A 115343-nucleotide genomic window follows, 5' to 3' on the forward strand; every position below is an offset into this window, starting at 1 on the left:
CCTATCGTGAAACTCCCGTAAACGCCTTGGGAGACTCGAAATGGCTCAGCCTTACGAAGAACGCAACAGCGCCGCGAAAACCCGTCGTCAGCAGGAAGACCAGCGCCGCATGGAGTTTCGCCGCGCGATCGAAGATCGCTTCGAACTCCGTCAGCTTCAGGCCGAAATCGGCGATTTTCCCGAGATCAATCACTGGCAGGCAGCACCGGCAGCTTCCCGTCGAAGCGCTCAACCAGCGCGCTGATCTGCGCCCGTTCGCTACGGATAAACGCCAGGAAGGCGTGCGCCACCGGTGACAGTCGTTTGGCTTTGGCTTGCACCAGGCACCAGCTACGCAGCAGCGGCAATTCCTCGACCGGTAACTCGACCAGTCCCCCGGTCGCCAGCTCAAGGTTCAGGGCGTGGCGCGTCAACAGCGCCAGGCCCAGACCCGCCACCACGCATTCACGCTGGGCTTCGGCCGAGGCCACTTCCTGGGTCTGAGTGAAGTGCACGCGCTTCTCTTTGAAGTATTCCTCGCAGGCCAGCCGTGTGCCCGAGCCGGGTTCGCGGATCAGCAACGTGTACGGCTCAAGATCCTGCAAACGCAGCGCTCCCATGTGTGCCAACGGATGATCCGGGCGTGCAGCGGCGACAATCGGGTTGTTGAGAAACGGCAGGAACTCCAGGCCCATGTCCTGCGGCACCATCGACATGATCACCAGATCATCGCGGTTGTCCGAGAGGCGCCGAATCACTTGGCCACGGTTGACCACGGTCAGTTGCAGATTGACTTCCGGGTGCTGGCGCTTGAACGCGGCAAACAGGTGCGGCACGAAATACTTGGCGCTGGATTCCACCGCCAGTTTTAGCTGACCCTGCAACGAACCCTGCATGTCCGATAACTGCATATCGAGGTTTTCCAGGCGCCCGAAAATGTCCCGGCTGGCCCGTTGAAGTGCCTCGGCGGCTTCGGTCATGTAGAGTTTTTTGCCAACGTAATCGAACAATGGCTGGCCGATCAGCTCTTCCAGCTGACGAATCTGTAGGCTGACGGCCGGTTGTGTGAGGGACATTTCATCGGCGGCACGGCTGTAAGAACGCAAATCGCACACTTCATTGAAAATCTGCAACTGACGTAATGTCATACGCATCAAGGACTTACGCATTTTCTACAGGCTCTCGCCGCTGGATGATGGCTGACTATAAGTCTTTACTTATGGCTAACCCAATTTTTATTCATTTTTGTTAATCCCTTGTGAGCGCTAGTGTGGGGTCGCGACCAGATTGAAACATTTGGTCACGCGTCGACCTGGGTCTAGCAGGTCGTGGTGCCACCGGCTCAAGGGAACCTCCAAGTGATAACAAAGATCCTGATCGCCAACCGTGGTGAGATTGCCGTACGAATCGTGCGAGCCTGCGCCGAGATGGGCATTCGCTCGGTTGCGATTTTTTCCGACGCCGACCGGCATGCCTTGCATGTGAAGCGTGCGGACGAGGCCCACAGCATCGGTGCCGAGCCACTGGCCGGCTACCTCAACCCGCGCAAGCTGGTGAACCTGGCCGTGGAAACCGGCTGTGATGCACTGCACCCCGGTTACGGTTTCCTTTCGGAAAACGCCGAGCTGGCCGACATCTGCGCCGAACGTGGAATCAAATTCATTGGCCCGTCGGCAGAAGTCATTCGCCGCATGGGCGACAAGACCGAAGCGCGCCGCAGCATGATCAAGGCCGGTGTGCCGGTCACGCCGGGCACTGAAGGCAACGTCGCGGATATCGAAGAGGCGTTGGCCGAAGGTGACCGCATCGGTTACCCAGTGATGCTCAAAGCCACTTCCGGTGGTGGCGGTCGCGGTATCCGTCGCTGCAACAGCCGCGAAGAACTCGAACAGAACTTCCCCCGCGTCATCTCCGAAGCGACCAAGGCCTTCGGTTCGGCGGAAGTGTTCCTGGAAAAATGCATCGTCAATCCCAAGCACATCGAAGCGCAGATCCTCGGCGACAGCTTCGGCAACGTCGTGCACCTGTTCGAGCGTGACTGCTCGATCCAGCGCCGCAACCAGAAACTGATCGAGATCGCCCCGAGCCCGCAACTGACCCCGGAACAGCGTGCCTACATCGGCGACCTGTCGGTGCGTGCGGCCAAGGCGGTGGGCTACGAGAACGCCGGCACCGTGGAGTTCCTGCTCGCCGAGGGCGAGGTGTACTTCATGGAGATGAACACCCGGGTGCAGGTGGAACACACCATCACCGAAGAAATCACCGGGATCGATATCGTCCGCGAACAGATTCGCATCGCCTCCGGCCTGCCGCTGTCGGTGAAGCAGGAAGACATCCAGCACCGGGGTTTCGCGTTGCAGTTCCGCATCAACGCCGAAGACCCGAAAAACAACTTCCTGCCAAGCTTCGGCAAGATCACCCGCTACTACGCCCCCGGCGGCCCCGGCGTGCGCACCGACACGGCGATCTACACCGGCTACACCATTCCGCCTTACTACGACTCGATGTGCCTGAAGCTGGTTGTGTGGGCGCTGACCTGGGAAGAGGCGATGGATCGTGGCCTGCGTGCGCTCGACGACATGCGTCTGCAGGGTGTGAAAACCACCGCCGCGTACTACCAGGAAATCCTGCGCAACCCGGAATTCCGTAGCGGCCAGTTCAATACCAGCTTCGTTGAAAGCCACCCTGAACTGACCAACTACTCGATCAAGCGCAAACCCGAAGAGCTGGCCCTGGCCATCGCCGCCGCCATCGCCGCCCACGCAGGCCTGTGAGGAATACAAGAATGAGCAAGAAGATCTTTGTCACCGACACCATCCTGCGCGACGCTCACCAATCGCTGCTCGCCACCCGCATGCGCACCGAAGACATGCTGCCGATCTGCGACAAGCTCGACAAAGTCGGCTACTGGTCGCTGGAATGCTGGGGCGGCGCGACGTTCGACGCCTGCGTACGTTTTCTGAAAGAAGACCCGTGGGAGCGCCTGCGCCAACTGCGCGCCGCACTGCCTAACACTCGCCTGCAAATGCTCCTGCGCGGGCAGAATCTGCTGGGCTACCGCCACTACAGCGACGACGTGGTCAAAGCCTTCGTCGCCAAGGCAGCGGTCAACGGCATCGACGTGTTCCGCATCTTCGACGCGATGAACGACGTGCGTAACCTGCGCGTGGCCATCGAAGCGGTGAAAGCGGCAGGCAAACACGCCCAGGGCACCATCGCGTACACCACCAGCCCGGTGCACACCATCGACGCCTTCGTGGCACAAGCCAAGCAAATGGAAGCCATGGGTTGCGACTCGGTGGCGATCAAGGACATGGCCGGTCTGCTGACCCCGTACGCCACTGGCGAACTGGTCCGGGCGTTGAAGGCCGAGCAGTCGCTGCCGGTGTTCATTCACTCCCACGACACCGCCGGTCTGGCGACCATGTGTCAGCTCAAGGCCATCGAAAACGGCGCCGATCACATCGACACCGCCATCTCCAGTTTCGCCTCGGGCACCAGCCACCCAGGCACCGAGTCGATGGTCGCTGCCCTTAAAGGCACCGAGTACGACACCGGTCTGAATCTGGAACTGCTGCAAGAGATCGGCCTGTACTTCTACGCCGTGCGCAAGAAGTACCACCAGTTCGAAAGCGAATTCACCGCCGTTGATACCCGCGTGCAAGTCAACCAAGTGCCGGGCGGGATGATCTCCAACCTCGCCAACCAGCTGAAAGAGCAGGGCGCGCTGAACCGCATGGCCGAAGTGCTGGCGGAAATCCCGCGCGTGCGTGAAGACCTCGGCTTCCCGCCGCTGGTAACCCCGACCTCGCAGATCGTTGGTACGCAGGCGTTCTTCAACGTGCTGGCCGGCGAGCGTTACAAGACCATCACTAATGAAGTGAAGCTTTACCTGCAGGGCGGTTACGGCAAGGCGCCGGGCGTGGTCAACGAGAAGCTGCGTCGGCAGGCCATCGGCAGCGAAGAAGTCATCGACGTGCGTCCAGCCGATCTGCTCAAGCCGGAAATGACCAAGCTGCGTGCCGATATCGGTGCATTGGCCAAGTCCGAAGAGGACGTGCTGACCTTCGCCATGTTCCCGGACATCGGCCGCAAGTTCCTCGAAGAGCGTGCCGCCGGCACCCTCACGCCGGAAGTGCTGCTGCCGATTCCAGAGCCAGGCAGTGTCGCGTCGGCGGGCGGCGCGGGTGTGCCGACCGAGTTCGTCATCGACGTCCACGGCGAAACCTACCGCGTCGACATCACCGGTGTTGGCGTCAAGGCGGAAGGCAAGCGTCACTTTTACTTGTCCATCGACGGCATGCCGGAAGAAGTGGTGTTCGAACCGCTCAACGAATTCGTCGGCGGTGGCAGCAGCAAGCGCAAGCAAGCGTCTGCACCGGGCCATGTCAGCACCACCATGCCAGGCAACATCGTTGATGTGCTGGTCAAGGAGGGCGACACCGTCAAGGCTGGCCAGGCTGTGCTGATCACCGAAGCCATGAAGATGGAAACCGAAGTCCAGGCCGCCATTGCCGGCAAGGTCACTGCCATTCATGTGGCCAAGGGCGACCGGGTCAATCCGGGCGAAATCCTGATTGAGATCGAAGGCTGAGATAACCGCCTCGATCCAACGTTTTAAACCTCGGGGGGGCATGTGCTCCCCTTTTTTTTCGCCTGTGTTTTCAGATCAACGCTGTTCCTCTGTGGGAGCGGGCTTGCTCGCGAATGCGGTCTATCAGTCAAGCAACAGCGACTGACACTCCCTCTTCGCGAGCAGGCTCGCTCCCACAGTGATGGTGTTCAGATCATCAGAACGCCATTCGCCACTGGCCCATCACGCCGTGATTGCGGCTCTCGGTACCGTACTCACCGGTAACACCCACGCCCAATGTGTGGTTGGCCGACAGTCCGAGATCTAGACCGGCGTCGATGCCCAGACTGTTGCGATCCAGCGTGGCACCGGCCACTTCGAAGCGTTTGCCACCCTTGACCAGTTGCTGGCGTGTGTCGCTGTCAAGTTCACCGAAGGTGTGTTTCCAGCCGACGCTGAACCGTGGTGTCAGGCTCATGCCGTTGTCCAGGCGATTGATTTTTGCCGTGCGCAGGCCAAAGGTGCTGCTGAGGTTGTCGCGGGTTTGCCCGAATACCTTCAGCGCCGCGTCCCCGCCTTTTTCACTGTGGCTGTCGCGTTGATAGCGTTGATAGCCGAGGCTGGCGAACGGTTCGAGCGTGACGTTGTTGCGGCCGAGATTGAAACCCAGTTCGGCAAAGGCTTGCTGGGTGTTGGCGTCGTAATTGCCTTTGAGGCGATCGCTGAATCCGTTGAACGCCACCCGACGTTTGCTGCTGCCGTCATGGCTGGCATAAGTGGCTCCGAGACGCAGGGCCAACGGGCCATCCTGACGCACCGCGTACGCGCCGAGGTGCCAGCTGTCGAGGTCGCCATCGTATTGACGGGCGTTGAGTCTGGTTTGGGATTTTCCGCCGACCAGACCGACATGCCAGTTCTCATCGAGCCGCCAGTCAGCGCCCATGACCAGACCTTGGGTGGCGTGCTTCAAGGTGCTGTCGAATTCGCGGTCGAGCTTGCCGCCATGGCCGAGGGCCTGGACCCAGACTCGGCCGGAGTCAGCACCGCCTGCGGCCTGCCGAGGATTGTTGCCGGAACCATGGACGGAGCCGCTGCGGTTATCGAGTTGGCGCATGGCCGACAGCATGCTCGCGCTCACGGGGGTGACGGCGCTCAATGTGGCTTTGGCGAGGTTGGCGTTGCTGCCTGCGGCGAGTTGTTCGATGGCGATCGGGGCGGTGGTTTTGTCGCTGGTCAGTAACGCGGCGACGGCTGCGTTTGCGGGTTCCACTGGCGCAGGAGTGGGCTGATCGGCGGCCTCGTTAGCTTGTGCAGTAAGAGGTTCGTCCTGCATTGGCGATGGGACCGACTCTGCAACGGGCGTCGACGCTGAAGTTGGAACCGGAACCGGAACCGGTACAGACGCCGTCAATGGCGCTGGAGTTCGAGTCGTGGAAGGCGCAGGCGCTTGTGGTTCGACAATGCTTTCTGCCACGGCACGAGCGTTGTCTGTCGTGGCAGCGCTCGCAAGCGGCTCACCGTTACGGGCGTAAGTCAGCCCGACGGATTTTTTGTTGTATTGAGGTGTGGCTGTCATAAAGGCCAAGTCATTGATAACCGTACCGAATTCGCCTTCTACCTTGGCGGCTTCGATGATTTTGTACTGTCTGCTTTGCGGATATTCTCCCGGAGTCGCAACGACTTTCAGGGTGGCGCCTTCAAGCCTGGCAGTACCATCGACCTTGATCGTTTGACTGCCACCGGGGGTGACCCCATAAGCCAGTTCGGCGGTTGGGGACAAGCGCAAGTCGCCTTTCACGCGCGGGCTGCCTAGCACCTCATTGACGGTGAGCAGGCCGGCGACCTCCAGGCTTCCCACCGCACCTTTACCTGCAAAGCTGCCACCTTTCTCGACATACACGTCGCCCTTGATGCTCCCCAGGTTGGTCAAAGCGCTACCGCTGTGCACCAGCACGCCTTCCTTGAAGTCTCCCTTGGAACTCAGCGCCCAGTCGCCCCGGCTGAGGACCAAGCCGTTGAAATTACGTGTGTCTTTCAGTTCGCCGCCTCCCGCTGCATCCAGGAACAGGACGTTATCCCCCTCGCCACCATCCACCAGGCCGGTAAAGCTTGCGCCGTCCGTGAGCATTATCAGATCGTTTACAGCGGTACCTTTAAACGTTTTTTCAGGGGTTTTAAAAGCGATGGGCACCGTACTTGGGGCGGTGAGAAATCCCTTGAGTCGTTCAAGCGCCATTTCTTTAGGGCTGGTTTCGGACAATTCAATAGCATTCGCTACGGCGGTTGAATCAGCGACTTCAGCGGGTTGCTGAGCGATGGCAAGCTCTACGCAAGCCACTGCCAGCGAAATGGCCAAAGCCAGGTGTTTTGGTTTGAACGTGTGTCGAATGGGCATTGAGTCGGGCCTCTGTTAGCAGGAGCCCCAACTCTATTGATGCACCGAAAATTCCGATGTCGGCTGCTTCCCGCAGTCTTGCAGGCGACGTCGCATCATTTTGTAGAAAACTTCCAGCAGAGCTGGAACCGGTGCTTTTGCTCGACCACACCGACCCCTTTTCCTACACCCAATCAAGACCCCGCCGGCTGTTCAACCTCAAAAACTCATTTGCCACTGCCCGATCAACCCGTGATTGCGACTGTTGCTGCCGATCTCGCCGCTGTATCCCACACCCAAGGTATGCCGCGCCGAGATCCCCACATCCAGCCCGGCTTCCAGCACCAGGCTGTCGCGATCCAGCGAACTGCCATCGACACTGAACGCCGTGCCACCGACTACAAACGCCTGACGCGTCGAGCTACTGACATCGCCATAGGTGTGTTTCCACCCGGCGGCCATGCGTGGCGTTACGCTCATGCCGTTGTCCAGGCTGCTCAGGTGCGCCAGGCGCAGGCCGAAGGTGCTGCTGAAGTTGTCTTGGGTCTGGCTGTCGACTTGCAGCGCCGCGGCGCCACCTTTTTCCTTGTAGCTGTCGCGGTGGTAGCGGTGATAGCCGAGGCTGGCAAACGGTTCAGCGCTGAGGCGGCCCCTGCCCATGGCGTAACCGAGTTCGGCGAAGGCTTGCTGGCTGTCAGCGTTGTAGTCGCCTTTGGGGCGATCACTGAAACCGTTGAAAGCGATGGTGCGTTTGCTTTCACCTTGATGGCCGCTGTAGGCCGCGCCGAGGCGCAGAGAGATCGGGCCGTTCTGATGCAGGGCATAAACGCCGGCGTGCCAGCTCTCGACATTGCCATCGACGCCGGTGGTGTCCAGATCGGTTTTCGAATAACCGCCGAGCACGCCCAGACGCCATTGCGGATTCAGCGACCAGTCGGCGCCGAGCACGCTGCCCTTGGTGCGTTGTTCCAGACCGCTGCTGCCGTGTTCGCCGTCAAGCTTGCCGTAGCCGCCGATGGCTTGCAGCCACAGGCGGCCGCGAGCGTTTGGATCATTCAGGTTGCGCGCCTCGGACGGTACGCCGTTGGCCGCCAACACCGGTGTGTCTCGTTGATCGAGGCCGACCATCAGCCCCGGGCTGCCGCTGATCTGCTGCATCGCCGAAAGCATGCTGCTACCGACCTGGCTGCTGGCACCGAGGGTGGCGCTGGTCAGGTTGGCGTTGCTGGCGCCGGCCAGTTGCTCGATCGCCGCGCCGGCCGTGCTTTGGGTGGTGTTGAGCAAGGCGTTGTACAGCGCGCTGTTCTTGCCCATTGAGGCCAGGCTGGTGGCGGCGTTGCTGCCGTTGCCGGTGGCGGCGAACTCATTGAAGGCGACGTCGTTGCGGGTGTAGGTCAGGTCGACTTGAGTCGGCGTGTAGGCCAGCGTCGGGGTGAGAAACGCGTAGTCGCTGGTGACCTTGCCGAAGGTGCCGTTGACCTGCGCGGCTTGCAGCACGGTGTAATGGCTCTGCCACGGATAAGTGCCGCTGCCGGGATTCACCGCCAGGGTCGCACCGTTGAGATTCGCGGTGCCGCCGACCTGCACCGGCGCGCTGCTGCCGTCGGCATTGACGCCGTAGGCGAGGGTGGAAACGCTGTTCATGTTCAAGTCATGCACGATCGTCGCTCGGCCCAGACTCGTGTCAGTACGTAATGTGCCGTTGACGTTGAGGCTGCCCACCGATCCGCCCCCGGCATACACACCACCGGCATCCACGGTGAGGTCGCCGGCGATACCACCCTGGTTGATCAGCGTCGCACCGTTGCGCACGGCGCCGCCGTCACTGAAGTCATCCGTTCCGGTCAACGTCCACGCGCCTTGCCTGACCTCCAGCCACTCGAAGTTGCGACTCTGGCCGAAGTTGCCGCCCGCGGCGTCGTCCATCACCACCCGGTCATAGCCGCTGCCACCGTCGACGGTGCCGACGAAGCGGCTGCCATTGCGCAAAGTCAGGCTGTCATTGCCGCCGCCCAGATCCAGCGCCAGGCCATTGCTGCCGCTGATCGTACCGCCGTTGATGACGTTGTCGGCGAACTCTCCGACAAGCTTCACGCCGAAACCGTCGAGGCCCTGGATGGTGCCGAAGTTCTCCAGCGTGGTCGCCGCCAGCCCCGAGCCACCACTGCCGTCGTCCACCAGAATGGCGCTGGTGGCGCCGCTGATCATCGCGCCGCTGGCGTTGAGAATGTAGCCGCCGCCGAGGGCGATGCCCTCACTGCCATTGGCAAAACCACCCTTGTCGACACCGCCCGCGCCGACGCCTTGGATGGTGCCGTAGTTTTCGATGTGGGCGATCTTGTCGATGTCCACGCCGTCGCCATCGCCGTTGGCTTGCAACCCCGAGTACGCGCCAGTGATGGTGCCGTGGTTGATCACGGTGCCGTCGCCATCGGAGCCGAAGCCGGAGCCATTGCGCCCGGTGATCTGCCCGTAGTTGATCAGTGTTGCGCCGAGGTCGGTGGTGATGCCATGGCGGCCGCCGGAAATGACGCCGTAGTTTGTGATCGAAACCCCCGTCGCCGTATCGATGTCGATACCGTCGTACTTCTGGTCGGCGTTATGCGAGTCACCCGTGGAAATCTCGCCGTAGTTGGTAATCGTCGCGTTGGCGCCGGTCTTCATGCCGTCGCTGGCGTCGCCGCGAATCAATCCGCCGGCGCGGTTGATGATCGTGGTCTTCACGCCGTCGCTGCGCAGCGCATCCAGATCCAGCCCTTGGCCGGTGGTCGAGCGGATGATGCCGCTGTTATCGATCAACAGGCTGCCGCTGACGAAGTTGCTGTCGATGCGCAGGGCATCGTTGGCGCCGAGGATCTGCCCGCCGCTGCGGTTGTAAATGGCGTAGTTGCGCGCCTGGGTCAGGTCGCCACTGCTGTCGATGGCTCGGCCACCGCTGGAAATGATCTTGCCGGCGTTATCGATCACCACACCGGCGCCGCTGGTGCCGTCCTTCAGGCTGACGGCCTTGCCACTGTTGGTGATGCTGCCCGGCGCCGAAATCGTCAGCGTGTCGCTACCGCCAAGGGTTTGCGAAGCGGTGGTGGCGGTGTCGATCTGCACGGTTTTGCCGTGGGCGGCCGTGGTGGCGATCAACAGGGCGATGGCGAGGGACAGGCGCTGAGGCGGGAAGGGCATGGTGGACGGCCTTTTGTTATAAGCGGGCCGTCCTGTATAGCGATGGGTTTTTACAGAATGATGTCTGCGCTGTTGCAGAACACCTTAAGTCCGGCGCTCGTAAGCCTTGCCGTAATGCCGCTCCATCCGCGCCTGAATCAGCTCCAGCCCGATCGACATCACCCAGTAAATGATCGCCGCGGTCGTGAGCATTTCGATGTAGCGATAGCTTGAGCGGCCATACGACTGCGCCAGAAACATCACTTCCCAAACGCCCATCACCGAGATCAGCGACGAGTCTTTGAGCATCGAGATGAATTGGTTGGTGGTCGGCGGGATGATCGTGCGCATGGCCTGGGGCAGGGTGATGCGCCAGAAAATCACGCTCTCGCGCATGCCCAGCGCCAGCGACGCTTCTCGCTGGCCATACGGGACGCCAAGAATACCGGCACGGAAGATCTCGCTGAGATAGGCGCCATAGTTCAGCGACAGCGCGATGATCCCGGCAACGATGGCGCCGGGCACGATGCCCAACTGCGGCAGGCCGAGGTAGATCAGCAGGATCTGGATCAGCAGCGGCGTGCCGCGAAAGAACGAGGCGTAGAAACTGGCGATGCCGAAGGCCACGGCGCTTTTCGACAGTCGCGCCAAAGCCGTCACGAAGCCCAGCAATGACGACGTGACGATCGAGCATACGCACAGAAACAACGTCAGCGCCGCACCTTGCAAGAAGCCGTTGGGTGCCAGCTTGAGGCCGACCAGGTTGGGCAGCTTGTCGAGGATGATCGAGAACTTCAGGTCGAAGCTCAGGAAGAACCCGGCGAACAGGCAGAACATCACTGCCCAGGTCAGGTACAGCCGCGTACGAAAACCGAAGAGCCGGCGCAGACGTGATTCAGCCACCGGTTGCGGTGGCTGGGGTGGAGTGGGGAAAGAAGTCATTGACTGATGTCGGCGCCGATCCATTTCTGCGAGAGCTTGCTCAGGGTGCCGTCCTGCTTGAGCTGCGCAAATACCTCGCGCACTTTCGCATCCCACTGGGCGTCACCCTTTTCGATGGCCACCGAGTTCGGCTCCGAGTACAGCGCTTCGCCAGCAAGCTTGAAGCGTTTGTCTTCATTCAGGCGCGGCTGGGCAGTGACGAGGTTGGTGAGGATCGCATCCAGACGCACGCCGGCACCCAGGCCCAAGTCCTGGAAGGCGACGTTGTCGGTGTCATACGGGGCGATCTGCACCTCCTCGAACGGGTACTGCAACTGCGTGTCTTCCGCGCCTTCGATGACCAGATTCTTGTTCAGATAACTTTCGTAGCTGGAGGCGCTGGTGAGGCCGACTTTCTTGCCGCTCAGATCCTTGGCGCTGTGGATGCGATCGTCTTTGGCGTTGACCACGATCACGGCTGGTGAGGCGTAGTACTCGACCGGGAAATCGAACACTTCGGCGCGGGCCTTGCTCGGCGTCATCGAGCAGATGCAGATGTCATAGCGCCCGCTCCAGCGGCCGGCGGCGATGACGTCCCAGGACGGTGTTTCGAGACGCAGCTTGACCCCGAGTTTGTCCGCCACGGCTTTGGCGACATCGACGTCGAAGCCGTCGAGCTGGTTCTGATCGTTGAGAAATGAGAAGGGTGGATAGCTTTCCATCAACACGCCGACCAGCTCTCTTTTTTGCTCGATGCGATCCAGCGTGACGCCACCAAAGGCTTGGGTGGAGGCGGCCAGAATCGTCAGGCCCAGGGCCAGTAGCGGTTGAAATTTCACAGTCGATCCCTGGTAAAAAAAGAGGTTGTTATTAACCGAATGGTGCGTATTAAATAGTTATAAGAACGACTCTGGTAGTGAGTTATTTTCATAAGCTTATGAGTGAAAGGCATATGGGCGCAGCAAGCACAGTAATTCTCGATGGCGGCATGGGCCGTGAGTTGCAACGCGCCGGTGCACCATTCCGGCAGCCAGAGTGGTCGGCGCTGGCGCTGAGCGAAGCGCCGCAAGCGGTGGAAGCGGTACACGCCGCCTACATCGCCAGCGGTGCTAATGTGATCACCAGCAACAGCTACGCGGTGGTGCCATTCCACATCGGCGAAGAGCGTTTCGCCGCTGAAGGTCAGGCGCTGGCGGCATTGGCCGGTGAACTGGCGCGGCGTGCGGTAGAGGCGTCGGGCAAAGCCGTGCGGGTCGCGGGTTCGTTGCCGCCGTTGTTCGGCTCCTATCGCCCGGATCTGTTCGAGGCGTCCCGGGTGACCGAATTGCTCAACCCGTTGGTCAAGGGTCTGGCCCCGCACGTTGACCTGTGGCTGGCGGAAACCCAGAGCTCGATCGTCGAGGCGCGCGTCATCCACGCCGGGCTGCCGCAGGACGGTAAACCGTTCTGGTTGTCGTTTACCTTGAAGGACGAAGACACCGACGAAGTGCCGCGCTTGCGCTCCGGCGAGCCGGTGGCCGAAGCCGCTGCGGTGGCCGCCGAGTTGGGCGTCGAGACGCTGCTGTTCAATTGCAGTCAGCCGGAAGTGATCGGTGCAGCCATTGATGCAGCGCGCGAAACCTTCGAACGTCTGGGGGTGAAGATTCACATCGGCGCGTATGCCAACGCGTTCCCGCCACAACCTAAAGAAGCCACGGCCAATGATGGACTCGACCCGTTGCGCGAAGATCTCGATCCGCCGGGTTATCTGCATTGGGCGCGTGATTGGCAGCAGCGCGGTGCCAGTCACCTGGGCGGTTGCTGCGGGATCGGCCCGGAGCACATTGCGGTGCTGGCGCAGAAACTCGGTTAAGACAAATCAAAAGATCGCAGCCTGCGGCAGCTCCTACAGGGTGTAGGAGCCATCCCGCATGACGAACGCATTGTGACTCCTTGAGCCTGTGCCTGATCGGCATGTAGGTGAAACAAGACAGATAAATCGCCAATTATTCTTGTGCGGTAAACCTCTGTCGTCGCTCTTGTTTAAAGCCTGTTGGCTTTACGTCTTGCGACCTACAAAACCTTGCGCCGCTGCCTACGCATGCACCAGAATCCGCCGGCTTGTGCGCCTTTGGCTGGCTGCGTAACTTGGTTTGCATCACTGATTTCCAGTGATCGGGCTTAGCGGCCCGGCTAGTCACTACGGTTGCACATATCTATCCAGTCAGGCATTCGCCTGCACTTGATGGTGGCTGTGCGCATGGCACCTTCGGGTGCACCGGGTTTTTGGTGACTACCGGTCCGCTAACTTGCGCACAGCCGCCACCCTTTCGCTTAGCGGTGAAAAGATGGCGGCCTCACAGAGGTTAGTCACCATGTTCAAACCAACGCCAAACCCACCGACGACAGACTCGGCATCCCCCTACGAATCGCCCGATTCAAAGAAATTTCACGAAGCCGCCGAGCGCGCCCTCGACCACTATCTCGGCCCATCGGCGGCCGACATCATGGCCGCGCCTTACAAACGCAACACGCTGTACATGGCAAGCCCCGAGGCCGACAACGAGTCCTTGCTGGCAGATGCCACTGAGACCCTTGGCTCGGCCACCGTTATGATCAACAACCATATCGCGCAGGTTGAAGGTACCCACCGCAAAACCCTGCAAGGCATCGCTCAGGTGGTGATGCTGGCAGAGCTGGCGGTCAATCGGGTGCTGGACAGGTTAGTGCCAACGGAATGATCAACGCGCTGGCGGCGCATTCGCATGTGCTGCCAGCACATGGGTTGGGAAAGCCGTTATGGGTGCTTTTCTGCATTTTGTTGCAGATGTATTCGTGGTGCTCGATTAAATATGCACTATATTGCAGTTATTAATGAAAACCCTTCGCTAAAGTGCATTTAAATGCGGGTGCAAAGCGTATGTACGACCTGACATTACAGATATTCGCGGCTGGGCAATGGCATGACGCGATGATTCTGAGTTTCGCTGACCCCGAAAAGGGTTTCGAAAGTCGCTGCGATTTCGGTTATCAAACCACCTATCTCTTCGATAACTTCGACGAGATAGGGTCGCCGTTCTCAAAAGCTGTGAGTGTACGGTTCCCATTGGAATGGGATAGCCGGCGATCCGCTGTGCCAGCCTTCATCCATGACATCGTTCCTGCCGGTGCGGCGAAACGTTTTCTTCTTGCTCGCGTGGGGCAAGAAAAACCCGCAGGCATCAGCGCCGATCTTTATCTGTTGGGTCGAAGTACAGCGGCACCCATCGGCAACATGCGGATAAAGGAGTCTGCCGAATCTGTGGATGAGCGAGAGCCCATTGGATTTCAGCGTCAGGACGTGATCCTGCGTGACAACCGGTTTCTCGAGTACGCCTATGAACTGGGTGCCGCCATTGGCGGTGCGACGGGGGCGGGGGGGGAAGCACCGAAGCTTCTGTTGGCAGAGGACAAGGCGGGCCTCCTGTTCCCCGATGCAGTCCTTGAGGATTCAGAGGTCAGTCAACACTGGTTTGTGAAGTTTGCCCGCAACAAAGGCAACCAGACCGATCAGGATATCTTGCGAAGTGAGTTCCACTACTACAGAGCCCTTCAGACGTTAGGCATCGAAACGGTCGCCTCACAGGGGCTGGCACTGGAAGAGGCGACCAAACCCAGCTTGTGGATGCAGCGTTTTGATCGTCGGGTAACCGCTCAAGGTGTTGAGCGTTACGCAGTCGAATCGATTTATTCGCTGGCTAACGTGACAGCGCCAGGCAGCGCGATGGACCATTTGGACGTGATTCGTATGCTTGCCGGTCTGTGGCGTGAGGCAGGGCAAGCGGATCAGATTCCTGATCTGGTGGCGGACTACTTGCGTCGGGATCTGATCAACAAAATTCTCGGTAACTCGGATAACCATGGCCGCAATACCGCGATTATTCGTGGGGTAAGTTCGTTTCGGCTTGCTCCAATTTATGATTTGGCGCCGATGGTCATGGACGATGAAGGCGTTACCCGTACGACTAAATGGCCGAAAGCGTTGGAAAGGGCGGGTGATGTCGATTGGCGAGGCGTTTGTCGTGCATTGGCTGATATTGCAGCCCCGGATGATCCCTTGGCTGCTTTGGCCAACGCGCCTGATTCATTCGAGCGCCTGCGTATGGATGCACAAGGCCTCGCGGCCCTTCCCGATATTTTGACCGAGAGTGGCCTGCCGGACCGAACCATGAATCACCCAGGCATCGCATTGAAGAATCTGGAGCAGCGATTGAAAGAGTGGGATCTGAAATGAGCCTGACCGTTGCCGAACGCACTGTGCTTATTGAAAACATACGGGAAGCGCTGGCACAGGGAACGCTTGAGATCGGCGAAGCCGTTCGCCGCTTACGTGTAGAAGTGACGGGGTTGCATCAAACCCAGTTCGCGAAAATGTGCAAGATCTCGGTGCGTACCCTGGTGCACATCGAACACGGTGAGGGTAATCAGACGCTGAAGTCGCTGAACGCCGTGTTTCGTCCGTTTGGGATGAAGATGGGCGTTGTGCGGATTCGACGAGATATCAGTTAAAGATCAAAAGATCGCAGCCTGCGGCAGCTCCTATGTATGGACTCGCCCCCACTGTCTACCCGTTTTTTGAAAACTGTCGCCCCGTTGCATCTATGTATTAGGCCTATTCGTGGAAGCCGTCTTCGGCCTCTGGCCAAAATTGGAAGAGCTCGTGGCATGCCGATTACAGTCAGGCCTCGAAGGCCAGTAGGAGCTTAGGCATCAATCCACGCCGGTCTTACCTGGGGTCAATTTTTTTCAGCAAAGGGTCGGACAGTCAGTACCTCGGTGGCAGAACTCGGTCGCTCAGTGGCTTATCGTCGCTTACTGACCATTACCAGCATGACGACGATAAGACTGGTCATTCTGTAGAAGCACCCAGACGATTCGTAGGTTGCGGTTGGCTAACCTGATCGCAGCCTCCTTACGGCCCAGTCGGCTCATCCACCGCAACAAGCGGCGGTCATCGGGTTGCAGGGAATCAGGTCGCAGTTGTTGCAGGACCGAATGGGCTCCCTGGATCATCAAGCTGCGTAAATAAACATCACCTCGCTTGGTCATGTCGCCCAGCCGGACCGTCTGCCCGCTGCTGTGCTGGTCAGGCACCATGCCAAAGTACGCGGCAAACTTGCGGGCATTGGGAAACCGCTCAGGGTTGGTTTCCTTGGCCACCAGTGCCGTGGCAATGACTGGGCCAATGCCGCGCACGGTCATCAGTCGCCTCGCTGTCATGTCGGCGTTAGCGGCCACTTCCAGGCGGCCCGTCAACACGCCGATGCGCTCGCCCAAATGGCGCCACTCAGCCAACAGTTCGTCGATCAATTCACGCAGCAGGCCAGGCAGTGGCTGGGTCGCATCTTCCAGTACCCGCGGAATCTTCTGACTGATCGCAACATCGCCCTGCGCCAAGGCCACGCCGTGCTCGAGCAGCAGGCCGCGCATCTGATTGCTGACCGCCGTGCGTCGACGCACATAGCCCTGACGGGCGCGATGCAGCGCTTGCATTGCCAGCGCAGCAACGCTTTTGACCGGTACCGCGCAGATTTTTTCATCGCGACCAGCGCGCAGAATCGCCAGCGCATCGTTGCGATCATTTTTAGGCCCACTGCGGTGTGTGGTCACCAAACCGGCTGGAAGAATCCGCGCCAGATTACCTTTGTCTTGCAACTGCCGGGCCCAGGCTTGAGCTCCCGGACCGGTCTCCATCAAAACCACGACATGAGGCGGCAGCTGTTGGAGAAACTCATAAAACGCCTCACGCGACTTGATCCGCTGTTCATAGCGCACCTGGCCGAGGACATCTTCACCAGCGACCTGAAAGACCTGTTTGGCCAGATCTACCGCCAAAGTTGTGCAGGCCGACAAATCGGAAGAAGACAGGGATTGATCATTCGAACTATGATTTTTCATGGACTCGCCCTCGCTGTCGATGGCTGTTTAGACTGCCACCGTGGCGCATTGACGCCTCGGCTTGGGCGAGTCCATCCAATTACACAAAGCGAATGTAGGAGCTGCCGAAGGCTGCGATCTTTTGCTTTTAAAAGGTTAAGTACGGCACTCGACCAACCCCTTCACCTGCCCATCAGGCGTCTGGTTTTCATCCGACAGCCACCGCTCAAACCCCGCCGCAATCGTCGGCCACTCACCATCCAGAATCGAGTACCACGCGGTATCGCGGTTCTGGCCCTTGACCACCATGTGCTGGCGGAACACGCCTTCAAAACTGAAGCCCAAGCGTTCGGCTGCGTACTTGGAGCGGGCGTTGCCGTTGTTGCACTTCCATTCGAGGCGACGGTAGCCGAGCTCAAATGAATACTTCGCCAGCAGATAAACCGCCTCGGTGCTTTTCGGCGAACGCTGCATGGGCGCGCCGAAGGTGACGTGGCCGATTTCGATGCGGCCCTGCGCCGGGACAATCGACATCAGGCTGAGGATGCCTTGCACCTGGCCGCTGGCGCGGTCAATGACGCTGAAGAAATACGGGTCGCTGCTGGCCGCGTGATTGTTCAGCCAGGCATTGAACACGCTGCGTTCCGGGAACGGGCCGTAGGGCAAGTAATCCCAGAGTTTCGGGTCGGCGCCGGGGCCTTCGAGGGCGTTGAACAGGTCGTCGCCATGGCGCGCCGGGTCGAGCCTTTCCAGGCGGATGAAGCGACCTTCAAGCAGTTGGGTGGTGGGGGCAGGGACGCCTTTCCAGTCGGCAAGTGAAGCAGTCATGAGCGTCTCTCCTTAAAGGGCTTTGCGAAACTGGATGAACCCCGGGCGCTCGGCGATGCGCTCGTAGAGCTGGATGGCGGTGGCGTTGGTTTCGTGGGTCAGCCAATGGACTTTGCAGCAACCATCGGCCTTGGCCGTGGCGTAGACGTGTTCGATCAGCAGGCGACCGACGCCAGTGCCGCGAGTGTGTTCCTCGACCACCAAATCTTGCAGGTAGCAGGAGTTTTCGATGCTCCAGTTCGAGCGATGGTAGATGTAATGCACCATGCCCACCGCTTTGCCATCCGCCCAGGCGAGCGCGGCGTGAGTCGGCTCGCCTGGGTCGAGGAAACGCTGCCAGGTACTGTTCGTCACCGCCTCCGGCAGTTCGGTGTTGTAGAAGCGCAGGTACGCTTGCCACAGCGGCAGCCAGGCGGCGTGGTCGTCGGCGTTGACCTGACGGATCTCGATCTGACTCATGGTGATTTCCTTAACGCATCAATTGGGCGAGGGTTTGATCATTGATCTCGGGACTGGCGGCCAGCCCCTCGCGCACGCCGGAGATATCTTCGGCGCTGCGGTTCTGGCTGAGCTTGCGCTTGCCTTCCAGGCGGTCGATGGGAATGGCGAAACCGACAATGGCCTTGAGCATGCTGTCGATGTAATCGGCGGGCGCGTCGGCGACCGACCAAGGCTGTGCGCGGCCAGCCTCATGGCGGTCGGTGAGGGTGCTGACGATATCGAGCAGCCGCCCGCCGTCGCTGAAGGTCTCGGCATGGCCATAGGCGTGCACTGCGACGTAGTTCCAGGTCGGTACGACTTTGCCGTGCTCGGCTTTACTCGGGTAGAAACCAGGGCTGACGTAGGCGTCCGGACCGGCAAAAATCAGCAGGGCTTCGGCGCCGTTGCGCAGGTCTTTCCACTGTGGATTGGCCTTGGCCAGATGCCCGTAGAGCGTGCCGTACTCACCTTGCTCGCAATGCAGCAGCACCGGCACATGGCTGGCTTGCAGACCGTTTTCGCCATGGGTTACCAGAATGGCAAGGCGGGTGGCGAGGATCAGTTCGTGCAGTTGCGACAACTCTTCGATGGCAAAGGCTTTGGGCGTGTACATGGAGAGATTTTCCTTGGCGAATGCCTGCATCCTAGGCAGGCTATTGGTCTGTTGTAAGAGCCATTGATGACCAATTTCACAGGTCCATTGCCATGTCTGAGTCACCTGCGATGTCCATGCCCTTCAATCCGGCCGGAATCGAGCTTGATCGCCGCCTGGGCCTGAGTCGCCAGCTCTATCAGGCCTTGCGTCTGCGCGTGCTTGATGGCCGATTGGCCAGCGGCACACGCTTGCCGGCCAGTCGTGATTTGGCGGCGGCGCTGGGGATTTCCCGCAACAGTGTGGTACGCGCCTACGATCAACTCTATGCCGAGGGATTTATCGAGGGGCGGGTAGGTGATGGCACGTATGTCGCGCAATTGCCACAAACGCTCACTTCTACGAAAAAATTATCCACAAAAGTATCCACAGGGTTTTCAACAGGCCTATCCACAGCCTTATCCACAAATTGGCTGGATTTACCTGTGGCTCCATCCAGTAAAGTTATCCACAACACAAACCTTTCGCGCATTGAAAGCAACCATTTAGCCTTGCCTCCGAGTGGTCCGCCGCGAGCGTTTCGGGTCGGCGTGCCGGCATTTGATCTGTTCCCGTTTGAGGTCTGGGCCAAGCTGAATGCGGCTTTCTGGCGCAAGCCGGATCTGCAGCAACTGTGTTACGGCGATCCGGCAGGCGATGCGCGCTTGCGTGGGATGATCGCCGCTTATTTGCGCAGCTCGCGCGGCATGCAATGCACGCCTGAGCAAATTGTGATCACCAGCGGTGCACAGCAAGGCATCAGTCTTTGTGCACAGCTGCTGGTGGCGCCGGGCGACGGCGTGGCGATCGAGAATCCGGGCTATCGCGCAGCCGGTCATGCGTTTGCCGTGGCGGGTGCGCGCCTGCATGGCGTGGCGGTGGACAGTGAGGGTATCGACTGCGCAGCAATGGCCAGTCTCAGCGATTGCCGGGTGGCCTATGTCACGCCCTCGCATCAATACCCGACGGGTGTGGTGATGAGTCTTGCGCGACGCCTGGAATTACTGGCCTGGGCCGAGCGTACGCAGGGCTGGATCGTCGAGGACGACTACGACGGCGAGTACCGTTACAGCGGTGCGCCGCTGGCACCCTTGGCGGCACTCGACCGACAGGGCCGGGTTTTGTACGTCGGGACGTTCGGCAAAATAGCCTTCCCGGCGTTGCGCCTCGGCTATCTGGTATTGCCGCCAGGGCTGGTGAATGCTTTTGCGCAACGGCGTGCGGTGGATGTTCGCCATTCGGAGGTGAGCACTCAGGCGGTGATGGCCGAGTTCATGGCCGCCGGGCATTTTCAGCGTCATATCCGCCGGATGCGCCGTGCTGCGCTCAGTCGCCGCAATGTGCTGTTGCAAGGTTGGCCGTCGAGTATTCCCGGAGTCGGCAGTCTGCCCTCCGTGTGTGCCGGGCTGCACCTGAGCGTCGCGGTCAACAGCGTCGAGCGTGAACAACAACTGATCCAGCAGGCGCAAAGTGTCGGTGTCGAGATCAATGGATTGAGCAGCTACTGGCTGCCGCAATCCACCACTGCGATTGATCAGCGTGCCGGCCTGGTCCTGGGTTTCGCCGCAGTACCGGAGCCGGCAATCGAGTCGGCTCTGGCACGCTTGCGACAAGTCTGGCGGGTGTAAGCACCCTGCGTGGGTGAATTAACCGCGGGGCTGCGGTTTCAGGAACAGGTCGCGATCCGCTGGCTTGTCCAGCCTTCTCAGCACATTGTCGACAGCATCAAAGGTGTCCAGTGCCTGGCGGGTTTTGGCGTCAAGCGTGAGCAAATAGGCATCAGCCAATTTAAGGTGAGCGACGGTGCACTGCTCATCCGCGACGGTTTGGTCGTCGTAGTGGAAATGCGCCACCCACAGCGGCTTGTTGTGGTTGGTCTTGTCGAGGATCTGGTATTCCTGGAAGTAGTCCTTGCGTTGTTTGGTACGAATACGCCCGCGAGTATCCTTGACGATCGCGACCTGATCGTTGGCAAGCAGCCACTGCAAGTAAGCTGTCCGGGGTTTGCGTTGCTTGAGCATTGTTGCGTAAGTGGTAACCCCTGTGGTGCGGGTAAGTTCAGCGCCTGCACGCAGTTCCTCGGCAAGGCTACCGACCGGTAAGTTTTCTGCCCCTGTGGCGCGTGCTCTGGCAAGCGCCTGCTCGGTTTCAGCAGCCGCATTGTTGAGCCTGCTGACTTGCTGATCGAACATGTCGCGGATGTCGGCAGGTATGCGGCCCGGGCGTTTGGCGTCTTCGCTCTTACTCTTGTTGAACTCTGAGATTTTCAGATTCAATTCAAGTGCCGCGGCAACGATGTCGGTGTCATTGGTCAGAGCCTCGGGGGCGACCGGTAGCGACGCGGACATCTTCACGAACGGAATTTGCGCCTCCGAATCGCTTTCGTCCGTGGACGGATTCCTTTCCGGTGGGTTCTGCCTGGGGCGGGTCTTGGTGACTTTGCCTTTGCGCTGCGGCCTGGAGGGCCCTGGTTCGTTTACCGGTGGAACAGCGATCTCGCTGGTGTCCGGCAGTTCCTCCACCAGGCGTTTCTGTGCCAGCTCGTGGAACTCGGCAATCTGCTGACGCACCTGGTCGAGTCTGGCCTGAACGAATGTTTCGGGATAGATCGTCGGCAATCCCAGAACGAGCTCATCGGCGCTGGCGTAAAGGTCATTGAAGTGGATCAGCTGTTCGATGCGAGCTGCCTGACCGTCGGCGCTGACCGGGGTTTTGATCAGGGCGATCAAGTCATGGCTGGCATCTGCCGCACTGGCGGTGACTGCCCGAAGCGCCTGGCGCGGCAAGGTCAGTTGCGGCTCTTCAAGGTCGCGCAGACACAACTCGGAGGTCAGGGCGATTTCATTGGCGAGGAAGTCAAACCGGGTGAAAGGCGGAAGCAGCGATATCAGTTTTCTGGCAACCCTGGTTGGTTTTCCTTCGTATTGCTGTAGCACCTCGACCGACGCCTTCAGGGTTTGCAGGGCGCCGACCATGCCTTCGCTCAGTGTCTTGGCCTTATTGGCAATATTCATTTGTTCCTGTCTGCTCACAGGTTCGACGTGGGTAGTGCCGGGGAGCAATCTTTGCAGGGTTTGTCGGTAGATCCTCATGTTCAAGCGCATCCAGCCACTGAGGCATTTATGTTGTTCAGTGGTCAGGCGCATCAGCTGTGATTGGTAGAAGACGCTGCTGCCCCCGGACTCGTTCCAGATCCTCAGTTGTTCCAGCGCATCGGTGTAACTTTTGGCCAATACCTGCGATTGTTCGAGGAATACAGCTGACCTTTCGTCGAACAGATTGTCCGGTGCCTCTTTCAGAACTTTTACTGCTTTGGAAAACTCGTCAACCAGGAGACTTTCGCTTTCCAGAAACGGCCTGAGTTTCGCCATGGCCGCGTCCTTTTTCTGCTCTCTGGCCCGCCGAAATGCTGCGATCCGCCCGGTTGGTGCTCCCCCGCTCAGACGAATGCGCAGGTCCCAATGCCATTGCTGCGAGCTGGCGTCGTACTGCAAAACAGGACCTTTGCGATCAGGGTTGGCGGGGTCAACGATGCGCAGCGGCTCACCTTCCGATTCGATGACCTGAAACCAGCGTTCGCCCACTTGCGCGCAGGTTTTGCCATCGACGGTATACAGGTGGCTGGACGCGGATATTTCGTGGGTGCCGGGCGCGGGCGTTGCCAACTTGAAGCTGTCGATCAGCGTGATAAAGCGTTTCGCCGTTGCTGAGCGATAGGGCGTACCGGTCTCCAGCGATGAAAGGTGTGCTGGCGCAATGTCACCGCTGACGACCTGACTGTCGTAGTTAAGCACGGGCCCGGTTTTCACTGGCGGATCGCTGGGTAGCCGCGTGGGTATATCGGGATTTTCCGACGGCAGCGGTGTTTCGCGCAGTTCCTTGAACGACGGTAACTTAAGATGGTTGCGTCGTGCAGCCACGTGCTGCGACAAGAGGACTCCCAGCACCAACAGCACATCGCTCATGGATTTCCACTGGATGAATTCCTCCCCGCGTTGATTGGCGTCGACGGCTTGCTGAATCTGGCTGATGCTCTGCCAGACCCACACTGCCGTGCCAGCAGCACCACTGAAGAAGTTGGAGGCAACGTTGAACAGTGTCCAGCCGCTGTCTGCCAACAGGTTCCAGCGCCGCTCGCTGTTGGAAACCGATTGTCGGTCGGCGAGTTCGATCAACGCCTGACTATGGGCGTCATACAGCTTCGCCAGAATATCGCCGCTCAGGGGGGCATTCGCCAGGTCGATCGGGCCGGCCAGATCAAGGTGGATCAGCGGTTCGAACGCCAGTTGCGAAACGATCCACGGCGACGGAATTTCGCTGGAAAACACGTACTGAGCGTATTCGAAGCCCAGCGCCTCGGTCGCCAACCATGCCAGCACCGAATCCCTTAACTCCCCGGGCTGATACAAGGCATACAGCAGGTTTTGCAGGGAGGCGAACTGCACCAGTGGTTTGTCCAGCGCCGGCCGATAAAGCAGGCAGGGCCCCTGGCTGGCATCACGCGGGGCGATGACGAACATGTTGCTGACGACATCGGCTTTTTTGCTCAGGCGGTTACGCGGAACGAACGCCAGGGGGCGAATGGTCACCGGGTGTTGAGCCGCAGGTTTGTCATGGGCGATGGCCTCCATCAATTGGCAGACGTATTCGTACCCGCGTTGATTGACGCCGTTCTGATGACGGAGTTTGTTTTCCAGTGCCAGCAATGGCAGCAAGATCGGAAGCTGGCGGGTGTAGCGGGTTTTCTGCTGGGCCGCGCGCACTGGGTCATCAATCAGCGTGCGCTTGATGAGCCTGGGATAGCGCTCGCCGATATTGACCTGCTGCGCCAGTTCAGTGAGCAAGTTAACGGTCAGCCACGCCGGTATGGCGGTGCCGTCGTTGAAGGCGAGTGTTGCCAGATAGGGTGGGGAGTTTTGCAGCGCGAACTCGCCGAGGGTTTCTACCGTGCGGTCCAGTGGGTTGGGGAGCACCAGACCACCGGATTCGAAGCTTCCGGTCACGCTGATGTGCAACGAGTCCAGTGGCAGGTCGGCGGCGTTTTTCGCTCTTTTATCGGCGATGATCGCCTCGCGCATCTGGGTTTGCGCATAGGTTTTGATCAGCGGGAGATCGTCTTCGCGAAAGGTGTCTTTTTGCGCGTCGTCACGCAGATCCGACAGTTTGACGATGTAGTGCTGATAGGCCTGCAAGTCGCTGATCGAACCGTCATGCAGCCAGGCGGGAATCGCCTGATCCAGTTGATCGAGGCGGTCTCGGTCCTCTACACCAAGGCTGTTTCGTGGTTGCGCAGCACTGTCCGGGGGGGCGTCAGCACGGTTTGCAGGGTCGAGCGCCGTGATTTCATCGAGTTGGTTGCCAATCAGCGCCCACGCGACGGCATCGAAAATATTCCCTTCAGGTTCGCTCAGGCGCCATGTCAGGGTTTGTTGCTCCTGGCTCATCTCCATACGGGCCGGAAGCGATTCACCCAGCGCTTGCATGGAAGCGAACGTCTCATGACCTGAGTTGATCGAATACATCAGGATGAGTTCTCGGCCCTTGCAGGTCGCGGTCATGATGATCGCACCGGCGATGAGCAGGTGGCGGTTGCTCGCCTCTTCCACAAGATCAACGTCGAGCAGGCAGGCCCGCACGTCCTTGAAATCACCCTGCGTGGAGGTGCGAAGCTGTTTGTCCGGGGCGGCGGCAATCAAGCGTGCAAGTGAACACTGATCGGCATCCCAGCCAGTGGCTTGCTGCACATTCACCGCCGCTTTGAACGCATCGGCCAACACTTGCCAGCGCGGTTGCGTTGGTCCTGGCTCATTCCAGTAATCGAGTTGCAACTGTTGGTAGGTGGCGAACAGAAAAGGCGCGTGATCGTTGATCAGCGAATTGACGTCGTCCATATCCATGGCCAGGTGGACGGGATTATGCGAGTGAGGCATCAGTGTCAGAAAGCACTCGCCTTCGAGGTAACTTGCCAAAGTGCTGGCGTAATACAGTCGAACCAGCGCATGGGTAAGCGATTCGTAGTGGTGAAACGCGCCTTCACTTGCGCGAATCGGCGTCGCGATCATCGCGTGGTCGGGATCGATGTTCAGGTGGGAGTAGTTTTTCGCCAGGGCCTGGCGCAACAACGTCGATGCTGATTGATGGAGTGAAGGACCCTGGCTGGTCAGGTCGATCAGGCGACTCTGCTGCTGCAAGGAGAGGGAGCTGCCGGGTGCAGTGGCATCGGTGTTTTCGGTCATGGGTGTCTTCCGCAGTCAGAAGAGGCGGCGACAATCACCGCCCCCGTTTCTGCCGAAATTAGCCAGTCGTCTGCAGGGCAGGGCGGTACATACATATCGCGGACAAAAAAAGACCCGCCGTGGCGGGTCTTGGTTGCAGCACAGGGTGTGGCCTGTCGTTGATGACGGTGCAAGCGTCTTCGGTGTTATTTGCGCCCTTGGGGACCGGCCGGAGCCATCAATTACTTGAGTCGGATCATTGTTCAAAACCTTCCAGCACGTTCACCGCGTTGATGCCGATTTCTTCCACCGCATAACCCCCTTCCATGACGAACAGGGTCGGCTTGCCGAGCGCGGCAATGCGCTTGCCCATCGCCAGATAATCCGGGCTGTCGAGTTTGAATTGCGAGATCGGGTCATCCTTGAACGTGTCGACACCCAGCGATACGACGATGATGTCGGCGCCATAGTGTTCGATCTCTTTGCAGGCCTGCTCGAGTGCGCTACTCCATGTGTCCCAGCCAGAACCGGCGGGCAGCGGATAGTTGAAATTGAAACCTTCACCGGCGCCTTCGCCCAATTCATCTTCATAGCCAAGGAAGAACGGGAATTCCGCTTCCGGGTGGCCGTGGATCGAGGTGAACAGCACATCGCTGCGCTCGTAGAAGATCGACTGCGTGCCGTTGCCGTGGTGATAGTCGACGTCAAGGATTGCGACCTTCTTGTGGCCCTGATCAAGGAACGCCTGCGCGGCGATGGCGGCATTATTGAGGTAGCAATAACCGCCCATCAAATCGCTGGCCGCGTGGTGTCCCGGTGGCCGACACAAAGCGAAGGCACTGTGCGCGCCGTTCTGGATCGCCGCTTGCGCGGTCAGGGCAACCTGCGCCGCGCTGTACGCCGCTTGCCAGGTGCCGGCGGTGATCGGCGCGCCACCGTCGAAGCTGTAGTAACCGAGCTGGCCGTGCAGGCTGGTCGGTTTGATCGCCCGCAAGGTCCGCGCCGGCCAGGTGTAGGGCAGCAAATCGCCGTCGGTGTTGAATTCAGTCCAGCGCGCCCACGCGCCTTTGAAAAACTCGAGATAGTCGCGGCTGTGGATACGGGCGATTGGCTCAAGGCCGAAATCTTTCGGCACCTCGACCGGGCCCAGGTGCCGGTTCTGCACGCGTTGCAACACATGGTCGGCGCGCGACGGCATCTCGAAGCACGGTTTGAGCTGGCCATCGATCAATTCGCAGCGGCCATGGTGCAGGTGGTGATCGTCCGAGTAGATCGTCAGCATTTGTTGTTCTCCGCAGGGCTGAATCAGTTGCCTCAAGTGTTGCGGCACGCAGCGATTCGGAGAACGGCAGGAAAGGCCAAAAGGGGATGGATCTGGCCAAAAATCCTGACCGCAATTGGCCCCTTAATGGCGCGGATGCGGGCATGAAATACCAATCTATTGTGGGAGCGGGCTTGCTCGCGAATGTGGTGTGCCAGATACAAGAATTTTGCCTGACACACCGCATTCGCGAGCAAGCCCGCTCCCACATTTGATCTTCAGTGTGGCCGGAACTGACTCGGCGCCACGCCGCTCCAACGCACGAACGCATGGCGAAAGCTCGCGGTTTCGCTGAAACCCAGGGTTTCGGCAATGCGATAGATCGGCAGTTGATCTTCACACAGCATCTGCTTGGCGCGTTCGAAGCGCAGTTCGTCGAGCAGTTCCTGATAGCTGCTGCCCATGTCTTTGAGGTGGCGACGCAAAGTGCGTGGCGAGCACTTCATTTGTTGGGCAAGACCTTCCAGCCCCGGTGCGGCATTCAACTGGGCACTGAGCAACTGGCGGATCCGCCCCAGCCAGGCTTGCCGTCCGGTGAATTCGAGGTTCTGCTTGCGACAGCGTTCAGCCATGGCCTGATGGGTAATGACATCGGCCAGTGGCAGCGGTTGATCGAGCCAGTGTCGATCGAAGGCGAAGGCGTTGTCCTTGGCGGCGAAGTGCAATGGGCTGGCGAAGTGTTCGGCGTAGCTGTCGCGGTAGTCCGGTGCGGCGTGTTCGAACCGCGTGGCCAGCAACGGCAGCGGATGGCCGAGCAGGTCGTCGCAGATGACCTTGAGCGACACGAGACAGAACTCGGCATTGAACACGGCCATCGCCGGGCTTTCGCGATAATCGGCGGCGACGAACCAGACGCGTTCGCCGTCGTCTTCCAGGCTCAGTTCGAAAAGTGTTCCCAACAGCGCCGGATAGCGGATCGCCAAGCGCAAAGCGTCACCGAAGGTGGCACAGGTCAGCAGGGCGTAACCGAGGATGCCATAGCAGGAAACGTGCATGCGCCGGCCCAGTTCCAGGCCGATGTCGTGCTTGAGCGCCACCGCGTTGGCGCAGACCTGCATCTCCTGATTGGTGGTAATGCGCGTGTCGGCACGGGCCAGATCCGCCGCACTGATGCCGCTGCCGGCCAGCAGTGCTTCGCTCGACAAGCCTTCGGCGTTGAAGGTGTTGAGTATCAGCGAGACGGCGTTGAGGGTGGTGAGGTGGGAGTGGAGCATAGGATCTTCCAGCCTGATGAAGGCTGGAGTGCAGCAAGTTGCATGCCGTACGAAGATCAAACTGTGGGAGCGGGCTTGCTCGCGAATGCGCCGTGTCAGTCGACATCAGCTTATCTGGCACACCGCCTTCGTGAGCAAGCCCGCTCCCACAGGGATTTGCGTGGTGTCAGATCAGCTCACCGCACAGATCGAGTTCGATCAGACGGCGGACTTCAGCAGTTTCCAGGCCTGCGCCCAGCAATCCGTTCAATTTGCCGAACGCCGCCTCACGAGTCATGCCGCCACCGGACAACACACCCACGCCACGCAAACGGCTGCCGGCCTCGTAGACATCCAGTTCCACGCCCCCTTCATGGCACTGCGTGACCGCAACCACTACCACGCCGTTATCCCGCGCGCGGCCGAGGCTGGCGAGGAATTGCGGGTTGTCGCTCGGCCCGGTGCCGCTGCCGTAGCACTCCAGCACCAGACCCTGAATACCGCTGTCGAGCAGGCCGTCGAGGATCTCGGCGCCGATGCCGGGAAACAGCGGCAGCACGGCAACTTTCGCCAGTTGTTTTGGCTGGTTGTAATGCAACGCCGCCGGGATCGAAGTGGCTTTCACACCGCTGCCCTGACGCTCCAGACGTTTGAACGGATGGCGGCCGAAGCTGCGCACTTTCGCGCAACGGGTTGGCGCCAGCAGTTCGCCGTGGAAATACAGATGCACACCTGGCGCCAAGCCTTGGCCGAGAGCAACCAGTGCGCCGCCGAGGTTTTCCCAGGCGTCGCTGTCAGTCACGCCAGCCGGCAGCATGGAACCGGTGAAGCACACGCGGGCGTGCAGGCCGAGGAGCTGGAAGCTCATGGCCGCGGCGCTGTAAGCCAGGGTGTCGGTGCCATGCAGGATCAGCACGCTGTCGCAGCCCTGTACATCAACGGCATCGACCACCGCTTCACGCAGTTGCTGCCAGTAGGCCGGGGTCATGTTGGCGCTGTCGATCAGCGGCGACATCTCGCGAAAACGCCACTGCGGTACGACGAGTTCAGGCTGGCTGTGCAGGTAGTCGCGCATCCGCGCTTCGAAACCGGACGCCGGGGCCAGACCATTGGCGCTGGCCTGCATGCCGATGGTGCCACCGGTGTAGAGCACCATGACGTGTTGGGCGGCGGGATAGGTCGACGAATTCATAGGATTCTCCGAAAGGATGGGGTCCTTGTGGGAGCGGGCTTGCTCGCGAATGCGGTGTGTCAGATACAAGAATTTTGCCTGACACACTGCATTCGCGAGCAAGCCCGCTCCCACAGGTATTGCATCACAATAACTGACGGGCGCAGGGGATGCGCCCGTCATTTACCTGTCAGCGTTGCGCTGCAGGCACGCCTTGCGGCTCGGCTTCAGTCTTGCCGGCAGCGGCAGACGGATTGGTCGGCCAGGCTTTCAGGTCGAGGTCCAGATCAGCAAATTTGCTGGAGTCGAACACCGGCTGTTTGACGCCGGCGCGGCGCTGCGCGTCGTAGTCGCGCATCACGCGCATGCCGACCTTGAACAGCATGGCCAGGGCCACCAGGTTGACGAAGGCCAGGCAGGTCATGGTGATGTCGGCGAAGGCGAACACGGTCGACAGATCCTGCATCGAACCCCATATCACCAGCGCCAGCACCAGGCCGCGGAAAATCATCAGCGCGGCGCGGTTGCGGGTGAGGAACTGCAGGCTGTTTTCGCCCAGGTAGTAGTTGTAGAGGATGCAGGTGAAGACGAACAGCGACAGCGCGACGCTGACGAACATGCGACCCCAGTCACCGACCACGGCGGCCAGCGAGTTTTGGGTGAGGACGATGCCGTCACCTTCGAAGCCCGGGGTGTAGAAGCCCGACAGCAGGATCAGCAACGCGGTGCAGGTGCAGATCACGAAAGTGTCGAGGAACACGCTGAAGGCCTGAACCACGCCTTGCGCGCCCGGGTGCTTCACGGCGGCCACGGCGGCGACGTTTGGCGCACTGCCCAGGCCCGCTTCGTTGGCGAACACGCCACGCTTCACGCCCATGACGATGGCGCTGCCGAGCAGGCCGCCAAAGGCCGGGTCGAGGCCGAAGGCGCTCTTGAAGATGGTTTCCAGCATGGCTGGCACCTGTTCGATCTGAGTACCGATCACGTACAGGGTCACGCCGATGTAGGCCAGGGTCTTGATCGGTACCAGCAGGTCGGACACCGAGGCGATGCGCTTGATGCCGCCGATGAAAGTGATGGCCAGCAGCACTGCCAGGACGATACCGGTGTGTTGTGGGTTGAATTCAAAGGCGTTCTGCAGCGAGTGGGTCACGGTGTAGGACTGCAGGCCAATGAAGGCAAAGCCGTAGGTGACCAGCAGCAGGATCGAGAACACCACCGCCATGCCTTTGAGCTTCAGGCCGTGCTGGATGTAGTAAGCCGGGCCGCCACGGTACAGACCGTCGCCATCGGCGCGTTTGTACACTTGGGCCAGGGTGCACTCGAAGAAGCTGCTGGACATGCCGACCAGTGCGGTCACCCACATCCAGAACACCGCACCCGGACCACCCAGGGTCACGGCGATGCCGACACCGGCGATGTTACCTGCACCGACACGGCCGGCAAGGCTGAGCATCAGGGCCTGGAACGAGCTGAGTTGCCCGGCGCTGCCCTTGAGGCTGTCGCGGAACACCGCGAACATGTGGAAGAAGTGGCGCAATTGAACGAAACGCGAGCGAATCGTGAAGTAGCTACCGAGCCCGACAATGAGCACGATCAGTACTTTCCCTGAGAGGAAGTCGTTAATGACTTCGAGCATGGATTTTTCCTCGCTGTTTATTGTGTAAGCAAATGCTGGATGGAAGAAACATCGTGTTACACCGGTGTGCGCGCGGCACGACGGGTGAGGCGAAGGTTTCGTCCCGGATCCATTTCGCGGGTTTGTTATTAGTTCGGGTTTCGCATGGGTTATGGCCTCGTTACCGACGACCGCTCATGCGAAGAGGGGCGGCACTATACCGATCAGAGGCGCGCCCGTCTGCACAGTCGTGGTGCAAGCGACGAAACGAGGCTTTGAAGCACCCGGCGTTACCGGCGCCGGGTTTGTGCGGGAACTGCTCTTTTTGTGGGAGCGAGCCTGCTCGCGAAAGCGGTTTATCAGGCGCACTGTTGTTGAATGTGCCGCCGCCTTCGCGAGCAGGCTCGCTCCCACATTGGTCAGTCCCCAGACATACGGGTCTCAGGGGCGGAAAGTTAAAAAAAAGGGCCTGGGGACTGATCCCCAAGCCCTCAAAAGGTGAGAGGTGTCTAGTCCCTCGACCTGGTGAGCGGTGCTACAAGTAACGCGTCGGCTCAGCCTTTGAGCGGAACCAGACGCGGAGCAATCATGTTTTCCGGGCGCAGGATGTCGGCGAGACTCTCTTCGTCGAGCAGACCTTCTTCGCGCACCAGTTCCAGCACGCCGCGGCCGCTTTCAAGGGCGATACGGGCGATGCGGGTGGCGTTTTTGTAGCCGATGTACGGGTTCAGCGCGGTGACCAGACCGATCGAATGTTCGACCAGTTCGCGGCAGCGGGCTTCGTTGGCGGTGATACCGACGATGCAGTGCTCGCGCAGCATGTCCATGGCGCGTTGCAGCAGGCGGATCGAGTCGAAGATCTTGAACGCGATCAGCGGCTCCATCACGTTCAGTTGCAACTGGCCGCCTTCAGCCGCCATGGTCAGCGCCAAGTCGTTACCGATAACCTGGAAAGCCACCTGGTTAACGGCTTCCGGGATGACCGGGTTGACCTTGCCGGGCATGATCGAGCTGCCTGGCTGACGCGCTGGCAGGTTGATTTCGTTGATGCCGGTGCGTGGGCCGCTGGACAGCAGGCGCAAGTCGTTGCAGATCTTCGACAGCTTGACCGCGGTGCGCTTGAGCATGCCGGAGAACAGGACGAAGGCGCCCATGTCGGAGGTGGCTTCGATCAGGTCGGCTGCCGCTACCACCGGTTGACCGCTGATCAACGCCAGACGCTGCACAGCCAACGCTTGATAGCGCGGGTCGGCGTTGATGCCGGTACCGATCGCGGTGCCGCCCAGGTTCACTTCAGTCAGCAGTTCCGGGGCCAGCGTCTTCAGACGGGCCAGGTCTTCGCCCATGGTGGTGGCGAAGGCACGGAATTCCTGGCCGAGGGTCATCGGCACGGCGTCTTGCAATTGGGTACGGCCCATTTTCAGGACGTGATCGAATTCTTTACCTTTGGCCGCGAACGCCTGAATCAGGCTGTCGAGGCTGGCCAGCAGGGTGTCGTGACCCAACAGCAGACCCAGGCGGATGGCCGTCGGGTAGGCGTCGTTGGTCGACTGCGCCATGTTCACGTCGTCGTTCGGGTGCAGGTACTGGTACTCGCCTTTCTGGTGACCCATTGCTTCGAGCGCAATGTTGGCGATCACTTCGTTGGCGTTCATGTTGGTGGAAGTACCGGCGCCACCTTGAATCATGTCGACCACGAACTCTTCGTGGAAATCACCGCGGATCAATCGGGCACAGGCTTCGCTGATGGCAGCGTGCTTGGCTTCGCTCAGGTGACCCAGCTCGCGGTTGGCGTCAGCGGCGGCCTGTTTGACCATCGCCAGACCGACAACCAGTTTCGGGTAATGCGAAATCGGAACGCCCGAGAGGCGGAAGTTGTTCACCGCTCGCAGGGTCTGGATGCCGTAATACGCTTGAGCCGGTACGTCGAGGGCGCCAAGCAGGTCGTTTTCTGTGCGGAAAGATGCAGCGGAGGACATGATAGAAATCATCTCGATATGGACCCGGTCGATGCCGGAACGCTGCGAATGCTAGGCTTGTAGGAAATTTTGGGCCAATGCTGTTCAGCACTGACCTATGCACATTCGGCATAATGCCCGTGTGACGCCGCGTGCGCGGCAGACGTGTGACCTGTTTTGGTGCGTGTCCGGGAGGACGTGATGAATCTGGAAAGCAAATGGCTCGAGGACTTCAGTGCTCTGGCCGCCACCCGCAGCTTCTCGCAGGCCGCCGAACGACGCTTCGTGACCCAGCCGGCGTTCAGTCGGCGGATTCGCAGCCTGGAAGCCGCGCTGGGGCTGACATTGGTCAACCGCTCGCGCACGCCAGTCGAACTGACGGCGGCGGGGCAGCTGTTTCTGGTGACCGCGCGCACGGTGGTCGAACAGCTCGGCGAAGTGCTGCGCCATCTGCATCATCTGGAAGGCGGGCAGGGTGAGGTGATGCAGGTTGCTGCTGCTCACTCGTTGGCGCTGGGTTTCTTTCCGCGCTGGATCGCACAACTGCGCAATGAAGGTTTGAACATCGCCACGCGATTGGTCGCGACCAACGTCGGCGACGCGGTGCATGCCTTGCGTGAAGGGGGCTGCGATCTGATGCTGGCGTTCTATGACCCGGACGCGGCCATGCAAATGGACCCGGAAATTTTCCCGTCACTGCACCTGGGCCAGACCGAGATGCTCCCGGTGTGCGCGGCGGATGCCGATGGCAAACCGCTGTTCGATCTGGAAGGTGACGCCAGCGTGCCGCTGCTGGCGTATAGCGCCGGGGCGTTTCTCGGGCGTTCGGTGAATGGTTTGCTGCGCCAGCGTCAACTGCGTTTCACCACCATTTACGAAACCGCCATGGCCGACAGCCTGAAAAGCATGGCGCTGGAAGGCCTCGGGATCGCCTGGGTGCCGCAACTGAGCGTGCGCGCCGAGTTGGCCCGGGGTGAACTCGTTGTCTGTGGCGGCCCGCAATGGCATGTGCCGCTGGAGATTCGTCTGTATCGCTGCGCGCTGGTGCGCAAGGCCAACGTGCGGTTGTTGTGGCGCAAGCTGGAAGGTGGGGCCGCGCAAAACTCCTGAACCCACCCGCAGCCCCTGTGGGAGCGAGCCTGCTCGCGAATGCGGTGGGTCAGGCAGCATCAATGTTGACTGACACTCCCTCTTCGCGAGCAGGCTCGCTCCCACAATGGAATTTGAGGTGCGTCTGCGCTGACCTTCAGGTCAATAAAACCGGGCTTTTGCGGCAAATGACAGATGGTCGTGACGGGGGCTGTTTATTGCTTTCTTTGCGGTATACTGCGCGGCCTTCGGCCGGTACCTCCGGCCATTTTTCGTACAATCAAGCCACGCAACCTGCGTGGCTTGTTGTTTTTGATGCGCCTGCGGGCGCCCAGAGAGAAGAGGCGCGACGATGAGTGCACTGGTTGGCGTGATCATGGGCTCCAAGTCCGATTGGTCCACCCTTAGCCACACCGCCGATATGCTGGAAAAGCTCGGCATCCCGTACGAGGTCAAGGTGGTTTCTGCCCACCGCACCCCGGATCTGCTGTTCCAGTACGCCGAAGAGGCTGAAAGCCGCGGCATCGAGGTGATTATCGCCGGTGCCGGCGGCGCAGCCCACTTGCCAGGCATGTGTGCGGCCAAGACCCACCTGCCGGTGCTGGGCGTTCCGGTGCAGTCGTCGATGCTTTCGGGCGTGGATTCGCTGCTGTCGATCGTGCAGATGCCGGCCGGTATTCCGGTCGCTACCCTGGCCATCGGCAAAGCAGGCGCGATCAACGCCGCGCTGCTCTCGGCGAGCATCCTCGGCGCCAAGCATCCACAGTTCCACGCGGTACTGAAAACCTTCCGTGCCGAGCAGACAGACAGCGTCCTGGACAATCCAGACCCACGTATTGCCTGAGGTTGTTGAGATGAAGATCGGTGTAATCGGTGGCGGCCAGTTGGGTCGCATGTTGGCCCTGGCGGGCACCCCGCTGGGCATGAACTTCGCTTTCCTCGACCCTGCGCCGGACGCCTGTGCGGCCGCATTGGGCGAACACCTGCGGGCCGATTACGGCGATCAGGATCATCTGCGTCAATTGGCCGATGAAGTCGATCTGGTGACCTTCGAGTTCGAAAGCGTCCCGGCTGAAACCGTGGCGTTCCTCTCGCAATTCGTGCCGGTCTACCCGAGCGCCGAAGCCCTGCGCATCGCTCGCGACCGCTGGTTCGAAAAGAGCATGTTCAAGGACCTGGGCATTCCGACCCCGGCCTTCGCCGACATCCAGTCGCAAGCCGATCTGGAGGCCGCTGTCGCCTCGATCGGCCTGCCAGCCGTGCTGAAAACCCGCACTTTGGGTTATGACGGCAAGGGCCAGAAAGTCCTGCGCAAGCCTGAAGATGTGGTGGGCACCTTTGCCGAACTCGGTAGCGTCGCCTGCCTGCTGGAAGGCTTCGTGTCGTTCACCGGTGAAGTCTCGCTGATCGCCGTGCGCGCTCGTGATGGCGAAACGAAGTTTTATCCGTTGGTGCACAACACCCACGACAGCGGCATTCTCAAGCTGTCCGTTGCCAGCACCGATCACCCGTTGCAGGCGCTGGCCGAAGACTATTCCAGTCGCGTGCTCAAGCAGCTGGATTACGTCGGCGTGATGGCGTTCGAGTTCTTTGAAGTCGACGGTGGCCTCAAGGCCAACGAAATCGCCCCGCGCGTGCACAACTCCGGGCACTGGACCACCGAAGGCGCCGAGTGCAGCCAGTTCGAAAACCATCTGCGCGCCGTTGCCGGTCTACCGCTGGGTTCGACAGCCAAGGTTGGCGAGAGCGCGATGCTCAACTTCATCGGTGTGGTTCCTCCGGTGGAGAAGGTCATCGCCATCGAAGATTGCCACCTGCACCACTACGGCAAGGCTTTCAAGGCCGGACGCAAGGTCGGTCACGCCAACCTGCGCTGCGCCGACAAGGCCACGCTTGAAGCGCAGATCCTCAAGGTCGAAGCGCTGATCGCCGAGTAAAACAGTTTCATGTGGCCGCGGTGGAACCATTCAGTGGCCGCCGTTCTCTGATGGCAGGATGCCAAAGTCTGTCTAGGCTTTGGCATAGCCAATTCACACAGAGGGAAATGCCATGGGAATTATCGGAACCATCTTTATCGGCTTGATCGTCGGCCTGCTGGCTCGGTTCCTGAAACCGGGCGATGACAGCATGGGCTGGATCATGACCATCCTGCTCGGTATCGGCGGTTCGCTGGCAGCCACCTACGGCGGCCAGGCTCTGGGCATCTATCGGGCGGGCGAGGGCGCAGGTTTCATCGGCGCACTGGTTGGCGCGATCGTGTTGCTGGTGATCTACGGCCTGATCAAAAAGAACTGATCCAAAGCGACAAAGCCCTCTCTGCCAATCGGGCGGGGAGGGCTAGAATGCTCGGCGATTCAATGTTCCTTCCTTCTACCGAGCTCCTCCATGCGCCGCATTTTGTTGACTCTCCTTTTCCTGGGCAGCGGTTTGTCCCACGCCGGCGAACTGCCGGAAACCGACTGGCTCGAACTGATGCCCAAGTCGGATCAAAAGGCCCTTGAGGCCATGCCCGACATCGACCACAACTCCCCGGAAGCCACCGGCACCTTCACCGAGAAGGGCGGGATGAAGCAGGCCAAAGGTCTGCCGGCGGTGATGTATTCGACCAAAACCGTGGCGGCGATGAACGACAAGCACATCCGCATCGGTGGTTATCCGGTGCCGCTGGAGTCCGACGCCAAGGGCCGCAGCACGCTGTTCTTCCTTGTGCCGTATCCGGGCGCGTGCATCCACGTGCCGCCACCGCCACCGAATCAACTGGTGCTGGTGCGTTATCCGAAGGGTTTGAAGCTGGAGGATATCTACACGCCGCTGTGGGTCACCGGCACGCTGAAGGTCGAGAAGGTCAGCAATGATCTGGCTGACGCGGCGTATGCGCTGGAGGCGGACAAAGTGCGGGTGGTGCAGGAATCGGATCTCTAAGACCTGCACATAACAAATGTGGGAGGGGGCTTGCTCCCGAAAGCGGTGTGTCAGTCAAATTAATGTATCTGACACACCGCCTTCGGGAGCAAGCCCCCTCCCACAGTTTGTTTTGCGGTGTTTGTTAGAGCGGCTTGCTGGCGACACTAACGCCCATGGTGTGGCTAGCGCCCGGCGCCAAAGTCACCACGTCGTCCATCACATTCGCCGTCTCGATGCACAGCATGCGCTGCCAGCCGTCGTTGTCCATGTCGCTGAGCGCGGCGGCGCGGTCGATCCACGGGTTCCAGATCACGGCGGTGCGCGAACCGGTAGCCGTCAGCACAATGCGGCGCTCCCAGGTCGGGTCGACGATGCTCAGTTGTGGCGGCGCATCGAGGTAGATGCGGTCGGTCTCACCGGCAAAATGCAGATCGCCTTTCTGGGCGTTGGTCTTCCAGTCGTCCAGCGTCTCGATGTAATTCAAGCCATCCACGCCATCGACATGCACATTGCGCACATCGCTGACGGCGAAGTATGTGTGCAGCGCCTGGCTGAGGCTGACGGTGTCAGTGCCACGGTTATGGCTGGTCAGGCTGAAGCTCAAATGCTCGGACAAGTGCAGGGTCAGGGTCAGATCGACCTGATGCGGCCAGCCCGGCAGGCCGCCTTCGGGGTAGGGCAGTTTGAACTCTACCTTGATGCCGTCAGCCTCCGATTCGATGCCGCCCAACTCCCAATCCATCGCTCGCACAAGACCGTGCGCAGGTGCCGGCTGCTCACCGGTGTACATGGCCTGCACGTTCTGCGGGTTGCGTTCGAATTTGCCGAACCACGGCCAGCACACCGGCACACCGGCGCGGATGCTTTTGCCAGTCTTGAACTCGGCCTTGTCGTTGAGCCAGATGATCGGCGGCTGGCCGTCGATCTGATAACTGAGGATGTGCGCGCCTTGCTGGGCAACCAGCACTTCGGCCTGACCGTGGCGGATGCGCCAGCAGTTCAGTTCATCCAGTTTCACGGCTTCAACGTTGGGCGTGTTCATAGGGCAGCTCTCGATCAGACACTTGGGACGACTATCGACCGCAAATCGGCCGCGATGTTTAACGCGCGCGCGGTGGCACTGAACGGGTGCGACCGCTGCCGTCGATGGCAACGAAAACGAACACCGCTTCGGTCACTTTGCGCCACTCGCTGGACAACGGATCGTCGCTCCACACTTCAACCATCATCTGGATCGAGCTGCGGCCGATTTCCAGGGTCTGCGTATAAAAGGACAATTGCGCGCCAACGGCGACCGGAACCAGGAACGCCATGCGGTCGATGGCAACGGTGGCCACGCGGCCTCCGGCGACACGGCTGGCCATCGCGGTGCCGGCCAAATCCATCTGCGCCACCAGCCAGCCGCCGAAAATATCGCCAAAGCCGTTGGTTTCACGCGGGAGAGCGGTGATTTGCAGGGCCAGGTCGCCTTGCGGGATCGGATCTTCTTGTTCGAGCTCTATCATGCCGGGGGTGCCTCTGACCCGTGACTCTTGTTGGTATTGCTGGTGGTAGCCGTCTTCAGGAAAAACGATTCAGCACCGAACATACTACGTTCGTCACGTTTTCCATAAGCCGCCTGAAGGGAAACTCTGCGAAACCGGCTGCTCCGTTCAAAGGGCGGGCCAACGACGTTTTCGCACAGCAACCCCCTACAAACCGGGGCAAGGTGGCGAGTATATCGGTCGGTAGACTCCGCGACGACCATCCGGTTCTGATTTTGACCGTCAAATACGCGCCTCTATGTGCTTTTTCGAACAATTTGCTATGGTGCCGAACCTGCCCAAGCCACCGCCAGCGTTGTTGTGGCGGCAGATCCGACTATAAGAGAAGCCCTTGCCATGACCACAGCGCCTTCGAGCCTCGCGCAGCCCGAGCAACCCGCACGACCGTTGACCCGCAATGACTACAAGACTCTGTCGCTGTCCGCCCTGGGCGGTGCGCTGGAGTTTTACGATTTCATCATCTTCGTCTTCTTCGCCACGGTGGTCGGCAAGTTGTTCTTCCCGGCCGACATGCCCGAGTGGCTGCGCTTGATGCAGACCTTCGGCATCTTCGCCGCCGGTTACCTCGCACGTCCGCTGGGCGGCATTGTCATGGCGCACTTCGGCGACCTGCTGGGGCGCAAGAAGATGTTCACCCTGAGCATCTTCATGATGGCCGTGCCGACCCTGATCATGGGTCTGCTGCCGACGTATGCGCAGATCGGTATGTGGGCGCCGATCCTTCTGTTGTTGATGCGCGTGATTCAAGGCGCGGCGATTGGCGGTGAGGTGCCGGGGGCGTGGGTCTTCGTTTCCGAACACGTACCGCAAAAGCACATGGGCTATGCCTGCGGCACGCTTACCAGCGGACTGACCGCTGGCATCCTGCTTGGCTCGCTGGTCGCCACGGCGATCAACAGCATCTATACGCCTGTGGAAGTTTCCGATTACGCCTGGCGGATTCCGTTTCTGCTTGGCGGCGTGTTCGGTCTGTTTTCGGTGTATCTGCGCCGCTGGCTGCACGAAACACCGGTGTTTGCCGAGCTGCAACTGCGCAAGGCACTGGCCGAAGAAGTGCCGCTGCGCGCGGTGCTGCGTGACCATCGCGGCGCGATTGCGATCTCGATGCTGCTGACCTGGTTGCTTTCTGCCGGGATCGTCGTGGTTATTCTGATGACGCCGACCGTGCTGCAAACGGTCTATCACTTCACGCCGACCGAGTCGCTGCAGTCGAACAGTCTGGCAATCGTGTTCCTGAGCATCGGTTGCATCATTTCCGGCGCACTGGCGGATCGTTTCGGTGCCGGTCGCGTATTTGTCTTCGGTTGCCTCGGTCTGCTGATCAGCTCGTGGACCTTCTATCACAGCCTTGCGGATCACCCGAACTGGCTGTTCCCGCTGTATGCGCTGACCGGGTTTCTGGTCGGCACCATCGGTGCGGTGCCGTATGTGATGGTTAAAGCCTTCCCGCCGGTGGTGCGTTTCAGTGGGCTGTCGTTCTCGTACAACGTGGCGTACGCGATCTTTGGTGGTTTGACGCCGATGGTGGTGAGCCTGCTGCTGAAAGAAAGCGCGATGGGGCCGGCCTACTATGTGGCGGTGCTGTGTGCGATGGGGATTCTTGTTGGCGCGTGGCTCTGGAAGAAGGGTCGCTGATCCGAAACCTCCTCCAGCAGTACCGGACTCTTCGCGAGCAGGCTCGCCACACATTGGAATGCATTTCAAGCGGTGGGAGCGGGCTTGCTCGCGAAGGGGGCACCACGAATCATCCAGTAAAAACCCGAATGCTGGCCTTTCATCCAATTGTCATATTTCAGCCATAGAGTGTTCACTCGGCCTGCTGATACTTGGCCCCGACTTAACACACCCTATCTGCTAGGAGTAAGGCATGAAACTGAAGCGTTTGATGGCGGCAATGACTTTTGTCGCTGCTGGCGTTGCGACTGCCAACGCGGTTGCCGCTGTTGACCCTGCTATCCCGAGCTACACCAAGACCACTGGTGTGTCGGGCAACCTGTCCAGCGTCGGCTCCGATACCCTGGCCAACCTCATGACCCTGTGGGCTGAGAACTACAAAAAAGAATACCCGAACGTAAACATCCAGATTCAGGCCGCCGGTTCTTCGACCGCGCCACCTGCGCTGACTGAAGGCACCGCTAACCTGGGCCCGATGAGCCGCAAGATGAAGGACAACGAGCTGCAAGCCTTCGAAACCAAATATGGCTACAAGCCAACCGCTATTCCGGTTGCCGTGGATGCCCTGGCAGTATTCGTGCACAAGGACAACCCGATCAAGGGTCTGACCATGGAGCAAGTCGACGCGATCTTCTCGTCCACTCGCCTGTGCGGTGCTAAAACCGACGTGAAAACCTGGGGCGAGCTGGGTGTGACCGGCGACCTGGCGAACAAGCCGGTTCAGTTGTTCGGTCGTAACTCGGTATCGGGCACCTACGGCTACTTCAAAGAAGAAGCCTTGTGCAAAGGCGACTTCAAGCCAAACGTCAACGAACAACCTGGTTCGGCTTCGGTCGTGCAGTCGATCAGCTCCTCGCTGAACGGCGTTGGTTACTCGGGTATCGGCTACAAGACCGCAAGCGTGAAAACGGTAGCTCTGGCCAAGAAAGGCAGCACCGATTTCATCGAAGACACCGAAGAAAACGCCCTGAACGGCAAGTACCCGCTGTCGCGCTTCCTCTACGTTTACGTCAACAAAGCCCCGAACAAGCCTCTGGCCCCGCTGGAAGCCGAGTTCGTGAAACTGATTCTGTCCAAACAGGGTCAGGAAGTTGTTGTGAAAGACGGCTACATCCCGTTGCCAGCCAAGGTTGCTGCAAAAGCACTGGCTGACCTGGGTCTGCAGGAAGGCGGCGCTGTCGCCAAGAAGTAACAAATTGAGTCCGGGGTGAACCCCTTCGGACTCAGGTGAAAGGCCGGATCTGCCCGCAGACCGGCCTTTTATACACTTCTCAAATTTTCGATCCTCTGCCAGCTCCGTTGGCGGTGGATTTGCTGCGTCACTGCATTGTCATCTTTCTGTCATACAGGATCGCTAGGGTGAGCGCATGAATGATCTGGCCAATTCCCAAATGACTACTAATCCTCCCAAGCGCATTGATTTCAGTACGCCTGAGCTGCAACGCAAGCGCCGCATTCGCGCGCTCAAGGATCGCTTCACTCGCTGGTACGTCCTAGTTGGCGGTCTGGCGGTGCTGGCAGCCATTACCCTGATCTTTTTCTTCCTCGCCTATGTCGTCGCGCCGCTCTTCAAGGGTGCCGACCTGACCGCGAAAGATGCCATCACCCCGGCCTGGATGCAGGACGCCGGCAAGCCGCTGATGATTTCGCTCGAAGAGCAGAATCAGGTGGCCATGCGCGTTTCCGACAAGGGCCAGGCGCTGTTCTTCGATCTCGACAGTGGCGCTGAGTTGAAGCGCGTCGATCTGCCGTTGCCGGCAGGCGCAACCGTGACCTCCATCGGTGAAGACCAGCCAGGTCATCCGCTGGTGGCCGTGGGCTTGTCCAATGGTCAGGCGCTGGTGTTCCGTCACACCTATAAAGTCAGCTACCCCGATGGCAAGAAAACCATTAACCCGGCCATCGAGTACCCGTACGGCGAAACGCCGATTGCGCTGAACGAAGCCGGCGGTGCGCTGGAACATGTCAGCCTCAACGCCACCGATACGACGCTGATGCTGGTGGGGTCGACCGGTTCGCAACTCAATGTTTTGTCGCTGACCAGCGAAGAAAACATGATGACTGGCGAAGTCACCAACGAGCAGAAGCGTATTGATCTGCCGCAGATGACCGAACCTGTGAAAAACATCTTCGTCGACCCGCGCCAGCAGTGGCTGTACGTGGTCAACGGTCGTGCCCAGGCCGACGTGTTCAGCCTGCGCGACAAGAGCCTCAACGGTCGCTACAAATTGCTCGAAAACGCTGACGCTGAAGTCACCGCGACCACGCAACTGGTCGGTGGTATCTCGCTGATCATCGGTGACTCCAAAGGTGGTCTGGCCCAGTGGTTCATGGCTCGTGACCCCGATGGCGAGCAGCGCCTGAAGCAGATTCGTACGTTCCAGATGGGCAAGGCGCCAATCATTGAGATCACCGCCGAAGAGCGCCGCAAAGGCTTCCTCGCGCTGGATGCCGACGGCAAGCTCGGCGTATTCCACAGTACGGCGCACCGCACGTTGCTGGTCGATCAGGTTGTTGAAGGCCAGGGCCTGTTCGGTCTGTCGCCGCGTGCCAACCGCGTGATCGTCGAGGCCGGCGGCAAGCTGCAACCGCTGTTGCTCGATAACCCGCACCCGGAAGTGTCCTGGAGCGCGCTGTGGAGCAAGGTCTGGTACGAGAACTACGACGAACCTAAATACGTCTGGCAATCGACTGCGGCCAACACCGATTTCGAACCGAAACTGAGCCTCTCGCCACTGACCTTCGGCACCCTGAAAGCCGCGTTCTACGCTATGTTGCTGGCCGCGCCGCTGGCCGTTGCCGCCGCGATCTACACCGCGTACTTCATGGCCCCGGGCATGCGCCGCAAGGTCAAACCGGTCATCGAACTGATGGAAGCGATGCCGACGGTGATCCTCGGTTTCTTCGCCGGTCTGTTCCTCGCGCCTTATGTGGAAGGGCATTTGCCGGGCATTTTCAGCCTGTTGATGTTGCTGCCGATCGGCATTCTGGTCGCCGGTTTCACCTTCAGCCGTCTGCCTGAGTCGATCCGCCTGAGAGTTCCGGATGGCTGGGAAAGTGCGCTGCTGATTCCGGTAATCCTGTTTGTGGGCTGGCTGTCGCTGTACATGAGCCCGTTCATGGAGAACTGGTTCTTCGGCGGCGACATGCGCATGTGGATCTCCCACGATCTGGGTATCACCTACGACCAGCGCAACGCTCTGGTAGTCGGCCTTGCCATGGGTTTTGCGGTGATCCCGAACATCTACTCGATCGCCGAAGACGCCGTGTTCAGCGTGCCACGTGGTCTGACCCTCGGTTCGCTGGCCCTCGGTGCCACGCCGTGGCAGACCATGACTCGCGTGGTGATCCTCACCGCCAGCCCGGGCATCTTCTCGGCACTGATGATCGGCATGGGCCGTGCGGTCGGTGAAACGATGATCGTGCTGATGGCCACCGGTAACACCCCGGTCATGGAAATGAACCTGTTCGAAGGCCTGCGCACCCTGGCCGCCAACGTCGCGGTGGAAATGCCCGAGTCGGAAGTCGGCGGCAGCCACTACCGCGTGCTGTTCCTCTCGGCGCTGGTGCTGCTGTTGTTCACCTTCGTCATGAACACCCTGGCAGAACTGATTCGTCAGCGTCTGCGCAAGAAATACTCGTCGCTTTAAGCAAAGGTAGAAGTCTGTGAAACAGAACTCCCTGAAAGGATGGTTCAAGAGCGGCGCTCCAGGCGTCTGGATCAGCGGTGGCGCGGTGTCCATCGCGGTCATCATGACCATTGGCCTGCTGGCAGTGATTGCCGTGCGCGGTCTAGGTCACTTCTGGCCGGCGGATCTGATCCACGCCAGCTACGACGTGCCCGGCCAGGCCCAGCACCTGGTGGTCGGCGAAGTGGTGCAGAAAGAAGAAGTGCCCCGCGCCCGTCTGAAGAGCGCCGGTTTGCCGGTGCCAGACGCTGGCCCGGAATTCATGACCCGCGAGCTGATCAAGGTCGGCAACCGTGACCTGAACGGCAACGACTTCACCTGGATCGTCGGCGAGTGGCTGACCAACCAGAAGACGCCGCCAGAATTGATGGCGATCGAACGCCGCGAGTGGGGCAACTTCTACGGCTACCTGGTCAACGTCAAGCAGGACGGCAAGGTGATCGCCGAGGGCGAAGCCGCATGGCCTGAGCTGCAAGCGCGGATCAACCGTGTGAACGGCCTTGCTGCGCAGCTCAAGTCGCTGGAAAAGACTGACATCGGTGCGATCAACGCGGGGCTGGAGCGCATTCGTCTGCACGGTCGCAAACTGGAACTCGAAGGCAAACTCGATGCCACCGCACAAGCGGACATGGAATCCGAGCGCGCCGAGCTGAACGCACGTTATCAGGACATCGAAGCGCGTCTGGCCGACCTGCATGCGCAGTTCAACCGCGATGCCCTGACGGCTCGTGATGCCAACGGTAAAGAGATCGAAATCGGTCTGGGCAAAGTGGTTCATGCCTACCAGCCGAACGCCATGAGCACCTTCACCAAGGTTGGTTTCTACTTCAGCAAGATCTGGGAATTCCTCTCGGATGACCCGCGTGAAGCGAACACCGAAGGCGGGATCTTCCCGGCGATTTTCGGCACCGTGATGATGACCCTGATCATGGCGATGATCGTCACTCCGTTCGGCGTGCTGGCGGCGGTGTACCTGCGTGAATACGCCAAACAGAACACCCTGACGCGGATCATCCGTATCGCGGTGAACAACCTGGCGGGCGTTCCGGCGATCGTTTACGGCGTGTTTGGTCTGGGCTTCTTTGTGTACGTGTTGGGTGGTTCGGTCGACCGCTTGTTCTTCCCCGAAGCACTGCCGGCGCCGACCTTCGGTACGCCGGGCCTGCTCTGGGCTTCGTTGACCCTGGCGCTGCTGGCGGTGCCGGTGGTGATCGTGGCCACTGAAGAAGGTCTGGCACGAATCCCGCGCACCGTGCGTGAAGGCTCGTTGGCCCTCGGCGCGACCAAGGCTGAAACCTTGTGGAAGATTGTGATCCCGATGGCCAGCCCGGCCATGATGACCGGCATGATCCTCGCCGTGGCCCGCGCCGCGGGTGAAGTGGCGCCGCTGATGCTGGTGGGCGTGGTGAAACTGGCGCCGTCGCTGCCGGTGGATGGCAACTACCCGTACCTGCACCTGGATCAGAAGATCATGCACCTGGGCTTCCACATCTATGACGTCGGCTTCCAGAGCCCGAACGTCGAAGCGGCCCGTCCGCTGGTGTACGCCACAGCGCTGTTGCTGGTGTTGGTGATCGCAACACTGAACCTGTCGGCCGTTTATATCCGCAACCACCTGCGCGAAAAGTACAAAGCACTGGATAGCTGATTTGCAGCACTGATTTCTATGTGGGAGCGAGCCTGCTCGCGAAGGCATCACCGCGGTTTCATAGACAAACCGCAGCGCCTGAATCGCCAGCAGGCTGGCTCCCACAAAAACCGAACCGAATTTGTTAGCACAGGGAGCCTCCCATGCAGCACGAAACACATACCCACGGCATCAACATGTCAGCGTTGGGTCGCGACAAGCAGAGCCTGAATCTTGAACAGGAAACCGTGGCCATTGAAGTGCCGGGCCTGAACCTGTTCTACGGCGATAAACAAGCGCTGTACGACGTCAGCCTGAACATCCCGAAACAGCGCGTGACCGCGTTCATCGGCCCGTCTGGCTGCGGCAAGTCCACACTGCTGCGTACCTTCAACCGCATGAACGATCTGGTTGACGGCTGCCGTGTTGAAGGCGCGATCAACCTGTACGGCAACAACATCTATCGCAAGGGCGAAGACGTTGCCGAACTGCGTCGTCGCGTCGGCATGGTGTTCCAGAAGCCCAACCCGTTCCCGAAAACCATCTACGAAAACGTGGTTTACGGTCTGCGCATTCAGGGCATCAACAAGAAACGCGTTCTCGACGAAGCAGTCGAGTGGGCGTTGAAAGGCGCGGCACTGTGGGACGAAGTCAAAGACCGTCTGCACGAATCGGCCCTCGGTCTGTCCGGTGGTCAGCAGCAGCGTCTGGTCATCGCCCGCACCATCGCCGTGGAACCGGAGGTGCTGCTGCTCGACGAACCGTGCTCGGCCCTCGACCCGATCTCGACCCTGAAGGTTGAAGAGCTGATCTACGAGCTGAAATCCAAGTTCACCATCGTTATCGTCACCCACAACATGCAGCAGGCGGCGCGGGTGTCCGACTACACGGCGTTCATGTACATGGGCAAACTGGTGGAATTTGGCGACACCGATACCCTGTTCACCAATCCGGCGAAGAAGCAGACCGAAGACTACATCACCGGTCGTTATGGCTAACAGAAGCTGGTTGTCGCTCACTGAATTGACTGCGGCCCGCCGCACTTTACCGGACGCTCCAAGGACGCCAACATGATTAGCAAAGAAGGCCTTACCCACCACATTTCCGCGCAGTTCAACGCCGAACTGGAAGAAGTGCGCAGCCACCTCCTGGCCATGGGCGGGCTGGTGGAGAAGCAGGTCAACGACGCGGTGACCGCTCTGATCGAAGCCGACTCCGGTCTGGCTCAGCAGGTGCGTGAGATCGACGACCAGATCAACCAGATGGAACGCAACATCGACGAAGAATGCCTGCGCATTCTGGCCCGTCGTCAGCCGGCGGCGTCTGACCTGCGGCTGATCATCAGCATCTCCAAGTCGGTGATCGACCTTGAGCGCATTGGCGACGAAGCGACCAAGATCGCTCGCCGCGCCATTCAACTGTGCGAGGAAGGTGAAGCGCCGCGCGGTTACGTCGAGGTTCGCCACATCGGCGACCAGGTGCGCAACATGGTTCGCGATGCGCTGGACGCGTTTGCCCGCTTCGACGCCGATCTGGCCCTGTCGGTGGCGCAGTACGACAAGATCATCGACCGCGAATACAAGACCGCCCTGCGTGAACTGGCCACCTACATGATGGAAGACCCGCGCTCTATCTCGCGGGTCTTGAGCATTATCTGGGTGCTGCGTTCGCTGGAGCGTATCGGCGACCACGCGCGCAACATCTCTGAGCTGGTGATCTATCTGGTGCGCGGCACCGATGTGCGTCACATGGGCCTCAAGCGCATGAAGGAAGAAGTTGAAGGCACAAGCGGTGAAACCGCTAATGTTCCGGGCAATGCTGACGATAAGTAAGATTGCCTGAGAAAAGCGCCCGGCCCTTTGGCTGGGCGTTTTTGTTAGGGGCTTTCGAATTAAAAAGCAGCACCCGCGAACGAAAAGTCCCGGCGTGACTGAAGATTGTTGGCAATGTGCCATCAGCAAAGCGGTATGCTTGCCGGGATTTTTATAGGGGTGTTGGATGAGCAAGATCAGTGTGTTGGTCGTGGACGATGCTTCGTTCATTCGTGACCTGGTGAAAAAGTGCCTGCGTAATTACTTCCCGGGGATCCGCACCGAGGACGCCGTCAACGGTAAAAAGGCCCAGGCCATGCTGGCCAAGGAAGCGTTCGACCTGGTTCTGTGCGACTGGGAAATGCCGGAAATGTCCGGCCTTGAGCTGCTGACCTGGTGCCGCGAGCAAGACAACCTCAAGACCATGCCGTTCGTAATGGTCACCAGCCGTGGCGACAAGGAAAACGTCGTCCAGGCGATTCAGGCCGGTGTTTCCGGTTACGTCAGCAAGCCGTTCACCAACGAGCAACTGCTGACCAAGGTCAAACAGGCGCTGAATAAGGTCGGCAAGCTCGACACCTTGATGAACAGCGCGCCAACCAAGATGAACTCGGCATTCGGCAACGACTCCCTCAGCGCATTGACCGGCGGCAAGGCTGCCGTGATCGGCGGTGCCCCGGCGGCCGCTGCGGTCAACCCGTTCGCCAAGCCAGCCGTTGTCGCGCCGACGCCAGCCGCTGCACCGTCGCGTGGTCTGCTCAACAGCCCGCCGGTCAAAGCGCCAGCCGCTTCGGCAGCGCCTGCAGGTGGTCGTGGGCAAGGCCAGTTGCGCCTGCCAAGCGGCAACCAGCAATGCGTGATCAAGGCCCTGAGTATCAAGGAAGCGCTGTTGGTGGTGAAACGCACCGACACCCTGCCGCAGATCCTCGACAGCGCCGTGCTCGATCTGGAGCAGGGCGACAACGCTGAAATCGCCCGCCTCAACGGTTACCTGCACGCGATCGTCGCTTTTGAGCAGAAAGCCGACAGCGACTGGCTGCAACTGACCTTCCGCTTCGTCGATCAGGACGCGCAGAAGCTCGACTACATTTCCCGCCTGATCGCCCGTGGCACGGCGCAGAAGCACTTTGTCCCCGGCGCGTAATCTTCAGCGCCTGACACACCGCTTTCGCGAGCAGGCTCGCTCCCACATTGGAATGCATTTCAAAGGTGGGAGCGAGCCTGCTCGCGAAGGGGCCATCACTTGCACCATCAATCTCCCAGACTGCCCAATTTGAAACATCTGTCGACTAGCCTGGTCTACTTCACCTGCTAGGCTCTTTCCCAGGCCTTACTTCAACAGACTCTTGCCAATGCTCGCTCGCCTGCTGTTTTTCATTGGTCTTGTCCTGGCTTCCTCCTCGGTTGTGGCCATGACCATCTACAAATCCACCGATGCCAACGGCGTGGTCTCGTACAGCGACCGTCCGAGCAAAGGCTCGCAGGTGTTCGTCTTTCAGGATCGGATGGTTGAACGTCTTGAGCGGCAGGTGTACCTCGACATCAAGAAGCAGAAGGGCGCCGACGTGGTGTTCGTGCGCAACGCTCTGTATGCGCCGGTCGAGATTGCGCTGGCATTTACCGGCATCAGCAATGTGCGCGGCGTGCCGACTAAAACGATCCGCCGCGTGCTGCCGGCACGCAGCAATACCCGGTTGGCGTTGCTGACGGCGATTACCGCTGGCAAGCCACTGGTGTATTCGCCGCAGTTTCAATATGCGTTGGGTGATCCTGGCGGAGCGGCCCAGGGCTATCGCTATCCGCTGCCATGGCGTGGGGGGCCGTTTCGCTTGAGTCAGGGCGCCGAGGGCCAATACAGCCATTACGGGCCGAAGAACAAGTATGCGATGGACATCGCCATGCCGGTGGGCACGCCGATCATTGCCGCGCGGGCAGGGGTGGTGGTGAAAACCGAGAACTCGCAGAGTGGCCGCGGCACCGACCCTTCCGGCAATTTCGTGCGAGTGCTGCACGACGACGGCACGATGGGCGTGTACCTGCATCTCAAGCAAGGATCGGTGAGCGTGCGCGAGGGGCAGCGCGTGACGGTGGGCAGCCCACTGGCGCTGTCGGGCAACACGGGCAACAGCAGCGGCCCGCACCTGCACTTTGTGGTGCAGCGCAATACCGGGCTGGGGCTGGTGTCGATACCGTATCAGTTCAACCAGCCGCTGGGGGCTTTGCCCAACTTTGCGTTGGGCAAGCAATAGCGCCTTCGCGAGCAGGCTCGCTCCCACATTGAAATGCATTGCAGAGTGGGAGCGAGCCTGCTCGCGAAGAGATCGGCGCGGTGCCGGATCAACCGATCAATCCAGCATCAACACCTTGGCCAGCACAATCTTCGGCCCTTTCATCTTCTTGATGATGATCCGCAGGCCTTCGACTTCCAGCACTTCTTCCTCTTCCGGCACCCGTTTCAGGGTTTCGTAGACCAGCCCGGCGAGGGTTTCGGCTTCGATGTGGTCGAGGTCAATGCCCAGCAGGCGCTCAACCTTGAACAGCGGTGTATCGCCACGTACCAGCAACTTGCCTGGCTGATAGGCAAGGATGCCGCGCTCTGCCTTGCGGTGTTCGTCCTGAATATCGCCGACCAGCACTTCCAGCACGTCTTCCATGGTCAGGTAGCCGATGATGTTGCCGTCAGCCTCCTCGACCACGGCGAAGTGCGAGCCGCCCTTGCGGAACTGCTCCAGCAGCTGCGACAGCGGCATGTGCCGTGACACGCGCTCCAGCGGACGGGTCAGTTCAGCCAGGTTGAACGACTCGGGAATGTGATCCAGCGCTGCCAGCTCCAGCAGCAGGTCCTTGATGTGCAGCAGGCCGACGAACTCCTGGCGGTCGCTGTCGTACACCGGATAACGGCTGAACTTGTGGCGACGGAACATCGCCAGGATTTCTTTCAGCGGGGCGTTGAATTCGAGGGTGATCAGGTCTTCCCGGGAGTTGGCCCAGTCGACCACTTCCAGCTCACCCATTTCCACGGCCGAGGCCAATACGCGCATGCCTTGGTCGCTCGGATCCTGGCCACGGCTGGAGTGCAGAATCAGTTTCAGTTCTTCGCGGCTGTAATGGTGTTCGTGGTGCGGGCCGGGTTCACCTTGCCCTGCGATACGCAAAATCGCGTTGGCGCTGGCGTTAAGCAGGTAGATCGCCGGGTACATCGCCCAGTAGAACAGGTACAGCGGCACCGCCGTCCACAGCGACAGCAACTCGGGTTTGCGGATCGCCCACGACTTGGGCGCCAGCTCACCGACGACGATGTGCAGATACGAAATGACGAAGAACGCGGCGAAGAACGACACGCCTTTGATCACTTCAGGCGACTGCACGCCAACGCTTTCCAGCAATGGCTCGAGAATGTGCGCAAACGCCGGCTCACCGACCCAGCCCAGACCAAGGGAGGCGAGGGTGATACCGAGCTGACACGCCGAGAGGTACGCATCGAGCTGACTGTGTACGGTGCGCAGGATATGCCCGCGCCAGCCGTTCTGATCAGCGATGGCCTCGACCCGGGTCGAGCGCAGTTTGACCATGGCGAATTCCGCCGCAACGAAGAAGCCGTTGAGCAAAACCAGGATCAGAGCAAAAAGGATCATGCCGAAATCGGCGAAAATTGTAGCGAGGGACAAGCCAGGGGAAGGGTCCATGATGGAGTTTTGCGGGTTCCGTGTGATTCGTAAGAGAGAAAAAGTCGCGCCTGAAAGGCAGACGCAAGTGCGCCAATGTAGCGGCTGACAGGGCGATTGCCTAGTGGCGCGTGCTGGCCGGTATCACTCGGCGGCGCTGATCGCCCGTGCGTGAGCCACCTGAGCGGGGGCGAAATGGCAGGTGAACGTGCTGCCGTGGCCGGGCACGCTGCTGATTTCCATGCGTGCGCGGTGGCGCAGCAACACGTGTTTGACGATGGCCAGGCCCAGGCCGGTGCCGCCGGTGTTGGAGTTACGGCTGGAGTCGACACGGTAAAACCGTTCGGTCAGGCGCGGCAGGTGTTTGCTGTCGATGCCGATCCCGGAATCCTGCACGCTCAGGTGCGCGCCTTGCTCATCGCCCCACCAGCGAATGCGGATATTGCCCTCGGCCGGTGTGTACTTCACCGCATTGAACACCAGATTGGAGAACGCACTGCGCAGTTCTGCCTCGCTGCCCTTGAGCAGCAGGCTGGCGTCGGCTTCGAGGGTAATGCGCTGGTTTTTCGATCCGGACAATTGCTGCGCATCGCTCTTGATCGATTGCAGCAGCGTGTCGATCTGTATCGGCTGGTTGTCCGACGGGTAATCGGTGGCTTCCAGTTTCGCCAACAACAGCAGGTCGTTGAGCAGCGTCTGCATGCGGCCGCCCTGTTGCTGCATCTGCTGCAGGGCACGGCTCCAGCGTGGATTCACCTCCTCGACGTTATCGAGCAGGGTTTCCAGATAGCCGCAGATCACCGTCAGCGGCGTGCGCAATTCGTGGGAGACGTTGGCGATGAAGTCTTTGCGCATCTGTTCCAGCTGATGAATGCGCGTGACATCGCGCACCAGCATCAAGTGTTCATTGTTGCCGTAGCGGGTCAGGTACAGCTGGATGCGCACGCGATCATTGGTCGGTGAGGGGATTTCCAGCGGTTCGGCGTAGCTTTCCTGCTCGAAATACTCCTTGAAACGCGGATGTCGCACCAGGTTGGTCACTGGCTGGCCGCTGTCCTGCGGGGTCTTGAGGCCGAGCAGGGTTTCGGCGGCGCGGTTCCACCATTCCAGATTGCCGTCGCTGTCGAGCATGATCACCGCGTCTTTCAGCGCAGCGGTGGATTCCTGCACCCGGTCGATCACCGCTTGCAGGCGTCCGCGCACACGTTGGTCGCGGCGTTGCAGATGGTAGATGCTGTCGAACACTTCGCCCCACAGGCCATAGCCATCGGGCGGTGCTTCATCGGGTTGGTGCTGGCGCAGCCATTCGTGCAGACGCAGCAGTTGCTTGAGCGTCCAGGCCAGGTAAATACCCAGACCTGCCGCGAGGCTCCAGCCGTAATAGCCGGTGATCAGGCCGATCACCAGGCAGGCGGTGACCAGCAACAGCATGTGGCGAATCAGGGTGCCATGCCAGTTTTGATTCACGGGAAATACGATCCTTGTCAGCGAGTCTGGCGGTCGGCTCAGGCCTTGGTGGAAAACCGATAGCCAGTGCCGCGCACGGTTTGTACCAGATTTTCGTAGGCGTCGCCGAGCGCCTTGCGCAGGCGTCGGATGTGCACGTCGACGGTACGCTCTTCAACGTAGACATTGCCGCCCCAGACCTGATCCAGCAACTGGCCACGGGTGTAGGCGCGTTCCTGGTGAGTCATGAAAAATTGCAGCAGACGGTATTCGGTCGGGCCCATCTCGGCAGGCTTACCGTCGATGGTCACGCGGTGGCTGATCGGGTCGAGCAGCAGACCGCCGACTTCAATCGGCGCTTCGCCATCGGTCGGGCCGGCGCGACGCAGCACGGCTTTGAGGCGTGCAACCAGCTCACGTGGGGAAAACGGTTTGGTGATGTAGTCGTCAGCGCCGACTTCCAGACCCTGGATCTTGTTGTCCTCTTCGCCCTTGGCGGTGAGCATGATGATCGGGATGTCCCCGGTCAGCTCGTCACGCTTCAGACGGCGGGCCAGCTCGATGCCGGAGGTGCCGGGCAGCATCCAGTCGAGCAGGATCAGATCCGGTTTACGGTCGACGATGATGGCGTGTGCCTGCTGCGAGTTCTCCGCCTCGAGGCAGTCATAGCCGGCCATTTCCAACGCAACGGCGATCATTTCGCGAATGGGCGCTTCGTCGTCGACGATCAGAATGCTCCTGCCAACCATGCCTTAATCCTCTTGTCATTTAACTGTCTTGCGCCGCATTAGATAACGGAATTATTGCAGTCGTGTGACAGTATTTTAGTCGCCCGACGGTGGGAGGGATCCTGAACTAAGCTTTAAGTCCGAATCCTGACAACCACAACTGAAGGTTTCCATGACTCAAATGACTGTTTCCCTTAAGGCTCTGCTGATGGCTGCCGCCCTCGCTCTGCCCGGTCTGGCGATGGCCGCCGAACCGGCCATGATGAAAGACGGCATGATGGTCGATCACAAAGGCATGACCGTTTACACGTTCGACAAGGACGCTGGCGGCAAGTCGATGTGCAACGGCGACTGCGCCAAGAACTGGCCTCCGATGATGGCGCCAGCTGACGCCAAGGCTGAAGGCAAATGGAGTGTAATCAAGCGCGATGACGGCATGATGCAGTACGCCTACGATGGCAAGCCGCTGTACACGTTCGTGAAGGATGAAAAGCCTGGAGAAATGAAGGGCGATGGCATGAAGGATGTGTGGCACGTCGTCCACATGTCACAGAAATAACTGCAAAACCCCTGTGGGAGCGAGCCTGCTCGCGAAAGCGGTGTGTCAGTAACCCATTTGTTGACTGACCCGACGCCTTCGCGAGCAGGCTCGCTCCCACAGGTTTTGTGGCTCAGCGCAACGCGTAATCCAGCACAATCCCGACAAAAATCGCCAACCCGGCCCAGTGGTTGTGCAAAAACGCCTGGAAGCAACGCATCCGGTCCTTACTGCGGGTGTACCAGAACTCCCACGCGTAACAACCGGCGGCCACCAGCAGACCGAGATGGAACCAGATCCCCAGCTCGAACTTCGACCCCGCCAGCAACAGACAGCCCAACGACAGCGCCTGCAAGGTCAAAATGATCACCCGATCCGCCTCGCCAAACAGAATCGCCGTGGATTTCACCCCGATCTTCAAATCGTCATCACGATCAGTCATCGCGTAATACGTGTCGTAACCCACCGTCCACAGCAGGTTGGCGATCCACAGCAACCACGCCGCGGCGGGCACTTCGCCGGTCTCGGCGGTGAACGCCATCGGCATGCCCCAGGAAAACGCCGCGCCCAGCACCACTTGCGGGTAATAGGTGTAGCGCTTCATGAACGGATAGGTGAACGCCAGCGCCAGGCCACCCAACGACAGCCAGATCGTCGGCGCATTGGTGCACAACACCAGCAGGAAACTCACGCCCATCAGAATCGCGAAGAATACCAACGCCTCTTTCGAGCTGATCTTGCCGCTGGCCAGTGGTCGTTGCGCGGTACGTTTGACGTGACCGTCGACCTTGCGGTCGGCCCAGTCGTTGATCACGCAGCCACCGGCGCGGGTCAGCACCACGCCGAGGACGAAAATCACGATGTTGGCCAGCGACGGCGAGCCTTTGCCGGCAATCCAAAGCGCCCACAGCGTCGGCCACAGCAGCAGGTAAATGCCGATCGGCTTGTCCATGCGGGTTAACTGAATGAAATCCCAGGCACGCGGGTTCACGCGGTTCAGGGACTTGAGCAGGCTCTGATACATCAGCAGTTCTCCGGGTGGGCGCGGACGGCGCTCCACAGGCTCGGCAGGAAGATTTCGGCGACCAGCACGCTCAGTGCGCCACGGTCGAAACGCGAGCGACGGCCCCACAGCTCAGGGACGCGAGAGGCTTGTGGCAGCCAGTCTTCGGGGTAGTGGCAGACTTCGATGGCGCGGCGCTGGAAGGCGTGATCGCAAAAAAGCAGTTCGCCCAGCGAACGACTACCCAACTCATCCATGTGCAAACCGTCGCCCTGCAAGGCGCTGCGCGAGGCCACGCTGCGGGCGAACACCCAGGCTTCGCCATGACCGCGTAAATACACTTCGCGCACCCAGCCTTCACTGCCTTCGGCCAGATCCAGTGCGGCGCATTCATCGGCGCGCAAGGTGTCCCAGCCTTCAAATAGCGGCGTGACGCTGAAGCCATCGTTGGACAGACGGGTCAGGCGGCGAGTCAGGGAGCCTTCGTCGAACAACCAGTCGAGGGTCGACGAATCGGGGAGGCGCGTCAGTTGGCCTTGGGTCAGCCAGAGCGGGACCGGAGCGGAATTTGAATGTTGCACAATGAGTCATTATTGGCCGCAAATGAGGCCGCGAGCTTACCATGGCAGCCCGCGATATTGATTGAACCGGGGCGCCGTTGCGCCGAACAGGCTTGCATCTGCCCGGCTCCATCAGTACAAAACGCGCTGAGCCGGATGGCAGTGCACTACCCATCGACCGTTCGCGCCGACAAAAGCCTGAATCCTGAGGAAGTACCTGAATGAAAAAGTGGCAATGCATCGTCTGCGGCCTGATCTATAACGAAGCCGACGGCTGGCCGGATGACGGTATCGCGCCGGGCACCCTGTGGCAGGACGTGCCGGAAGACTGGCTGTGCCCGGACTGCGGCGTCGGCAAGATGGACTTCGAAATGATCGAAATCAACTGAGTAAACCCAAGGAGTAAGGCATGAACGCACCTGTCGTAATCGTCGGCACCGGGCTCGCGGGCTACAACCTGGCCCGGGAGTTTCGCAAGCTCGATAGCGAAACCCCGCTGCTGCTGATTACCGCTGATGACGGTCGCTCTTACTCCAAGCCGATGCTCTCCACCGGTTTCGGCAAGAACAAGGACGCCGATGGCCTGAGCATGGCCGAACCGGGCGCCATGGCCGAGCAGTTGAAAGCCGAAGTGCGCACCCACACGCGCATCAGCGGCATCGACGCTGGCCACAAGCGCCTGTGGATTGGCGAAGAAGCGGTGTACTACCGCGACCTGATCCTCGCCTGGGGTGCGGAAACCGTGCGTGTGCCGATTGAAGGCGATGGCGCGAATCTGGTGTTCCCGATCAACGATCTCGAAGACTACGCACGCTTTCGTGCGGCGGCCGCCGGCAAGCGCCGAGTGCTGGTGCTCGGTGCCGGGCTGATCGGTTGTGAGTTTGCCAATGACCTGATCCTTGGCGGCTACGAGGTGCAATTAGTCGCGCCGTGCGAGCAGGTTATGCCGATGTTGCTGCACCCCGCCGCTGCGGCCGCGGTGCAGGCCGGGCTGGAAAGCCTCGGTGCGCGCTTCCATCTCGGCCCGGTGCTGACCCGCCTGCAGAAAGTCGCCGGCGGCCTGGAAGCGCATCTGTCCGACGGTCAGGTCATTGCCTGCGATGTGGTGGTCTCGGCCATCGGCCTGCGGCCGCGCATCGATCTGGCCGCGGCTGCCGGCGTGCAGGTCAATCGCGGTGTCGTAGTCGATCGCCATCTCAAGACATCCCACGCCAATATCTACGCCTTGGGCGATTGCGCCGAGGTCGATGGGCTGAATTTGCTGTACGTAATGCCCCTGATGAGCTGTGCGCGAGCGCTTGCACAAACCCTGGCCGGCCATCCGACGGTGGTCAGCTACGGCGCGATGCCGATCACCGTGAAGACTCCGGTTTGCCCGCTGGTGGTTTCGCCACCGCCACGCGGCAGCGAAGGCGTGTGGACGGTCGAAGGGCAGGGCGCCGACATCAAGGCCTTGTGCCACAGCGCCGATGGTCAGTTGCTCGGCTATGCCCTGACTGGGGCGGCCGTCATGGAGAAACTGGCCCTGAACAAACAGCTTCCGCCCTTGCTGGCGTAAATACCGGTCGTTCTGTCGGATTCACCCCGCTTTTGCCCCCACAAAGGTCGTGGGGAGACTGGCGCCGCCGGTATCCGCGTGCCATTCTCACTCCCGTCTGCCGCAGAGTAGAGCCTGCGGCGCCTTGGGCGCTGTTCCAACGAGAACAGCACGGACATAACAACAAAAAACCGTCAAAGGGGCTTCACTAATGCGTAAACCAGAACTCGCCGCTGCAATCGCTGAAAAAGCAGATCTGACCAAAGAACAGGCCAACCGCGTGCTCAACGCCGTTCTCGAAGAAATCACTGGCGCTCTGCACCGCAAGGACAGCGTCACGCTGGTGGGCTTCGGCACCTTCCTGCAACGCCACCGCGGCGCCCGTACCGGCAAAAACCCGCAAACCGGTGAGCCGGTGAAAATCAAGGCCAGCAACACCGTTGCGTTCAAGCCAGGCAAGTCGTTGAAAGACAGCGTTAATCCTTAATTGCGGCGAACTCCTCGAATAGCGGGGAGAACCGCAAAAAAATGGGCACACCGATTGCAGTCGGGTGCCCATTTTTTTTGTGGCGGTAAATCGGGTTACTGACGTCGAAAGCAGGCTTTGCCGTTGCCGAAGTCCACGGCCAGGCAATTTGGCTCAATCGCCAGTTGCAAATCCTGGAAGAGGGCGGACAAATCGTTGCTGGACGCAGGTTTGGTTTCGCTTTTGAGCGTCAGTGTCTGGTTGTCCACTCGCCAGGTGCCTTTGGCAAAACCGTCGGCACTCCCATACGCCACGCCCGCGTCAAAGGTGCCGTCCTTGCGCAGCAGCAATTCAGCGCCCATTTCCATTGCGCCAACCAAGTAGTAATGGCCGTCCAGTGACGGGGTGTCCGCTGACGCTTGGGTGATTGGCAGCCAAATAAGTGCTGCGAAAAATATGGCTTTCAATTCCATGAGGTGACGCTCCTTACCAGCCTTTGTAGAGGGTGCCGATTCTTTTGGCACTGGATTCTGGCATAGCCAAGGTTTGCCCGCGCGTTGTTTAGCCACTACGCAATCGAATCGATGTCCAGCTGAAACGGGGCGCCAACAGCATGCCCGCCGGTTATCGCGGCGAGGGCGGCATCGTGGTCTTCGGCGGCTGGCGGAATCATCGCCAGTTGTTCCTGAACGAGGTTTTCCGGGTGCGCGTTCCAGCGCAGCAGGTTTTCCTGCACCCACTCGGGCTGGTCGGCATAGCTGCCGTAGACGTCGGCTTCGGTGACTCGCTGGCCGTGCAAGGCGACCAGTCGAGCCTGGGTGGTTTTGATCTTGTTTATTTCATTGTTGAGAACCGTGGTCTTGTGATTTCTTTCCTCGTGGCGGACATAGGCGCTGGGGTGAGCCTGGATCTCGCGCTCAACGGCACGCAGTTGCTTTCTGATATTTTCCAATGCGCCGCTGACCCATTCGAACTCCCGGGGTGTGACCAAAGAGCGTTTGAGCTGCTGCGCCTCTTGCCAGCGGCGTAGGCTTGCCCAGCAGCCGGGGATGTAGCTGCCGACCATCGAGTGATAGCCTGCCGCGAAGAGCTGCTTCAGAAAAGAACCGCGCTTGGGTAAGCCATCTATATTTTTCAAGGCTTCAGCGCAGCCGTGATCGTTGATGATGCTGCAGCCCGGCTGCCAGAGAATGGATGATTGGTGTTCCTTGCCAAACACCACTGGCATGAAATGGCGCAGTGCGCCGTGATGGCCGTAATCGTCGCCAAAAAAGTTGGTCATTCCCCACACAAGCAAGGCAAAACCGGCAGCCGGACTAATAACCAGCACTGCTCCGTTGGCGATATACATCGGCTTGGGCTTGGCATAGGTGTTCATCCAGGTAGTGGGCACGCTGGGAACAGGGTCGTTCTGGTTGACGATGCGATGGTGGATCAGCGGTTGGGCGCTATTGATGAAGGTAGCGTCACCGGCGCGAGGGGCGCCGTAGGTGTAGAGCACGATCTGCGGTAAGTACTGTGGATCGCGTCGCAGCATCTCGGACAATATCAGTGCAATTGCCCCGCCTAGGCTGTGTCCGGTAATCAGCAGTTTTTGCCCGCTGTAGAATCGCTCCAGATAACTCACCACAAACGGGTAAACCGCTTGGGCGCCGCCGTAGAAACCGCGGTGTACCTTGCCTTCTCCTTCCTCAAAAGGAACCTGATAGGCATCTCCATCACGCATGGCATCGGGTCCCAGTTCGCTGGTTCCGCGTACGCTGATCAATATCAACTCGTCGTGATGGGTGATGAAGGCTTGGGTGTCTGTGCTGTCGACCTGTTTGCGATCATCAAAAAAGTGCAGTTTGGCTGGATGTTCCTGCTCATCCCCCAAGTTCGGATCATTCACTTCGGGGTAGAGCTTCGGATCGAACGGCACCACTTCCAGACGTTTCGAGTAAGGCACTTCCTCATACAGCGGGTAGTACTTTTTCGTTTGCACGGCATCGACTTTCCACAGTTCATCAAACTGCGGCAGGGCATGGCCGAACCAGTTGCCGCTGCTGGGTTGCAAGGGGAAGCTCACGCTGTCTGTCTTGACCGGCTGTGTGTTCGGTTCCTGTCCAAAGTCGGAGTAACTCAGGGTCGCTATCAACGACAGTTGATAGAGGTTGAGTGCGCAGAATTCGTTGCCGGTCGACAACATCGGGCGCAACGCCCGCATGGGGCGAACTTCCAGCACATGATGCTTGTTCGGTAGCAGGGCAATGCCTTTGGGCTTGGGCGGCGGCGGAAAAAAACCTAACTCGACCGTGGCCAGTTCTCCCTGACTGAAGAGCGCGCTCGCGCCACTATCCGGGGTGTTTGTATCACCCTTCGCGAAAGCTCTGGTTTTGGGGGCGGATCGCATGAGTTTGTGAACCACCATATTCGGCGGATCACTACGATGGGCAAGTGGCGGCAAGTGCGCCACATGTTTGACCAGTTCGCTCACTTCAACCTGGTAATAGGCAGCGTTGGCGGCGAGGTCTTTTGCGGGATTGGCTTGGGTGCGTACGCCTGATTTGTTGAAGAAGCGGGTCTTTTCGGCGCGGACCTGGAGTTCGGTGATGGGGAGGGGGTAATGCTCTCTTGTCCCCAAATCTTTATAGAGTGGTTCTGTTCCGTTGAACGGCTGATTGAGCTTTAGTACCACTGGGCCACAGTAATGGTCATCTACTTTTCCGGAACCTGTGGCGTCCAGTTTGCCCGTGTAGACGGTATCTTCATAATCGATGATCTCGTAGGCCAAACCGGTGTAGGGTTTGCCATCACCGAACTCGTCCACTAATTGAAAACTCGTCGAATGTCCGCGCCTTGGGCAGGCATGGATGTTCCCTTGCATAAAAGCAGCGATGCTCGGATTTAACGGTTCAATGCTCATGGGGTCTCATCCTTGTTTTCCGTGCAGCCGGGGTAAATGGTGCAAACGCGCTCATCCACCATTCTGAAGGTGCTGAAGTCCTTGTAATTTCCATTGCAGTAACCACGCTGATCTTCCATGCCTTCACCCAAACAGCGCTTCCAGCCACCGGGAACTTCAACCCAGGTGTCACCCCAGCCGGGCCTTTCTTCATCAGCCAACTTGATCTTCAGCCTTACGGTTATTCCCGCTAGCTGAGTCAGCGTGTACGCCGTGGAAGGGCGGCTTTGCCCAACATTGCCCCGTGCATCCATTTTTTTGCATCTCAACATTTTTATGAGGTAACGCTTGGGACTGACGGTGCGGAAGGACCACATACACTCACCGAAAAACTCAGCTGTGTCGTCATCGCTGAAAGTACCCATTTGTCGCTCAAGCAACTCCGGACGAACGGCAAATGAAGCGTAGTCATAGCTGCTGTTACTGCGTCCCGGGCCAAAAACGCCGATGACCTTGATCTCCACATGGTTCAGCACCAGCGGGCAGTCGCTCACGGTTCTGTAAAGCGGGATTTCTGATGTGCCTTCGTATTTCATGTTGGTTTTATTGAACCCAAGCTGAGTACCTTTTCCACCCGGCACCGAGCATGTTTGATCCTTGGCGGGCACGTAGGTGGCCGTCAGGTCGTACTTGAAGTTGGGCGGAAGATCGGGAACAAAGGTGAATGTGTTCGGTTTTCCTACAGCCGAGCAACCCAATGTCAAAGCAAGGCAAGTGCTCAATGTCAGGCAATGAAGGACTCGTTTGAGGTGTGGGGAATACACCCGCGAATACGGTATTTTTTGATCCGTCATGGTGTTGCATCCTTGTTTTCCGTACAGCCCGGGTAAATGGTGCAGATGCGTTCGTCCACCATCCTGAATGTGCTGAAGTCTCTGGAATTGCCGAAGCAGAACGCATCCTGGTCCTCAAAGGCTTTCCCCATGCAACGCTTCCAGCCGCCGGGCACTTTTACCCAAGTGTCACCAAAGGCGGGCTTTTCCCGCTCAGACAATTGGATTTTCAGAATTACCGTTTTTCCTGAAAGCTGAGTCAGCGTGTACGCCGTGGAAGGACGGCTTCGCCCGACATTGCCCTGAGCATCCATTTTTTTGCAGGTCAGCAGTTTGATCAGGTAACGCTTCGGCCCGACGGTGCGGAAGGACCACATGCACTCACCGAAGAATTCAGCTGTCTCGTCATTTCTGAAAGTACCCATTTGTCGTTCCAGCAACTCCGGGCGCACGGCAAATGAGGCGTAGTCATAGCTGCTATCACTTCGTCCCGGGCCAAAAACGCCGATGACCTTGATCTCCACATGATTCAGCGCCAGCGGGCAGTCGCTTACGGTTCTGTAAAGCGGGATTTCTGATGTGCCTTCGTATTTCATGTTGGTTTTATTGAACCCAAGCTGAGTGCCTTTTCCACCCGGCACCGAGCATGTTTGATCCTTGGAGGGCACGTAGGTGGCCGTCAGGTCGTACTTGAAGTTGGGCGGGAAGTCCGGAACAAAAGTAAAAGTGTTCGGTTTGCCCACAGCCGAACAACCCACGCTCAGCGCGAGGCAGCTGCCAAGTGCCAGAAATCGAAATGCACTTCTCATAAACGGGCCTCCCCCTGCCTATACAGCACCTGCTGATACACACGCTCAAAATGCACCGCCGGCTCTTCTCCAGGTTTTGGCAACCACGACTTGGGCAATAGATACCCTGGCATCTGCAAACTCTGGGTCAGCAAGAAATGCACTTGCTCCGGTGCTTGCCAGCCCCACAGGCGAGTCCGCTGGATTTGCCCCCACAACCAGTCATCCACATCCAGTTGCTCCGCGAGTCTGGTCATCGCATCGGTGTGTTCGCCAACCAGATAGCGCCGGGCGTTATCGAACAGCACGTTGGCGTAAACCAGCTCCGGTGTCGGGGTCTGTAGCCATGGCGGATCGGCCGGCAGTGGGTGCGTGCCGGGTTCGGGATTGTCGGCGACCCTCCATTGTTCGTCGTACCAGTAACAGACGCTGACCATAGGTCCCAGAAGTTCGGCGTACTGCTGCGGTTGCAGATGGGCCAGCGCGCGACCGAGCACGCGGTTGTCATGCACGCGGTAGATCGCCAGGTTTGGCCGCTCACCGGTCATCACGCGTTCGCGCCAGTGCGCAGCCACGGCATCGAGTTCAAAGTGGCTGGCGCTTGCCAGCCAGCCCCAATTGCGCTCGGGGGTGTCGAGCAGCGCCTGGATCGCGGGATAACCAATGGAATCAATCTGAAACAGCAGCGGCCCCGACTGTGCCAGTGCGTTTGCGGCCGTCCCTGCATACAGATTGCGATACCGCTCAACGCCCAAGTCGCCAGGCAGTGCAGTCCGTTCATCCAGCTGGCCGTCGACATCGAGCATCAGATAGAGATCGCGCCCGGCCCGATTCTGCTCGTGCAGCCATCGTTTGACCGGCGTCATGCGACTTCTCCAAGGCTGCATTGGCCCGCCAGACACGCCTCGCAGAGCGGGCAAAAATCGGCCGCCTGCTGACGGGCGTCGCTGAGGATGGACAACGGCGTGGCGATGGCGGGGATGGTTTGGCTGGCCACAGCCTGCAATGGCTGCAACGGTGTGATGCCCGCCATGGGCGCGCCGCCCTCGACAATCGGCACGCTGCTGAAAATCCCCGCAGCGTTGATCACGATGTGATGCCCACCGGCCGTCAACGTCAGGCTCATGCCGGCATCAATCACCACATTGCTGGCGGTTACATGCGCCTGCTCACCGGCCTGAATCACCAGTGCATCGACGGACTGACTGCTGGTGCCCCTGACTGTCAGCAGATCATCGGCATTGATCACCGTGCTACGCACGCCTTGGTGGGTGCGCAGCGCTTTGCCCTCGATGAGGGTGGTGCTGTCATTGCCCACCTGCTCGAAGCGGTCGTGTCTGATCAGGCTGCGGCTGTCGTTGAGGATCAGTTGCTCGATGTCACGCTGGGCGCGCAGATAGATTTTCTCCTGCCCGGCACGGTCTTCGATCGACAATTCGTTGTAGCCGCCGTTGCGCGGTGAGCTCTGAGTGCGCAAGACCGTTCTGGTTTCGTTGTCGGGCAATGGGTAGGCGGTGGATGTGACCTTGTTGGGCACGCACCCGGTGATCAGCGGCCGATCCGGATCACCTTCCTGAAATGTCACGACCACTTCCATGCCGATGCGCGGGATAGTCACCGCCCCGAAACCTTCGCCAGCCCAACTGGACGCGACCCTTATCCAGCAACTGCTCTTTTCGCTGCCGAGTTCTGCCCGATCCCAGGGAAACTCGACACGAACCCTTCCGTGCTTATCGCAAAACGTGTCCCGTCCGGGCGGGCCGGTGACGCGTGCGGTCTGGCAGACCAACAACGGTTTTGCCGATGGCAGTCGAGGGCGGTAGAGCACATCCGCCGGGATGGCGCTGAAAGTGTTGCGATAGCCCTGAGTGAAGCCATCGGCAGGTTTGGCGTCGCTGCTGGCTGACTCCTCGAGTGATTGCGGTTGCTTGCCTCTGTGCTGCAGGCTCACCAGCAACCACTGGCCATTGCAGTCTTTGCGCGGATGCTCGGTCAGGTTGAACAGATAACCGCTGCGCAGCGTCGGCTGATCACTTTCGCCTTCAACCCTGTGATAGTCGCTGCGATGTCGCTCCAGCGCCTGGCGCACCTGCTGCTTACCCTGTTTTTCATTCTCCATCAGGAGGGGATAGCGATAGTCTTCCAGCGCGGGGGTGAACTCTGCCGTGAAGCGACTTTCCAGCAACAGTGCGGGGCGCTTCAGGTCATAGTCACGGCGTGTGACGGTACTGGTACGAGTATTGAAAACCATGGCGAACCGCTCGACGACCGGGTGCTCGGCGACCATGCCAGTGCCTTGTTGATAGGGCGTCGTCCCCAGCGATGGGAAAAACACCTGATCGTCAGTGAAAACCAGCCTATGGCTGTCGGCGTAGTGCTGGTGGTGCCACGCAATACCGTCCTCGGCACACAGGCGCTGGATGAACTCAAAGTCGGATTGCCCATATTGAACGCAGTACTCGCGTTCCGTGCTGGTACTGACATGGAAGGTGAATACATCGCCCTGGATACCATGAAGCTGGAGTACCTGAGTGATGATCTGCGGGACCGTCAGATTCTGGAAAATCCGCTGGTCGTGGCTGAACTGCAAATAGTGCAGCGCAGGCACCAGCGTCAATTGATAGTGGGTCAGACGCTTCCCGACTTCACCCACCCGCACATCTTCAATGCGCCCATGAATACCTTCGTTGTTAAACCCGAATTGCAGAAACGCCGGTTGACTGAGCAGACCTTCCAGATCGATATCCGCTCGTTCACTGACCAGTTCGACCCGGATGGCGTACAGGCAGCTGATGGCTTCATCACCATCAAATGCGAGCACCTTGAAGTCGTGGCGAACTCCGGGAATCTGCAGGGTAAAAGGCGCGCAATTGCCCGTGCTGAACATACGCTTGTCCTTAAGCAAAATGAGTCGATGCGCGGTGCTCGATCGTCCCTGATCGCCACGCATAAAAAATTTACCAAGGCACGCTAGCTGCGCGGGAAATAAATTGATGTAAGAGGTATCTCTGTCATTTGTCAGAGACTTCTGGGTTGTAAGGTGTTGTATGAATTGAAGGAAAGGGCTGTAGGAAGCCACTTCGGAAGTTATTGAGTTAGCACGAATGTGCAGTGTTTACGGGGCTGTGAAAGTTTCACAAAAATACTTTGCCATCAAATTGATGGCACTTTTGCGGTTCGTCATTGTCTTCGCTGAATTGTTCAAAGAGGCCGATGTATTTTCGGAAGTGTCCTACTTCTATTTTTTTCAAGATTTGTCATGCTTGCCGCCCTTTAATGGCGCCGGCGTCCGGCAGAATGTCGTCTCGCCGCGCAGAAGCGCTCTAGCTCAGGGTTTTGGCGGGGGAGTGAGAAATGTGGCGAATATAAATGACTATCAGGGAATCCCCTGCAACATATAGGGCGATCTCCTACAGATCCCAATGAACACTTCGTCTTGTTGTTTAATCGGATGCTTGCTAGTGGCCATCATAGTGATTACGATGCGCCCACTTATAAGAGCACAACTCAATTGGATGAGCCGCTGCACTGCTCTTCGATACTGTCCCGCGCCGCTGTACTTCCAATAGGCGCATGACGTTATCCAAATCAAAGGCCATGGATGTCCTACTCAAGCAAACTTTCCGCCCATTACCTCGAACTCGCCAAAGTCTCTGTTTCCAAAGAGAATTTCGCGGGCGAAGACGTTCGTTTTTCGAGCGAATTCGAGGCGCTGGAAAGCGAGCTGGCCAAAGCCTCGTCGATGCACGAAAGCGGGCAGATCGACTGGCTGAAAATTCGCGAAAACAGCGAAAATCTCCTGCGTACCCAATCCAAGGATTTGCGTGTCGGCGCCTGGCTGACCTGGTCGCTGTACCAGCGTGAATCCTTCCCCGGGCTGCTGGCCGGCCTCGGCCTGTTGCACCATCTGTCGGAAAACAACTGGGCCGACGTTCATCCGCTCAAACCCCGTACCCGTGCCGCCGCCATTGGCTGGCTGGTGCCGCGTCTTGAGCAGGTCATCACTGAAAACATCGCGATCAAAGAGCAGTTGCCGATGTTCCGGCAGCTCTCCGAACATCTGGCTGGCCTCGATGCTGCCTGCACCGAGCATCTGGGTGATGACGCGCCGCTGCTGCTGCCGCTCTCGCGCCGCCTGAAAACCATGATCCAGCGCGCCGCCGACAACCAGCCAGCCCCCGGCGTGGTGGGCGCGGCGGTGGCGCAGGTCAAGCAGGCGGCGAGCCAGTTGCTCACGCCCGGCGCACCGATCGACAACGAAAAAGACGCCCACAAGGCACTGCGCGCCCAGCAGGACAGCGCGCGGCCGCTGTGTGCCTGGTGGCTCAAGCAGAAAGCCACCGACCTGCGCGCCCTGCGCCTCAATCGCACGCTGCTGTGGATGACCATTGACGCGGTGCCCGAACGCAACGCTGAACAGATCACCGTGCTGCGCGGCTTGCCGGTCGACAAGCTCAAGCAATATCAGGATCGCTTCGATCAGGGCAAATACGCGGATCTGCTGGTGGAACTGGAGGCGAGCCTGGCGAAGGCGCCGTTCTGGTTCGATGGCCAGCGAATGGTCTGGGAATGTCTCCAGAACCTCAACGCCGAGTTGGCAATGCGCGAAGTGGAAATCCACTTCGCGCTTTTGGTTCAGCGCCTGCCCGCCATCATCGAATGTCGTTTCCATGACGGCGCGCCGTTTGCTGATCCGTCCACCCGGGCGTGGATCGCCGGCAATGTCATGCCGCACCTGCAAAGCGCCAGCGCGCCCCGCAAAGTCGAAACCGAAGACGTTCAGACGCAGCCAGCCTGGGAAAAAGCCCTCGAAGAGGTGCTGCCACTGCTGCGCAAGGAAGGTTTGAAGCCTGCCGTGCAGACCCTCAAGCAAGGACTGCAATCGGCTCACGGCGGACGCGAGCGCTTCTTCTGGCAGTTCGCGCTCGCCCGGCTGTGCTTCATGGCCAAGAAATACGAACTGGCCAAGAACCAGCTCGAAACCCTCGATCAGACATTACAGGACTCAGGCCTGCACGCCTGGGAGCCCGATCTTGCATTGGAAGTGCTGCACCTGCTGCATAGCTGCTGCGAGTTGTTACCGCAGAACCATGCCGTACGTGAACGCAAGGAAGAGATTTATCGCAGGCTGTGCCACCTCGATCTCGAAGTGGTACTCGAATAGGCCCCAGGGCCACAACCGCAAGGAGAAAAGCCATGGCCAAAGAAGGCTCGGTAGCCCCCAAGGAACGCATCAACGTCACCTTCAAACCCGCCACCGGCGGTGCTCAGGAAGAGATTGAACTGCCGCTGAAACTACTGGCAATCGGTGACTACACCCACCGCAAGGACGATCGCAAAATCGAAGATCGCAAGCCGATCAGCATCGACAAGATGACCTTCGACGAAGTGTTGGCCAAGCAGGAACTGGGTCTGACGCTGAGCGTGCCAAACCGTCTGCAAGAAGATGGCGAGGCCGACGAGCTGGCTGTGCAACTGCGCGTCAATTCGATGAAGGACTTCAACCCGGCCAGCCTGGTCGAGCAAGTGCCTGAGCTGAAAAAACTGATGGAACTGCGCGATGCGCTGGTGGCCCTCAAAGGCCCGCTGGGTAACGCACCTGCGTTCCGTAAAGCCATCGAAGGCGTGCTCGCCGACGACGAATCCCGCGGTCGCGTACTCGGTGAGCTGGGCTTGAACGCCGCAGCCCCGGACGCCTGAGACTCAAGCCAAGGAAGCCAACACAATGAGCACTAGCGCAGCACAAGAGAAAGGCGCCGCCAGCGGCGAATACAGCATTCTCGACAGCATCATCGCCGAAACCCGTCTGACTCCGGACGACGAAGCCTACGACATCGCCAAGCGTGGCGTATCGGCCTTCATCGAAGAACTGCTCAAGCCGCAGAACAACGGTGAGCCGGTCAAGAAGGCCATGGTTGACCGCATGATCGCCGAGATCGATGCCAAGCTCAGCCGTCAGATGGACGAAATCCTGCACCACCCGGACTTCCAGGCTCTGGAATCGTCGTGGCGTGGTCTGCAGTTGCTGGTCGATCGCACCAACTTCCGCGAAAACATCAAGATTGAAATCCTCAACGTCTCCAAAGAAGACCTGCTGGACGATTTCGAAGATTCGCCAGAAGTGATGCAGTCGGGCCTGTACAAGCACATCTACACCGCTGAATACGGCCAGTTCGGTGGTCAGCCGGTTGGTGCGATCATCGCCAACTACTACATGTCCCCAAGCTCGCCGGACGTGAAACTGATGCAGTACGTGGCTAGCGTATCCTGCATGTCCCACGCACCGTTCATTGCTGCGGCTGGTCCGAAGTTCTTCGGTCTGGAAAGCTTCACCGGCCTGCCGGATCTGAAAGATCTGAAAGACCACTTCGAAGGCCCGCAATTCGCCAAATGGCAGAGCTTCCGTACTTCGGAAGACTCCCGCTATGTCGGCCTGACCGTGCCGCGTTTCCTGCTGCGTAACCCGTACGATCCGGAAGAAAACCCGGTTAAATCGTTCGTGTACAAGGAAACCGTTGCCAACAGCCACGAGCACTACCTGTGGGGCAACACCGCTTACGCGTTCGGCACCAAGCTGACCGACAGCTTCGCCAAATTCCGCTGGTGCCCGAACATCATCGGCCCACAGAGCGGTGGCGCGGTTGAAGACCTGCCGCTGCACCATTTCGAAAGCATGGGCGAAATCGAAACCAAGATTCCTACTGAAGTTCTGGTTTCCGACCGTCGTGAATACGAACTGGCCGAGGAAGGCTTCATCTCCCTGACCATGCGCAAAGGCTCCGACAACGCGGCGTTCTTCTCCGCCAGCTCGGTGCAGAAGCCGAAGTTCTTCGGCATCAGCGCAGAAGGCAAGGCGGCAGAGCTGAACTACAAGCTCGGTACCCAACTGCCGTACATGATGATCGTCAACCGCCTGGCTCACTACCTGAAAGTGCTGCAGCGCGAGCAACTCGGTTCGTGGAAAGAACGTACCGACCTCGAGCTGGAACTCAACAAGTGGATCCGTCAGTACGTGGCCGACCAGGAAAACCCGAGCGCCGAAGTGCGTGGCCGTCGTCCGCTGCGCGCTGCGCAAGTGATCGTCAGCGACGTTGAAGGCGAGCCGGGCTGGTACCGCGTGAGCTTGAACGTGCGTCCGCACTTCAAGTACATGGGTGCCGATTTCACCCTGTCGCTGGTTGGCAAGCTGGACAAAGAGTAAGAGCGACTCATGGACGGATACGGCAGTCTTTTCGAACGCCTCAATGGCGACGCGGAACAGCGCAAGGGCAGGAGCCTCGAGGCTTCGGCCATGGCGTCTGTGGCTGCCCATCTGGCCAAAATGCTCAGCACCCGGGCCGGCAGCGTGCAAACGCTGTCCGACTACGGGTTGCCCGATCTCAATGACATGCGCCTGAGCCTGCACGACTCCCTGAGTCAGGCCCGTCTGGCCATCGAAAACTTCATCGAAGCCTACGAGCCGCGCCTGAGCAACGTGCGTGTCATTTCCCTGCCGCGTGATCACGATCAGCTTCGCCTGGCCTTCAGTATCGAAGGCCTGCTGGAAGTTGAAGGATTCAAGCGTCAGGTCAGTTTTTCCGCGCGCCTGGATGGCAGCGGTCAAGTGAAGGTGAATTAGGACCATGCGAGGGAGCGCCGTGAATTTAGGTCTTTTGGCAAAGTTGGGGCGTAGCGCTTTGCTGTTTCTAGCCCTGACGGCCACTGTCCTGATTTCAATTGCCTGTTACGTGAAAACGACGGCAGCACGGCTGGCTCACGAGTACTCGATTGTCTGGAACGACAATGGTACGTGCTCCATCCGTTCCTACATTCCACAGTACTCAGCCATCGGCATACCGGGAAAGCTTTTCAAGCTATTCGCCAGCGAAGCATTTTTCCGTGTTTACGCAAAAGACGGCACGCTGCTTAAGTCGTCCGAATGGCTGCTCTGGCAGAACGAGTTCACCACCGATGAACGCTCGCAGTGGGTATACGGTCACGCGATCTACCCGACAGCGACGGGTTACGAGGGCTGGAATATTCCCGCGTGTGGTCAGGAAATAAACAGTCGTCAAGTGAAGGTCAACTAAGGAGAATCCCGATGTCTGGCAAACCCGCAGCACGTGTATCCGACCCCACCGCTTGCCCGCTCCCCGGCCACGGCACCAACCCGATCGCCGCCGGTTCCGGCGACGTGTTCTTCGACGGCCTCGCGGCCGCCCGCCAAGGCGATGCCTCGGCGTGTGGTGGTGCGATGTCGGGAAATTTGGCGACCACTGTGTTGATCAACGGCAAACCTGCTGCGACGGTTGATTCGGTGGGGACCCATGGGAACAAAGTCACTGCCGGTTCAGGGACGGTGATTATCGGCAATTCGCATTCGCCGGCGCCGTTTGTGTCGCCGGTGCCGGTCATCATCCCTGGAATATTCAATCGTGTCTTTGAATTCAAAACCGCAGATGGACGAACGGTTGAAAATTTAAACTACACCATGCGCTCTGATAGCGGGATTGAGAAAACAGGTTCAACGTCAACAGGCATGTCAGGTGGTTTTTCAACTGGAAAGACGGCAGAGCCTGTAACTATATACATTTCGGCGGACTAGTAGGTATGGAGACCATAATCAACATCGATGGTGTCGCTTACACCTTTGTGACTCAGGATCAGGTGACTACACTTAAAGTTCTTGCCGAAACAACTGAGAGCAAGGATACAAAGCCCAAGGCAGTTGATCTTCCGTTGGCCTGGATTATTACGCGAAAAAGTGGAGTGCCTCTCTTCGCCTTGAAACCGGGTAAGGATGACTCTCCATTCAGAATCATCACCGCGGAGAAACTGTACGCAGAAAAGGGTCAGTGGTTCGAACCGTTAGCCAGATATTACAGAGCGCTTATCTGGATCAATCCAGAAACAACGCAGGCCGGAACAGAGTCGAATACGGCATATAAACATGTTACCTGGCAGGAGCTGATCGATTTTGCAATTGTTGACCGCTTTTCCTTCACGTTTCACTCCGGAATGCCGGGTGACTGGAAATTCCGTGCCGTGGGCGGTGCTGAGTTTTTGATGGTGTTCATGGAGGATAAACCCTATTGGACTGATGGCATTGGCCAGGTGCCGTTTGCGGTTAACACCTATAGAAAGTATCTGCGAGAAACAAAGCAGGTAGAGCTCGCAATAAAGATGGCTGGTGAAACCGGTGTGACCTGGGGCGACGGCAAAGCCTATACCGGAGCAGAGCGAGGACCGAAAGACGTTTACGATAACTTCATCATATTACGAGGGATATTATGGGCAAAAGAAAACTGCAAGTTGGTTGTGAAAAAAGACACGGTATACGATAAAGGTATCCCGCACACAATTGAGCTTACTGATGCACCTTATGTGCCTGTATCAAATGCGAAATTGATAAATCCCATTTCGCAAGGCGATATGGATCAGTACGGGACTTGGAATAAATGAAAGCTCGTCGCTTAATTTGCTGTATTCCGCATCTGATAGTGTGTGCTCTGTATATTCCGCTGCATAACTACGGTGTCGACTTATATATCGGAGTGTATGGTGGATTGACATCGAGAGGTATCGGCATCGGTATGACGCCGGATCTAATGGTTCAGTATTTTTTGGTGATGAACGCTATAACTTTTTTTATCCCCAAGCTGAAATTAAAAGTCCTCTGCGTCTCATTTATGCTTGCGCTTATCTTGTACTATTTTTTGCCTCACTACCCCGTCCGCGCGATGGCTTACACATTGATGGGTGGTGTCCTGACTTTTGCGGCGATATTCGCGGGTCAGTTAATCGATCGCCTTTTTTTTTCAAAAAGAGAAGTTGAAGCATGACTGTCGGGCGTCATTGCCGACGTTGCCCGCGGGGAGTTCCTAGCCCGCATGAACCGTTCTGCTGTTTTTTCAAATGCGTTCCACTACCAGGCAGGTAACCCGTGTCGTTTAACCACTACTACCAAAGCGAACTCACCGCACTGCGCCAACTCGGTCGCCGTTTCGCCGAGCGTAGTCCGGCGTTGGCGCCGTATCTCGGGCAGGCCGGGCGGGATCCGGATGTGGAGCGGTTGCTGGAAGGCTTTGCGTTTCTGACCGGGCGTCTGCGCCAGAAGCTCGATGACGAGCTGCCCGAGCTCAGCCATTCCCTGATGCAATTGCTGTGGCCGAACTACATGCGGCCGTTGCCGGCGTTCAGCATTTTGCAGTTCGATCCGCTCAAGCGTTCGGGTCCGGCGCTGGTGGTTGAGCGCGATACACCGGTGGAAAGCAAGCCGATCGAAGACGTGCGCTGCCGCTTCCGCACCTGCTACCCGACCGAAGTCTTGCCGCTGGATCTGGCCGCACTGAACTACTCGGTGAAGGGCGACGGTTCGTTGCTCAGCCTGCGTCTGGAAATGAGCGCCGACGGCCATCTCGGTGAGCTGGAACTGAGCAAACTGCGCCTGCACTTTGCCGGTGAGCGTTACATCAGCCAGATGCTTTACCTGAGCCTGCTGCGCAACCTCGAAGGCATCGAACTGATCCCGCTCGACGGCGTCGGCAAGCCGATTGATGGCGTCAGCGGCAAACCGATGGCGTTCAAGATTCCCGGTGACCGGGTCAAACCGGTGGGCTTTGCCGAAGAAGAAGCGTTGATCCCGTATCCGCTGAACACCTTCCGTGGCTATCGCTACCTGCAGGAATACTTCGCCTTCCAGGACAAGTTCCTGTTCGTCGACGTCAACGGTCTGGACATTCTCAAGGCGTTGCCGGAAGACACCCTCAAGCAGATGCGCGGCCTGGAGTTACGCTTCGATATTCGCAAGAGCGGCATCATGCGCATGCGTCCGACCCTGGATAACGTGAAGCTGTTCTGCACGCCGATTGCCAACCTGTTCGCGCACGACGCGCTGCCGATCCGCCTCGACGGCAAGCAGGACGAATACCTGCTGCTGCCGGCGGAATACGATCTGGAAAACTGCGGCGTGTTCTCGGTGGAAACCGTCACTGGCTGGAAGCCCGGCGGCCTCGGTTACCAGGAATACGTGCCGTTCGAATCCTTTGAGCACGACCCGAGTTTCGACGTGCCCAACAGTCGTCCGCATTACAGCATCCGCCAGCGTTCGTCGCTGCTGCACGACGGCCTCGACACTTACCTGAGCTTCGGCATTCGCCACACCGAAGCCCATGAAACCCTGTCGATCGAGCTGATGTGCACCAACCAGAACCTGCCGCGCAAGCTCAAGCTCGGCGAGATCTGCATGGCTTGTGAAGAGACCCCGGAGTTCCTCAGTTTCCGCAACATCACCCCGGCCACGTCGAGTTTTGCGCCGCCGCTGAACCGTGACTTCCTCTGGAAGCTGATCAGCAACATGTCGCTTAACTATCTGTCGCTGGCGGACGTCAATGCGTTGAAGGTGATTCTGGAAACCTACGACCTGCCGCGTTACTACGACCAGCACGCGGAGAAGGTCAGCAAACGCCTGCTCGGTGGCCTCAAGCACATCAAACACCACCACGTCGATCGGCTGCACCGTGGCCTGCCGGTGCGCGGTTTGCGCACCGAACTGACCATCGATCCGGAAGGGTACATCGGCGAAGGCGACCTGTTCGTTTTCGCCTCCGTTCTTAACGAGTTTTTCGCGCTTTACGCCAGTCTCAATTCATTCCACGAGCTGCGGGTAAAAAGCACACAGGGAGAGGTGTACCAATGGACACCACGTATGGGTCTGCAACCCCTGCTTTAAGCGGGTTGACCCGGGTAATACGCGAATACTCGCTGTTTCAGGCAGTGCTGCTGGTAATCGACCGGCTGCGCGATGCACACCCGCACCTGAGCGAAGACGATTTGTATGATCAGGTCGAGTTTCAGGCCAACCCGAGCCTCGGATTCCCGCGCAGCGATGTTGATCGCGTGGAGTTTTTTGAAGAGCACGGGCAGATGCGCGCGCGCATGCGATTCAACCTGATCGGTCTGGTTGGCTCCGGTTCGCCACTGCCGGCGTTCTACGGCGAACAGGCACTGGGCGACAGCGAAGACGGCAACCCGACGCGCAACTTCCTTGACCTGTTTCACCATCGCCTGCAGCGTTTGATGCTGCCGATCTGGCGCAAGTACCGCTACCGCGCGAGTTTCCAGAGCGGTGCGATCGACCCGTTCTCCTCGCAGCTGTTCGCCCTGATTGGCTTGGGCGGCGAAGAGATCCGCAAGGCCAAGGAACTCAACTGGAAACGCTTGCTGCCGTACCTCGGCCTGCTCAGCTTGCGGGCGCACTCGGCGGCGCTGATCGAAGCCGTGCTGCGTTACTACTTCAAGCACGAAGACCTGGTCATCGAGCAGTGCATCGAGCGCCGCGTGGAAATTCTCGAAGAGCAGCGCAATCGTTTGGGGCGCGCCAACAGCATGCTCGGCGAAGACCTGGTGCTTGGCGAACACGTGCGCGACCGCAGCGGCAAATTCCGCATTCACATCACCCAACTCGACTGGCAGCGATTCCATGAATTCCTGCCGATCGGCTTCGGTTACCAGCCGCTCTGCGCGCTGGTGCGGTTCACCCTGCGTGACCCGCTCGATTACGACATTCGCCTGGTTCTGCGCCAGGAAGAAATCCGCGAACTGCGCATCGGTGAGCAGAACGCCTGTCGCCTCGGTTGGACCAGTTGGCTGGGCCGCGAGAAAGCGGACGGCGTGGTGACCCTGGGCAGCAAAATTCATTAAGGACGTGAGCCATGATCAACGTAGACCTGCAACAACTCATTCAGGCGCTGGACGCCGAAACCCGTCGTGATCTGGAGCGTTCGGCCGAGCGTTGCGTCGCCCGTGGCGGCAGCAAGATCCTCGTCGAAGACTTGATGCTCGGCCTGCTGGAGCGTCCGAACGGCTTGCTCGCACGCGCGTTGCAAGATGCTGACGTCGATGCCGGTGAACTCAGCGCCGCCCTGCAATCGCGAGTCGAACACAGTGCTTCGCGCAACCCGGTGTTTGCCCCGGAACTGGTGCAATGGCTGCAAGACGCGCTGTTGGTAGCCAACCTCGAACTGGGTCAGACCCAGGTCGAAGACGCCGCGCTGATTCTCGCCCTGCTGCGCAATCCGATGCGTTATGCCGGCAGCCGTTATCAACCGCTGCTCGCCAAGCTGAACATTGATCGCCTGAAAGAATTTGCCCTGTCGCAACAGGAGCAACCGGCGGCCAACGGCAAACCGGCCGCCCAGGGCGAGTCACTGTTGCAGCGTTTCACCCACAACCTGACCCAACAGGCCCGCGACGGCAAACTCGACCCGGTGCTGTGCCGTGACGGCGCGATCCGTCAGATGGTCGACATCCTCGCCCGTCGCCGCAAAAACAACCCGATCGTCGTCGGTGAGGCCGGTGTCGGTAAAACCGCCATCGTCGAAGGCCTGGCCTCGCGCATCGCTGCCGGTGAAGTGCCGCAGGTACTCAAAGGCGTTGAGCTGCTGTCGCTGGACATGGGCCTGTTGCAGGCTGGCGCCAGCGTCAAAGGTGAGTTCGAGCGTCGCCTCAAAGGCGTGATCGATGAGGTCAAAGCTTCGCCGAAGCCAATCATCCTGTTCATCGACGAAGCTCACACGTTGATCGGCGCGGGCGGCAATGCCGGCGGTTCCGACGCGGCCAACCTGCTGAAACCGGCATTGGCTCGTGGTGAGTTGCGCACCATCGCCGCGACCACTTGGGCCGAGTACAAGAAATACTTCGAGAAAGACCCGGCGCTGGCCCGTCGCTTCCAGCCGGTGCAACTGCACGAACCGACCGTCAGCGAAGCGGTGACCATCCTGCGTGGTCTGGCTCAGGTCTACGAGAAGAGCCACGGCATCTACCTGCGTGATGACGCCGTGGTGTCTGCCGCCGAGCTGTCTGCGCGTTATCTGGCCGGTCGACAACTGCCGGACAAGGCTGTCGATGTGCTCGACACCGCGTGCGCCCGCGTGCGCATCAGCCTCGCCGCTGCCCCGGAAAGCCTTGAGCGCCTGCGTGGCGAACTGGCCGAAGGTGGCCGCCAGCGTCAGGCCCTGCGCCGCGATGCCGAAGCCGGTCTGCTGATCGACCACGAAGCGCTGCAAGCACTGGAAGCGCGTCTGGACGAAGCTGAAAACGAAATGGTCGCTCTGGAAAGCCTGTGGACTGAGCAGAAGCAACTGGCCGAGCGCCTGCTGGACCTGCGTCAGCAACTGGCCAAGGCCCGCGAAGCCGCCGCCGTCGAGCCGACCGTCAACGTTGAAGAAGACGCCGAAGGCACCGTGATTGAAACCATCGCCGCCGAGGTCGAGGAAGGCCAAAGCGTCGAAGCGCTGGAGGCGCAACTCAACGAAACCCATAGCGCCCTGACCGCCGCGCAAGTCAAAGAGCGTCTGGTCAGCTTTGAAGTCTGCCCGCGTCTGGTCGCTGAAGTGATCAGCGCCTGGACTGGCGTGCCGCTGGCGCAATTGGCCCGTGAACATAACGCCAAGGTCGCCAGCTTCGCCACCGACCTGCGCACGCGCATCCGTGGTCAGGAACAAGCCGTACACGCACTGGATCGCTCGATGCGCGCCACCGCCGCCGGCCTGAACAAGCCGGATGCACCGGTCGGCGTGTTCCTGCTGGTCGGCCCGAGCGGCGTCGGTAAAACCGAAACCGCACTGGCCCTGGCTGACTTGCTGTACGGCGGTGATCGTTTCATCACCACCATCAACATGTCCGAATTCCAGGAGAAACACACCGTTTCTCGTCTGATCGGCGCGCCACCGGGCTACGTCGGTTACGGCGAGGGCGGCATGCTCACCGAAGCGGTGCGCCAGAAGCCGTACTCGGTAGTCCTGCTCGATGAAGTCGAGAAGGCCGACCCGGACGTGCTCAACCTGTTCTACCAAATCTTCGACAAAGGCGTGGCCAACGACGGCGAAGGTCGCGAGATCGACTTCCGCAATACGTTGATCCTGATGACTTCGAACCTGGGCAGCGACAAGATCAGCGACCTCTGTGAAGACGGCGCACGTCCGACTGCCGAAGTCCTCGAAGAAACCATTCGCCCGGTACTCAGCAAACACTTCAAACCAGCACTGCTGGCGCGGATGAAAGTGGTGCCGTACTACCCGGTCGGTGGTCCGGTGTTGCGCGAGCTGATCGAGATCAAACTCGGTCGTCTCGGCGAGCGCCTCAACCGTCGTCAGCTGGATTTCAGCTGGTGCCAGAACCTCGTCGATCACCTGTCCGAGCGCTGCACGCAAAGCGACAGCGGCGCGCGTCTTATCGACCATTTGCTCGATCAGCACGTGCTGCCGCTGGTGGCGGATCGTCTGCTCGACGCGATGGCCACCGGTGAAAGCCTCAAGCGTGTGCATGCCACGCTCGACGGCGAAGCCAGCGTGACGTGCGAGTTCGCCTGAGGTGGGTGTGATGTTCACTCAGGTCCCGCAGCCGCTGGTCTATGCCGAAGCGTTGCTGGCGCAGTTCGCCAGTCTGTCGCGCGCGGCGGACGGTGCTGCGTTGCTGGGTGAATTCGTGCGTGGGCTGGCTGAGTTGAGCGGCTGCGAACTGACGCAGCTGTATCTGCTCGACGCCACCCACACCTGCCTGGGGATGAACGCCGAGTACCTCGACGGTGCGCTGCAGCCGCAGCAAACCGCGAGCCTGCCGGCGGACTACAACGGTGAGCAGCTGTTGCAATTCGCCCTGTGCCAGAACCGCGTGGTGTGTCTCGACGACCTCAGCGCCAACCTGCACGAAACCAGTTTTCTGCCCGCCGCGACGGCGCCGTGGCAGTCGCTGTTGTGCGTGCCGCTGGTCAATCAGCACAAGGCAGTCGAGGGCTTGCTGCTGTGTGCCAGTCGTCATCGCGCCGACCTGCAGGGCTTTGCCGATTCGCTCGGTCAGCTCGGCTCGTTCGTGCTCGGTCAATTGCATTTGCTGCAGCGCCTGCGCCAGCCGCTGGATGTTCAGGCACCGATGGTGCGTAGCGTGCCGAGCATCAGCGGTTACGGGCTGATCGGTAAAAGCGTGGCGATGCGTCAGACCTATTCGCTGATCAGCAAAGTCCTGCACAGCCCTTACACCGTGCTGTTGCGTGGTGAAACCGGCACCGGCAAGGAAGTCGTCGCGCGGGCGATTCACGATTGCGGCCCACGTCGTTCCAAGGCGTTCATCGTGCAGAACTGTGCGGCGTTCCCGGAAAACCTGCTGGAAAGCGAGCTGTTCGGCTATCGCAAAGGTGCCTTCACCGGTGCTGACCGTGACCGCGCCGGGCTGTTCGATGCGGCTAATGGCGGCACGCTGTTGCTCGACGAAGTCGGTGACATGCCGCTGTCGTTGCAGGCGAAAATCCTGCGGGTGTTGCAGGAAGGCGAGATCCGCCCATTGGGTTCCAATGACACGCACAAGATCGATGTGCGCATCATCGCCGCGACGCACCGCGATCTGGCAGTGCTGGTGAGTGAAGGCAAATTCCGCGAGGACTTGTACTACCGCCTCGCGCAATTCCCGATCGAATTGCCGGCCCTGCGTCAGCGCGAAGGCGACATTCTCGATCTGGCCCGGCACTTCGCCGAGAAAACCTGCAACTTCTTGCAGCGTGATCCGGTGCGCTGGTCGGATGCGGCGCTCGAGCATTTGTCCGGTTACACCTTCCCCGGCAACGTTCGCGAACTCAAGGCGCTGGTTGAACGCGCGGTGCTGTTGTGCGAGGGCGGCGAGTTGCTCGCCGAGCATTTTTCCCTGCGCATGGAGCCGATGCCTGAAGACAGCAGCGGTTTGAATCTGCGCGAACGTCTGGAACAGGTCGAACGCACTTTGCTGCTCGATTGCCTGCGCAAAAACGACGGCAACCAGACCCTCGCCGCCCGCGAACTGGGCCTGCCCCGGCGCACGCTGCTGTACCGCCTCGGGCGGTTGAACATCAATCTGGGAGATTTCGATGGGTAGGCCAAAATCATCGATTTGCCCGCAAAAAAACAATTTCAGCGCCGCCCGCAAGGGTCGGCGCTTTGTGCTTTGTCTACCCCTGGAGACCCTCTGATGTCTGTTCGTCACTGGCACGCTGTCCTGCTGACCCTCGTCGTTCTATGCGGCCTTGGCGGCTGTAGCGGCAATTACAAATTCAACGACAACGACTATCGCCCGTTGGGTGATCCGCAAGCGGTCAATCGCGGCAAGTGACCGCAAGGAGCATCAAACATGGAATTGGTTTTCGAAATGCTGAACACCAAGCAGTTCGTGCCCACCGAGTTGTGCCAGAAGACCTTCAAACAGGCCGGCGGCGTCATCGGGCGGGGCGAGGACTGCGACTGGATCATCCCTGACCGCAAGCGTCATCTGTCCAATCACCACGCGATTGTCAGCTACCGCGAAGGCACGTTTTTCCTGACCGACACCAGCAGCAACGGTGTGCAGGACGGCGAAAGCGGCGCACGTCTGCACAAAGGCGAACCGGTGCGCATCGAACACGGCAGCACTTACGTGCTCGGCGACTTCGAGATTCGCGCGCGACTGGTGCGTGACCCGGCGACCTTCGATGGTGAAGTCGGCCGTCCGCGCGCCGCTGGCAGCATCATCCCTGACGACGCGTTTCTCGATCTCGACCCGCTCAACGCCCTCGAACAGCAAGAGCGCGTCTACTCGGAAATCGACGAACTGCTGGCGCCGAACACCAAACCTGAAGACTCCCGTCAGCGTGCCGACTACGCGCGCATCGACATGGAAAGCCTGATGGTGCCGGAACTGATCGCCGCGCCCGTCGAACCTGAGCCTGCTCCGGCGCCTAAAGCCGTCGAGCGTCAGAGCGAAGGTTTCTGGGAGCACTTCGGTGCTGCGCTGGGTGTTGATGTCAAAGGCCTCAGCCATGACGAACGTGAAGCGCTGGCGCTGAACGCCGCGCGTCTGTTGCGGCAGAGCGTCGGCGGTTTGCAGCAGAGCCTGCGCACCCGTTCGGAGCTTAAAAACGAACTGCGTCTGGCCCAGACCACCGTGCAAGGCACCAACAAGAACCCGCTGAAATTCGCCGTTGATCCGAGCGAAGCACTGCAGATTCTGTTGCAGCCGAGCAAGCCCGGGCATCTGCCGGCCGAACAAGCCATCTCCCGTGCATTCCGCGATTTGCAGGCGCATCAGGTGGCCTTGCTGACCGCCAGCCGCGCCGCCGTACGCGGCACGCTGGAGCACTTCTCGCCGGAGCAATTGACCCTGCGTTTCGAACGCGACAACAAGCCGCTGATCGCCACATCCGGCGGGCGCTGGAGAGCGTTCGGCCGTTACCACCAGGCGCTGCGTCAGGACGATGACTGGAGCGAGCGTTTGCTGGCCCGCGACTTCGCCCAGGCCTACGAAGAACAGATTCGCCTGATCTCCACCCTCCACACCGACCACCAAGGATGATGCGCATGTCTCGCCGCTCGACCGCTTTTTTCAAGACGCTGACTGCGCTCACCATGCTGGTGCTGCTCGCCGGTTGCTCGTCGCTGTCGCCGTACTCGAAAGTGACCAAGATCAACCTGAAACTGACCGGCAGCGATCAGCTCAACCCGGACCTCAATGGCCGCCCGTCGCCGATCGTGGTGCGCCTGTTCGAACTCAAGCACCCGGTGACCTTCGAGAACGCTGATTTCTTCAGCCTTTACGAGCGCGCCAAGGAATCCCTCAACCCGGATCTGGTGGCCAGCGAAGAACTCGAACTGCGCCCGGGGGAAACCGTGGAGATGAAGCTCAAGGTGGAAGAGGGCAGCCTTTATGTTGGCATTCTTGCCGCTTACCGCGACTTGCCGGAAACCCAATGGCGCCACACGGTTCAGATCACTCCGCTGGAAGTCACCGAAGTCGATCTGACGCTGGATCAGACCGGCATCCGTAACACCAATCAAGTGCTCGCCAAGGCGGATGACTGAACATGAATACCCATAAAGTCATTTGGCAGGAAGGCATGCTGCTGCGTCCGCAGCACTTCCAGCACAACGATCGCTATTACGATCACCAGATGAAAACCCGTACCCAATTGCTGGGTGGCTACACCTGGGGTTTCCTCAATCTGGAGATCGACTTGCAGTTCCTCAACATGGGCAAACTGGTGATCAGCGAAGCCTCGGGGATTCTGCCGGACGGCAGCCTGTTCGAGCTCGGTGGCAACACCGAACCGCTGGCGCTGGACGTGCCGCCGAATACCGGCAACACGCCGATCTATCTGGCGCTGCCGCTGGTGACTGGCAACCACATCGAGGCACGCCGTCCGGAGCAATCCGACGTGCTCGCGCGTTACACCGCGTATGACGCCGAAGTGGCCGACTCCAACGCTGGCGACGATTCCGCCAGTCAGGTCAGCTGTGGTCGCCCGGATTTCAAACTGTTGCTCGGCGAGCAGCAGAGCGATCAGGCCTACGTGAAGCTGAAGATCTGCGACGTGCTCGACACCACGCCCGACGGCGTGATCAGCCTCGACCCGGACTTCGTGCCGACCTACATTCAGGCCCACGCCTCCAGCTACTTGCTGTCGTGCCTGAAAGAAGTCATCAGCATGCTCAGCCACCGTGGCGACACCATTGCCGAGCGGATTCGCTCCAATGGCAAGGTCGGTGGTGCGGAAGTCGGTGACTTCATGATGCTGCAACTGATCAACCGCACCGAACTGCTGCTGCGCCACTATCTGGGCCTGGAGCAGGTACACCCGGAAGAGTTGTACCGCACGTGGCTGACCATGCTTGGCGATCTGGCGACCTTCTCCGGCGAGAGCAAACGCCCGCGTCTGGACAGCCGCTACTCCCACGCCGACCAAGGCGCGAGCTTTCGCAAACTGATGGAAGCGATTCGTCAGGTGCTGTCGATGGTGCTCGAACAGCACGCCATCGAACTGATCCTGCAAGCGCGTCAGTACGGCATCATCGTGTCGCCGTTGCACGACCACAAACTGCTCGGCTCGGCCTCGTTCGTGCTGGCGGCCAGTGCCAACTGCGACTCCGAAGAACTGCGCCACCGCTTGCCGGCGCACCTCAAGGTCGGCCCGGTGGAGCGCATCCGCCAACTGGTCAACCTGCACTTGCCGGGGATCAAGGTCAAACCGTTGCCGGTGGCCCCGCGGCAGATCGCGTTCCACTCCAACAAAACCTACTTCATCCTCGAACTCAGTTCCGAAGACCTGGCGCAACTCGAGCGCTCCGGCGGCTTCGCGTTCCACGTGTCCGGCGAATTCGCCGAGCTTGAACTGAAATTCTGGGCCATCAGGAACTGACCGACATGATCAAGGAAACGGATTACAACCAGGACGACAAAACCGTCCTGCTCGATCGTCAGGGCCACGGACCGGCAGCCAGTCCGCTGACCGACTTCGCCGCGCCGCCGCGCTTCGAACAACTGGAAGAACGGATGATCTACGCCGCGCGCCTGCGCCCGGCGGAAGCGTTCAACATCAGCCTCAATTCGCTGGTCGCTGCTTCGTCCGAGCTGCTTTCGGAAGTAGTGCGCCTCAAGCACAGCGAAACCCGCGAAGACCTCTACGCGCTCAACGAGCGCCTGACCGCCGGGCTCAAACTGTTTGAAGTGCGCGCCCTGCACAACGGCGCCGAAAGCAGTCAGGTAATGGCCGCGCGTTACGTGCTCTGCACCGTGGTCGACGAAGCCGTCGTGACCACGCCGTGGGGCAACGAAAGCGAGTGGTCGCAGATGAGCCTGCTCAGCAGCTTCCACAACGAAACCTTCGGCGGCGAGAAGTTCTTCCAGCTGCTCGACCGGTTGTCGAAGAACCCGGTCAAGCACTTGCCGATGCTGGAGCTGATGTACCTGTGCCTGTCCCTCGGTTTCGAGGGCAAGTACCGCGTACAGGCGCGCGGCATGCTCGAACTCGAAGGCATCCGTGATGCCCTGTATCGCCAGATCCGTCAGTTGCGTGGCGACGTACCGCGCGAGTTGTCGCCGCACTGGGAAGGCCTGAACGATCAGCGTCGCAACCTGGTGCGCATCGTGCCGGCGTGGATGGTGGTCCTGTTCACGTTAGTCTGCCTGGTGGTGATGTATTCGGGCTTCGCCTGGGTCTTGGGCGAGCAGCGCGACACCGTTCTGCAACCTTATCAGCCGCTTGATCCGGCCGCGGTTCAACCGCAGTCGCAGCCGTAACAGGGACGTGTGATGAAGAATTTTTTCAAGAAAGTCGGCGCCTTCCTGCGCCAGACCTGGGTCTGGACCCTGCTGCTGGTGCTGTTCGTGGCGCTGCTGGTATGGTTCGTCGGCCCGTTGTTGGCAGTGGATGACTACAAGTTCTGGGAGAGCGCGACCTCGCGTCTGTTGACCATCAGCGTCTTGTTCCTGATCTGGGGCCTGACCATGGTCTTCGTCAGCTGGCGCGCCGGTGTGCGCAAGAAAGCTGTCGAAGAAACCGAAGACGGTCAGGATAAAATCCGCCGCGAAGAGCTGATCGACGACGAGCAGAAAGAGTTGAAGGCGCGCTTCAAGGACGCGCTGAAAACCCTGAAAACCTCAAGCCTGTATCGCGGCCGTAGCGAGCGCTGGCGCAGTGACTTGCCGTGGTATCTGTTGATCGGCCCACAGGCCTCGGGCAAGACCAGCCTGCTGGACTTTTCCGGTCTGGAATTCCCGATCAACAAGATCGACCGCAAACTGACCCGCGACACCCTCGGCACCCGTCATTGCGACTGGTACTTCGCCGACCACGGTGTGCTGATCGATACCGCCGGCCGTTACACCACCCAACCGGACGCAGAAGTCGACGGCAGTGCCTGGCGTACCTTGCTGGAGCTGCTGCGCAAGCGTCGTCGCGGCCGTCCGCTGAACGGCGTGCTGGTGACCATTCCGGTGGAAACCCTCACCGGTGGCAGCGAGCAGGACATCGATACCCTGGCGCGCCAGGTTCGTGGTCGTCTGCAAGACGTTTATCAGAAGCTGCACGTCGATGTGCCGGTCTATCTGGTGCTGAGCAAGGCTGACAAACTGCTGGGCTTTGACGAGTTCTTCGATCAACTGACCCGCGAAGAAAGCGATCAGGTGCTGGGTACCAGTTTCCGCAAGGATCAACAGGGCACCGACGTGGCTGTGCTGCGCAACGAGTTCGAAGAACTGCTGCGTCGCCTCAACAGCCAGGTGATCATGCGCATGCACTCCGAGCGCGATACCCAGCGCCGTGGCCGCATCCTCGACTTCCCGCATCAGTTGGGGCAGATCGGCGAGCGCCTGTGCCTGTTCGTCGACATGGCGTTCACCGGCAACCGCTATCAGCGCGCGACGCAACTGCGTGGTTTCTACCTGACCAGCGCACCGCACCTTACCCAAGAGATGGATTCGACCACCGCCGGCATCGGCGCCAGCCTCGGCATGAACGCCGGTGTGCTGCCAACGTTGCGCAGCGGACGTTCGCGTTTCATCCATCATCTGTTCAGCCAGGTGATTTTCCCCGAGTCCGATCTCGCCGGTCTGGACAAGCGCGAGCGCAGCCGCATTCATTGGGGCCAACGTGCGCTGTACGTTGGCGCACTGGCGGCGCTGGCACTGTTCGGCATGCTCTGGGCGGGCGGTTTCTCGGCCAATTACGAGCGGCTGGAAAACCTGCGCACACTGGCGCAGAACTGGACTCAGCAGCGTTCGTCACTGACCCCGCGCGATGACGCCATGGGGGTGCTGAAAACCCTCGACACCAGCTACGCGGCGACGCAGGCGTTCCCGAAAAAGGGCGATGTCTCGTACCACGAACGCGGTGGTCTGTATCAGGGCGAAGACGTCAACCCAGTGGTCAAAGAGGCTTACGAGCGCGAGCTTGAGAAGCAACTGCTGCCGCGGGTTGCGACGATGCTGGAAGGGCAGATCCGCGCCAACATGAAGGACCGCGAAAAGCTGATCAACAGCCTGCGTGCGTACCTGATGTTGAACATGAAGGATCGTCGTGATGCCGCATGGCTCAAGGACTGGATCGCCACTGACTGGTCGCAGCGTTACACCGGCAACACCGCGGTGCAGAACGGTCTGAACAGCCACCTCGAGCGCCTGCTGAAGCAGCCGTTCATCTATCCGCTCAACGATCAGTTGGTGACTCAGGCACGTCAGGTTCTGCGCGCCGAATCGCTGGCGACCGTGGTCTACCGCATGCTCCGCGAGCAGGCGCGCAACCTGCCGGAATATCGCTTCAGCCAACACCTCGGCCCGCAGGGCTCGCTGTTTATCGGCACCGAATACGTGATCCCGGGTTTCTACACCCAACAGGGTTATCAGCAGTACTTCTCGGTGCAGGGTTCGGCGCTGGTCACCGACATCCTGCGTGACAACTGGGTGCTGGGCGAAGGCGTGGGCATCAGCGACATGGACTTGCGCCGCCTGATGGTCGAGCTGGAGCAACTGTACTTCCGTGACTACGCCAACTACTGGAGCGAAGCCGTTGGCCAGGTGGCCTTGCCGCCGATCAGCGACGCCGGTGAAGGCGCCGAGCAACTGGCGGGCCTGACCTCGGCCAACTCGCCGGTGTTGGCATTGCTGACTGAAGTACGTGAAAACACGCGCTTCCCGGCAGCCGCTGATCCGGTGGACGAAGCCGGTGACGCTGCCGATGCGTTGGCTGGGCAGAAAGGCAAACTGGGCAAAGTCGGCAAACTGGCCTCGGCCGCGGCGGACAAGGCTTCGGCCCTGAGCGTCGCGAAAAACCTGCCGGACACCGCCAAGAAGTCCCTGCAACGTCGCTTCGAGCCGCTGCATCGTTTGCTCGATGACAACAACGGCCCGGCCGCTGACCTGACCCCGGCCCTCAGCGCGCTCAACGACCTGCAACTGCAACTGTCCGGTCTGGCCCGTTCCAGTACGCCGGAACAAGCCGCGTTCGAACTGGCGAAAACCCGCATGAGCGGCCAGCGTGATGCGTTGACCAACCTGCGTGCCGCCTCGGGTCGTCTGCCGCGTCCGCTGAGCGTGTGGTTCAACGTGCTGGCCGAAGACTCCTGGCGCCTGGTGCTCAACGATGCCTACCAATACCTGAACGGCCGTTATCAGAACGAGCTGTACAGCGTGTATGGCAAAACCATCAGCAAGCGTTATCCGTTCAGCGCCAGCAGCACCAGCGACGTGGCGATCAGCGACTTCCGCGAGTTCTTCCGCGCTCAGGGCACCGTCGACCGCTTCTTCGACAGCTACCTGCGTCCGTTCGTCAGCGGTGATCCGGGCAACTACCGGATGCGCAGCGTCGACGGTCACAGCCTGCCGGTGTCCAAGGTCTACCTCGATCAGATGGCCGCCGCGCTGACGATTCGTCAGAGCTTCTTCTCGATCAACCCGGCCGAGCCGACCGTGCAGTTCAAGCTTGAGCCGTACACCCTCGACCCGGCGGTCAGCCGTTCCGAGTTCAAGTTCGGCGACAAGACCATGGAATACCGTCACGGCCCGATCCTGCCAATGTCGTTCAAATGGCCGACCGATGCTGAAGACGGCCGCACCAGTCTGGTTATGGACAAAATGGCCGGGCGCCCGATCGGCATCGAGAAGAACTCCGGCCCATGGTCGCTGTTCCGTCTGTTCGACCTGATGCAGACCGAGTACCTGACCGGTCGCGACGTGCTGGTGTTGAAAGCCGATGTGGGTGGCCTGCGCGCCAACTACCTGCTGACCAGCCAACGCACGCCGAACCCGTTCGACATGGGCGTACTGCGCACCTTCCGTATGCCGGTGCAGCTCTGATGCTGGTGGCCAGTGCCTGGCGCAGCGCGGCGCGTACCGACCCGGGCAAGGTGCGGGCGCGCAACGAAGATGCCTTCCTCGACTCGCCACAGCAGGGGCTGTGGGTGGTCGCGGACGGCATGGGCGGTCATCAGGGTGGCGACATCGCCAGCCAGTTGATCGTCGCCAGCCTGGCTGAACTGCCGCAACACGAGGCCTTCGACGAACGCCTCAAAGCCATCCGCCAGTGCCTGCACTGGCTGAACCGGCGCTTGGGGCAGGAGTTGACGGTCACCGCCGGACGTCACGACAGCATCATGGGCAGCACCGTCGTAGCGCTGCTGGTGGAAGGCAATCGCGCGGCCTGCATCTGGGCCGGCGACAGCCGTTGTTATATGTGGCGCGGGCAGCGGCTGTATCAGCTGTCCAAAGACCATTCGCTGCAACAGCAACTGATCGACGAACAGCAAATGAGCGTCGAACAGGCGGCAGCGCATCCGGCGGCTCAGGCATTGACCCGAGCTGTTGGCGCGGCCGAAACACTGACCCTGGATGTACTGGAACTCGAGGTCTATCCGGGCGATGCGTTTTTGCTCTGCAGCGATGGTTTGTACCAAGGCCTGAGCAGCGATGCCCTCGGCACCGCCCTCAGCCTGAGCGCGCCACACGTGGCGCTGGAACGTTTGTTCGACGGCGCCCTGCGGGGCTCCGCTCGCGACAACCTGACTGCCGTGGTGATCCGCCAATGAGCAAAATCGAATCGCCCATCGATGACTTGCTGATGAGCGAAGAACAGGCCAGCAACTTGACCTACTTCGCCTTCGCCAAGGCTAACAACGCTGAACCTTTGCTGGCGCCAACCAAGGCCAGCATCGGTGCACTGCCGGACGTACTTGCTGGCCGTTACCACCTCGAGCGTCTGCTCGGGGCGGGTGGCATGGGCGCCGTTTACCGGGCCAGGGATCTGCTGCACGAACAGTTCGGCGATCCCGACCCTTACATTGCGCTGAAAATCCTCAGCGAAGAATTTGCCGAATCGCCGGACGCCAGTGCCTTGCTCTACAGCGAGTTCGCCCTGACCCGACGCCTGCGCCACGACAACGTTGTGCGCGCGCACACCTTTGAAGTCGACACCGATTGCCAGCGGGCCTTCATCACCATGGAATACATGCGTGGCCTGACCCTGGACAAATTGCTCTGCGAGCGGCCCCTCGGCCTGCCGTGGAAAGAACTGCGCGACATCGTCCTGCCGCTGCTCGACACGTTGGCCTATGCCCACCGTCGCGGCGTGCTGCACGGTGACATGAAACCGAGCAACGTCATGCTCAGCGAAGACGGCCTGCGCCTCTTCGACTTCGGCTTGGGCCAGGCAGAAGAGGGCACCTTGCCCGGTCTGCCGCACCTCAGCCGCGAGCGTTTCAACGCCTGGACCCCGGGCTACGCCGCCCCCGAACTGCTTGAGGGCCAACCGTTGTCGGCCAGCGCAGACGTGTACGGCGTGGCCTGCGTGATCTATGAACTGGCGGGCGGTAAACACCCGTTCCGCCGCTTGCCCTCGACCCAGGCCCGCGACGAGCATCTGGAGCGCGAGCTGCAAGCCCCGCAAAACCTACCGAAACACTGTTGGCCAGCGCTGCAAACGGCGCTGAGCTTTGATCCGGCAGCACGCACCATCACTGCCGACCAATTGCGTGACGCCTTGGGCGCCACTTCGTCCTGGCTACAACGTCTGCGACTTCGGGCGTAACGGATGACATTCGAACAGGGAGCACACGATGTTCAACTCAGCTAACGAAACCCACTTCAGCCTCAAGGTCGAAGACTACGTGGGCGACCTGCAAGTGCTGTCGTTTGTCGGCACCGAAGGCATCAGCCAGCCGTATCGTTTCGACCTCGAACTGGTCAGCGAAAACCCCGATCTGGACCTCGAACAACTGCTGCACAAGCAGGCGTTTCTCGCATTCGATCCACAAGGCTCGGGCATCCACGGCCAGATCTATCGCGTCGCCCAAGGCGATGCCGGCAAGCGTCTGACTCGCTACAAAGTGTCGATGGTGCCGCAACTGCAATACCTGTATCACCGCACCAACCAACGTATTTATCAGCAGATGTCGGCGCCGAAAATCATCGCCCTGATCCTCGAAGAACACGGCATCAAAGGCAACGCCTACAGCTTCCAGCTCAGCCAGCCGTGCCCGGATCGCGACTACTGCGTGCAGTACGACGAAACCGACCTGCATTTCGTCCAGCGCCTGTGCGAAGAGGAAGGCATTCACTACCACTTCCAGCACAGCGAAAAAGGCCACCTGCTGGTGTTCGGCGACGATCAGACCGTGTTCCCCGACCTCGGCCAGCCGACCGCGTACGTGCAAGGCAGCGGCATGGTCGCCGAAGAACCGGTGATCAAAGGCTTCAAACTGCGCTTGGAAACCCGCACCAGCCGCACCACGCGCCGCGACTACGACTTCGAAAAACCGCGCCTGCAAATGGAAGCCGCGTACAAACCCGAAGGCGAGAGCACCGAGCCGGATCTGGAAGACTACGACTACCCGGGCCGCTTCATCGACCGCGCGCGCGGCAAGTTCCTCAGCCAACGTGCCCTCGAGCGTCACCGCGCCGACTACCGCCAGGCCGAAGGTCGCGGCGACCAGACCAAACTGGTCAGCGGCCATTTCATGGAACTGTCCGACCACCCGCGCAGCGAGTGGAACGACCTGTGGCTGCTCACCGAAATCTTCCACGAAGGCAAACAGCCGCAAGTCCTCGAAGAAGGCGTGACCAGCGACACCACCGACAACAAGGACGATTTCCACCAGGGCTACCGCAACACCTTCCTCGCCACCCCGTGGGACGTGTTCTACCGCCCGGCCCTCGAACACCCGAAACCACGCGTCCTCGGCAGCCAGACCGCCATGGTCACCGGCCCCAAAGGCGAAGAAATCCACTGCGACCAATACGGCCGCATCAAAGTGCAATTCCACTGGGACCGCGAAGGCCTCGCCGACGACAAAACCAGCTGCTGGCTGCGCGTCTCCAGCTCCTGGGCCGGCGACCGCTACGGCGCCATCAGCATCCCGCGCATCGGCATGGAAGTCCTCGTCACCTTCCTCGAAGGCGACCCCGACCAGCCCCTCGTCACCGGCTGCCTGTACCACAAGGAAAACCCTGTGCCGTACGCCTTACCGGCGAACAAGACTCGCAGCGTGTTCAAAACCCTCAGCTCACCGGGGGGCGGCGGTTACAACGAACTGCGTATTGAAGACAAGAAAGGTGCCGAGCAGATCTACATCCATGCCCAGCGGGATTGGGATGAGAACGTTGAGCATGACCAGAAGATTCGGGTCGGTAATGAGCGTCATGACACGGTGGTTAAGAACACCTACACCGAGCTGAAGGCTGAGGAACACCGCACCACGATTGCCGACCGCAAGGTTGAAGCGAAGCTGGATGATCATTTGACGGTTGGGCAGAACCAGCATGTGAAGCTGGGGACTGCGCAGCTCACCAGCGTGGGGAAAGAGATTCACCTTAAGGCAGGGGACAAGATTGTTATTGAGGCGGGGACGGAGCTGACCATTCTTGGGGGTGGGAGCTTTATCAAGCTTGATGCTGGCGGCGTGACCGTGGTTGGGCCTGTGATCAAGATCAATGCGGGTGGCTCGGCTGGCTCCGGCACTGGGATCGGGATTAAACCGCCGGTGCTGCCAGGGGCGGCGGATAAGGATAAGGCGGGGAGTTTGATGGATCAGGCGTTGGGGAATACTCCACCTGAGAAGGTTAAGCCGAAGGCTTTTTTTGTGTTTTCTGAGTGATGAGTGTCGTGATGACAACAAACAGGTACGTAAGGCAGATGAAGTGGTTTTCGATTGTTTTGTTGTGCTGGGGGATGACTTCGGGGGCCTTTGCTTCTTCGTCCAGCACCGCCCAATGCCCAAGCGGCAATTTTGGTGATTTCGTCAAAGCCTTTTCATCTGAGCCAGAGATACAGAAAGCCTTTATTGCGTCTCCTGTGAAATATGTTCACGTAACAGCTGATGGGAAAATACCGAAGGTTGTCGAGCGGAGCTTAGGCATGATTGCCGCCGATGAGTTGAAGGTATTGCTTCCGGAAAATGCCGCCGAATCTGATCTCACTATTGAAATCAAAGAGCCTAACAGAGTAGTCGTCCGTGATGAGGCGGGCCATTTTTTGAAGATTTTCGTCTTCAAACACAGTGATTGCTGGGCTCTGAATCGATTGGAGGACTGGGCAATCGATGCGGTCATGGATGTAGTGGTCAACTAATCCCGGACACGACGTTAAGTTTTTTCTCGGCCTGAGCTGGGGCCAGTCCGTTGTTGAATTGGTGCGGTCTAATCCAGTTGTACCGATGCATCAGGTAATGACTGATGTCGCGGTGCGCTTCTTGAGCTGTCATGTAGCCCACGGTCGGTATCCATTCAGTTTTCAAGCTGCGAAACACACGCTCCATCGGCGCGTTATCCCAGCAGTTTCCACGACGGCTCATGCTTTGGCGCATGCGGTAACGCCAGAGCCGTTGGCGAAACTGGCGACTGCCATATTGCGAGCCCTGATCCGAGTGAAACAGAAGCCCTTGAGGCCTGCCACGCTGTTCGTAAGCCATGTCCAACGCCTTGATGACCAGATCCGCATCCGGCTTGTTCGACAGCGCCCAGCCCACCACTCGGCGCGCGTAAAGATCCATAACGACAGCCAGGTAATGCCATTTCCCTTGAGCCCAGATGTAGGTGATGTCGCCACACCAGACCTGATTCGGCGCCGGCACATCAAACTCTCGATTCAATATGTTCGGAATGTCAGGCCGCTCAACCGTCGCTTGTTTGTAGGCATGTGATCCAGGTTGTTTACTGACCAACTCCAGTTCCCGCATCAGGCCTCGCACCTTGAACCGCCCAATTTGCTCGCCGTCTTCCTGCATCATCGACACGATGCTGCGGCTACCGGCGGCGCTTCGACTTTGCGTAAACAGTTCGTTAACCAGGCTGCGCAACCGAAGCCGCTCAACGTCTGGAGTTCGGCGCCTGAGACGATGGGCGTAGTAACACGAACGAGTGACGTCAAAGACTGCGCAAAGCCAATCAACCGGCTCTTGGGGGCTCAGTTGATCAATCAGCGCGTGCGCTCGTGCTCTTCCGACATCAAGAGCGCGGTAGCCTTTTTTAAAATGGATTTCTCCCGCTCAAGTCGAGCGATTCGAGCTTCCAATTCCTGGATTTTCTGTTGCTCTGGCGTCAGCGCTTTACTCTGCGGAGTAACGCCAGTGCGCTCCTGCTGAAGCTGATTAACTCAGCGGCGCAACGCGGACTCAACCACACCAAGCGAGCGGCTGGCTTCGATATGGCTATAGCCTTGATCGAGCACGAGGCCTGCGGCCTCGCGTTTGAATTCAGCGGAAAAAGAACGACGTTGTTTGGTCATCAGACACCTCTATCTGGCGAGCATTCTCGCCTAAATGGGTGTCCGGTTTCATTAGACCACTACATGGAAGAGATCACTCAGTCTGAGAAACTAGCTCCCGGTGAGTTAGAACTCAAAAAAGGCGTCATATTTGACAGGCTCGTTAATAAGGCTTCTCCCGAATCTGGCATCTATTTGTATGCCGCAGTATTGGATAGCTATTTAGATGGTGCACGGAAAGGTTCGGCCCAGGCTGCCGTTGCTGCTGCCGGGATCAGTCTTTCCGGGCAAGCGCCGCGCTTGGAGAATGCCAAGATCCTGGATCTTTTTATTCAGGCATCAACAAGCATTCCAGATGCAGGTTTGGCGCTCTCAAGGTTCTATTGCGATGAGGGTGAATACGACTATGAACGTCCGTGTACCAACCCTGAAAAATCAATAGCTACGCTGGAAAGTGCTGCGCAGCGTGGCTCAACCAAAGCACTTCTTCGACTGGGTGAAGTGTACGAAACGGGCAACGTCGTCCCATCGGATCGACCGCGAGCAATGGCGTGTTATCAAGAAGCTCAAAAAAAAGACCCTGAGTCCAGCAAGCCCTCTGTTGAACGCTTGGCGACCGAAGGCGTCGTCACGAATCATTCAATTCAATGTATTAAAGCAGGAAGCTTCCGATGAGTACTGGGCTACTTGAGCATCTGAATCCATATCGCAGCGGCTACGAGTACGGTCCGCATAAGGGCGAAACGGATGTAAATAACAACGGCAAGAAGGAAATCGACTGTTCAGGTCTTGTTTACCGAATCATGAAAGACGCCGGATATACAATTCCTTACCGCACAACATCGATGCTTAATACTGATCGGGAGCATTTCGATGAGATTCCGGTCGCGAGCGCCCAGCCGGGTGATATTGCACTTTGGATTAATTTTCACGGGCACACGGGGGTTATTGAAAGTCTCAGTACTGCGTTGACGCCAGGGAAATTTTTTGGTTCCCAATCTGCAGGTCCGAAAACAGCCCTTTATGGCCCGGACAGCGGGTATTGGCCAATGCCAGAGAAGGTGCTGCGGCCGAAACCTCAATTTAGGGGGGCGCAACCAGCACCAGAACCTGCGCCGGCTCCCGCGCCTGCAGCCGCTCCAACGGCTCCCGCGCCTTTAATGAATTTTCAATATCCGTTTCGAAAGGCTGATGGCACACAGTTCAAAGATTCGGAGGAAGTTTTTAAAGCCTTGGAAAGCGAAAGTTCCGGAAATTTCTTATTAGGAAATCACGGCTTTTGGCATGGTGGTATTCATATCTCACATAAAACTGCTCCGCAGTGTATGCGAGATGAGCCTATTCGCTGTATTGGCGACGGTGTCGTCGTTGCATACCGTCTGAATGAGGATTACCTAGCCACTGCATTTGAAGCTTAAAATACTACAGAAGCACTAAAGTACTCGAATTCGTTTTGCCTTGTAAGGCATGACTATAAATCACCTCCAAATAAGGAGGTGACTCCCAATGCTAGCAATGAGCTTGTATTTTATAGTCTGTATATGCATTTGTTACCTTATCAGCGATACGCGGATGATCCCGAGCAGTCTGGCACTCCAAAAATAAAAATGGTGGCCAGCGGGTTTAAGGCGCGTAGCGATATTAACGGTGCAGTCGGCTGTGTCGAATATGGTTCGATCTCCGCTGGGACTGAAATTGAAATACTGGAAGAACACCCTGATCATATTCATGCAAAAGGAAAACTTATTAAGGGTAGTGTAGGAGGGCGTACACCAGGGCAAGATTTTTGGTTCGCCTACAAACAAAACGGTATTGCTTACCCACGAGGTGATGGAAGTGCGAGTTGGAGCGCCATAACTGCGCCAGAGAGGAAGAAGCCAGATTATTGGAAGGGTAAAGTCAGAGCTGTAGTTACCGGGACAGGACTTACTCTGCGGGCAGCGCCCTCGCCGCAAAGTCACGGCACTTTAGCCGGGGCTGCAATTAGACAAATAAATAGTCTGGGACAAAATGAAGACTTAGTGCTTTGTACAAATAGCGTAATAGAATTTGATAGCGGTAAAGTTTTTAGCCTGAAGATTGGCTCTAAGCTTTACAAAATGGCGGAATGTTCCTTTGTTCCGAGCACTTCCGGTGCTACAACCGGTTTGAAAAGCCATTCTACTCCTGTCCCAGCAACTTTTTGGGCCTGTGTTGAAAAGCCTTATGTTCAATTGCAGGGGTTGGTTCCTACGGAGTTTGATAAGGTTGTGCCGATGGACACGGCAATTAAGGCAGGTGACACAATCGGTTTTATTGGTTTAAATGAAACATTGGCAGGTCCTGATGGAGGGGTTTCCAGAAACTATCAAGTTCATGTGGAAATTTTTTCATCAGATCCGAGAATTGAGGATTTTCTGAAAAATAAGGCATCTGTGAAGCAAGGCAAGCAATACTTGAACTTGCCACCGAATACGACTTTAAAAAGTAAGCCTCCTCTAACCGGAATTGTGACAATTTCGAATGAAAATTTTGTGGAGCTTGGGAAAACTGTTCTCTATAAGGACACTGAAGAATGGTACGAAGTAACCGTAATTGATAATTCAGAAAACAAATCGGGTTTGCTCAAAAAAGAAGGGGCGGAGCTTCTTGGTCAGCACGACTGGGAAAAACTAGGCTTTCGCATCGTTAAGGAATCAAATTCAAATTCTGATGGTTTTCTGGATCCTGATGATATGCCGGAGTTCTTCCAGATCTTATATAAGGACTTGGATAGATTTGGTAATAAAGATCAAAAAGTTACTCCCGAAGATTTTCCGGTTGCACTTAAGAATAGGGAGTTCAGGGATCATTGGTCAAAGCTCATTGCATATCACCCTACGGAGTGGAAATCTAAGTCGGACTCTGCCAAATGGGCGCGGTTGGATACGTTGCTAGAAAATTACCCATCTGTTCTAAAACACGAAAAAGAACGAATAGATAGTTTAATATTTTGGGATGATCCAGCTATACAATCTAAAGGGGTAGGCGATGGAGTTGTATGGCATTTTCATCCAATCGCGCTCATTGGGAATATGATGCCATCGTCCGGCAGTAATGTCTGCAAAAAGTGTGGCAGTAATATAGCGTTAACAAATGCATTGATGCGGAGTATTTGCCCATCCTCCGTAACGGATACTTTTGTAAGTGAGTTTGTCATGGTGGCGAACGAGCTTTTCCCTAAGTATGGAGTAAATACCTGTGCTCAGGTATTTCATATAATGGGGCAGGGTAAGCACGAGACTTTTCAATTTTCTGCGTTTAGGGAAAGTTTAAATTACACTCGTCGTAGCTACACAGCCGAGAAACTATATAGAATGGCGCCGACCGCTATTAATGATGGTTTTGCAAGGCTGGGGATGTCACTAACCAGAGAAGAGAAGCTTGAGTATATAGATCAGCATCTGATTGCAAACGATCCAGCGTATGGTAAACATAGCTTTGGTAGCAATCAGTACCCTCATAACGACTATAGGGGGCGAGGCCTTCTTCATTTGACCCACTATGCTAACTATCGTGAATGTGCTGTAGCGATAGGTGTGAATATCGATGCTAATCCGAACCTGGTACAGGACAATATGAGGGTTGCATTAGAGTCTGGTCTATGGTTTTGGAAGGCGAAAGGTATTGGTTCACTTGCGGATGCAAGTTCACCTGATGTAGATGCGAAGATTAAATCTGTGACTAGGATTATCAACTCTGGGCTGAAAGAACTTGATCAGCGAGAGAAGTTTACTAAAGAAGTTGCTGAGAAATTCAAGGTTGTGTTCGGGGGCTGTTCGTTATGAAGCGCTTATGTAAATTTTCATTGTTAGTTTCATTTTGCCTGTCTTCGGTGGCTTCGCTAGCTTGCGAGGTCCCTGAGAGTAAAGTGTACCATTCGATCCCGACAAAAGACGGTGCGATTGTTTTTGATCTCGTTCCTATAGAGGATGAGGCGAGCAGTGAAGATTCGAACAATCAAGTGGGTATTGATGTTAACTATGTTGATTGTTTGAGTAAATCTAAGAAGCTCGTTGGGCAGTTGCCGTATTTGGCAGATACAGGAAAAGTCCGCTCGGCATTTTTTTCTGATGTTAAAGGTAGTTCCGAGAAAGAGCTTTTTGTAATACACAGTGTGGGAATACATTCAGACACCGGAGTTAGATATTCTGGTGAGTATTATAGTGTGCATGTTTACAAAAAGAGCGAGAGTGGTTATTCAAGGGATGAGCGAGTCCCCAAATATTTTGGTGAGGGTGGCGATATATTGGCAGACGATTACCAGAATCTAATGTATGAATTTCCTTACAAGGATCAATTGTCTGTTAGTAATAAACTTGCGACTCCAGCGTTTTCTAAATGGAATGAAGGTGTGCCGGTTCAGCTGACAATAAATAAAAAAGCTAAAATTTATAGCTCTCCAGTTTTTGACGATGTCACTCGTATGTATTTGGTTTCCGGGGATAGGGTTCAGCAGGAGGCTGTTGAGGCTGGCTGGCTTTCGATTATGTTTAAAACACCGAAAGGCAAAGAAATACGCGGATGGATCTTGTGTGGCGATGCGGGTGGATGTTGATGTCGTCGAGCATTGGCAAAGAGGGTAACAAATGAAGCGGCGGATAAATGAACGCCCCAAGCGTCTCGCAACCCGCTTTGCGAAGTTAAATGCCTGATAGCGTGAATCAATGAAAAATATATATTCGCTCCCTAGCTTTTTACCGTTAGCCTTTTTGCTTTTCAGTTCGGTGGCATTTTCTGCGAGTTTCGACTGTGGCAAAGCTTCAACGGACGTAGAAAGGAAAATTTGTCGTTCTCCTTCCTTGTCCGCAATGGATGAAAAGCTAAGTGAAGTCTTCAAGTCGATAAAAAGTCGGCGGGTTTTTCAATTAATCGAAAGTGACTGGCTTGAGTCAGAGCGTAATTCTTGTGAGTCAGTCGAGTGTTTAGAGGAAGCTTATGTTCAGCAGATAAGCTTTCTCACACCCGTTTCTATTGCGCCTAGGCCGACTCAGAAAGATATTAAGTTAATGTTGGGTGATAAGCCCTACACACAGTTTGAACGCTCATGGAAGGTCATTGATTTAGCATGGCTTCCCAATGAAAAAGGGGCTGTCGAACGATTTGTGATCTCAGCTGAAACAATTTCAGGCATGTTGCATGTCATCGTGTTTGAAGGGCATTTTGATGCGGCGATGATTGCGTACCGGGGTAATCTATATGAGTACGTTGATCGCAACGACAGGCCGGTATTGCACACGATTGCGAAAGATATCGGTTTTGATGGTGCTCTGAGTTTGGGTTCAAACGACGAAGGGAAAAGGTTTGCGGGAATCTTTGATGGGGCGTTTTACTATCGACAGCAACTCTCTAAGAATCAGCTGCGGGGGATGGTTTATAAGCTCGGTTCAAAATCTCCGCCATTGGAAAGCAGTCTGCTGTTCCAGCAGTGGCCAAATACTGATGAAAATGCTGTTAGTGGTTTGACATTCGGTTGGGGTGGTGAGTATGGAAAATTGCAAGCGTACTACTCGCACACCTCAGGGTATGAAACGATAGCGCAGGCTGGTCGGCCCGAGGCCGGTTGGAATATATATGCTCCGATTTGGAGCAAGTCACGGCCGACGTTTTATTTCAAGAATGGTGATGAAACTATTTGGCGTGCCAATGTTGCGGATAAGACGTTAACAAAAATTGCGAAGGCTAGTGATGAAGGAATGATCCAAAATCCTACCCCTGTCGATATTAATGGGCGCGAAGCAGTCGTTTATCTGAATGGATCTACTCTGAAAATGGCTATCTCCCTTGAAGAATAAGCACGACTTAAAAATACACTTTCGCAAGATATTGTTGGAATTTGCCTTGAGTAAATATCTTATTCCGGTGCTGCCCGCCGTGCTGATTGGTGGTTTATCTCTGTTGGGGGGACATGCATTTGCTGACGATGCATGTGTCGATATCACTACGAACTCTCAGAGGGAAAGATGTTCTGTGAGTGCCAAGGTTGCTGCAGATAAGCAGTTGAATACCAGTTATCAAGAACTGATGGTTCGGCTCGAAGGTGGATATCAGACCGATCCAGTTCTTGCGGCGAGCCAAAAGGCAACGGTTCAGGAGGCTCAGCGCGCCTGGATCAAACTGCGCGATACCGATTGCCAGGTCGATGCGTTGGAGACGGAACCGGACTCTTCGGCGCATGTGGCAGCGGTGAACAATTGCATCGCCAGTATGAGTCGTGACCGTTCAGTGTTTTTGGACAATATCGCGTCCGATACCGGGAGTGGCCCGACATTTGGACGTGGCTCGTGCCCTACGCAAGACTTTGGACAGTTTCTTCCAGCGTTCTCCGCTAATGCCGAATCGCAGAAGCGACTAACTGCGCAGGCCGTGAAGCTGCTGGTATTAAAGGGGACGTCGGATATAGGGCGGATTGTGACCTACGTTACTGCGGAGGTGGGACGCGATATGGCGTTTCCCTTAATGGTGGCCGTGCCCGATGGGAAAGTGGAAGGAATAGAGATCGAGAAGGTGGATGACCGCCACGTTAACGTTGTGGATAAACGCGCCGGCAACAGCAATATCAAGATTTTCAACTTTTCGCGGAAGTCATGCTGGACGCTTGATGGGGTTGAGGACTGGTCGATTCCTGATAAAGAGCTTTCTGTAGCCAGTACGCGGAAAATGAGTCGTGCGGAGAATTTCTGTTGGCAGCGCGGACAAGGATTTGCTGGCTTGGGCGGCCTTGAGCAATACCGACTGACAGGAGAACTTTTTGAGGCGACTTTGGAAAATTACCTGTGCGCGGCCGCTTCAGGCGATCCTATATCTAGTTCGGCTGCGGCCGGGTTAAGTCTGTCGGGTATGGCCCCGCAATTGGAATACGGCAAAGTTGAGGCTCTTTTCAAGGCAGCAGCCGTTGATTCGCCGAGCGGTGCTGAGTCGTTGGCTGGCTTCTATTGTTTTGGCAATGAATTGGCCGGTTCAGGACCCTGCCAGCGCCCGCTGGACGTTGAAAAAGAGTTGATTCGTGCTACCACCATGGGATCAACGCATGCATTCGTTTCGTTAGGCGATTATTGGAAAAGCGGCGATCTAGGAAAGAAAGATACTCCTCGCGCCTTGGCCTGTTATCAGCTTGCTGCCGACAAAGGTAACGACTCGGGCATCAATGCGATTAAGCGACTTCAGTCCGAAGTGGCCGAACCGATAGTGGCCAGCAGCTGCTTTTAGTGCGGTTAAGTGAAGAAGGGCGTTTACAGCGCCCGGCGCCTTTTCACCTCGATGTGATCAAACGCGTTCCGCCATCATGGCTAACGCGTTTTCATATGCGCTGAGCCAGAATCCGCAGCGCTTAAACGTTTAATACTTGAGCATCTGACGACCGCGATTTTCCTTTAAACTCCCCACCCCCAAGGAACGCGCTCAGGACACGGAATGCCAGCCCCCTCGACCTCGCTTCGCCCAGCGCTAGTGCTCTGGCTATACGCCGCTGCGATCGTGCACATACTCGCCGGTCTCACCCTGACCTGGGCCGGGCATTCCGGTCTACTCGATGGCTACCTGCAAGTCCTCGAACTTTCGTTCTGGGGCGCCGATGCGGTACCTGCTGCCGGCCACGAACAACAAGTCTGGTGGCTCGCGCTGTTCGGCGCGACGCTGCAAAGTTATTCGTTGTACATGCTCGCGTTGGTGCACCTGGGCAATCGCTTGAAAACCCCGGCAGTCTGGGGCTGGTTGAGCGCCGGCATCCTGTTATGGGCGCCGCAGGACATGTGGCTCTCAGCGCAACAACAGGTTTGGTCGCATCTATGGCTAGATGGTTTTGCATTGCTGGTGTTGTTGCCGCCACTGTTTTGGCTGTATCGGCATGACCGCCGGAAATCTCCTTCAGTAAAGACTCCGAGCCAACCCAACCCGTTTGCCGGCGGCGCTTTCAAACGCGTGCTGATCACTGGCGGCACCGGATTTATCGGCGAAGCCTTGGTCAACCAAATGCTCGACGCCGGCCATTCGGTCAGCGTACTGACGCGCGATCCGTTGAGCGCGGCCAATCTATTCAACGGCCGCGTCCGCTGTGTGCATTCACTCAGCGAACTCAGCCACGACGACACCTTCGACGTAGTGATAAATCTCGCCGGCGCACCGGTCGCCGGTCCACGCTGGACTGCCAAACGTCAGGCGCAACTGCTCGCCAGCCGAGTCGGCACCACCGAAACCCTGATGACCTGGCTGAAGAACGCCAAGCACAAACCCGCGCTGTGGATTCAGGCCTCGGCCATCGGTTTCTACGGCGTGCGCGATGCCAGCGAAAGCCTCGATGAACGGGCGAGCAAGGGTGACGGCTTCATGGCCGAACTCTGTGCGCGTTGGGAAGCCACCGCGCAACCGGCTACGGAATTTGGCGTGCGTCAGGTGGTGCTGCGTCTTGGCGTGGTCTTCGGCCCCGGCGGTGCGTTGACGCCGTTGCTGCTGCCGTTCCGCCTGGGTTTCGGCGGGCGCATGGGTGACGGTCAGCAGATCATGAGCTGGGTGCATCGTGACGATGTGCTTCAGGTGATCGCGCGGGCTTTCAACGACGACACTCTGCGTGGCACCTACAACATGGTCGCGCCCGAAACGGTCAGTCAGGCCGCGTTCGCCGAGCAGGCCGGCAAGGTCCTCAAGCGTCCGGTGTGGTTCCACGTTCCCGCCGCGCCAGTGCGTGCAATGGCGGGGGAGATGGCGCAGCTGTTTTTCGATGGTCAGCGTGTGGTGCCGCAGCGTTTGACCGAGGCCGGCTACACATTCCGCTACCCAACCCTCGACGCCGCTCTGCGCGATCTGACCTGAGGCTCGTCCATGAGCAAGCCGTTGATGTACCTGCTGGCCGGCAACGGTAGCGCTGCCGATTGGTGGGACGACGCGCTGCCGCACTTCCAGCGCTACGACGTGGTGCCGCTGGAGTTGCCGGGCTTCGGCGCCAACCCGCAGCCACCCTGCGAGGATCTGGCGGACTACGCGCAGACCTTGCTGGCGATGACGGAGCAGGGCAGCGCGATCATGGCGGTCGGGGTCAATGCGTTGCTGGTGCTGCACGCGTTACAACGTCGGCCTGGACACTTTTCCCGCAGCGTTTTGTTGGCGCCGGTGGGGGCGTTTCTCTGGCAGCGGCGGTTGCCGGCGCTGATGTCGCCACTGCCGATTCGTAAAACCATCCACTGGCTGCTGTCGAACAAACCCACGCTGTTCGCGCGCAAGTTTTCCAACCAGACCTGGACGCCCGCGCAGTACCAGCGCATGGGCGCCGGCTATGCGCGCTGCCGTGCGTTTGTGCCGCACTGGGATCTGATTCGCGCCGATACCGCACTGCCGCTGCTGGAGTGGATCACCGATCCGGTCGAGCTGGTTTGGGGCGATCAGGACGCTGTGCTCGGTATCGAGCAAGCGGCGGCATGGTCGGCGATTCTAGCCCGCGCTGATCTGACCATCAGCCTCAAACCCGGCTGGGGTCATTACCCGTGGATCGACTCGCCCGCGCAGTTCGCGCAGTGGCTGGAGTCGGGCGAGCGCGGGTTTGTCGCGCACACCAAGGGCGGTCGTTTGCGCCTGGCTAAACTGGCGCGACAAGCGGTGCCGGCAGCGCTGACGCTCAACGATTGCGCCGATCCGCGTCTACCAGCATTTCTCGCCGCCCAACCCGACGTGACCTGGGCGGTGCGCTCCTCCAGTTATGGCGAAGATCAGGCTGATTCGGCGAATGCCGGTTTGAGCACAACCTATCTGCGCGAGCCGACTGCCAACGTGCCAACACGCATCGCCGAACTGACGGCCGAAGGCGTCGAGGAAGTGGTGGTGCAGCGCTTCATCACGCCTGTAGTTTCCGGGATCGCTTTTGTGCGCCATCTCTCGGTAGAACTTGAGTGGGTTGAAGGCCATCTCGAATCGCTCGCCGACGGTCAAGTCAGCCCCTCGCGGGCAACGCTTTCGCGGCTCGGCGATGCGTGGCGCAGCGGCACATTCACGCCGTCCCACGGCTTGACCGAAGACCTGCTATGGCGCTTTCTGCAAGACGTGTTGCGCGTGTTCCACTACGTGCCCGGGGACGTCGAATGGGCCTGGGACGGCGCGCAATTGTGGCTGCTGCAATACCGGCCGATCAGCGACTACGGCTGGCGCCGGCACCTGACCGCCGCGAACATCGCCGAGATCCTGCCGCCGCAACCGAGCGTACTGGTGGAATACGCTCAACGCCGCGCGGCAGCGAGTATCCCGGCGATCATGGCGCGTTGGGATGCACGGGTGCCTTCGAATGAACATCCCCACAATGACTTGCGTCGATGGAGTTATAGCGTGAAAGGATTTTCGGTTCTTCTCGGCAGCTTGATATTGGCTGCCGCGTCCATGGCATTCGCAGCCGATCCAACCTTCAAGGATTACACCGTCACGCCAGTTTTCACCGGCCCCAACCATAAGCTGGTGCTGCAAGAAAACAGCAGCCCAATGATGGATCAGGCACGGGTGCAAGCCCTGAAAGGCAAGGTCAACTTCGCCGGCCATTACATCCTGCACAGGCTCGGCTGTGGCGGCAGCGCCATTTGCGGCGAAGTGCTGGACGCTCAGACTGGGGAAGTCGTTGGCGGTCTGCCGAATGCTTACGACGGCAGCACCTTCGGCATGGTTTACCAGCCCGACAGCCGCTTGATCATCGTGTCCGGCATCACGCTCGACGGCGAAGAAGATGCCCAAGGGAATGCTTTGGAAAGTGGTAACCGGGACCGTTACTACGAATTTGTGAACAATGAATTCCGGCTGCTGAGCATGACCGACGTGGAATCGTCGCCGATAGATGAGGAGTGAGTGGATGAATCGTCTTCTCGCGGGCAGCCTTAAGTGGTTGATGATTGTCATGAGCCTGACAGCTTCAGCCAATGCCTTGTCTGAAAATATTCAGATCGTGGGGGTTGGCGGGCACTTAGTGACATTGAAGGACAAGACATGGGGCAGGCCTGCTGCGGAGGCGGCGGTTGCCTCGTTTACCGCCAATGGAAAAACGTTTCCCCTCTATGTACCCGCGGTGGGTACTGAAACGCATGAGGCTTGGTTAAGTCCCGACAAGAAAACATTGCTCCTCCTTCAGACTCTGTATGGCGTTGTCATTGGCCAGGAGGGTGAAGAAATCCCAACAGAGGAAACTGGTTGCGGGGTCATTTCGATGGAGACCGGTTGCGTGCTCAGTCAGCCTGCAGCCAGGTTTTGCTACGGCAAGTGGGAGGGCAATCGGTGGACTTCCGGGGAAGAGGATGCGCCTGACCTCGTCCTGCAGACGCCGTCTCCAAAGGACTTATTGAAGCAGGTCTCAAATATTGAGATGCCGCAATCTCGCGTGGAAGAACTCGCATTCAATCTTCGCACTATAAGTCCAGAGTCCTATATGGCTTGTCACCCACCAGCGCGCAATGTTCAAGCTTTTAACGACTTGGCCTTCTATTTGGCCGAGGGCGGTAGAGATGAGTTGGCGCTGAAGTTTTATCGCGGCGTTGAGGCCGTTGGTAAACGCACGGTGCTGATGTTCAACATCGCCGATTCACTCTGGCGCCTCGATCGTACAGACGAAGCGCAACGCTATTACAGTCAGTACCGCGACGCGATGAGCGCCGACGGCAAGGCGCAGAAAGTTCCGCAACGAGTCATTGAGCGAACTGCACATCAAGGAATGAAAAATTGAACAGGATTGTCCGCTTTATCGCGTTACCTCTTGGGATGCTATGCGCGTTATATGCGCACGCCGAGGACGAATGCGAAGTCATTACCTCTAGCTTGGAATTTAATCAATGCGTGGCGGCCGAACTTAAGCGGGCCGACGCCAACCTCAATGCCAGCTACAAAAAGCTGATGGCAAGGTTTGAGGTTCAGCAAAAACGCGACCCTGAACAGGGCAAGGCTTTCATGGCCATCGCCAGAGAGTCACAGCGTGCGTGGATCAAGTTGCGCGATACCACATGCCCGCTCGAAGCCACGGATATCGACCCTGATACGGCGCTTCACTCTACAACCGTCGATAGCTGCATCATCAGAATGAGCCTGGAACGCGCGGCATATCTGGACAGGATCGTGGCAGATGACTCGGGTGATGTGGTTGATATGAATAAGGTGTCCAGATCCGGCGCGAAGCGTTACCAGGATGTAGTCGCGCGCTATCTCTACTCGTTCGACAACCCATGCTTGACGGTCCAAATTCTCGCGCCTGACGGTGGATGGCGAGTGTTGTCATTGACGCGGTTCTGCAGTTTTGACGGCAAGTCATTCCAGTCCGGTTACGCCGATGCTGGATTCGAGGCCCCTGTATTTACAGATGACGGTCTGCACCTGACGTTAAGCACTACGGAGCTTCGCGCGCCCGGTGAGAAGCGTCGCGCCTGTGTGATTCCGATCAAGAACGAGCAAATAAAAGCGCTGAAATGTGGCGAACCTGAGTCATCGTGATGCCCTCGCGCTAGTTATTGAAGATTGATCAATTCGTCGATCGACAAGGAAGTAATGGAAGTGAACAGGTTTTCAAGTTGTGTGTGCTTGCTCGCATCGATCATCGGTTTTACCGCGCAAACGGCAACGGCGGATGACCTGCAAACCATCAAGCAAATGCATCCGCCGGTGGTGGCAACGGTGGGCGGGCAGAAGATCACCGTGTTGTTCTTGAAGAACACACTCAAAGGTCAGACGACAGGCGCCTACGTTCCCGGTGGGGAGGTTTTCTACACGACAATGAGTGCCACGAGGCCAGAACTCTCGTTTGTGGCGCCGCTCGTGGGTGATGAAGTCGCATCGGTGTTTTTTTTCGAACGCAAATTCCCTGAGCGAGCGGGGAAGTCCCTTTACGTGCTCATGAGGCAAAAAGAGGCAAACGGTGGTTTCGAAGGCTACACCTATTGGACGCTGGAACTGCCACTCATCAAGCAGGGCGAACAGTTGTCGTTGCGGTTTTTTCGCGGTGATCCACCAGACCCCGAATTGCAGGATTGCCGAGACGGCCGAGACCTTGAAAACGGCGTCGATGTTGTGTGTGCCTACAAGGATGCAACTAGTATCAAAAAGCGTCTGGCAGACCTTGATGCAAAAATCATTGCCGATTCGAAACTGCAACAGGAGATCCGCCAGAAAGCGTTAAAGATCGACGGTGAAGTGTGTCCCTCGCCCGACTTTTCAACATTCCTCTCAGCCTTCTCTGAACGCGCGGAGTTGCAGAAAGCCTTCGTCCTACAGCCGCTGAAAATGGTCACAACCGTGGCCGGCGACCCCGAGCCCGAGATGCAAAAAAACAGTCTCAGCGGTGATCAGCTCAAGTTCCCAATAATCCCGGATCTGGCGAAGCGAGAGGCCCAGGGCCTGACGTTGACCGTAAAGGAAGAGCAGGGTGATCACGCCGTCGCCATCCTGCAGAAACCGGATACCGATTATGTATTCGAGTATCGGTTTGTTCGTGGGCAATGCTGGTGGCTTGAAGAAGTGATGGATTACTCGCTTTGAAACAGGTGGCAAGTTGAAAAGATTAGGCTTGATCGCGTTATTGCTGTGTTCTTTCTCTGTGGGGGCAGGGCCGATGTTCCCGTCACTCGAGTCTTGCATGGCCGCCGACAGCGACTGTGCGCTGGCGCTGAAAGACGATTTCCTTGTAGACGCTAAGTCCGGGCAAAGTCTCTCCGAAAGGCCGGTATCGGCCGGAGCGATGAGTGTTTTCTGGCTGTATCGAGATGGTGAGCGCTACATCCTGGAGGAGGAAAACTCATCAAAGGCGAAGTCGCGTCGCTGGCTGGTATTCACCTACGACAGCGGAAAAGTGGTGCTCGACGGCGCTTATGTTTTCTCGATCGACATTGATATGAACACCGGGCCCTATTGGCATGGCTACGACTGCCGAGGTGATGCCAAGCCGTTCGCCGTGCCCACGAAAGATCCGTTCAATGAAGTCGCTTTGGAGGAGTTGTGCGGGGAGGCCGAAGGCTGGGTCGTCTCGGGTCGGGATACCGAGGTGCCGGTGTCTGCCAAAGGGTTGGCCGTCAGTGTTCCCGTTTACCACGCCCGCAACCGTGACGGTTCAGCGACGTACCTGTTTACTGAAAGTGATGTTCCGGATCTTTCGAAGCTGGTGTGTTTGTCCAATTGCGCCGATGTCACTCAAATACCAGAACGCGTCTCGCAAGAAACAGCCCCATTGCAGGGCGGGCAGGATGGAACGTTGTGTTCAGATGACGAAGACATTTACTTCATTTGCCCGTTGGAGGGTGGTAAGACGGTTTCCGTTTGTGCACGGGGAAACAGCAAGCCCACGGCCGGTTTTGTTCAGTACCGTTACGGCGTGCCGAGCAAAATAGAGATGATCTATCCGAAGACGGCTTTGCCGCCCAAGGGCAAATTCTTTGTCGTGAACGCTTCGGAAGGCAGCGTGAACTTGAACATCATCAAGTTCAAAAACGGTGCTTATACCTACCTCGTTAATCAAGCCTTTCTGAGTTATCTGACGGTGCTCAGGGACGACAAGGCAGTGTTCCGGCAGTATTGCGGTGAGGGAGGGAATGCCTACATAAACCGGGCGGCGCTCCAGGGCTTGGAAGCGCGCCCAAAAAGCGCAGAGGACTTTCGCTAGTTTTTGTTATCGAGATGTCTAGTCCTGAAATAGGTTTACACCTGTTTCAACCTCAAAACGCCCGATGCACCGCATCGGGCGTTTTGTATTTCAGCGACAGATGAGGCCGCTCGTTGTTATAGATCTGCACCGACTCGTCCACCATCCGGATGGCATCTGCAAAATCTTTGGGCCGATGCAGCATTAACTCGTTTTTCAAAATTCCATTCACACGCTCAGCCAATGCATTTTGGTAGCAGTCGTAGCCATCGGTCATTGAGCAGGTGATGCCGTACTTGGCATGCAGCCGCTGATAAAGCTCGGAGCAGTATTGAACGCCTCTGTCCGAGTGGTGCACCAAGTGTTGTTCCGTTGTCCGCTGCTTCAGGGCTTTGTTGAACGCCTGGATCACCGATTCGGTGTGCAAGCTTTCATGGACATGGTGACCCACGATTTTTCGAGAGTACGCATCGGTGATCAAACTCAGATAAGCCACACCCGTTTGCGTTGGTAAGTAGGTGATGTCCGCAACCCATACTTGCTCTGGTGCCTTGGCGACTACCTGAATCGGCCCATCTTTGAGCAGGTTTGGATGCCGGCGAAAGCGATGATGACTGTCTGTTGTTTTGTGATAGGCCCGCCTGCGAGGAACCAGTTCGCGCCGATCTCGCAAGATATTGAATAAACGGTCTCGACCAACCTTTACGGACATTTCTGGCTCAGTGCGCATTAGATTGTGAAGTTTTCGGGTGCCAAGGCGCGGTTGCCTGAGTCGCTTTTCCCTCACGAATCCCATCACTTCCTGAGCATGACGGGCCCGGGCATCACACGCCCGGTTGCGCTTGTAATAAGCCTGACGGGAAATCCCCATGAATTGGCAAGCCCGACTAATGCTCAGGCCTTGGATCTGCTCTTGGGAGAGGACTTGCCGGATCGCTTTTTTACGACAGAAACACCGAAGTCGTTCTTCAAAACATCAACGACGGCTTCGAAAAACTGAGCTTTCTGGTTGGCTTGGGCAAGCTTTTCTTCAAGCTCTTTGATTCGCTGTTCGGGTGTCAGCGGTTTATCGGGCTTATCCATGGAACGGGGTCTCTTGGAGCGAATGGACGCGCCTTGACTCCAGTCCTGCCGACCATGCCTGCGTAACCAGTTCAGTACGGTCGTTTTACCCTGAATGCCATAACGCTCTTGAGCCTCTTTATAACTCAGCTCACCTTTTTCGACTTGATCGACGACCGACAATTTAAAGGTCAGCGTGTAATCACGCTGACTGCGCCTTTCTCCCGTATTCATTACTCCCTCCTGAGAATGGGTCAGAAGGTGTAAACCTTATTCAGGACGGGACAAGATTTAGAAAAGGGGACTTAACGTCCCCTTTTTTCCATCCGCAAATCTCGCTACGACTTGGCCGCCACGCTTCGCACTTCAATCTGGTCGAGCGTCCCTTCCACCATCAATCTCACCCCGTCCGCCATTCTGCTCAGGGCCAGTGCCACCGAGCGGCGGGAGCCGTGGAGGTCGTCGGCGAGGTCGCAGGCGATGACGCTGATGGACAGGAGGTCTTCGGAGGCGTTGGCCATGAGGGCTTCGGCGTCGGTGCCGGGAGAGAGTTTGAAGAGGCCGTTTTCACGTTTGGGATGTGGTTCTACGGCTGGTTTGAAATGGTGGTCGAGGGCGCGTTCGGCGGCTTCGTGGAATTTCTTTGATTCCAGAGATTCGTAGGGCGAAATATCCGGGTTTTCTGGTGGATTGGGTGTTGGTTTGATCATGGTGCAGCTTCCTGAAGTTGTGAGGCCGACACCAATTCGCTTTGCACTTCGAATAGGTGGCAGCTGTGCGTTGGTGTGCAAGACCGGTTCAGGAACCCGGCAGACCCGAAGGTCTCCGACGCACAGCCGCCATAACGATTCGCGAGCATAGGAAAACACTCGGCGAAATGCCACCAGCGATTGTGCACCTGAACCGGACTTGCACGTCCGTATCGCCGATTTTGCGGCGACACACAGAGCCTATCCACATCGCACCAACTCGCCTAGTTCATGGACAGCCCCGCACTTTGCAGGAAATTTCCCATAGATTCGCGGGCCGGAAGATCAAAAGATCGCAGGCTTCGCCAGCTCCTACAGGTATGTGTTTCAGCAGGTGTAGGAAAGGTGAGTGGTGAGACGCGGAGCGTCTCGGGAGGCATTCCCACGCGGAGCGGGGGAACGATCAGGGGGGAGCGTTGAATCGTGACTTAGTGGTCATCGTGCGGGAATTGGTCCGCATCCTCTTCCAACAGCGTCAGATACTGGCGTTATCGTCCGAATCCCTTACACTGCCCCAGCCGTTCATTTTCCTTTTGAGGCTGTGCGCATGAAATTTCGTTTTCTTCTGTGGATGCTGGGTCTGTTGATGGGTAAGGCCAGCCGGACAAATCCTGCGTTCCAGCAGCAGTTGGGTGACAAGGATCTGGTGTTTCAGATGCAGACCCTGGACGGGAAGGTGGCGCGGCATTTTGTGGTCAAGGATCAGCGCATCACCAGCAAGTCTGGCGTGGTGGCAGAGCCGGCGTTTGCGATTGCCTTTAAAGATGCGGCGTATGGTTTTGCCACGATGCAGGCGAAGAACAAGCAGTTGGCGTTCATGCAGGGGATTCAGGACAAGTCGATCCAGATCAAGGGAAATCCGGCGCTGGTGATGTGGTTTCAGGGGTTGATGAAGTATTTGAAGCCGAGGAAGGCTAAGCCTAAGGCTTGAGCCTTTGGTGGCGCGGAGCGTCACGGGATGCATTCCCACGCGGAGCGTGGGGACGATCGGGGCGGTCTGGTAGACCGAGTTGGATTCTTCGCGAGCAGGCTCGCTCCCACAGGGATTTTGGTAATCCTGGGGGAGCGGGCCTGTTTGCGTTTAGGCCTGGCTGAACTGCGAGGCCAGTTCGCGTAGGAGGACTTCGGCTTCGAGGACTTTGCTGACGACGTCGTTGGCTTTTTCGCGGGTCAGGCCGACACGCTCCAGCAGCGCGTCGGGGATGTCTTCATCCGGCCCGGACCCAATGCCACGGCTGCGCAGCAGGCGCACGGCCAGGCAGACGAGGTTCGGGTATTCGGCATAGGCGCCGTCGTAGCTCGGGTCGTGCTGGAAGCGCAGGGCGGTCGCCAACTCATCCGGCATGTCCCAGTAGCGCATCAGCCATGAGCCGATCTGTTCGCGGCTGATACCCAGCAAGTGTTGCTCGATGTAGCTGTGGCACAGGTGCGGGTTGACCTCCAGGTGGCGGCAGATCAGCGAGAAGTGCGGCGGGAACACGTGGGCCAGCAGCAGGTAACCGAAGTTGTGCAGCAGGCCAGCCAGATACGTCAGGCCGGCTTCCGGGCGCTGGGCACGCGGCATGGCGCGGGTCAGGCCTTCGATGACGGCGGCGGTGTAGATCGACTGCTGCCAGTACGGCGTGGTGTGTTGCGGATGATCTTTCGGCAGGCTCAGGGTCTTGCCGAGGGCCAGGCCCAGCGCGAGGTTGATCACTAGGTCGAAGCCGAGCACGCGGACGATCGCGTCTTCCACCGAACGGATCTTGCCCGGCGACGCGTAGTACGGCGACGCCGCCCAGCTCACTACTTGCGCGGCCAGCGCCGGGTCGGTTTCGACCACGCCGGTGATGTCGTCGATGGTGGCGTTGGGGTCGACGCGCAGCTTGATGATTTTTTGTGCGGTTTCGGCCAGCGGCGGGATCTCGATGGTCGCTTCCAGGCGCTGCTGAATCCGGCGTGCAGTGAACGCTTGCACGGCCTGGGTGATTTCCTCGCGGTCATCGTCCGGGCGATCAAGGTTAGGACGGATGCTGCTCAGGGCTTCGCCGAAGTTGGCGGCGCTGGCTTTGGTTAGCATGGTCTTGAAGGCTTCGCTGGCGATTTCCAGCAGCACGCCCGGCTCGCCGGAGTTGATCAGCAGCTTCGGTTCGCGCAGCAGGCTTTCTTCGTAGAGGCACGGCGAACTGGTCAGCGCCGGCAGGCCCGGCAGCAGGCTCAGGCTGTGTTTGCCGAGCATCTTTTCCAGGCGCTCGGTGGAGACGGCGGTCAGGCGACGGCCCGTCAGTTCGGCGAGGCGATTGAGATCCAGCAACTGGCTCTGAGGAAACAGCACCATCAGCGCACCGACCGCGTCGTCCAGCAACACCGCCTGCACTTTGCGCGAAGCATTGAGGCCGTGGTGGTCGAGCACTTCTTCGTAGGCAACGTCCAGCTTGTTGAGCAGCAGCCGAATAACAGACGGAGCGTGCGGAGTTTCGGGGGCGAGAGCAGCTTCGGTCATGGTCTGTATCCGTTTTTGAAACAATGGCAGGAGTATAACCAGCTTGGTTGGAACGAGGGTTCAGAAACTGCGACGGTGCTCACACTTGGCCGTATTGCTGTCCATGGCGCAGCCAGCGGTCGAGCAATGGGCTGACGTGGGTCGGCCAGCGTTCCAGCAAGGTTTGCGCGGCATCGCGCACGGCGGGCAGCAGGTCGGCATCGCGCATCAGGTCGGCGACCTTGAATTGCAGCAGACCGGTCTGGCGGGTGCCAAGCATTTCGCCGGGGCCGCGCAATTCGAGGTCTTTTTCGGCGATCACGAAACCGTCGTTAGTCTCGCGCATGATGCCCAAACGCTGGCGACCGATCTGTGACAGCGGCGGATGGTAGAGCAGCACGCAATGGCTGGCCGCGCTGCCCCGACCGACGCGGCCGCGCAATTGGTGCAACTGCGCGAGGCCAAGGCGTTCGGGGTTTTCGATGATCATCAGGCTGGCGTTGGGCACGTCGACGCCGACTTCGATCACCGTGGTGGCGACCAACAGTTGCAGGTTGCCGGCCTTGAATTCGGCCATGACGGCGGCTTTTTCGACAGGCTTCATGCGCCCGTGGATCAGCCCGACTTTCAGCTCGCCGAGGGCGGCGGTGAGGTCTTCGAAGGTGGTTTCGGCAGCCTGGCAGGTCAGCTCTTCCGACTCTTCAATCAGCGTACACACCCAATAGGCCTGACGGCCTTCTGCGCAGGCACCGCGCACCCGTTCGATCACTTCGACACGGCGGGTGTCGGTGACCAGCACGGTGTTGACCGGCGTTCGTCCGGGCGGCAATTCGTCGAGGATCGAGGTGTCGAGGTCGGCGTAGGCGCTCATCGCCAGCGTCCGTGGAATCGGTGTGGCGGTCATGATCAATTGATGCGGGCACATGCGCCCGCCGACGCCTTTCTGCCGTAGCGCCAGACGTTGCTGTACGCCGAAACGGTGTTGCTCGTCGATGATCACCAGTGCAAGGTTCTTGAACTGCACTTCGTCCTGGAACAGCGCGTGGGTGCCGACCACCATCGGCGCGCCGCTGGCGATCTGCTCCAGCGCGGCGACGCGGTTCTTGCCCTTGAGCTTGCCGGCCAGCCACGCGACTTCAATGCCCAGCGGTTCGAGCCAGCGCTTGAAGGTGATGAAGTGTTGTTCGGCGAGGATCTCGGTCGGCGCCATCAGGGCGACTTGATAGCCAGCCTCCAGTGCTTGCAGCGCGGCGAGGGCGGCAACCACGGTTTTACCCGCGCCGACGTCGCCCTGAATCAGCCGCAGCATCGGTTCGTGCTGACTGAGGTCGTAGGCTATTTCGTTGCCGACGCGTTGTTGCGCGCCAGTCGGGTTGAAGCCAAGGTTGGCCAGATATTTCGGTGGCAGCTTTTTCGCTTTCGGCATCGCTGGCGCGCGCAGCGAACGCATGCTTTCGCGCAGGCGTTGCTGGGACAGTTGATGCGTCAGCAGTTCTTCGAAGGCGAGGCGATGCTGGGCCCAGTGATGACCGAGGGCGAGTTCGTCGACGTCGGCATCGGCGGGCGGGTTGTGCAGGTAGCGGATCGCGTCGGCCAGTGGCGCCAGTTGATAGTCGCGGGCCAGTTCGGTCGGCAACCAGTCGGGCAGGGTGTCAGGCTTGAGCATGGTCAGCGTTTGCATGCACAACTGACGCAAACGCGCTTGGGTCAGGCCTTCGGTCAGCGGATAGACCGGGGTCAGGGTTTCATCCACTGGCGGCGGCTCGTCGCCAGTGATGGCGCGGTATTCCGGGTGGTAGATTTCCAGCCCCGAGGCGCCGGGCCGGGCTTCGCCGTAGCAGCGAACCCGCGTGCCGCGCTTGAGGCCTTCTTTCTGTGCGTTGCTGAAATGGTAGAAGCGCAGGCTCAGACCGCCGGTGCCGTCCTGCAAACGCACGACGAGACTGCGGCGGCGGCCCATGACCACGTCGGCACCGCTGACGGTGCCTTCGACCACGGCGTCCTGTCCCGGTCGCAAGTGGCCGATCGGAACCACGCGAGTGCGATCCTGATAGCGCAGCGGCAGGTGGAACAGCACGTCCTGGAGATTCTCCAGACCGACCTTGGCCAATTTCTCGGCCATGGCTTCGCCGACACCCTTGAGTGCCGTCACCGACACTTGCGACAGCTCCGTCATGACGCTCGCTTAACCGGCTGTAACCGGTGCCGCTGGCTTGGCCACCGAGCACAGGCGAATGGAGTCGGCGAGAATCTCGATGGCTTTGGGCCGTGGGAAGCTGGCGCGCCAGGCAATCGCCACGGTGCGGAATGGCACCGGCGGCGACAACGGCCGCACTTCGATCACGCCCGGGGCGTAGTGATGGCTGTCGACTGCCGACAGCGGCAGGATCGAGATGCCCAGACCGGATGCGACCATGTGGCGAATGGTTTCCAGCGAGCTGGATTCGACCGTGGTGTGCTTGGCGCCGTCGTTGCCCTTGGTCAGGGTCGGGCAGGCTTCGAGTACCTGATCACGGAAGCAGTGACCTTCGCCGAGCAGCAGCAGGCTCTTGTCGTTGAGCAGGCCGGCGTCGATGGTTTCTTTTTGCGTCCACGGGTGCTGGGCCGGCATCAGGACGTAGAACGGCTCGTCGTACAGCTGCAGGGTCAGCACGTCCGCTTCGTTGAACGGCAGGGCGATGATGATCGCGTCGAGCTCGCCGTTGCGCAGTTTGTCGCGCAGCACGTGGGTGAAGTTTTCTTCGATATACAACGGCATCTGCGGGGCGACCCGGTGCAGTTGTGGAATCAGGTGCGGGAACAGGTACGGGCCGACGGTGTAGATCGCGCCGATTTTCAGCGGGGCGGTCAGCTGGTTTTTGCCGGCCTGGGCCAGTTCGCGAATGCCTTGAGCCTGTTCCAGCACTTTCTGCGCCTGGGCGACGATGCCTTCGCCGACCGGGGTCAGGCGAACGGCGCTTTTGCTGCGCTCGAAAATCAGCACACCGAGTTCGTCTTCAAGCTTTTTCACGCCCACCGAAAGGGTCGGCTGGCTGACGTGGCAACGCTCGGCCGCGTGGCCGAAGTGCTGCTCTTGGGCGAGGGTAACGATGTAGCGTAATTCTGTGAGAGTCATAGCAAGCGTCCATGAAGGTGCGGGCCAAGCATACCGGCTGCGATCGATAGACGCACGTTATCAGACTGAGGGCTGAGTGCGACACCGGGCAATGCCGGTTTGCCGTGCATGGATATGCAAAAGGCACCTTTCGGTGCCTTTATCTCGATCCAACCGTCACCACATAACCCTGTGGGAGCGAGCCTGCTCGCGAAAGCGCTGGGTCAGACAAACATGAGCTGACTGACGCGACCTCTTCGCGAGCAGGCTCGCTCCCACAGGTATTGCGGTGTTACTTAGCGGCGACGTTCCAGCGAGTAAACAAACGGCGCAACAATTTCGATTGAGCCATTGGTCAACATGTCGGCCGGTGGCTTGGGCAGCGGTTGCGCACGGCGGATCATTTCCAGGGTGGCCCGGTCCAGATCGGCGTTGCCTGAGCGGCCCACCAGTTCGAACGACAGCACGTTGCCTTCGCCATCGACCACGAAACGCAGACGGTTCAAGCCTTCCTTGCCACGTGCCTGAGCACTCTGCGGGTACTTTTTGTACTTGGCCAAATGCGCAAGCAGCGTGCCTTGCCAACTGGCCTTGGCAGCCATTTGTGCCGGCGACGGACCCGGTGCCGGTGCAGCGGATTTCTCCGTCGGCGCTGGAGTCGGTGGCGTGTCGGCCGGTTTTTCCTCGGAAGGTTTTTCCTTCGGCGAATCGGGCAGCTTCTTCTCGACCGGCTTCGGCGGTTTAGGCTTTGGCTTCGGCTTGGGTTTCTGCACCGCGATTTCGGCTTTCGGTGCTTCGGCGAGTTTCGGAATCGGCAACTCTTCAACCGGAGCCGGTGGCTGCGGTGGTGTGACGACTTTCGGCGGAGCAGGCGGTGGCGGGGCCGGAACCGGTGCCAGCTCGACCATCATCGCCTGTGGAGGCAATTCGATGGGCGGGCGGGCGGTCCAGTTCAGCGCCAGCGCGATGGCCAGCGCGTGAACGCCCAGCACCACGGCCAGGCTACCGCTGTAACGCGTCAGCTTATGGCGCGTCGTGATCATTTCTTGACTGCGCTCTCGAGGCCGACCAAACCGACTTTCAGGTAGCCTGCTGCGCGAAGGTTATCCATCACGCTCATCAGGTCGCCGTAATCCACGCCTTTGTCAGCCTGGAAGAAGATCGTCGTGTCTTTCTTGCCCTTGGTGCGAGCGTCGAGGGTGGCGCCCAGTGCTTCAGGCTTCACTTCGTCTTCGCCGAGGAACAGGCGCTGGTCAGCCTTGACGCTGAGGAACACCGGTTTCTCTGGCCGCGGTGCCGGTTTGGCGGTCGAGGCAGGCAGGTCGACTTTGATGTCCACAGTGGCCAATGGAGCGGCCACCATGAAGATGATCAACAGCACCAGCATCACGTCGATGAACGGCGTGACGTTGATTTCGTGGTTCTCGGCCAGATCGTCGTCTGCGCCTTCTTTCAAATGCAGGCCCATGGCCGATTACCCCACTTTCACCATGTGCGGTTGCGAGCTGCGCTCAGGCTGGTGGTCGAGGTCACGGCTGACCAGCAGCAGGACTTCTGCCGACGCATCGGACACCTGCGCCTTGTAACCGGCGATGGAGCGGGCGAACACGTTGTAGATGACAACGGCTGGAATTGCCGCGACCAGACCCAGTGCGGTGGCCAGCAGCGCTTCAGCGATACCTGGTGCTACGACGGCCAGGTTGGTGGTCTGGGTTTTGGCGATGCCGATGAAGGAGTTCATGATGCCCCACACGGTGCCGAACAGACCGACGAACGGTGCGGTGGAACCGATGGTTGCGAGTACGCCAGTGCCGCTGCTCATGTTGCGACCGCAGGCGGCGACCAGACGCTCGAGACGGAAGCTGACGCGCTCCTTGATGCCTTCTTTCTCGCGGCTGTTGGTCGACAGGCGCATCTCTTCAAGGGCGTCGTGGACCAGCAGGTTGGCAAGGGTGCCTTCTTTTGCGGCAGTGGTGCTGGCTTCTTTAAGCGTGGTGGCTTTCTTCAGGGCGGCGATTTCACCCCGCAGACGACGCTTGGCGCCCATCAGCTCGAAGCCTTTGGCGATCCAGATGGTCCAGGTGATGATCGACGCGATGGCCAGGCCGATCATCACGATTTTCACGATGATGTCGGCGTTCTGGTACATGCCCCATGGCGACAGGTCGTGGGCCATGCCCAGTGTATTGTCGGCTTCGAGCGCTTGCGGCGCATCGGCAGGCGTAACGTCGAGGGTCTGGACCGGAGCGGTCGCGTCAGGTGCGGCAGCCGCAGGCGCGGT

At 58.8% G+C, this 115343-nt stretch carries 97 protein-coding genes and 2 pseudogenes (1 of these 99 only partly in view); 62 read left to right on the forward strand and 37 right to left on the reverse strand.

What is annotated here, in order from left to right; translation table 11 throughout:
* The first annotated feature begins 40 nt into the window (after window positions 1-40).
* Window positions 41-244 (forward strand): PA3496 family putative envelope integrity protein, encoded by a 204-nt coding sequence (locus tag ATI02_RS15915; RefSeq protein WP_095188667.1) that lies wholly within the window; start codon window positions 41-43, stop codon window positions 242-244.
* On the opposite strand, the gene ATI02_RS15920 is transcribed toward ATI02_RS15915, so the two are convergent.
* Window positions 186-1148: a LysR family transcriptional regulator gene (locus ATI02_RS15920; protein WP_100846762.1), complete on the reverse strand. Its 963-nt coding sequence runs from the start codon at window positions 1146-1148 to the stop codon at window positions 186-188. The genes ATI02_RS15915 and ATI02_RS15920 overlap by 59 nt on opposite strands.
* Before the next feature lie 189 nt (window positions 1149-1337).
* On the opposite strand from ATI02_RS15920, the gene ATI02_RS15925 reads away from it, so the two are divergent.
* Window positions 1338-2753 (forward strand): acetyl-CoA carboxylase biotin carboxylase subunit, encoded by a 1416-nt coding sequence (locus tag ATI02_RS15925; RefSeq protein WP_095188665.1) that lies wholly within the window; start codon window positions 1338-1340, stop codon window positions 2751-2753.
* An 11-nt stretch (window positions 2754-2764) separates the two neighbouring features.
* Complete coding sequence (gene oadA / locus ATI02_RS15930; protein ID WP_095188664.1) at window positions 2765-4573, forward strand: sodium-extruding oxaloacetate decarboxylase subunit alpha; 1809 nt, start codon at window positions 2765-2767, stop codon at window positions 4571-4573.
* Between the two features lie 196 nt (window positions 4574-4769).
* Here oadA and ATI02_RS15935 read toward each other — a convergent pair whose 3' ends face one another.
* From ATI02_RS15935 to ATI02_RS15950, 4 genes are all read right to left on the reverse strand, one after another.
* A complete protein-coding gene (locus ATI02_RS15935) occupies window positions 4770-6947 on the reverse strand; it encodes an autotransporter outer membrane beta-barrel domain-containing protein (protein WP_100846763.1) in 2178 nt (725 codons plus the stop codon).
* A 198-nt stretch (window positions 6948-7145) separates the two neighbouring features.
* The gene (locus ATI02_RS15940) at window positions 7146-10103 is read right to left on the reverse strand and encodes an autotransporter outer membrane beta-barrel domain-containing protein (protein WP_100846764.1); all 2958 of its coding nucleotides are present in this window, start codon (window positions 10101-10103) and stop codon (window positions 7146-7148) included.
* A gap of 84 nt (window positions 10104-10187) precedes the next feature.
* Entirely contained in the window at window positions 10188-11024 is an 837-nt protein-coding gene (locus ATI02_RS15945) for an amino acid ABC transporter permease (RefSeq protein ID WP_095191932.1), read from the reverse strand.
* Window positions 11021-11842, reverse strand: a complete 822-nt coding sequence (locus ATI02_RS15950; protein ID WP_100846765.1) for an ABC transporter substrate-binding protein — start codon at window positions 11840-11842, stop codon at window positions 11021-11023. Before ATI02_RS15950 ends, ATI02_RS15945 begins: the two co-directional genes overlap by 4 nt.
* A 113-nt stretch (window positions 11843-11955) precedes the next feature.
* Here ATI02_RS15950 and ATI02_RS15955 point away from each other — a divergent pair, with 113 nt between their 5' ends.
* From ATI02_RS15955 to ATI02_RS15970, 4 genes are all read left to right on the forward strand, one after another.
* The gene (locus tag ATI02_RS15955) at window positions 11956-12855 is read left to right on the forward strand and encodes a homocysteine S-methyltransferase family protein (RefSeq protein WP_100846766.1); all 900 of its coding nucleotides are present in this window, start codon (window positions 11956-11958) and stop codon (window positions 12853-12855) included.
* Between the two features lie 502 nt (window positions 12856-13357).
* Window positions 13358-13723, forward strand: a complete 366-nt coding sequence (locus ATI02_RS15960; protein WP_100846767.1) for a DUF6124 family protein — start codon at window positions 13358-13360, stop codon at window positions 13721-13723.
* 179 nt (window positions 13724-13902) lie between these two features.
* Complete coding sequence (locus ATI02_RS15965) at window positions 13903-15255, forward strand: HipA domain-containing protein (RefSeq protein ID WP_100846768.1); 1353 nt, start codon at window positions 13903-13905, stop codon at window positions 15253-15255.
* Window positions 15252-15530 (forward strand): helix-turn-helix domain-containing protein, encoded by a 279-nt coding sequence (locus tag ATI02_RS15970; RefSeq protein ID WP_095191927.1) that lies wholly within the window; start codon window positions 15252-15254, stop codon window positions 15528-15530. The genes ATI02_RS15965 and ATI02_RS15970 overlap by 4 nt, the downstream gene beginning before the upstream one ends.
* A 303-nt stretch (window positions 15531-15833) precedes the next feature.
* Here the strand turns inward: ATI02_RS15970 and ATI02_RS15975 are convergent, their stop codons facing one another.
* From ATI02_RS15975 to ATI02_RS15990, 4 genes are all read right to left on the reverse strand, one after another.
* Window positions 15834-16874, reverse strand: coding sequence for an IS110 family RNA-guided transposase (locus tag ATI02_RS15975; protein ID WP_100848419.1), 1041 nt, complete (start codon window positions 16872-16874; stop codon window positions 15834-15836).
* Between the two features lie 180 nt (window positions 16875-17054).
* Window positions 17055-17726 carry a GNAT family N-acetyltransferase gene (locus ATI02_RS15980; protein WP_100846769.1) on the reverse strand — a complete coding sequence of 224 codons (672 nt, stop codon included), beginning with the start codon at window positions 17724-17726 and terminating at the stop codon, window positions 17055-17057.
* A 12-nt stretch (window positions 17727-17738) separates the two neighbouring features.
* Window positions 17739-18185, reverse strand: a complete 447-nt coding sequence (locus tag ATI02_RS15985) for a GNAT family N-acetyltransferase (protein ID WP_100846770.1) — start codon at window positions 18183-18185, stop codon at window positions 17739-17741.
* Window positions 18186-18195: 10 nt separating this feature from the next.
* Window positions 18196-18819 carry an FMN-binding negative transcriptional regulator gene (locus ATI02_RS15990; protein ID WP_095187845.1) on the reverse strand — a complete coding sequence of 208 codons (624 nt, stop codon included), beginning with the start codon at window positions 18817-18819 and terminating at the stop codon, window positions 18196-18198.
* Window positions 18820-18911: 92 nt separating this feature from the next.
* On the opposite strand from ATI02_RS15990, the gene pdxR reads away from it, so the two are divergent.
* The gene (pdxR, locus tag ATI02_RS15995) at window positions 18912-20465 is read left to right on the forward strand and encodes a MocR-like pyridoxine biosynthesis transcription factor PdxR (protein WP_100846771.1); all 1554 of its coding nucleotides are present in this window, start codon (window positions 18912-18914) and stop codon (window positions 20463-20465) included.
* An 18-nt stretch (window positions 20466-20483) separates the two neighbouring features.
* Here the strand turns inward: pdxR and ATI02_RS16000 are convergent, their stop codons facing one another.
* Both ATI02_RS16000 and ATI02_RS16005 read right to left on the reverse strand, forming a co-directional pair.
* The gene (locus ATI02_RS16000) at window positions 20484-25073 is read right to left on the reverse strand and encodes a dermonecrotic toxin domain-containing protein (RefSeq protein WP_100846772.1); all 4590 of its coding nucleotides are present in this window, start codon (window positions 25071-25073) and stop codon (window positions 20484-20486) included.
* A gap of 235 nt (window positions 25074-25308) precedes the next feature.
* The gene (locus ATI02_RS16005) at window positions 25309-26334 is read right to left on the reverse strand and encodes a histone deacetylase family protein (RefSeq protein WP_100846773.1); all 1026 of its coding nucleotides are present in this window, start codon (window positions 26332-26334) and stop codon (window positions 25309-25311) included.
* Window positions 26335-26420: 86 nt separating this feature from the next.
* Here ATI02_RS16005 and ATI02_RS32290 point away from each other — a divergent pair, with 86 nt between their 5' ends.
* Window positions 26421-26588, forward strand: a complete 168-nt coding sequence (locus ATI02_RS32290; RefSeq protein ID WP_161555388.1) for a hypothetical protein — start codon at window positions 26421-26423, stop codon at window positions 26586-26588.
* Window positions 26589-26591: 3 nt separating this feature from the next.
* On the opposite strand, the gene ATI02_RS16010 is transcribed toward ATI02_RS32290, so the two are convergent.
* From ATI02_RS16010 to aspA, 4 genes are all read right to left on the reverse strand, one after another.
* Window positions 26592-27587, reverse strand: coding sequence for an AraC family transcriptional regulator (locus ATI02_RS16010; protein ID WP_095187849.1), 996 nt, complete (start codon window positions 27585-27587; stop codon window positions 26592-26594).
* A gap of 166 nt (window positions 27588-27753) precedes the next feature.
* Window positions 27754-28758: an asparaginase gene (locus tag ATI02_RS16015; RefSeq protein WP_095187850.1), complete on the reverse strand. Its 1005-nt coding sequence runs from the start codon at window positions 28756-28758 to the stop codon at window positions 27754-27756.
* A gap of 169 nt (window positions 28759-28927) precedes the next feature.
* Window positions 28928-30376, reverse strand: a complete 1449-nt coding sequence (locus ATI02_RS16020) for an alanine/glycine:cation symporter family protein (protein ID WP_095187851.1) — start codon at window positions 30374-30376, stop codon at window positions 28928-28930.
* A 533-nt stretch (window positions 30377-30909) separates the two neighbouring features.
* Complete coding sequence (gene aspA, locus ATI02_RS16025) at window positions 30910-32334, reverse strand: aspartate ammonia-lyase (protein WP_100846774.1); 1425 nt, start codon at window positions 32332-32334, stop codon at window positions 30910-30912.
* Between the two features lie 180 nt (window positions 32335-32514).
* On the opposite strand from aspA, the gene ATI02_RS16030 reads away from it, so the two are divergent.
* The 5 genes from ATI02_RS16030 to ATI02_RS16055 all read left to right on the forward strand — a co-directional run bounded on the left by ATI02_RS16030 (window position 32515) and on the right by ATI02_RS16055 (window position 36324).
* Window positions 32515-33423 carry a LysR substrate-binding domain-containing protein gene (locus ATI02_RS16030; protein WP_100846775.1) on the forward strand — a complete coding sequence of 303 codons (909 nt, stop codon included), beginning with the start codon at window positions 32515-32517 and terminating at the stop codon, window positions 33421-33423.
* Window positions 33424-33754: 331 nt separating this feature from the next.
* Window positions 33755-34246, forward strand: a complete 492-nt coding sequence (gene purE, locus ATI02_RS16040) for a 5-(carboxyamino)imidazole ribonucleotide mutase (RefSeq protein WP_095081226.1) — start codon at window positions 33755-33757, stop codon at window positions 34244-34246.
* A 10-nt stretch (window positions 34247-34256) separates the two neighbouring features.
* Window positions 34257-35339: a 5-(carboxyamino)imidazole ribonucleotide synthase gene (locus tag ATI02_RS16045; RefSeq protein ID WP_100846777.1), complete on the forward strand. Its 1083-nt coding sequence runs from the start codon at window positions 34257-34259 to the stop codon at window positions 35337-35339.
* A gap of 112 nt (window positions 35340-35451) precedes the next feature.
* On the forward strand, window positions 35452-35697 hold the full coding sequence (locus ATI02_RS16050; protein ID WP_095187854.1) for a GlsB/YeaQ/YmgE family stress response membrane protein: 246 nt from the start codon (window positions 35452-35454) through the stop codon (window positions 35695-35697).
* Between the two features lie 90 nt (window positions 35698-35787).
* Entirely contained in the window at window positions 35788-36324 is a 537-nt protein-coding gene (locus ATI02_RS16055) for a DUF3299 domain-containing protein (protein WP_095187855.1), read from the forward strand.
* Window positions 36325-36448: 124 nt separating this feature from the next.
* Here the strand turns inward: ATI02_RS16055 and ATI02_RS16060 are convergent, their stop codons facing one another.
* Together ATI02_RS16060 and ATI02_RS16065 are read right to left on the reverse strand one after the other, a co-directional pair.
* A complete protein-coding gene (locus ATI02_RS16060) occupies window positions 36449-37348 on the reverse strand; it encodes a D-hexose-6-phosphate mutarotase (protein ID WP_095187856.1) in 900 nt (299 codons plus the stop codon).
* 58 nt (window positions 37349-37406) lie between these two features.
* Window positions 37407-37811, reverse strand: a complete 405-nt coding sequence (locus ATI02_RS16065; protein WP_003229628.1) for an acyl-CoA thioesterase — start codon at window positions 37809-37811, stop codon at window positions 37407-37409.
* A gap of 375 nt (window positions 37812-38186) precedes the next feature.
* On the opposite strand from ATI02_RS16065, the gene ATI02_RS16070 reads away from it, so the two are divergent.
* The 8 genes from ATI02_RS16070 (at window position 38187) to ATI02_RS16105 (ending at window position 48900) form a co-directional block, all read left to right on the forward strand.
* Window positions 38187-39485 (forward strand): MFS transporter, encoded by a 1299-nt coding sequence (locus ATI02_RS16070; protein WP_095187857.1) that lies wholly within the window; start codon window positions 38187-38189, stop codon window positions 39483-39485.
* A 232-nt stretch (window positions 39486-39717) separates the two neighbouring features.
* Complete coding sequence (locus ATI02_RS16075) at window positions 39718-40716, forward strand: phosphate ABC transporter substrate-binding protein PstS (RefSeq protein ID WP_100846778.1); 999 nt, start codon at window positions 39718-39720, stop codon at window positions 40714-40716.
* 424 nt (window positions 40717-41140) lie between these two features.
* Window positions 41141-43174, forward strand: a complete 2034-nt coding sequence (locus ATI02_RS16080) for an ABC transporter permease subunit (protein ID WP_192886607.1) — start codon at window positions 41141-41143, stop codon at window positions 43172-43174.
* A gap of 16 nt (window positions 43175-43190) precedes the next feature.
* Window positions 43191-44861 (forward strand): phosphate ABC transporter permease PstA, encoded by a 1671-nt coding sequence (gene pstA, locus ATI02_RS16085; RefSeq protein WP_100846780.1) that lies wholly within the window; start codon window positions 43191-43193, stop codon window positions 44859-44861.
* 143 nt (window positions 44862-45004) lie between these two features.
* The gene (gene pstB, locus ATI02_RS16090; RefSeq protein ID WP_095187861.1) at window positions 45005-45838 is read left to right on the forward strand and encodes a phosphate ABC transporter ATP-binding protein PstB; all 834 of its coding nucleotides are present in this window, start codon (window positions 45005-45007) and stop codon (window positions 45836-45838) included.
* Window positions 45839-45910: 72 nt separating this feature from the next.
* The gene (gene phoU / locus ATI02_RS16095; protein ID WP_016985766.1) at window positions 45911-46672 is read left to right on the forward strand and encodes a phosphate signaling complex protein PhoU; all 762 of its coding nucleotides are present in this window, start codon (window positions 45911-45913) and stop codon (window positions 46670-46672) included.
* A 166-nt stretch (window positions 46673-46838) separates the two neighbouring features.
* Window positions 46839-47795, forward strand: coding sequence for a response regulator (locus tag ATI02_RS16100; RefSeq protein ID WP_095187862.1), 957 nt, complete (start codon window positions 46839-46841; stop codon window positions 47793-47795).
* Between the two features lie 208 nt (window positions 47796-48003).
* Window positions 48004-48900, forward strand: a complete 897-nt coding sequence (locus ATI02_RS16105) for a M23 family metallopeptidase (RefSeq protein ID WP_095187863.1) — start codon at window positions 48004-48006, stop codon at window positions 48898-48900.
* 96 nt (window positions 48901-48996) lie between these two features.
* On the opposite strand, the gene ATI02_RS16110 is transcribed toward ATI02_RS16105, so the two are convergent.
* From ATI02_RS16110 to phoB, 3 genes are all read right to left on the reverse strand, one after another.
* Window positions 48997-50337: a hemolysin family protein gene (locus ATI02_RS16110; protein WP_100846781.1), complete on the reverse strand. Its 1341-nt coding sequence runs from the start codon at window positions 50335-50337 to the stop codon at window positions 48997-48999.
* Between the two features lie 123 nt (window positions 50338-50460).
* Window positions 50461-51747, reverse strand: a complete 1287-nt coding sequence (phoR, locus tag ATI02_RS16115) for a phosphate regulon sensor histidine kinase PhoR (RefSeq protein WP_371857613.1) — start codon at window positions 51745-51747, stop codon at window positions 50461-50463.
* Window positions 51748-51821: 74 nt separating this feature from the next.
* Window positions 51822-52511, reverse strand: a complete 690-nt coding sequence (gene phoB, locus ATI02_RS16120; protein ID WP_007896474.1) for a phosphate regulon transcriptional regulator PhoB — start codon at window positions 52509-52511, stop codon at window positions 51822-51824.
* 151 nt (window positions 52512-52662) lie between these two features.
* On the opposite strand from phoB, the gene ATI02_RS16125 reads away from it, so the two are divergent.
* Complete coding sequence (locus ATI02_RS16125; protein WP_100846782.1) at window positions 52663-53049, forward strand: COG4315 family predicted lipoprotein; 387 nt, start codon at window positions 52663-52665, stop codon at window positions 53047-53049.
* Window positions 53050-53161: 112 nt separating this feature from the next.
* Here ATI02_RS16125 and ubiA read toward each other — a convergent pair whose 3' ends face one another.
* Both ubiA and ATI02_RS16135 read right to left on the reverse strand, forming a co-directional pair.
* Entirely contained in the window at window positions 53162-54052 is an 891-nt protein-coding gene (gene ubiA / locus ATI02_RS16130; RefSeq protein WP_095187867.1) for a 4-hydroxybenzoate octaprenyltransferase, read from the reverse strand.
* Window positions 54052-54612 carry a chorismate--pyruvate lyase family protein gene (locus ATI02_RS16135; protein ID WP_095187868.1) on the reverse strand — a complete coding sequence of 187 codons (561 nt, stop codon included), beginning with the start codon at window positions 54610-54612 and terminating at the stop codon, window positions 54052-54054. The genes ubiA and ATI02_RS16135 overlap by 1 nt, the downstream gene beginning before the upstream one ends.
* A 200-nt stretch (window positions 54613-54812) precedes the next feature.
* Between ATI02_RS16135 and ATI02_RS16140 the strand changes: the two genes are divergently transcribed.
* The 3 genes from ATI02_RS16140 to ATI02_RS16150 all read left to right on the forward strand — a co-directional run bounded on the left by ATI02_RS16140 (window position 54813) and on the right by ATI02_RS16150 (window position 56615).
* Window positions 54813-54980, forward strand: a complete 168-nt coding sequence (locus ATI02_RS16140) for a rubredoxin (protein ID WP_003437744.1) — start codon at window positions 54813-54815, stop codon at window positions 54978-54980.
* Between the two features lie 20 nt (window positions 54981-55000).
* Window positions 55001-56149: an NAD(P)/FAD-dependent oxidoreductase gene (locus ATI02_RS16145; RefSeq protein ID WP_100846783.1), complete on the forward strand. Its 1149-nt coding sequence runs from the start codon at window positions 55001-55003 to the stop codon at window positions 56147-56149.
* A 190-nt stretch (window positions 56150-56339) separates the two neighbouring features.
* Window positions 56340-56615 carry an HU family DNA-binding protein gene (locus tag ATI02_RS16150; protein WP_003213368.1) on the forward strand — a complete coding sequence of 92 codons (276 nt, stop codon included), beginning with the start codon at window positions 56340-56342 and terminating at the stop codon, window positions 56613-56615.
* A 95-nt stretch (window positions 56616-56710) separates the two neighbouring features.
* Here the strand turns inward: ATI02_RS16150 and ATI02_RS16155 are convergent, their stop codons facing one another.
* From ATI02_RS16155 to ATI02_RS16180, 6 genes are all read right to left on the reverse strand, one after another.
* Window positions 56711-57067: a hypothetical protein gene (locus ATI02_RS16155; RefSeq protein ID WP_100846784.1), complete on the reverse strand. Its 357-nt coding sequence runs from the start codon at window positions 57065-57067 to the stop codon at window positions 56711-56713.
* 95 nt (window positions 57068-57162) lie between these two features.
* Window positions 57163-59499: a lipase family protein gene (locus ATI02_RS16160; protein ID WP_100846785.1), complete on the reverse strand. Its 2337-nt coding sequence runs from the start codon at window positions 59497-59499 to the stop codon at window positions 57163-57165.
* Window positions 59496-60332: a hypothetical protein gene (locus ATI02_RS16165; protein ID WP_238156317.1), complete on the reverse strand. Its 837-nt coding sequence runs from the start codon at window positions 60330-60332 to the stop codon at window positions 59496-59498. The genes ATI02_RS16160 and ATI02_RS16165 overlap by 4 nt, the downstream gene beginning before the upstream one ends.
* Window positions 60329-61120 (reverse strand): hypothetical protein, encoded by a 792-nt coding sequence (locus ATI02_RS16170; RefSeq protein ID WP_100846786.1) that lies wholly within the window; start codon window positions 61118-61120, stop codon window positions 60329-60331. Before ATI02_RS16170 ends, ATI02_RS16165 begins: the two co-directional genes overlap by 4 nt.
* Complete coding sequence (locus tag ATI02_RS16175; protein ID WP_100846787.1) at window positions 61117-61965, reverse strand: DUF4123 domain-containing protein; 849 nt, start codon at window positions 61963-61965, stop codon at window positions 61117-61119. The genes ATI02_RS16170 and ATI02_RS16175 overlap by 4 nt, the downstream gene beginning before the upstream one ends.
* Window positions 61962-63986 (reverse strand): type VI secretion system tip protein TssI/VgrG, encoded by a 2025-nt coding sequence (locus ATI02_RS16180; protein WP_100846788.1) that lies wholly within the window; start codon window positions 63984-63986, stop codon window positions 61962-61964. Before ATI02_RS16180 ends, ATI02_RS16175 begins: the two co-directional genes overlap by 4 nt.
* Window positions 63987-64700: 714 nt before the next feature.
* Here ATI02_RS16180 and tssA point away from each other — a divergent pair.
* The 22 genes from tssA (at window position 64701) to ATI02_RS16295 (ending at window position 89966) form a co-directional block, all read left to right on the forward strand.
* Window positions 64701-66263, forward strand: a complete 1563-nt coding sequence (gene tssA / locus ATI02_RS16190) for a type VI secretion system protein TssA (RefSeq protein ID WP_100846790.1) — start codon at window positions 64701-64703, stop codon at window positions 66261-66263.
* Between the two features lie 32 nt (window positions 66264-66295).
* On the forward strand, window positions 66296-66799 hold the full coding sequence (gene tssB / locus ATI02_RS16195) for a type VI secretion system contractile sheath small subunit (protein WP_003229587.1): 504 nt from the start codon (window positions 66296-66298) through the stop codon (window positions 66797-66799).
* A 25-nt stretch (window positions 66800-66824) separates the two neighbouring features.
* Window positions 66825-68300, forward strand: a complete 1476-nt coding sequence (gene tssC, locus ATI02_RS16200) for a type VI secretion system contractile sheath large subunit (RefSeq protein WP_095187878.1) — start codon at window positions 66825-66827, stop codon at window positions 68298-68300.
* Window positions 68301-68309: 9 nt separating this feature from the next.
* Complete coding sequence (gene tssE, locus ATI02_RS16205; protein ID WP_095187879.1) at window positions 68310-68717, forward strand: type VI secretion system baseplate subunit TssE; 408 nt, start codon at window positions 68310-68312, stop codon at window positions 68715-68717.
* Between the two features lie 19 nt (window positions 68718-68736).
* Window positions 68737-69168: a hypothetical protein gene (locus tag ATI02_RS16210; protein ID WP_238156316.1), complete on the forward strand. Its 432-nt coding sequence runs from the start codon at window positions 68737-68739 to the stop codon at window positions 69166-69168.
* A gap of 11 nt (window positions 69169-69179) precedes the next feature.
* Window positions 69180-69683 carry a PAAR domain-containing protein gene (locus ATI02_RS16215; protein ID WP_095187880.1) on the forward strand — a complete coding sequence of 168 codons (504 nt, stop codon included), beginning with the start codon at window positions 69180-69182 and terminating at the stop codon, window positions 69681-69683.
* Window positions 69684-69688: 5 nt separating this feature from the next.
* On the forward strand, window positions 69689-70540 hold the full coding sequence (locus ATI02_RS16220) for a hypothetical protein (RefSeq protein WP_095187881.1): 852 nt from the start codon (window positions 69689-69691) through the stop codon (window positions 70538-70540).
* Complete coding sequence (locus ATI02_RS16225) at window positions 70537-70920, forward strand: hypothetical protein (RefSeq protein WP_100846791.1); 384 nt, start codon at window positions 70537-70539, stop codon at window positions 70918-70920. Before ATI02_RS16220 ends, ATI02_RS16225 begins: the two co-directional genes overlap by 4 nt.
* A gap of 101 nt (window positions 70921-71021) precedes the next feature.
* Window positions 71022-72809, forward strand: coding sequence for a type VI secretion system baseplate subunit TssF (gene tssF / locus ATI02_RS16230; RefSeq protein ID WP_100846792.1), 1788 nt, complete (start codon window positions 71022-71024; stop codon window positions 72807-72809).
* Window positions 72773-73780 (forward strand): type VI secretion system baseplate subunit TssG, encoded by a 1008-nt coding sequence (gene tssG, locus ATI02_RS16235; RefSeq protein WP_095187884.1) that lies wholly within the window; start codon window positions 72773-72775, stop codon window positions 73778-73780. The genes tssF and tssG overlap by 37 nt, the downstream gene beginning before the upstream one ends.
* An 11-nt stretch (window positions 73781-73791) precedes the next feature.
* Window positions 73792-76449, forward strand: a complete 2658-nt coding sequence (gene tssH, locus ATI02_RS16240) for a type VI secretion system ATPase TssH (protein WP_100846793.1) — start codon at window positions 73792-73794, stop codon at window positions 76447-76449.
* 10 nt (window positions 76450-76459) lie between these two features.
* Window positions 76460-77980, forward strand: coding sequence for a sigma-54 interaction domain-containing protein (locus ATI02_RS16245; protein WP_100846794.1), 1521 nt, complete (start codon window positions 76460-76462; stop codon window positions 77978-77980).
* Window positions 77981-78073: 93 nt separating this feature from the next.
* Window positions 78074-78214: a hypothetical protein gene (locus ATI02_RS16250; protein ID WP_003229566.1), complete on the forward strand. Its 141-nt coding sequence runs from the start codon at window positions 78074-78076 to the stop codon at window positions 78212-78214.
* An 18-nt stretch (window positions 78215-78232) separates the two neighbouring features.
* Window positions 78233-79429 carry a type VI secretion system-associated FHA domain protein TagH gene (tagH, locus tag ATI02_RS16255; RefSeq protein WP_100846795.1) on the forward strand — a complete coding sequence of 399 codons (1197 nt, stop codon included), beginning with the start codon at window positions 78233-78235 and terminating at the stop codon, window positions 79427-79429.
* 5 nt (window positions 79430-79434) lie between these two features.
* A complete protein-coding gene (gene tssJ / locus ATI02_RS16260) occupies window positions 79435-79935 on the forward strand; it encodes a type VI secretion system lipoprotein TssJ (RefSeq protein ID WP_095187888.1) in 501 nt (166 codons plus the stop codon).
* A gap of 2 nt (window positions 79936-79937) precedes the next feature.
* Window positions 79938-81269 carry a type VI secretion system baseplate subunit TssK gene (tssK, locus tag ATI02_RS16265; RefSeq protein WP_100846796.1) on the forward strand — a complete coding sequence of 444 codons (1332 nt, stop codon included), beginning with the start codon at window positions 79938-79940 and terminating at the stop codon, window positions 81267-81269.
* A 5-nt stretch (window positions 81270-81274) separates the two neighbouring features.
* A complete protein-coding gene (gene icmH / locus ATI02_RS16270; protein ID WP_003229559.1) occupies window positions 81275-82150 on the forward strand; it encodes a type IVB secretion system protein IcmH/DotU in 876 nt (291 codons plus the stop codon).
* A gap of 12 nt (window positions 82151-82162) precedes the next feature.
* On the forward strand, window positions 82163-85702 hold the full coding sequence (gene tssM / locus ATI02_RS16275) for a type VI secretion system membrane subunit TssM (protein ID WP_100846797.1): 3540 nt from the start codon (window positions 82163-82165) through the stop codon (window positions 85700-85702).
* Window positions 85702-86430 carry a PP2C family protein-serine/threonine phosphatase gene (locus ATI02_RS16280; protein ID WP_095187892.1) on the forward strand — a complete coding sequence of 243 codons (729 nt, stop codon included), beginning with the start codon at window positions 85702-85704 and terminating at the stop codon, window positions 86428-86430. The genes tssM and ATI02_RS16280 overlap by 1 nt, the downstream gene beginning before the upstream one ends.
* Window positions 86427-87428, forward strand: coding sequence for a serine/threonine-protein kinase (locus tag ATI02_RS16285; protein WP_100846798.1), 1002 nt, complete (start codon window positions 86427-86429; stop codon window positions 87426-87428). The genes ATI02_RS16280 and ATI02_RS16285 overlap by 4 nt, the downstream gene beginning before the upstream one ends.
* 28 nt (window positions 87429-87456) lie before the next feature.
* Window positions 87457-89493 carry a type VI secretion system Vgr family protein gene (locus ATI02_RS16290; RefSeq protein WP_100846799.1) on the forward strand — a complete coding sequence of 679 codons (2037 nt, stop codon included), beginning with the start codon at window positions 87457-87459 and terminating at the stop codon, window positions 89491-89493.
* A 38-nt stretch (window positions 89494-89531) separates the two neighbouring features.
* On the forward strand, window positions 89532-89966 hold the full coding sequence (locus ATI02_RS16295) for a hypothetical protein (RefSeq protein WP_146166134.1): 435 nt from the start codon (window positions 89532-89534) through the stop codon (window positions 89964-89966).
* Here ATI02_RS16295 and ATI02_RS16300 read toward each other — a convergent pair.
* A pseudogene (locus tag ATI02_RS16300) lies at window positions 89959-91121 on the reverse strand (IS3 family transposase). The gene ATI02_RS16295 and the pseudogene ATI02_RS16300 overlap by 8 nt on opposite strands.
* Window positions 91122-91184: 63 nt before the next feature.
* On the opposite strand from ATI02_RS16300, the gene ATI02_RS16305 reads away from it, so the two are divergent.
* The 13 genes and pseudogenes from ATI02_RS16305 (at window position 91185) to ATI02_RS16360 (ending at window position 105717) form a co-directional block, all read left to right on the forward strand.
* Window positions 91185-91775 carry an SEL1-like repeat protein gene (locus ATI02_RS16305; RefSeq protein ID WP_100846801.1) on the forward strand — a complete coding sequence of 197 codons (591 nt, stop codon included), beginning with the start codon at window positions 91185-91187 and terminating at the stop codon, window positions 91773-91775.
* Window positions 91772-92518, forward strand: coding sequence for an NlpC/P60 family protein (locus ATI02_RS32715; RefSeq protein ID WP_238156315.1), 747 nt, complete (start codon window positions 91772-91774; stop codon window positions 92516-92518). The genes ATI02_RS16305 and ATI02_RS32715 overlap by 4 nt, the downstream gene beginning before the upstream one ends.
* Before the next feature lie 78 nt (window positions 92519-92596).
* Window positions 92597-94906: a glycoside hydrolase family 19 protein gene (locus ATI02_RS16310; protein ID WP_238156314.1), complete on the forward strand. Its 2310-nt coding sequence runs from the start codon at window positions 92597-92599 to the stop codon at window positions 94904-94906.
* Window positions 94907-94989: 83 nt separating this feature from the next.
* Window positions 94990-95676 (forward strand): hypothetical protein, encoded by a 687-nt coding sequence (locus tag ATI02_RS16315; RefSeq protein ID WP_238156313.1) that lies wholly within the window; start codon window positions 94990-94992, stop codon window positions 95674-95676.
* A 109-nt stretch (window positions 95677-95785) separates the two neighbouring features.
* Entirely contained in the window at window positions 95786-96913 is a 1128-nt protein-coding gene (locus ATI02_RS16320; protein ID WP_100846803.1) for a lysozyme inhibitor LprI family protein, read from the forward strand.
* A gap of 46 nt (window positions 96914-96959) precedes the next feature.
* Complete coding sequence (locus ATI02_RS16325; protein ID WP_007949791.1) at window positions 96960-98327, forward strand: lysozyme inhibitor LprI family protein; 1368 nt, start codon at window positions 96960-96962, stop codon at window positions 98325-98327.
* A 204-nt stretch (window positions 98328-98531) separates the two neighbouring features.
* Window positions 98532-99926, forward strand: coding sequence for a TIGR01777 family oxidoreductase (locus ATI02_RS16330; RefSeq protein ID WP_100846804.1), 1395 nt, complete (start codon window positions 98532-98534; stop codon window positions 99924-99926).
* A 9-nt stretch (window positions 99927-99935) separates the two neighbouring features.
* Window positions 99936-101408, forward strand: a pseudogene (locus tag ATI02_RS16335) (alpha/beta fold hydrolase); the annotation flags it as partial.
* Window positions 101409-101477: 69 nt separating this feature from the next.
* Complete coding sequence (locus ATI02_RS16340; protein WP_100848470.1) at window positions 101478-101933, forward strand: hypothetical protein; 456 nt, start codon at window positions 101478-101480, stop codon at window positions 101931-101933.
* A gap of 4 nt (window positions 101934-101937) precedes the next feature.
* Entirely contained in the window at window positions 101938-102801 is an 864-nt protein-coding gene (locus ATI02_RS16345; RefSeq protein ID WP_100846805.1) for a tetratricopeptide repeat protein, read from the forward strand.
* Window positions 102798-103559, forward strand: coding sequence for a lysozyme inhibitor LprI family protein (locus tag ATI02_RS16350; protein ID WP_238156312.1), 762 nt, complete (start codon window positions 102798-102800; stop codon window positions 103557-103559). The genes ATI02_RS16345 and ATI02_RS16350 overlap by 4 nt, the downstream gene beginning before the upstream one ends.
* Before the next feature lie 81 nt (window positions 103560-103640).
* The gene (locus tag ATI02_RS16355) at window positions 103641-104600 is read left to right on the forward strand and encodes a hypothetical protein (protein ID WP_238156323.1); all 960 of its coding nucleotides are present in this window, start codon (window positions 103641-103643) and stop codon (window positions 104598-104600) included.
* Window positions 104601-104697: 97 nt separating this feature from the next.
* Window positions 104698-105717 (forward strand): hypothetical protein, encoded by a 1020-nt coding sequence (locus tag ATI02_RS16360; RefSeq protein WP_238156311.1) that lies wholly within the window; start codon window positions 104698-104700, stop codon window positions 105715-105717.
* A gap of 52 nt (window positions 105718-105769) precedes the next feature.
* Here the strand turns inward: ATI02_RS16360 and ATI02_RS16365 are convergent.
* Window positions 105770-106992, reverse strand: a protein-coding gene (locus ATI02_RS16365; RefSeq protein ID WP_095190254.1) for an IS3 family transposase whose coding sequence is annotated in 2 segments (ribosomal slippage) — window positions 105770-106641 and window positions 106641-106992 — 1224 coding nt in all. Because the reading frame shifts where the segments join, the coding sequence is not laid out codon by codon here.
* A gap of 104 nt (window positions 106993-107096) precedes the next feature.
* Window positions 107097-107468 carry a DUF6124 family protein gene (locus ATI02_RS16370; RefSeq protein WP_100846808.1) on the reverse strand — a complete coding sequence of 124 codons (372 nt, stop codon included), beginning with the start codon at window positions 107466-107468 and terminating at the stop codon, window positions 107097-107099.
* A gap of 586 nt (window positions 107469-108054) precedes the next feature.
* Between ATI02_RS16370 and ATI02_RS16375 the strand changes: the two genes are divergently transcribed.
* Window positions 108055-108438, forward strand: coding sequence for an SCP2 sterol-binding domain-containing protein (locus ATI02_RS16375; protein ID WP_095187907.1), 384 nt, complete (start codon window positions 108055-108057; stop codon window positions 108436-108438).
* A gap of 150 nt (window positions 108439-108588) precedes the next feature.
* On the opposite strand, the gene ATI02_RS16380 is transcribed toward ATI02_RS16375, so the two are convergent.
* From ATI02_RS16380 to exbB, 6 genes are all read right to left on the reverse strand, one after another.
* Complete coding sequence (locus ATI02_RS16380; protein ID WP_095187908.1) at window positions 108589-109989, reverse strand: aminoacyl-tRNA deacylase and HDOD domain-containing protein; 1401 nt, start codon at window positions 109987-109989, stop codon at window positions 108589-108591.
* A gap of 79 nt (window positions 109990-110068) precedes the next feature.
* Complete coding sequence (gene recG / locus ATI02_RS16385; protein ID WP_100846809.1) at window positions 110069-112144, reverse strand: ATP-dependent DNA helicase RecG; 2076 nt, start codon at window positions 112142-112144, stop codon at window positions 110069-110071.
* Between the two features lie 9 nt (window positions 112145-112153).
* Window positions 112154-113083 (reverse strand): hydrogen peroxide-inducible genes activator, encoded by a 930-nt coding sequence (locus tag ATI02_RS16390; protein WP_095187910.1) that lies wholly within the window; start codon window positions 113081-113083, stop codon window positions 112154-112156.
* Window positions 113084-113358: 275 nt separating this feature from the next.
* Window positions 113359-114105, reverse strand: coding sequence for an energy transducer TonB family protein (locus ATI02_RS16395; protein ID WP_100846810.1), 747 nt, complete (start codon window positions 114103-114105; stop codon window positions 113359-113361).
* A complete protein-coding gene (gene exbD / locus ATI02_RS16400) occupies window positions 114102-114530 on the reverse strand; it encodes a TonB system transport protein ExbD (RefSeq protein ID WP_095187912.1) in 429 nt (142 codons plus the stop codon). Before exbD ends, ATI02_RS16395 begins: the two co-directional genes overlap by 4 nt.
* A gap of 6 nt (window positions 114531-114536) precedes the next feature.
* Window positions 114537-115343 carry the 3' portion of a tonB-system energizer ExbB gene (exbB, locus tag ATI02_RS16405; RefSeq protein WP_095187913.1) on the reverse strand. It continues 147 nt past the right edge of the window, so only the last 807 of its 954 coding nucleotides appear in the window; its start codon lies off the right edge, out of view; its stop codon occupies window positions 114537-114539.

The organism is Pseudomonas baetica (assembly GCF_002813455.1).
Classification (GTDB): domain Bacteria; phylum Pseudomonadota; class Gammaproteobacteria; order Pseudomonadales; family Pseudomonadaceae; genus Aquipseudomonas; species Aquipseudomonas baetica.

Bases quoted from the DNA above. Each gene is read 5' to 3' on its own strand.
- ATI02_RS16000 (WP_100846772.1), bottom strand. From the start codon at position 25,073: ATGACCGAAAACACCGATGCCACTGCACCCGGCAGCTCCCTCTCCTTG.
- ATI02_RS16375 (WP_095187907.1), top strand. From the start codon at position 108,055: ATGAAATTTCGTTTTCTTCTGTGGATGCTGGGTCTGTTGATGGGTAAG.
- ATI02_RS15990 (WP_095187845.1), bottom strand. From the start codon at position 18,819: ATGTACACGCCCAAAGCCTTTGCCATCGAAGAGTTGTCGCAACTGCAC.
- ATI02_RS15945 (WP_095191932.1), bottom strand. From the start codon at position 11,024: ATGACTTCTTTCCCCACTCCACCCCAGCCACCGCAACCGGTGGCTGAA.
- ATI02_RS16075 (WP_100846778.1), top strand. From the start codon at position 39,718: ATGAAACTGAAGCGTTTGATGGCGGCAATGACTTTTGTCGCTGCTGGC.
- icmH (WP_003229559.1), top strand. From the start codon at position 81,275: ATGATCAAGGAAACGGATTACAACCAGGACGACAAAACCGTCCTGCTC.
- ATI02_RS15940 (WP_100846764.1), bottom strand. From the start codon at position 10,103: ATGCCCTTCCCGCCTCAGCGCCTGTCCCTCGCCATCGCCCTGTTGATC.
- pdxR (WP_100846771.1), top strand. From the start codon at position 18,912: ATGTCTGAGTCACCTGCGATGTCCATGCCCTTCAATCCGGCCGGAATC.
- ATI02_RS32715 (WP_238156315.1), top strand. From the start codon at position 91,772: ATGAGTACTGGGCTACTTGAGCATCTGAATCCATATCGCAGCGGCTAC.
- ATI02_RS16005 (WP_100846773.1), bottom strand. From the start codon at position 26,334: ATGCTGACGATCTACTCGGACGATCACCACCTGCACCATGGCCGCTGC.
- tssM (WP_100846797.1), top strand. From the start codon at position 82,163: ATGAAGAATTTTTTCAAGAAAGTCGGCGCCTTCCTGCGCCAGACCTGG.
- ATI02_RS16250 (WP_003229566.1), top strand. From the start codon at position 78,074: ATGTCTGTTCGTCACTGGCACGCTGTCCTGCTGACCCTCGTCGTTCTA.
- ATI02_RS32290 (WP_161555388.1), top strand. From the start codon at position 26,421: ATGGATCTGGCCAAAAATCCTGACCGCAATTGGCCCCTTAATGGCGCG.
- ATI02_RS16150 (WP_003213368.1), top strand. From the start codon at position 56,340: ATGCGTAAACCAGAACTCGCCGCTGCAATCGCTGAAAAAGCAGATCTG.
- ATI02_RS16145 (WP_100846783.1), top strand. From the start codon at position 55,001: ATGAACGCACCTGTCGTAATCGTCGGCACCGGGCTCGCGGGCTACAAC.
- ATI02_RS16110 (WP_100846781.1), bottom strand. From the start codon at position 50,337: ATGGACCCTTCCCCTGGCTTGTCCCTCGCTACAATTTTCGCCGATTTC.
- ATI02_RS16045 (WP_100846777.1), top strand. From the start codon at position 34,257: ATGAAGATCGGTGTAATCGGTGGCGGCCAGTTGGGTCGCATGTTGGCC.
- ATI02_RS16290 (WP_100846799.1), top strand. From the start codon at position 87,457: ATGTTCAACTCAGCTAACGAAACCCACTTCAGCCTCAAGGTCGAAGAC.
- tssA (WP_100846790.1), top strand. From the start codon at position 64,701: ATGTCCTACTCAAGCAAACTTTCCGCCCATTACCTCGAACTCGCCAAA.
- ATI02_RS16070 (WP_095187857.1), top strand. From the start codon at position 38,187: ATGACCACAGCGCCTTCGAGCCTCGCGCAGCCCGAGCAACCCGCACGA.
- ATI02_RS15965 (WP_100846768.1), top strand. From the start codon at position 13,903: ATGTACGACCTGACATTACAGATATTCGCGGCTGGGCAATGGCATGAC.
- purE (WP_095081226.1), top strand. From the start codon at position 33,755: ATGAGTGCACTGGTTGGCGTGATCATGGGCTCCAAGTCCGATTGGTCC.
- ATI02_RS16010 (WP_095187849.1), bottom strand. From the start codon at position 27,587: ATGCTCCACTCCCACCTCACCACCCTCAACGCCGTCTCGCTGATACTC.
- ATI02_RS16165 (WP_238156317.1), bottom strand. From the start codon at position 60,332: ATGACGGATCAAAAAATACCGTATTCGCGGGTGTATTCCCCACACCTC.
- tssH (WP_100846793.1), top strand. From the start codon at position 73,792: ATGATCAACGTAGACCTGCAACAACTCATTCAGGCGCTGGACGCCGAA.
- tagH (WP_100846795.1), top strand. From the start codon at position 78,233: ATGGAATTGGTTTTCGAAATGCTGAACACCAAGCAGTTCGTGCCCACC.
- ATI02_RS16050 (WP_095187854.1), top strand. From the start codon at position 35,452: ATGGGAATTATCGGAACCATCTTTATCGGCTTGATCGTCGGCCTGCTG.
- phoU (WP_016985766.1), top strand. From the start codon at position 45,911: ATGATTAGCAAAGAAGGCCTTACCCACCACATTTCCGCGCAGTTCAAC.
- ATI02_RS16330 (WP_100846804.1), top strand. From the start codon at position 98,532: ATGCCAGCCCCCTCGACCTCGCTTCGCCCAGCGCTAGTGCTCTGGCTA.
- tssB (WP_003229587.1), top strand. From the start codon at position 66,296: ATGGCCAAAGAAGGCTCGGTAGCCCCCAAGGAACGCATCAACGTCACC.
- ATI02_RS16295 (WP_146166134.1), top strand. From the start codon at position 89,532: ATGAAGTGGTTTTCGATTGTTTTGTTGTGCTGGGGGATGACTTCGGGG.
- tssC (WP_095187878.1), top strand. From the start codon at position 66,825: ATGAGCACTAGCGCAGCACAAGAGAAAGGCGCCGCCAGCGGCGAATAC.
- ATI02_RS16170 (WP_100846786.1), bottom strand. From the start codon at position 61,120: ATGAGAAGTGCATTTCGATTTCTGGCACTTGGCAGCTGCCTCGCGCTG.
- ATI02_RS16060 (WP_095187856.1), bottom strand. From the start codon at position 37,348: ATGAACACGCCCAACGTTGAAGCCGTGAAACTGGATGAACTGAACTGC.
- ATI02_RS16360 (WP_238156311.1), top strand. From the start codon at position 104,698: ATGGCCGCCGACAGCGACTGTGCGCTGGCGCTGAAAGACGATTTCCTT.
- ATI02_RS16100 (WP_095187862.1), top strand. From the start codon at position 46,839: ATGAGCAAGATCAGTGTGTTGGTCGTGGACGATGCTTCGTTCATTCGT.
- ATI02_RS16155 (WP_100846784.1), bottom strand. From the start codon at position 57,067: ATGGAATTGAAAGCCATATTTTTCGCAGCACTTATTTGGCTGCCAATC.
- tssJ (WP_095187888.1), top strand. From the start codon at position 79,435: ATGTCTCGCCGCTCGACCGCTTTTTTCAAGACGCTGACTGCGCTCACC.
- ATI02_RS16065 (WP_003229628.1), bottom strand. From the start codon at position 37,811: ATGATAGAGCTCGAACAAGAAGATCCGATCCCGCAAGGCGACCTGGCC.
- ATI02_RS16380 (WP_095187908.1), bottom strand. From the start codon at position 109,989: ATGACCGAAGCTGCTCTCGCCCCCGAAACTCCGCACGCTCCGTCTGTT.
- ATI02_RS15915 (WP_095188667.1), top strand. From the start codon at position 41: ATGGCTCAGCCTTACGAAGAACGCAACAGCGCCGCGAAAACCCGTCGT.
- ATI02_RS16245 (WP_100846794.1), top strand. From the start codon at position 76,460: ATGTTCACTCAGGTCCCGCAGCCGCTGGTCTATGCCGAAGCGTTGCTG.
- ATI02_RS15980 (WP_100846769.1), bottom strand. From the start codon at position 17,726: ATGACTGCTTCACTTGCCGACTGGAAAGGCGTCCCTGCCCCCACCACC.
- ATI02_RS16320 (WP_100846803.1), top strand. From the start codon at position 95,786: ATGAAAAATATATATTCGCTCCCTAGCTTTTTACCGTTAGCCTTTTTG.
- exbD (WP_095187912.1), bottom strand. From the start codon at position 114,530: ATGGGCCTGCATTTGAAAGAAGGCGCAGACGACGATCTGGCCGAGAAC.
- ATI02_RS16305 (WP_100846801.1), top strand. From the start codon at position 91,185: ATGGAAGAGATCACTCAGTCTGAGAAACTAGCTCCCGGTGAGTTAGAA.
- ATI02_RS16160 (WP_100846785.1), bottom strand. From the start codon at position 59,499: ATGAGCATTGAACCGTTAAATCCGAGCATCGCTGCTTTTATGCAAGGG.
- ATI02_RS16340 (WP_100848470.1), top strand. From the start codon at position 101,478: ATGGCATTCGCAGCCGATCCAACCTTCAAGGATTACACCGTCACGCCA.
- ATI02_RS16395 (WP_100846810.1), bottom strand. From the start codon at position 114,105: ATGATCACGACGCGCCATAAGCTGACGCGTTACAGCGGTAGCCTGGCC.
- ATI02_RS15960 (WP_100846767.1), top strand. From the start codon at position 13,358: ATGTTCAAACCAACGCCAAACCCACCGACGACAGACTCGGCATCCCCC.
- ATI02_RS16055 (WP_095187855.1), top strand. From the start codon at position 35,788: ATGCGCCGCATTTTGTTGACTCTCCTTTTCCTGGGCAGCGGTTTGTCC.
- ATI02_RS16345 (WP_100846805.1), top strand. From the start codon at position 101,938: ATGAATCGTCTTCTCGCGGGCAGCCTTAAGTGGTTGATGATTGTCATG.
- ATI02_RS16175 (WP_100846787.1), bottom strand. From the start codon at position 61,965: ATGACGCCGGTCAAACGATGGCTGCACGAGCAGAATCGGGCCGGGCGC.
- ATI02_RS15955 (WP_100846766.1), top strand. From the start codon at position 11,956: ATGGGCGCAGCAAGCACAGTAATTCTCGATGGCGGCATGGGCCGTGAG.
- ATI02_RS15935 (WP_100846763.1), bottom strand. From the start codon at position 6,947: ATGCCCATTCGACACACGTTCAAACCAAAACACCTGGCTTTGGCCATT.
- ATI02_RS16125 (WP_100846782.1), top strand. From the start codon at position 52,663: ATGACTCAAATGACTGTTTCCCTTAAGGCTCTGCTGATGGCTGCCGCC.
- ATI02_RS15985 (WP_100846770.1), bottom strand. From the start codon at position 18,185: ATGAGTCAGATCGAGATCCGTCAGGTCAACGCCGACGACCACGCCGCC.
- ATI02_RS16390 (WP_095187910.1), bottom strand. From the start codon at position 113,083: ATGACTCTCACAGAATTACGCTACATCGTTACCCTCGCCCAAGAGCAG.
- tssE (WP_095187879.1), top strand. From the start codon at position 68,310: ATGGACGGATACGGCAGTCTTTTCGAACGCCTCAATGGCGACGCGGAA.
- oadA (WP_095188664.1), top strand. From the start codon at position 2,765: ATGAGCAAGAAGATCTTTGTCACCGACACCATCCTGCGCGACGCTCAC.
- recG (WP_100846809.1), bottom strand. From the start codon at position 112,144: ATGACGGAGCTGTCGCAAGTGTCGGTGACGGCACTCAAGGGTGTCGGC.
- ATI02_RS16020 (WP_095187851.1), bottom strand. From the start codon at position 30,376: ATGCTCGAAGTCATTAACGACTTCCTCTCAGGGAAAGTACTGATCGTG.
- ATI02_RS16030 (WP_100846775.1), top strand. From the start codon at position 32,515: ATGAATCTGGAAAGCAAATGGCTCGAGGACTTCAGTGCTCTGGCCGCC.
- ATI02_RS16080 (WP_192886607.1), top strand. From the start codon at position 41,141: ATGCAGGACGCCGGCAAGCCGCTGATGATTTCGCTCGAAGAGCAGAAT.
- ATI02_RS16370 (WP_100846808.1), bottom strand. From the start codon at position 107,468: ATGATCAAACCAACACCCAATCCACCAGAAAACCCGGATATTTCGCCC.
- tssK (WP_100846796.1), top strand. From the start codon at position 79,938: ATGAATACCCATAAAGTCATTTGGCAGGAAGGCATGCTGCTGCGTCCG.
- ATI02_RS16215 (WP_095187880.1), top strand. From the start codon at position 69,180: ATGTCTGGCAAACCCGCAGCACGTGTATCCGACCCCACCGCTTGCCCG.
- ATI02_RS16285 (WP_100846798.1), top strand. From the start codon at position 86,427: ATGAGCAAAATCGAATCGCCCATCGATGACTTGCTGATGAGCGAAGAA.
- ATI02_RS16015 (WP_095187850.1), bottom strand. From the start codon at position 28,758: ATGAATTCGTCGACCTATCCCGCCGCCCAACACGTCATGGTGCTCTAC.
- phoR (WP_371857613.1), bottom strand. From the start codon at position 51,747: ATGCTGTTGCTGGTCACCGCCTGCCTGGTGATCGGCCTGATCACCGGC.
- tssG (WP_095187884.1), top strand. From the start codon at position 72,773: ATGGACACCACGTATGGGTCTGCAACCCCTGCTTTAAGCGGGTTGACC.
- ATI02_RS15920 (WP_100846762.1), bottom strand. From the start codon at position 1,148: ATGCGTAAGTCCTTGATGCGTATGACATTACGTCAGTTGCAGATTTTC.
- ATI02_RS15970 (WP_095191927.1), top strand. From the start codon at position 15,252: ATGAGCCTGACCGTTGCCGAACGCACTGTGCTTATTGAAAACATACGG.
- ATI02_RS16140 (WP_003437744.1), top strand. From the start codon at position 54,813: ATGAAAAAGTGGCAATGCATCGTCTGCGGCCTGATCTATAACGAAGCC.
- pstB (WP_095187861.1), top strand. From the start codon at position 45,005: ATGCAGCACGAAACACATACCCACGGCATCAACATGTCAGCGTTGGGT.
- ATI02_RS16220 (WP_095187881.1), top strand. From the start codon at position 69,689: ATGGAGACCATAATCAACATCGATGGTGTCGCTTACACCTTTGTGACT.
- ATI02_RS16105 (WP_095187863.1), top strand. From the start codon at position 48,004: ATGCTCGCTCGCCTGCTGTTTTTCATTGGTCTTGTCCTGGCTTCCTCC.
- ATI02_RS16280 (WP_095187892.1), top strand. From the start codon at position 85,702: ATGCTGGTGGCCAGTGCCTGGCGCAGCGCGGCGCGTACCGACCCGGGC.
- ATI02_RS16225 (WP_100846791.1), top strand. From the start codon at position 70,537: ATGAAAGCTCGTCGCTTAATTTGCTGTATTCCGCATCTGATAGTGTGT.
- ATI02_RS16180 (WP_100846788.1), bottom strand. From the start codon at position 63,986: ATGTTCAGCACGGGCAATTGCGCGCCTTTTACCCTGCAGATTCCCGGA.
- aspA (WP_100846774.1), bottom strand. From the start codon at position 32,334: ATGTCCTCCGCTGCATCTTTCCGCACAGAAAACGACCTGCTTGGCGCC.
- phoB (WP_007896474.1), bottom strand. From the start codon at position 52,511: ATGGTTGGCAGGAGCATTCTGATCGTCGACGACGAAGCGCCCATTCGC.
- ubiA (WP_095187867.1), bottom strand. From the start codon at position 54,052: ATGTATCAGAGCCTGCTCAAGTCCCTGAACCGCGTGAACCCGCGTGCC.